Here is a 114,538-nt window from a genome sequence, read left to right as displayed (position 1 = left end):
TTGCTCTTCTGCTGTTAGCTCAGCTTTTGGCACGTCCAGCAGCTTTTTCCAGTCCGGGTCGCCACTGAATAAGTCGCCGTCCCACCAAACTGTACCGGCTTCTAACGCATCGCGCTCAGTATCAGACATTTCTGGCATGACTTTGCGATATGCTTTAAGAATTGGTTTGGTTAGCAAGTTCAGGCGAACGGGTGCTAAATTAATAGGTACTAAGATAACGGCAAGAATTGTCCAAAGCACAGGGCCGACAATTTCCAGTACGTTACCAATAGCAAACATAGCGACCATGCCGACACTGAATAACAGCAGGCTGGCGCGCTTGTAAATGAGAGCTGCCGCAACAATAACGGTAGCGATAATCCAAAGTGCAATACTCATAGTGTAATACTCCGATTTGGAGGTCTGACCAGTTATACTGTGCAAGTTAGATCAACCAGACATTATTTTCAAGGAAAATTTGAACGCGCGTTTGAATTTTCTGTCAATGTAAGTATCCAGTTGTCACGGTGAATGGAGTGGTGATGTTAAAACGGACAATGCATTTTTTAATGGCTTCTGCTGTACTGAGTTTCGCTCAGCTTGCGCCGGTTCATGCAGACGATACTGTAAAAGAGACTCAGGGCATTAACGATACCATGAAGCCCTACGAAGCGAGCTACGTTATTACGCGTGGCGACAGCGAATATGGTGAAGGCTACCGCTATTTAGAGGTATCACCTGATGACGAATGGCAGCTGCGTACAAAGTCTGATATTTCCTGGTTTATTCTGTCCGATACCCGGGAAGCCCGCTCAGTGTTTATTGTTGACGACGAAAGTAAACGCCTGGAGCCGCGTGAGTTTGTCTATATGCGTACCGGAACTGGATCGGACAAGTCGTTTCATGGTGAATTCCGAGCAGATGATAAGACGGTTCGCAATGTCGATACCGGCCGAATGCTCGACATTAACTGGAAAGACGCTTTATTTGATGAAGCCAATGTAACAGAGCAGCTGCGCATAGACTTGGCCCGAGGAGCTAAAACGTTTGAGTATCGACTGGTTGATGAAAAAGGCCGGGAAGATGAGTATCGTTTTAGAGTGATGGCCGACAGTGAACTACTAAAACTGCCGTATGGCGAGGTTGAAGCGATAAAAGTAGGGCGAATTCGTGACAACAATCGCCGCCAGACCTTCTTCTGGTTTGCACCGGAATTAAACTACGTGATGGTAAAAATGCAGCAATTCAAAGAAGGTGACGAACAAGCCACCATGTCTTTGAAAAGTTTGGAAATGTAAGAGTTTAATTACTCAGAAGCGTAGCCCTGAGAGCCTAATACTTCACCGTCTAAGGTCACTCGGCCGTTTTCGAGCTTTAAACGCTCCTGGCAGAACCAGTTGACTACAAGCGGATAAATGCGGTGCTCTTGTTCGTGAACACGGGCTTGAACTTCGTCAACTGTGTCGCCTTCAAAAATAGGCACTTTCGCCTGTAATACGACCGGGCCACCGTCGAGTTCTTCCGTTACGAAGTGGACACTGACACCGTGTTCGGTATCGCCGGCATCTAATGCTCGCTGGTGGGTATTTATGCCTTTGTATTTAGGCAGAAGAGACGGATGTATGTTGAACATACGACCTTCGTAATGGCGCGTGAAGTCACCGGTTAGAATGCGCATAAAGCCGGCCAGTACTACTAAGTCAGGCTGATAACTATCAATTAATGCTTTAAGTTCAGCGTCGTAAGCTTCTCGTGTATCAAATTCTTTGTGGCTAAGCACTTCGGTGCTAATACCCTTTGCGGAAGCTTTCTCCAGACCTTTGGCTGACGCTTTATTCGAGATAACGGCAACCACCTCACCGGCGACTTTACCGTTTTCGCAGGCCTGCTGAATGGCCTGCATATTACTGCCGGTGCCTGATATCAAAACAACAATGCGTTTCATTAGTGAGTCTCGTCGGCCAGAATGTCGACTTGCTCTTCGCCTTCTGCGGCATTAGCAATACTACCAATTTTCCAGGCGTCTTCGCCAGCGTCAGTCAGTATTTGAATGGCTTTATCGGCTTGGTCATTAGGTACAGCGATAACCATACCCACACCACAGTTAAAGGTGCGGTACATTTCTTTCATGCTGACGTTGCCGTTGTCTTTTAACCAGTCGAAAATAACTGGCCAGTCCCAACTGTTACCGTCAATAACTGCTTTACTACCCTTCGGAAGTACTCGTGGAATGTTTTCCCAGAAGCCTCCACCGGTAATGTGTGACAAGGCATGCACAGGAACGTGCTTAATCAGTTCAAGCACTGACTTCACATAAATGCGAGTAGGTTCTAACAAGTGATCAGCCAGTGTTTTGCCTTGTAGGTGAGACTCTAAGTCGGCACCGCTGACTTCAATAATTTTACGAATAAGTGAGTAACCGTTCGAGTGAGGACCGCTTGACGCCAGAGCGATTAAGGCATCGCCGTCAGCAACTTTGGTACCATCGATAATTTCTGACTTTTCGACAACACCGGTACAAAAGCCTGCTAAGTCGTAGTCGCCGTGTTCGTACATGCCTGGCATTTCTGCTGTTTCACCGCCGATAAGTGCGCAGCCTGATTGTTCACAGCCGTCACCAATGCCTGCGACTACGTCAGCAGCAACGTCAACGTCCAGTTTGCCTGTTGCATAGTAGTCCAGGAAGAACAGAGGCTCTGCACCTTGCACGATAAGGTCGTTAACACACATAGCGACCAAATCGATGCCGACACCGCGGTGTCGTTTAAGATCGATAGCTAAACGTAATTTTGTACCAACACCGTCAGTACCTGAGACTAAAACGGGTTGTTTGTATCCTGCCGGAATTTCACAAAGTGCGCCAAACCCACCAATGTTACCCATTACTTCTGGTCGATGCGTGCGTTTAGTCACGCCCTTGATACGGTCAACCAATGCATTACCAGCGTCAATATCGACGCCCGCGTCTTTGTAACTTAAAGAAGGTTTGTTATCGCTCACAGAATTATCCCGACAGGCAAAAAATTTGCGCGCAAGTTTAACACGATTCGTGGTACAAAAGGTAGTCTGCAGCCTGAGGTAATTACCTCAGGAACTTTGTTATGAGGTGTGCTCTAAGTATGGCTTCTCAAAGCTATAAAATAACCTGTGCTCAACCGCTTCACCTAGACGCCGTGGCAATACTGGAAGCCCGGACTTATCCCGACGATGCCATCAGCAAGCGTAGCTTCCGCCGTTTTATTGAGTCTGAAACGGCCGACTTCTATGTGTTGGAAGTGGATAATAACGTTGAAGGCTACATTGTGGTTTTGTATCGAACTAACACTAACCTGGCGCGCCTGTATGCATTGGTCGTCAGCGACGATTATCGGCAAAAAGGTTACGGGCGACTATTACTGCAAAAAGCCGAAGCGTTAGCCGATGAACGGCATTCTCTGTTTTTACGCACCGAAGTAGCGGTGTCCAACAAGGTCGCTCAAGAGCTGCTCATCAGTGACGGCTTTCATTCTATCGAGCTTCGTGAAGCGTACTTCCCGGTGAGCGCAGCACAGTCGAGTGACGCGCTCGTTCTGCAAAAACTTTTACCACGTTATGAACTCGGCGAAGACGCCGGCGTGGGCGCTACCGAAACCTACGTTCCTATGTTAACTCAGTCGACAGAGTTTACCTGTGGGCCGGCGAGCTTATTGATGGCGCTTGATTACTTTGGGTACCCAAGCCAGGATCCTCAGTCTGAAGAACTGGAAATTTGGCGTGAAGCTACCACCATATACATGACCTCCGGTCACGGCGGTTGCGGACCTTATGGACTTGCGCGGGCAGCGCTCAAGCGCGGGCTTAACGTGCGTGTTGAAGTAAATACCGATCAGCCCTTGTTTGTCGACTCGGTTCGCCAAGAGCAGAAAAAGGAGGTGGTGGAACGAATACAACAGGTCGATATAGGGTATTTACGAGAAAAGAATGTACCGGTTTGCGTGGGAGATTACTCAATAGAGTCACTGCTTATAGATCTAGCCGGCGGGTGTTTAGTGATGGCATTAATTTCCACCTATTTATTTGACGGAATCCGAGCGCCGCACTGGGTTCTGATATGCGCTGCTGACGACGACTTTATTTACATTAACGACCCGGACTACGACACGCTGCCGTGGGAGTCGCCAACAGAGCGGCAGTATTTACCTGTGCCCGTCAAAACGTTTAGCAAAGCCTTTGGTTATGGCGGTAAGAAGCAGAAAGCGGCGGTAATTCTGTCGGTTAAAACGGAGTAAAGTGATCAAATCACCTTGAAATCTCCGTAAATATGCACAAAGTCATAGATTAGTTCCTAACAAAAAAGGATTCCGTATGAGCTCTGCATTTGATGATTTCGAGTTAAAAGGTCATAAATTTGATAACCGATTTGTGGTAGCGCCAATGACCCGTACCAGTGCCGATAAAAAAGGTAAGCCAACGGAGCTGATGGGCGAGTATTACGAGCGGTTTGCCAAAGGCGGCTGGAGCATGATTATCAGTGAGGGTGTTTACACTGACCGGCAGGCCAGTCAGGGGTACATTAACCAACCCGGTATTACCGACGCGCCGCAAACCGATGCCTGGAAAGAAATTGTTGAAAGAGTGCATGAGCATGATTGCAAATTCATACTACAACTGATGCACGCAGGAGCTCAGTTCCAGCATAACGAATATACTGACACGCCGATTGCACCAAGTGCCGTTCAACCTAAGGGCGAACCTTTGAGTTTGTATGGTGAAACGGACGGCTGGCCGGAAGTTAAGGCGATGGATGAAGGTGATTTCGATGCGGTGATGCAGGGCTTTGTGGGTGCGGTGAACCGAGCTGAAGAAGCCGGCTTTGATGGTGTCGAGCTGCACGCCGCTAATGGTTATTTACTGAACGAGTTTTTAAGTGATTATTTCAACCAGCGCGAAGACCAGTGGGGTGGCAACATTGGTAAGCGTATTAAGTTTGTTGCAATGGTAGCAAAAGCCGCGAAAGCGGCCGCAAAAGACGACTTTATTGTGGGTATTCGTCTTGGTCAAATTACGGTGACTGACCCAGATTATCAGTGGCCGGAAGGCGAAGATGCCATGATTAAACTGGTGAAAGCCTTGAAAGAAGCGGGAGTCGACTATATTCATACAACAGACACCGACGTAAACCGTAAGCCGTTTAAAGGCGGTAGTGCGAAAACGCTGGCGGAAATTGTGCAGGAGTTCAGCGATATTCCATTGATAGTGAACGGTGGAGTTGACAAGAGCAACTATGAGCACGTGGCTGCGCATTACCCCAATGCCATGCTGGCAATAGGTAAAGCCGCTCTGGCGAACCCTGACTTACCGAAGCGTTTGAAGTCCGGTGACAAAATTGAAGACTTAGACTTTGCCATGTTGCAACCAACTGCAACGCTTGAAAACGAGTGGAAGTGGCGAGATGAGCACGATAAACACATAAACGACGAATAAACTCACGTTTAAGCAGAGGATTTTATGAAAAAAGTAGCGGTACTATTGTCAGGTTGTGGTGTTTTTGACGGCGCGGAAGTGAATGAAGCGGTATTAACCCTGTTGCACCTTACCAAACAAGGTGCTGCTTACCAGTGCTTCGCCCCCGACGTTGAGCAAATGCACACCATTAACCACTTAAAAGGTGAGGAAAGCAGTGACAAACGCAATGTACTGGAAGAAGCTGCACGCATTGCCCGGGGCGAAGTGAAACCGCTCAGCGAGTTAAATGCGGATGAGTTCGATGCATTAATTCTACCTGGCGGTTTCGGTGTTGCGAAGAACTTCTGTGATTTTGCGGTTAACGGTGCTGAAATGACGGTGAATGAGCAAGTTCTTAAGGCAGGTAAAGCCTTTGTTGATGCCGAGAAGCCCGCAGGATATATGTGCATTGCGCCTGTTTTACTGCCACATATTTATGGTAATGGGGTAAAAGCCACCATAGGCCATAATGACGAAGTGGCGAATGCTATTAACACTTTGGGGGGCGAACACGTTAAGTGCGATGTGCGTGATATTGTCGTTGATGACAAGCATAAATTAGTGACCACACCGGCGTATATGTTGGCGGATAACCTGGTGGATGCAGAAGAGGGCATTCGCAAATTGGTCGAAAAAGTGCTTTATATGGCAGCATAAGGCGTGAAAGCCTAATAATTCACCGTTTAAGTGCGGAACTTATAGCGCTTAAACGGTGTCTGAGTTATAGTATCGACATTACGTCATTAAGAACTGACAGAAAACTTTGGGGCTGATCAGGATTCGACGGGATACACGAAACCCAAGGTGCATGCCGAGGTGAGGCTGGCCTCGTAAAAAGCCTCAACGTTATAGTTGCAAACGACGACAACTACGCTCTAGCGGCTTAATAACCCGCTAAGCCCGTCCCCCAGCGCTTTGTCTGCGAGACTGGATCAGGACGGCTCGACCTAAGGTAGACTCGCGTGGATGCTTTGTCCGGAGCTGAAGCGTTAAACTTAATCGGACTCGCGCGTGAACGAAGCCTGTCAGTCGGCGTCGCACGCGTTAATTAAAAGACTGAATAAGCATGTAGGACCGAGGATGTAGGTATTGCGGACGCGGGTTCAACTCCCGCCAGCTCCACCAATTCCATAAAAAGCCGCTCACCCGAGCGGCTTTTTTATTGCCTGTAGCCGACGTTGCGCGTCAGGTGTAGACTCTATCCTAAGAAGTGAGCCGTATAAATGAGGAGTGACTAATGAGACAGGTTTTATATATCGCTCATGGTGGCGGCCCTATGCCACTATTAGGCGATAAAACTCATGAAAGCCTGAACAACGCGCTTCAGGATGTTGTCTCGCATATGCCAAAACCCGATGCCATTCTTGTCGTTAGCGCTCACTGGGAAGCTGATATTCCGCATGTAACGACCGGTGAAAAACCGGAGCTAATTTATGATTATTACGGTTTCCCGCCAGAATCGTACCAAATCACTTATCCAGCACCTGGCGAGCCTAATTTAGCTAAAGAACTACTTGGAGCAATAACGGCGGCGGGCATCGAGTCGGTGGGGGAGCCGGAGCGTGGTTTTGACCATGGCCTTTTCGTGCCGCTTAAAATTATGTTCCCACAGGCTGATATTCCTTGCGTACAGCTGTCGCTGTTGAATACGCTTGATGCTAATGCTCATATCAAACTTGGGAAAGCTTTGGCGAACTTCAATTATGACAACCTGCTAATTTTGGGTTCCGGCTTTTCATTCCACAATATGAAGGCATTTTTCTCTCCGGAAGACGCGACAGCAGATAGTAAAAACGCAGAGTTCCAAAGCTGGTTAGAGCAAGTATGCAGTAGTAAAACGTTAAATGAAGAAGAGCGCGCTGATAAACTCAGTCATTGGCAACAAGCACCATTTGCCGAATTTTGTCATCCGCGCGAAGAACACTTGTTACCGTTACACGTTTGCTACGGCGCTGCCGGAAAAGCCAGTGACGAAGCTATTACCGTAACAGCACTCAATAAAGAAGCTCGAATGTTTTACTGGCAGCTAAATTAGCCTTTAGTTAGAGAGTCTGTGAAAACGACGCTAATTGCTGTGCCAACACACCATCAACTATCGGAGCTAGCTTGGTAAAGTCGGTGGTTGGGTAGCCGCCGACGATGTAATTCAGCGACACTTTGTTATCGCTAAAACTAATGGTCATGGTGCCGTTCATACCTAAGGATTGTAATGGTCCTAGACCACCGATTAACCGCAGGGTTTTTCGTGGGTCAACATAAGCAACCTGCATGTGCATTGCCTGCAAATCTCCGTTAATTTCGCAGAAACACCCGCCGGCAGTTGCATCAATACTTAAGTTCGCCGCATCGCCAAACCAGGTATGATCGTCCAGCCACCATTCACTAACGTTATTGATAAAATGTCTATAACCCTGTTGAGCAGAGCCCTCAAAGCTTTGCTCTAGTTGTATTTGAAAGCCGTGCTCTGATGATGAAGCGACTTCAGCCTGGCTGAAAGTAGCGAAACTGAGTGCTACCGCTGCTAGAGCCATTTTTATTGTTGTTTTCATTTTGTGTTCCTATTCTTAGTGTGCGGCTATTTTAAAGTAGACCTCAGGGTCTTCGTTGATAGTTTCTAATACTTTAGCAGCTAACCCAGTAGGGTTTCTTCTTTTGCTTTCCCAGCTTTTTATTGTATCTAAGCTGGTTCCCAGGGCTTGGGCGAAATCAACTTGAGAGACATTTAAGCGAGAACGAATAGCCTTTACATCAGCTATTTCATATCGGGTTACTTTGTGTGCTGGTTTATTCCGTTGCTCTATTTCAACGGCTTCTTCCAGTGAGCTTTTTAACTCATTAAAAATACTCATTAAATGCCTCCTTTAAGGTGAGCTGAAAGTTGCTTTAACTCAGATTTCTCAAGATTAGTTAGGTTGTCCTTTTTACTTTTAGGATAAGCGTATAAAAAATAGATTCTGCCCCTATGAGCAATTAGATAGACAACCCTTACTCCCGCACTCTTGCCTCGCTTCCCCACGGACATCCTTACTTTACGTAACCCTCCTGTTCCTTCAATAAGCCTACCTTTTCTTGGGTGTGCGATTAATTCAACTTGTAGTTTTAGAAGGTCTTCATCGTTTGCAAGTTGCTTTATTTGACTTGTGAAAACTGAAGTTTCTACAAACTCGATAGCTTCGACCATGCTTGATCCTTAAGTTTATTTTAGGTGTACATTGTACACTTGTCAACAAAAGGCTAATTACATACTGAGGAGGTCAAATTGTCGACTGAGAGATTTCACATTAGTATGTCCTACTTTCCCTTATTTCAGTTAAACTGGACGAAAGTTTGAAATTAAAGCAACGGATAAAACATCTCTCATGCAAAAACTCTACTTAACTTACGTCGGCGGTACTGCTCCCGGTGCGAATATTGAGCTGCATGATGTGCGTTTTGTTGTGGGGGAAACTATTGAGCATACCTATTCGGCCATTCGAGCAGGCTGGTTCGGTACGCAAAAAGGCTTGCATCTGGACAGCTATGTTCAGTTGCACCATGTCGATGGTTATCGTATTGAACTCGCACAAGAACCACAATCGGCTTGTGCTAAAAAGCTTTATTTCGTGAATTTTGGTGGCTACTTTGATGGTAAGTTGGCGGAGTTCCATGATTTTACGGTCGTTGTGGCCAAAGCTGCACAAGCGGCTAAGCAGCTAGCTAAAGCGCAAGTGCTCAATAAAGGCTTAGCTGGTGCAGAGCAGTTACATAAAGATGACTTGATAGCTGTCGACGATTGTCTGTGTCTCGATCTTATCGATAGTCACTACATTCACTTGTACCACGACGGCAAAAACCAGCCTTTGGTTCCTGACTGGAAAGGTTATCAGCCGCTTCCGTGATGAGTGCATTAAATGACATGGGTATTACTGTTCGAGCTTTTTATGACGATGGTTTTTCCATACATGATAAACCATCGAAATAGTGAAAGCGGTGGCAAAGTGCTCAAGGCCGGCGTGCCCCCAGGTAAACTCCCCAGTTTGAAAGTAAGTGACGAACATGGCGGCAACTGAGTAACCACCAACCAAAACCAGTGTAAAGTATAGTGTAGAGAGTACCGGGTTATTGTCTGAAAGCATAACGGCATATTCCTTCGGTTGTTTATTACTCTTCATAAGGTAAGTTATTAAAACTACTAGTCAAATTTTTCGATGCAACCATAAGGAAGTGCTTGTTTCACACCAACACACTCTCAATATCTTCATCTATTTTAAATGTAGCTAAGTCATCAGCGCGGGTTTTACCGCGTGTTAAAATGGCGATGGGTTGGTTATTTTCAGCGGCCTGGCGGGCAAAGCGATAACCCGAAAACACCATTAATGATGAGCCTATAACTAATAACCCTTCGCTTTCAGCTAACGCCTGCTTTGCTTCTGCGACACGGGTCTTCGGCACCGTGTCGCCAAAGTACACTACGTCTGGTTTTAAAATACCGCCGCAATTTAAGCAGTCGGCTATTTGGAAGGTTGAGAAGTCGGTTTCTATGTCAGCATCGCCGTCGGGTAGGGCGACGGCGTCCATTTCAGCGAACTCTGGGTTCAGTGCCAGGCAACGTTCGTGCATTTCCAAACGAGGCGATTGTGCGCCACAGCTCATGCAAACCATTTCATTAGCGTAGCCATGTAAATTTATTACGTCTGTGGCTCCGGCTCTTTGGTGTAAGCCGTCTACATTTTGAGTAATAATAGTACCTATTAAGCCTTCTTTCTGCATTTTTGCTAGTGCCAAATGTGAAGCATTAGGCTGTGCGTTATAAAGCACCGGCCAACCGTGTAAAGCGCGTGCCCAGTAACGCTTGCGCAGTAGCTCGTTAGTCATGAAGTCGCGATGCTGCATCGGAGGAGCGCTTTTCCAGTTACCGTTACTGTCGCGGTAGTCGGGAATACCTGAAGCCGTACTTAAGCCTGCACCTGTTAACACGGTTACTGGTTTATTCTGCTCTAAAAAATGTTGGAGTGTTTTTCTATTCTCAGACATAAAGCTTCTAGTTGAGCCTAACCTTGCAGCAAACGCCGCTGTAGTAATGCTTGCATATCCCGGCGACCATCAGCAACGATAAGAACAAAAACATCGGTGTTTATTATTCTGTATATACAGCGATACGGAGGCGTTTGAATTTGACGAAACTCTTTTATACCCAGTGACGTAAGTTCGTTTGGGTATGCCCCACGCTCCGGCGATTCGCTTAAGCTGGCAACTGAAGACCTTAACTTTTCAAGAGTATTAAGCGCTTTAGCTTTAGAGTCGTTTAGAGCTATGTAATCAACAATGTCCTGAATATCTTTAATTGCGTCAGCGGTCAGTTTTACAGAGTAGGTCATTAACGATCATTAAGCTCTTGTTTTAGATTATCAAAAGCGCTGTCGGCCGCTTGAATGTTGCCGCTCTCTATTTGCTGGTTACCCAAGGCTAGAATTTTAAGCATGGCCAGTGTTTCCTGAGTCTTTTCAAAGCTCTTTACGTCCTGAACCACCATCTTCGCTTCACCATTCTGAGTAATGTACATTGGGCCTTCACTCTCAGTGAGCTCTAATGAAATTTTCGCAGCATTGGCTTTTAAATAGCTTATCGGTTTAATTTTGTCAGAAAGTGCCATAACAGATCCTGGTAACTAAATTTGGTCTAAATATAGTCGTTATTTGCGATGCGGTCAAAAAGCTTTACTATGAAAAAAACACGCAACAAAGAAGCTTATGACAATAACCCCCGGTATTTACGAACACTACAAAGGCAACCGTTACCGAGTGATAGACACGGTAACGCACAGTGAAACGGAAGAAATGCTGGTACTGTATCAGCCGCTGTATGGTGAACAAAAACTATGGGTAAGACCGTATGATATGTTTATCGAGTCGGTCGACGTTGGAGGGCAGAGCGTGCCTCGATTTCGTCTCATAAAGGAGTAGTCCGGCAGTATGGACTCAAAATTGAAATTTAACGAGCTCATGATGGAATGCAAAGAAGGTCAGCTGAAGCCGAACCTCCGCATTATTCTTCCTATTCTGCTTGCCATATTGTTGCTTGTGCCTGTTACTCGTGCGGTGACACTTCAAGTGTTGTCGGACGCGTTTTTGCAGGTATCTGTATTTGTCTTTGCGTCGCTGGCGCTGTATTACAGTTTAACTCGCAACCTCGATAAAGAGCGTTTAGCCAGTTATATGCAACGGCATCCACTACAGGAAGTTGCTATAGCTGCGTTGCTGGGCGCGTTGCCCGGCTGTGGCGGCGCCATTATTGTCGTGACACAGTTCACTCGCGGTATGACAAGCTTTGGTGCAGTGGTTGCTGTGTTAACCAGCACTATGGGCGATGCTGCGTTTTTACTGCTGGCACAAAAACCTACCGACGCGTTACTTATTGTCACAATAAGTTTGGTGGTTGGAGCCATCAGTGGCTATGTCGTTAATTTGTTTCATAAAGGGAAAACCGACTGGCTGCTGAGTAAGAGCGCATCTGACAGCAAAGAAAGCCTGTGTGGACCCGAGCCAAGCAGAACCCGCAAAACGGTGCTGAGGTGGTCTGTGCGTTTTTGGAAAGTTATTTTTATACCTGCACTTATTGGGGCAGTCGCGGTTGCACTTCAACTTGAGCTTAACGAGCCGTTAAATTTACCCCCTAATACCGTTGAGACCATTGCCGCAACAGCGACTTTTCTTATTTTGGTGTTATGGGCGTTTACGTCAGATCTCACCGGTTATTCATCGATTACCAGTGAAGAGCCCACAACGCATCATGAAGGGTGGTTGAATAAATCGGTTCTAGACACTCAGTTTGTAACGGGATGGGTCGTCCTGGCGTTTTTAGCTTTCGAGATTCCAGTACAGCTTTTTGGTATTGATGTGGCTGGCATGTTTAATTCCTGGGGACCAATGGTCGTATTAATGGCTGTGGTTATTGGCTTTTTGCCAGGCTGTGGACCGCAAATACTCGTGACTAGTTTGTACATTAATGGTTCTATTCCTTTTTCTGCCCAACTTGGTAATGCTATTAGTAATGACGGCGATGCGCTTTTTCCTGCCATAGCTTTAGCCCCGAAAGCAGCACTTTTGGCAACGTTATACTCCGCTATACCGGCCTTTGTCGCCGCATATGGCTTTTACTTTTTGTTTGAATAATCGGTGCCAATTAAAAGTATCTGAAAATAGTTATTAGAAACTTGAAATAAAAATAAGAATAATTCGCATTTACTAAATGGTATCCCCTGAGTATGATGAGCGCCGCTAAACATATAACAGGGGATGAATATATGAAAAGGTTTCTGCCGAGTGTGGTTGCACTCTCTCTTGCTGCTACTTTCTCTCACGGTGCTATGGCCAAAGCGGCAGCGATAAACATGGACGACATTGAGCGCATGGTCGTTACTGCGTCTGGTTTTGAGCAAAAGCTAACTGAAGCACCCGCCAGTATTTCTGTCATTACTAATGAAGATCTCCGTTTACGCTCGTTTACCTCTTTGCTTGATGCGGTGAAATTCCAGGAGGGTGTTGATATTGGCGTGTCTCGCGACAAAACGGGCCAGGGCAGTATTAGTATGCGAGGGTTAACCGGCGAATACACTCTCATACTGGTTGACGGAGTGCGGCAGAACAATCATGGTGATATTTATCCGAATAACTTTGGCGGCAACGCGTTTAATCATATTCCGCCATTAACGGCTATTGACAGAATTGAGGTCATAAGAGGCCCGGCGTCGACGTTATATGGTGCTGATGCGCTCGGCGGTGTTATTAACGTCATCACTAAGAAACATGCCAACGAATGGAATGGTTCAGTCAGCTTTGGCCGTAGCTTGCAAACTGATGACGATTTTGGCGATGACTTTACCACCGACTTTAATGTTAGCGGACCCATTATTAAAGATGTTCTGACACTGGGTATACGCGGCAGCCTGTATGATCAGCAAGCGTCCAGTCCAGAGTTTGAACCGGCAGTAGACCCGAATGGCACCGTTCATGTGCGTCAACTAGGTTTCGGTAGCGGCGGGCGTACTGTTGACAATACCGACGAGCATTACGGTTTTTCGTTGTCATTTACGCCTGCAGAAAACCAAAACCTGAAGTTCAATTTTGACGACTCGCATCAGTCTTATGACAACACGCCAAGCTATGACTTAGAAACCGGTACTATTACTTATCCGCTGGGAACAAAAGACAGTATCGAATCACTGTGGCAGGATCGTGGGGGTAATGTCGCACCACGAGCTGGCTATGCTCAGGACCAATCTTATGATCGTACCTGGTGGTCATTAATTCACGACGCTGAATGGTCGTTTGGTAGTAGTTTATTCTCAGTGTCGCATGTTGATACGCAAAATAATGGCCGGACATTGCCGTTAAGCGTCGACGAGCGTTTGTTATTGCAGGAAATGTATGACGGCACAGGGGACTACGAAGGGCTCACTGAACAAGAGCGTCGACAAATTGCGGAAGATACTTTCCTGCCACGTCCGGCAAGACCTTTGGAGAGCAGCCAGTATACGGTAGACCTGCGCTTTGATATTCCCATTGAAAATGTTGCGGGGCATCACAATCTGGTTGTTGGTGGTCAGCTTATTGACGGCGAGCTAAAAGACGGTGTTTTTGGTCTGGAAGAAGGAAGCGCTGGCGCTATTCAAGAGCAAAAAATGTACTCGCTGTTTGTTGAGGATAACTGGATGCCTATTGCTGACTTTACGCTAACCGGTGGTGTTCGTTATGACGAGCACGACGTTTTTGGCAGTCAGGTCTCGCCGCGTTTATACGCCGTTTATAATCTATCGCCAAGCTGGGTGGTAAAAGGCGGTGTGAGCACCGGCTATAAAACACCTAAAACGACCGATTTGTACGATGGAATAACTGGGTTTGGCGGACAAGGTACGATTCCATTTGCCGGTAACCCCAACCTCGAGCCTGAGACCAGTGTTAACTCGGAAATAGCGCTTTACTGGAATTCGCAACGAGCTGATCACAATTTTAATATCACCTACTTCAATACTCAGTTCGAAGACAAAATTGGTCGAGGCGATACCGTTCCAAGCTGCGATGTCACCGGCGGTGAGAGACCATGTGTGAACTTAGGTGATTACCAGGCGTTGGGTTATGACTCGTTTAGTCAGGTTATCAATATTGATGAAGTGGACTTGCAAGGCATTGAAGTTGCCGGACGTTATGCCATTAGTCAACTTTGGGCGGTACGTGGTAACTATACCTGGACAGACAGTGAGCAGATCACGGGGAGCCAGGCTGGTCAGCCGCTAACAAATACCGCAGAGCACATGGCCAACCTCTGGCTAGAATGGCAGGCAGCGGATGACTTAAACATTTACCTGCAGGGAGAAATTCGCTCTGATCGCTATCGTGGCTATGACGCGGTTATTGAAGAACAGCAGTACTATGAAAATTACAGCTTGTTGAACTTGGGACTAAGTTATCAACTGAATGACTATACCCAGGTAAACTTGCGTGTGAATAACTTGCTCGATCGCGACTTTACAACCTATTCAACGACCTACACGGACTTAAACGGCGACGGGGAATATGCGTACGTCACGGGACGCGGCGCAGTCAGTGAAGTTGTTTTTACTGATGACTATAACGTCAAAGATAAAGCCCGTAATTTATGGATGGGCGTGACGGTTACTTTCTAAAAGACTTAAGGCGCCGGGATAAACCCGGCGTTGCCCTTCTTTATCAGAGGTGTTACAAAATACCTTTGCATCGTAAGAACAAATAGTCTAGTGGAAAAACTATTTCAACAAACATCAGAGCTTCAGCATTTTTTTGAACAACTTTATGAGAAATCGTTAAACCCGTTCTGGATAACTGAAGTGAAAGGCGATGACTTTATTATTGTTATTGCGAACCCAGCAGCGCAAAGACTGGAGCCTGAGCAAGTACCGGGAGCTTCTATTCGTCGGCTAGCCAATAAAATAGGTGATGCTGATGAGATGTTGAAAGGATACTACCAAGCTATCGCTAGCGGTAATTCCGTACAGTTTGAACAACGCCCAGTTGTTGGTGAAAAAGAATATTTATTCAGAACGCTTATAGTTCCAATAAAAAATGCAGATGGGGAGATTACTCATATATGGGGGAGTGCTCATAACCTCACTGATTTTTTAGATCCTCATAAAGAGCTTTTAGCTATCAACAAACTGCTGGATGAAAAAGTCAAAGAGCGAACCTTGCAACTGGATAAGGCAATAGAAGATCTTGAGTATCTTTCCTGTACCGATGACTTAACGTCACTGGCAAATCGTCGTCATTTTGATAAGCAATTGCAGCAGTCAATAGCAAAGTGTAATGCTAATGAATTACCTTTATCGTTAATTTATATGGATATTGATTTTTTCAAACAATTTAACGATAAGTACGGACACGCCGCTGGTGATGCCTGTTTGAAGAGTGTTGCCGATACATTAAATGACTTTAATCATGGTGAAACAACTTTAGTTGCTCGTTATGGTGGTGAGGAGTTTGTTGTGTTACTTGCTAATACAGATGAAGTAAAAGCAAAGTCCATCGCAAAAACTATTCTAAGGTCGGTAGAAAGCTTATCAGTTTTTATTGGAAATAGGACTGAGAATGTAACGGTAAGTGCTGGTGTAGCCTGCTCTCTCTCATCATCACATGACTCAGATACAATATTAAAGGCGGCGGATGATGCGCTTTATAAGGCAAAAGAAAATGGTCGCAATTGTGTAGAGGTGGAGATCATTCAATAAATGACAGCGAAAGAACAATGCCCATGTGGCAGCGGCAATAGCTATGCGCAATGCTGTGAAAAACTTCACCATAATCAAGCTTACGCTCAAACCCCAGAGCAACTCATGCGCTCGCGTTATTGTGCCTTTGTAAAACAGCTGACCAATTACCTACTTAAAACCTGGCATCCCAGTACACGTCCCATGTCGCTTGACCTATCCGACTCGCCCGATTGGCTAAAATTACAGGTCATGTCCTCTGAACAAACAGGCGATAAAGGTAAAGTGCATTTCCGAGCGTTTTACAAAGAGGGTGTTGATGTGGGTTTTATGGAAGAGCACTCCGATTTTGTCCGCGAACAGGGGCGTTGGTTTTACGTAAGTGGTAAGGTGAAATAGCAAAAGGGAGATAAGGATATCCAAACTTTTATAAGAGAGTTTTGGTTGTTTGGAGTCAAGCAGGCGTATGCCTGTATTTTTGGCGGCTTTTTGTTGTTCGTTATGTTAGCGACCAAACTGTATTATCCCATTGAAGCGATACACCGTTACGATTTCATCTTTATTTCCGCCATTGTATTTCAGGTGTTTTTGCTTCTTTGTCGGTTCGAAACGTTACGTGAGTCTGTCGTTATTCTGATCTTTCATTTAGTTGCGACGATTATGGAGCTTTTTAAAACGTCAGATGCCATTGGTTCTTGGGCTTACCCGGAAGAGTATATTTTTGGCATCGCCAACGTTCCTTTGTTTACAGGGTTTATGTACAGCGCGGTGGGTAGTTATATTGCTCGCGTCTGGAGAATTTTTGATTTTAGGTATTCTTATTACCCCAACCACAGCTGGACCGTTATTCTAGTCGCGCTAATTTACATTAACTTCTTCACTCATCACTTTATTTGGGACTTCCGTTGGGTTTTGGTTGCGGGGACTATTGCTTTATTCTATAGAACTCGAGTTTACTATCGGGTAGATTTTGAGTACCGCAGTATGCCCCTATTAGTCGGCTGGAGTTTAGTCGCTTTTTTTATCTGGATAGCTGAAAACTTAGCGACTTATGCGAATGTTTGGGTTTATCCAAACCAACATGGTCAATGGGAAATGGTATCGCTCTCAAAGTTTGGCTCTTGGTATCTTCTGATGATACTAAGCTTTGTTTTAGTGGCTTCTATTAATCAAATAAAAACTATTAAACGACGCCCTTAAGAGCGTCGTTTTAGAAAGAAAGCGACAATAGCGGCGGTTATAGCTCCCATAACCAAGGCGCCTATTGCTGACTGCATCATGTACGATGTCAGGTTAAAATATTTTTCAGCTCGGTCTTCACTCATCATGCCAGATTCAATGGCGTGATTTTTCATATTTGGAAAGAACTGCGGCGATATGACGTAGTGGACTAACAGTTGAACCGCTGGTGACAGCACCGCAACAACGACCGCAATTTTCAAACCGCTAATAAAGCCTTGTAGCCAGGTCATTTCTTCATTGGGTAACGACGCTCTTTTATCGCGTAACGCTAAGATATAAATGACGATTGCAACCAAGGCAAATACGTTAGTAAATATAGCGTGGTACTGAATATTGTGGGTATGCAGGCCTGCCAACCTCTCAATTATCATCCACAGAATAATGGCTACTACAAAAATTAAGCCCCATTTAATTTCTTTCATAACGTTGACCTTGGTTCCGATTATTGTTGTTTAGCTTGTCTTGATAATAGCATTTGTTCAAAATACTTGTTAGATTTACGAAAAAAAACAATGGTCTAGTATTTTGGAAAGACGGAAGGATGACCGCCGATTACAGCGGCGAGAGAAGTTAACGACAGCTTTGCTGGTAAAAATCAGTATATGGGCTATTTCTATCGTTCTTATTGCCTCGTCTATTACTTTTCTAACAACCTATAACAACGCCAGAGAGCAGGTTATAACCGTTCTACAGCGGGATTTAGCGCCTACCCTTGAACGTAACCAGGCATTATTTAAGCGTATTGAAAGTAACGCCAATATTTTAGCGGACGAGTTTCTTTCTCAATACGACATAGCGCGAACTACCGAAGACATTACTCAACGGTTTGATGCATGGTATCAAGAAACCTCTCCCGGCGTTTTACGGTTAAAGCCTGAATTTAATCGCGGTATAGCGGTTAACTCTAATCACTTTGAGAACTTGAGTGCTTTTTTGGGCCCCCGAGATAAGTCAATAAGTGATGAGCTGAAAGCACGGGTTATAGCCGCTCAATTGACATTGAGCAAATTGGGACCTGCGTGGCAAAAAGACGTTGCTAACACTCACTTCTCAATGCCTGAAAATGCGCTATTAATGTATTCAGTGGACTCTCCGTGGGGACTCTTGGCTGATAAAGACTTGGTGATTACTGACTTTTCGGTGGTTAAATCAACACTGCAAAGTGAAAACCCAGATCGAACTCCCAACTGGACGGGGCTTTATTACGATATTTCTGCTGATGTGTGGACTATTACCTACCAAAAACCTATTGATTTAAATGGACAGCATTTAGCAAACGCGAGTTTTGATGTCGCATTAGGTAGTTTATTAAATGACTTAACGGAGAAAAAACGACCGAAATCAGAACACATCGTTTTAAATACAAAAGGCGATTTAATTGCCGCTTCAAACCTGGCGCAAGAGGCTATTGTTGAGCGCTCAACGCTTACTTCAGAAACCTATGATGAGCCTTTGTATCAGCAACTAAGTCATTTGGTAACAAGCGAAAACTGGACGAGTCAGTCCTTTATCTTAGAGAGCGAGATAGAGGGACAACTGCTTATTGTCGATAAAATAGCTGGCCCGAATTGGTGGCACATTACCGCCTACCCATTGAGTGAAATTCGTAAACAAGCGGTAGAACTTCCAATTAGATTGGTAGCGGCGGGTGTCGGCTTAGTCATACTTATTCTGTTGATGACGTACTGGCTTATTCAAAGAGAAATCAGTAAACCTTTGCACGAAGTAGCAACAGTAGCGTCATTAATGGGGCAGCGTAATTATCAGGAAGCTTTATCTCATAGAGCGGCATCTATAAAAGCCCGGGGTGAAGTTAAACAAGCGCTAGATGCATTTAAAACGATGGCGGCTCGGTTTATTTCGGCTCAAACAGAACTGGAGCAACAAGTTGAGTCACGTACAGCAGAGCTGGCTGAGGCGAATAAGCAATTAGACGCACTGGCGCATATGGATGGTTTAACAGGGCTGTTTAATCGTCGAGCTTTTGACAAGGATTTGAATGCCGCTATCGAGTCAGGGAAGTCTTACTATTTAATGATGGCCGACATTGACGAATTTAAGCCATACAACGACAACTACGGGCATGAGGCAGGTGATAGAGCGTTGAAAAAAATAGCCGATTGCTTGCGCGACAAAACACCCCTGAAAGTTTATCGTTATGGCGGCGAAGAATTTGCAATAATTATCCCCGCTGCAGAGTCTGTTGAGCAAAAGTTGAATGAATTGCGTGATGCCATAGTCGAGCTAACGATTACGCATGAGTACAAACAAGCTGATCTGCCTGTATTAACCTTAAGTATGGGGGCTGCGCCTGTTGAAGCCAATGAAGCGGCCGCCGATGCAATTCGGCGGGCCGACCGGCAATTATATAAAGCGAAAAATGCCGGTCGGAACTGCGTTTGTGTGCAGGAGGGGATAGTTGATAGCTAACTTATTGCCTGGGCACAAAGTACGCTCGTTGCTGATATAAAATAGACGGCAGCATCGCAAAAGCCTGGACCTTGCGGATATGCTCCGGTTGCGGTTTGCCCTCAATTGGCGCTAGTGACTGTGACGATGATTGATAGCGAAATTGTTTTACTGATTTATCGACGTGCAGCACCGTTAAACGTGGACCGTTAATATGCTGTTCCAGCCAACCATAATTGTCGCCAAATTGCATCATAGCTCGATTGGCCGGTTGCACATCGGGCTGACTAAGATCCTGCCCTACCATCGGTAAGTAGGCCGATATGCCGGCAAGAGATAATAGCGTTGGCGCTAAGTCGATTTGGCTGCTAATTGCAGAAATGGTTCTTGGCTTAATATCCGAACCCAGAATGAGTCCCGGAATATGGAATTTGCTGACGGGGACTAACTCATCGCCGTAAACTCGAGTGTCGTGGTCAGCGACCACTAGAAATAATGTATTTTGCCAGTAGTCACTCTTCTGTGCTTTTTCAAAAAATTCACCGAGTGCATGGTCAGCATATTTAACCGCATTGTTGACCGTCTGCTTAGGTTGTTCTGCTAATGTAATCTCACCATCAGGGAACTCAAATGGCTCGTGGTTTGACGAGGTAAACGCAAGAGTAAACTGGGGGGCTGAGTTATCGGCTTGTGACAAGCGTTGATGTAACTTATTCAGTAAGTCTTGGTCACTAACTCCCCAGCTACCAGCAAACTGGGGAGATTCATAGTCGTCCTGGTCGATGACAGACTGAAACCCATTACCAACAAAGAAACTCGCCATATTGTCAAAGTGGGCTTGTCCTCCGTATATAAACTCAGTGTTGTAGCCTTTTCTGGAAAGCGCGTCTGCGAGCGTGAAAAACTGACGCTGTGACCCAGACAGCTTGACGGTTGAGCGAGCACGGGTTGGTAAAAAACCGGAAATTACGGCTTCGATACCTCTGACTGAGCGAGTACCGGTTGCGTAGAGGTTTTCAAACCACCATCCCTGTTTCTTTAAACGCTCAAGGTTCGGCGTTAATGGCTTACCACCGAGCGACTCAACAAAGGTCGCACCAAGGCTTTCCTCCAGAATGACCACAATATTTAAAGGTACTTTGCGCTTGGCTGAGGCAGGTTGGTAATGCACGGTAGGATACTCAGCAAATGGAAACTCTAAATTGGCTAAATAGGGCACTTTTCGTACTTCATTAATGATCTCGTCGTCAGTGAGTTTCCCGTAAACACGATTTGCCTGTGCTTCGTGCTTAAGGTTATACAGTGCGTACTCAAGGGTGTAAGTGGAGTTTAAAATTAATGAATTAACCATTGCATCGGAGGTGACCGCAAAAAATGCCGGATTGGCAGGCCGATGTGCAAGAGTCGATCGAATGCCGAACAATGTTGTAACGATTAATACTGGAATGACTGCGATTAGGTAACGCCGTTTTATGGCTCTTGGTTGGAAGTTATGTTCGGATTTCTTATACCAACGATATGAAAGGTAAACGAATACCAGTGTTGAGGCAATTCCGGTGAAAAGCCAACCAGTAAAGCCATGTATTAGGGTAGATAAAACCTCTTTTGGGTACGCAAGGTACTCAAAGAACAATCGGTTTGGGCGAGTATCATACTGCGCTAAGAATGCGGGTGTTGAGATTTCCATGAACCACAACACTAATGCACAAATCAAAAACCAGGCTGTCCATAATCGCCGCCACCACCTCTGAGCTATCGATTTGTGTAAAACCACACTTAATGGCGACAATACTAATAATGGAATCAGTGTAAAGTATCCTACTTGAATTAAGTCTGCGCGTACGCCAAGTACAATAAAGTCGAGCCAGTTAATAGCGCTGTCAACGCGCTCTGCATAGAGTCCAGCAAGTAATAAACGACAGCAGGTTAACAGCGCCAAAGTGGCTCCTGCGAAATAGGCTACTGGTTTAAACAGTGCTAGAGTTTGCCATAAGGTATTGTTAGACGTTGCTGCCCGCATAGATGTTAGCTCTTCTTTTTTACTGACTACGTGAAGAAACTAACAGGCATTCCTTAAGTAAAGCTTAAGACTGCTTTAATAAACTGTGCCGAGTATTTTAAATCAGGGGCCAGGAGAGGATAGACAATGAAGCCAGCCTATACCGGTATGACTCGAATTTGGAAAGCGACGTTTAACTCACTAAGAGGAATAAAAACTGCCTGGCGTTATGAAGCCGCGTTTCGACAGGAAGCTCTTATGTGTGCTGCTCTAATACCGGTCGCATTGCTCGTTGAAGCGTCGGTTGCAGAACGCCTGCTACTCATTATGAGCTTATTTGTTTTAGTCATTACTGAGCTACTTAATTCGGCTGTAGAAGCGGTTGTTGATCGTATTGGTGCTGAGTTTCACGAGTTGAGTGGTCGCGCAAAAGACATAGCGTCAGCTGCGGTATTCTTTGCGTTGCTGCTGTTAATAGTCACCTGGATCAGTATTTTGTTTTTCTAATTTTCTAAAAAATTTGGAACTTTTAATCAAACGCTTAAGCCATGATTTCTGACTGCAACTTAAGCTTTCCTTAAGTCTTTATTTATAAAGTGACAGCATCGAAGCTGTTTCAGCCGCTGACTTAAGGAGTAAACATATGCGTCACTGCTGGATATTACCGGATCATCCGTTACGTGAGCAGGTTGAATCATTTATTTGTGAACGTTACTGGCTTAACTTCAATGCCTGTCTACGCTCTTTGCCGCGTTTACTTATCGCTGTATTCGATGACGCTAAGCTGATTGCTGCTTGCGGAGTTCAGTTGGCTGACGAACAACCGCTATTTTCGCAGACGTATTTAACCAAACCTATTACAGGTTACCAGGTGAACTCCAGACCTCTGCCTCCCCCGGAACGCCTGGCCGAAGTTGGGTCAATGGCGGCATTAGATCCAAGTTACTTACCCTTATTATTTCGTGCGGTAGTTAGGCTTCTGAACTCGCATAACCGAACCGCTGTGATATTTACCGCCACTCGTGCGCTACAAAAGTACTTTAGTCGCTTGGGTATTGCATTAACAGCATTAGAAACCGCGCAACAAAGCGCGTTACCTGAGTCAACACGTGACCTCTGGGGGAACTACTATCAGCATCAGCCGGTGGTGTTGGCCGGGTGGTTAGAGCAAGGCTGCGTTTTTGAGCAACTTATTACGACACAAGATTCAAATCATATCTCTGTTCGCGAGGTTGCCTTATGAATACTTTGTTCGAACGAATACAGCAGCACGCGTTAACTGCTCCTGATGCAATTGCACTGTCCTCTGAACAGCAAAAGTTGAGTTACCAATCGCTTGTAGACGCGGTTTATAAGCGAGTTGAGCAACTTAATCAGCAACCTCAGAGAATCTTTCTTTTACAAAACCCAGACTCTATTGCGTGGGTGATTGAAGACTTAGCGCTCATGCTGGCTAATAAGGTTTGCATACCGGTACCGCCATTTTTCAGTCAGCAACAGCAGTCCTACTTACAGAAAAAGGTAAGTGATAACAAACCGCTTCCGTCTGGAACATCAAAAGTTACTTTTACTTCAGGTAGTACCGGCGAACCCAAAGGTGTCTGCTTATCTGTCGAAAACCAACTGAACACGGTTGCTGCTTTGGCTGAGCGTGTTGCTGAGGTTAGTGTCAATCGCCACATGGTTATTATGCCGTTATCTATTCTTCTGGAGAATATTGCGGGTGTTTATCTGGCATTGTGGCTAGGAGCAGAAGTTCTGCTTTTTAAAGGCGAAACACTAGGGCTGAAAGGCTCGTCATCAATACACGCTAATACGTTCTTTTCAGCATTATCTCACTATCAACCCGATAGCTTAATTCTCACGCCGGCGTTGCTTAATGCTCTTGTCGAAGGAGCTAAACGCGGGACTATTGATGCGAAACAGTTCAAGTTACTCGCCGTCGGTGGTGCTCGTCTGAGTGCAACACTTGAACGACAAGCGCTGACGTTGGGGCTGCCAGTTGTTCAGGGGTATGGGTTATCTGAATTCAGTTCGGTGGTTGCGCTGAATGCGCCCGCTGCGGTCGTGCCAGGAACGGTTGGACACCCTCTGAACCATGCCGTTGTCACAATACGCGACGGTGGTGTGGTCGTCAGAGGAAATACCATGCTGGGTTATTGGGACAACCCTGACAGCTGGTTTCCCAGCGAGATTAACACGGGTGATTTAGGGCAGTTTGATGAAGACGGGCGATTAATCATTTTAGGGCGTCGAAAGCACATCATTGTGAATGCCTATGGCCGTAATATTGACCCTGAGTGGCTAGAGGCGGAACTGTGCAGTCAGCAAGCGATTCACCAAGCGGCAGTATTTGGCGATGAAGAAATACCGCTGACAGCGTTGGTGGTGCTGACGAGTCCTTCAACAGCTGAGCAGGTTAGTTCGGTTATTTATCAGGTCAACCAACAGCTTCCGGACTACGCGCGCATTCAACGTTATGTTGTTTTGAAAGAACCTTTCACGGTCAGCAACGGTTTGTTAACCGGCACCGGGCGCTTACGACGTCTCGCTATCAAAGACGCTTATCGGGTTGCTATTGACCCTACAACTTATTCATCTGCTAACGAGGTATACGATGATGTTCTTTAATACTTTATGCGAACAAACCCAAAACGAACAACGCTATTTACTGAGCGCGCCTGCCATTCAACAAGCGTTGCAGGGTGAGATAACCATAGAAAGATATCGTGCTTTTTTAACTCAGGCTTACCACCATGTTAAGCACACCACGCCATTATTAATGCGTTGTGGCAGCAAACTATCGTTTCGGGATGAGTGGCTGCGTAAAGCAGTCATCGAGTATATCAATGAAGAATACGGCCATGAACGCTGGATACTTAATGATATTAAGGCGGCTGGCGGTGACGTTGAAGTCGCGCAGTCGAGTGAACCACATACATCAACCCAAGCGATGGTATCACTGGTTTATCAAGCTATCGACAATGAGCACCCTGCGGCATTTTTCGGCATGGCGCATGTGCTGGAAGGCACTAGCGTTAAGCTGGCAACACAGGCTGCGGGAAAAATAAAAGACGCACTGCAACTACCGGATTCTGCGTTCAGCTATTTACTGTCGCACGGTGACTTAGACCAGGAGCATGTGCAGTTTTTTGAACAGTTGATGAACCAAGTGACCGATGAAAAAGCTCAGCAAGTCATTGTGCGTACAGCGAAGCATGTTTATCGGCTTTACGGTGACATGTTTCGCGCTCTTCCTGAACTGGCAGGAGAGCCGCTATGAGTCAGTTTAACTGGCAACAGCAAACTATTGTACTAACCGGTGCGGCGGGCGGACTTGGTCAAGCCCTTGCAGAAGCACTGAGTCAACGAGGGGCCAGGCTTATTATGGTAGGACGCACCATTGGCACGCTTGACGCTCTGGCAAAGCGGCTTAATCAGACGTCATTTGTGGCTGACTTGACCCAACAGAGTGAACGTGTGCGGCTGCTTAAATTTATAACAGAGCAGGGCGCAGCGGTAACCGGATTAATTAACAATGCCGCAGTCACTCATGAAGGCTTGTTCGGTAATGCTACTGCCGATGATATTGAGCGTGTCATTACTACGAACTTAATGGTCCCCATTGCATTGACTCATGATTTTCTGCCGGTGTTAAGCGCTAATAAAGGTTGGGTTTTAAATGTCGGCTCGGTATTCGGTGCTATCGGTTTTCCGGGGCAAGGCCTTTACTGTGCCAGCAAATTCGGCTTGCGAGGCTTTAGCGAAGCGTTGAATAGGGAGTTGCTGAACAGCGATATTAATGTGATGTACGCAGCCCCACGTGCCATTAAGACCTCACTGAATAATGGTTTGATTAGCCGATTAAATACAACACTAAAAACGAAACAGGATGCTCCGCAGCGGGTTGCGCAGCAGCTTGCCACGCAAATAGAGAGACAGTCGTGGTTGCGAACACTCGGATGGCCGGAGCGGCTATTTGTTCGCCTAAACGGGCTGTGGCCTGAACAGGTAGGACGGAGTTTAAAAAAAGCACGAGATACTTTATATCAATTACTTGAGGAATACCGCCATGAAAAGCACTAAATTATACGCATTTGTTCTAATCGGTTTATTGGGGCTGCCAGCGTTATCGGCTGAATTTAATAGCAGCGATAACAGTCAGCAACGCTTGCATGACCTTCAACAGCGCTGGGCAACGGTGAACTACCAATTAGAAAATGACAAACAAAAGCAAGAGTTTGAAGCGCTTGTCGCAGATGCTCAGCAGTGGGTTGAGCAAGAACCTGAGTCCGCCCCCGCACATATATGGTTGGGTATTATTAAAAGCACTTACGCAGGTGCAAAAGGTGGGTTAGGAGCGCTGAGTCTGGCGAAAGAGTCGAAAAAGTCGCTGGAGAAAGCGCTTGAGTTAGATCCGAATGCGCTCGATGGTTCAGCTTATGCCTCTCTGGGTACCTTGTATTACAAAGTCCCGGGTTGGCCGTTCGGATTTGGTGACGATGATAAGGCACAGCAACTGCTTGAAAAAGCCTTAACAATTAACCCCGATGGCATTGACCCTAACTACTTTTACGCGGATTATTGGTTTGAGCAGGGCAATTACGCAAAAGCAGAGCATTACGCTCAAAAAGCATTGAAAGCGGCTCCCAGACCTGAACGACCATTAGCGGATGAAGCACGTCGTGCAGAAGTGAGTCAGTTGTTGGCTAAAATACAACGCGAACAATAAATAGTAAGGATAATAGCTACATGGATCTATTGTTGGTCGAAGATGATGCAATGCTCGGACAAGCCGTTGAACTTGGTTTGTCCGAGCGGCAATTTAACGTGCAATGGGTTCGTACTGGTGCGGCAGCGATTAGTGAGAGTCAGCGAGTTAATTATGATGTCGTTGTTCTTGACCTGGGGCTGCCGGATTTAGATGGTAGTCGCGTATTGTCCTCCTTGCGTAAAAAAGGACAAGTGCTGCCGGTACTAGTGCTGACAGCGAGAGACGACAGCGCAGAAACTGTGAAGCTGCTGGATCTTGGTGCTGATGATTACATGATAAAGCCTTTTGATATGAACGAGCTTGCAGCGAGACTGCGCGCTTTAGTAAGGCGTCAACGAGGGTATGCGACACCAGAGTTGAGTTGCGGGCCTATCAGCCTGGATGAGCTGAATTTTCAGGTGCTTGTTAATCAACAGCCAGTGAACTTGTCGAAACGTGAATTTGAGCTGTTGCGTGCAATGATGGCTGCGCCGGAACGGGTTCATAGTCGTGATAAGTTAGAGCAAATCGTTTTTCGTAATGAGCAGCAGGTAGAGAGTAATGCGTTGGAAGTGCATGTCCACAACTTGCGCAAAAAGCTTGGCAATAAAGAATGGATTCAGACCATTCGCGGCGTGGGGTATCGTTTAGCATGTGGCTAAAGAGCAGGGTAAAAACGAAACTCAACTCGATACGTCGGCGAATCCTTGTCGCTGTCTCTGCGGTTTATTTGTTAAGCGCGACGGTATCTGCCATATGGATTTACGCAGAAATAAGTCACGAGGTTGATGAGCTATTTGATGCAGAGATGGTTCAGCAGGCAAAAACGCTATTGGCGTTGTTGCCGAGTGATGGAGCTGGTGTAGCGCGTGACATAACGATTAGTCGTATAAATGCGCATTCATACGAAGACAAGCTCTCCTATCGTATTGAGACGATTGACGGTAAGCGCATAATGCAAACGGAAGGATCTTTGGATCCCTCTGTTATCCCTTTTAAAGAAGGCTTTTCAGTTAAGACGGTAAATAATGAACTTTGGCATAGCTTCGGTTTGAGTTCGCCGGCTAGAGATTATCGTATTCTTCTCTTACAGCAAGATGAATTTCGTTCTGAAATACGTAGTGATCTGACGACCGATATGGTTGTGCCCATTTTAACCTTATTACCGTTAATGTTGTGGTTAGGTTGGTGGACTATAAACCGAAATTTTGCCAGCTTCAGAAGGCTGGCAGAAGCACTTAGACGCAAGCGCTCTGACGATTATAGGCCGTTCATTGAGTCGAATGACACCGAGGAAGTGTCGTTGGTGAAAGGCGCGTTAAATCATTATCTGACGCGTATCGAGCAGACATTTTTGAGAGAAAAACAGTTTTCTGCGGATGCCGCGCATGAGCTCAGAACGCCACTGGCCAGCCTGAAAGCGCAGTTGCAGAATCAGTGGCAAAAAGCTTCTACTCAGCAGCAAAAAGAAGAGCTGGAATCGCTGTTAGCCAGTACGGATAGATTAGTGAGTCTGGTCGAAAGTCTACTTTTACTCTCCAAGACGGAGTTACCGCCGCAGCATTGGAGACAAGTCAACGCTGCCGCTATTCTTCGACAAGTCATTTCGGATTATTACCAGCGGGCTGATTCGCGGCGGTTAGTGATGGATGTGGATCTTCCCGACACCGTCTTATGGCGCTCAGAAGAGCGTTATCTAACGATGTTATTCAGTAACCTTGTTGATAATGCAATTAAATACGCAGCACCTCAATCATCGATTGACGTTCAATGTGATGGTTCTCTCTTTACAATATGCAATCGTATTGAAAAATCCCACCACGTTGACGCTAAGCGGCTGACCGAGCGTTTTTATCGTGGTGGGCAGTTGAGAGAAGAAGGCGCTGGGTTAGGTCTGAGTATTGTCAGTAATTTAGCCAAACAGTTAGGGTTAAAGTTGACTCTTGCTCTTGAAGACGATTGGTTTGTTGCAAAAGTTGAGGCTGATCAAGCATTGCTTGAAAAGCCTGTAATCTCCAGAAAGCCTTAATGTTGGCTTAATATTGTCCTGTTACTCTGAAGTTAATGACTAGAAGGAGTAACATTATGGATAGGCATTATTCACCATTATCGCGCATATTGCACTGGCTAGGCGCCATGGCAGTTATTGTCATGCTGACACTCGGGTTTATGATGTTTTTTGCCGACTCCCGGGAGGTAAAACATTTTTCTGAAGCTGCCCACATTGGTGTTGGCTTTTTTGCCTTCTTATTAATAGGCTGGCGCAGTGTATTACGACTGTATCAGGGGTTCCCTGAGCCGGCCCACACTTCCACAGAAAGGGTTGCCAGATACCTTCATTACGCTCTGCTATTAACAATGCTGGTTTTAATTGTAACGGGACCACTGTATTTATTTACTGAAAATGATCCACTGTCAGTTTTTGGTTGGTTTGCCGTATCATTTGACTTAAGAGTTCTCGAATGGATTCATGAGCCTGCAGAGGAAGTGCACAAGGTGCTGGGTACTTATATACTGCCGTTGCTATTGATATTACATATTGGTGGCGGGGGTCGCCACTTCTATAAACACCGTGCTTAACTCGCGTTACTTTTCACGAGTTAAGCCGCTATCAGTAGTAAGAAGGCTATCACTTTAACGCTGAGATATTTTCAGCCGTTAATTCAATAATGTGTTGTCGTGCTTCTGGAGAGGTCCAGGCGTTATGCGGCGTTACAATGAGGTTCAAGGGCTCATTTAACGCATCTAGCAACGGATGACCGTCTTTTGGCGGCTCTTGCGGAAGAACGTCCGTTGCATAGCCGCCAATTTGGCCTTTCCGTAATGCGTCCAGCACGTCGTGCTCGTTTGCAACGCCACCTCGGGCATTATTAATGACTAAAGTGTGAGGCTGGCAATGCTTGATATTCTGGCGGTTAAGCAAGCCTTTTGTTTCGTCGGTGAGCGGGCAATGAAACGAAATAACGTCGGCTTCAGGCAATAGCTCATCAAAACTTGGGCGCGAGTCGTCTGTTTTACCCGGTCGAGCGGTAAAGGTTACGCGCATACCCAATGCTTCAGCCTGTTTTTTTACCGCTTGCCCAAGTTCACCCGAGCCGACAATCACTAAATGCTTGCCTTCTAGTTGATAAGTAGGCGGGTCAAGCAGAGTAAATAAAGGGGACTTTTGCCAGTCGCCAGCGGCCATACGTTTTTGCATTACCGGCATTTTGGTGGCCAGCGACAGCATCATCATTAATGTGTGCTGAACCACACTGGGTGTTCCGTAAGCTTCGACATTTTTAACGGGAATGCCAAGCTTTTCAGCAGCTTTTAAGTCGATATTGTTCATACCGGTGGCTAGCACACAAATCAGCTTCAGCTCTTTTGCCTGTTTTAAGCTGTCTTCGTTCAGCACCACTTTATTGGTAATAACAATGTCAGCGTCTTTAATACGCTCATCGACTTGTTCGGGCGATGTCAGTGAATGGCAAACCAGCTCGTTGACCTGACTTTCAATAGAAGATAAATCAACGCCTTTCCCCAAACTGTCGTTATCTAATATCACCGCTTTCATAATGACTCCTACTGCAAACAATAATTATTGGTTTTAGCGATAGCTTATCATTAACTCCAAGTTTTGCTGGTACTGGTGAGGAAGAAATATTAAGCTTTCCTCCTCAATTCAAACAAACTGATATTGCAAAACGTGCTCTATTATAAAAACAACAAAGCACTTATTTCGCTGCTAAAAAACATTAAAAGGCAAGTGTCATTAAGCCGCTCCCGTCAAGAGCTGGACGCGGTTATTTCCGAGCTCAAATCCTTCTCCGGTAGTTATCAGCTTAATACGAAAGCCTATTGGATTACTTTTACCGTCGTATTATTAGCAACAGGGCTACTGAGTTACTGGGACTGGTCCCAGCGACAGCATTTTCAGCAAAGTACCTGGATTATTATTGCGGCCGGCGGGGCATTAACGTTGCTTTCCGGTATTACCGCTTATTACCCGCATCATCTTATGGCGAAAGTGTCTCATGCTTTGTTACAGCGCGACGGCTTGCTCGATAATAACCTTACGCCGGTCACTTTTAATGGGAAAGCGACAGCGCGCCAGTTTCAACAACGTTTTAGTGAGTTTCACCGAGGTAATTACAGCCGTGAAATTCAAGAGCTGTTTAAAGGCAGTTATCAGGGCGATGAATACTCGTTTGAGTACTATTACTACCATTTTCACTACGTCGATGAGCGTATTGTTACTGAAACCTACACTGACAGTAACGGTCGGGTAAGAACGCGCACCCGTCGTGAATATGATCATTATGATCGCTATGGTTTGATTTTACCTTTTGGCTTACTGCGTAATTTTGCGGTTATTGGCTTTAGCCTTCCCGGGGCAGGTAAAGCAACTTACAAGCCTGCATCTAACCGGTTTAATAAAGTATTTAAGGTGGTCGCTGCTAGTGAGATTGAAGCGGCTAAAGCCATGAAACCAACGGTTGTTGTCGCTTTTGAAGAGCTTAGCAATGTATTATCGAAAGTAAATTTTGAAGTGAATGATGCGGCTGACTTATGTCTCTCATTTGCTGACAAGGATCTTATTGCAACGCCGAATAAGGTTAAAATAAGTGAGTTTGAGGCTTTTATCGAGGCATTAGAAGGCGAGCAGGAGTTTGAAAAATTAAAGGCAGCACTGAGTCATGTTCACTATGTGATGACTAAGCTGGACAGTAACTTTTAGGAGCACGTCAATGACTGGAATGTGGATAGCTATTGGTATCGCGGTAGTTTTGGTTATCGCTATTATTGCCATTTACAACGCCATTATTAACCGGGCGAATGCGGTTGAGAGAGCCTGGGCGAACGTTATTACGCAGGAACGCCAGAAAAATAAAATCATTCCTCATTTAGAAGATGTGGTGAAAGACTACAAAGAGTTTGAGCAGGGGACACTGACCAAAGTCACTGAACTTCGCAGTGCGCTGCAAGGTTTAGATAGCGGCAAAGTCGATACAGCGAAACTTGAACAAGCTGAAGCAAAAACGGGTGAGTTACTAAAAAGCTTAAACGTGACGGTTGAAAATTACCCTGAATTGAAAGCGTCAGAAACCTACCAGAAACTCATGCGCGAAATTACTGATCAACAGGAAAACATTGGTGCGGCTATTCGTATTTTTAACCAGAACGTTGAAGACTTTAATAACGGCATTGAAGTTTTTCCGAACTCATTGGTTAATGCCATGCTGAACCGTAAAGAGAAGATAAAAACGTTTTCTGACTCTCAGGCAGAAGAAGGCTTTGAGTATAAGCCTAATATTTAGCTCTGGGTTGCGTAAAAGAACTGCAAATAGCGTTAGCGAATTTCTGATTTGATGCTAATTTTATGAGTACTCAAAGCGTTAAAAAGGAAACGGTATGAAGAAGTTAGCGTTATTAACGGTAATGACATCTCTCGCCTTAGTCGGCTGTGAGAATATGAGTAACACTCAAAAAGGTGCGACGATTGGCGCGGTGACAGGTGCTTTATTAGGAAAAGGCACGGGTGACCACGATAAAAGTCGTTATGTCTGGGGGGCTGCTGTTGGTGCGTTAGCAGGTGGTGCTATTGGTTCCTATATGGACAAGCAGGAAGAAGAGTTTAGGGAAGAGCTGGCCGATAGCGGCGTTAAAGTCATACGTGAAGGCGATAACATTCGTCTGCAGCTACCAAGCAACATAACCTTTGCTACCGGCAGTGCAACCATTTCGCAAAGCTTCAACCCGGTTTTAGACGACGTTGCCCGAGTGCTGCAAAAGTATGAAAAAACCACCATGCTTATTCAGGGCCATACGGACAGTACGGGTACTGCTGAATACAATCAGCAGCTTTCTTTAAACCGAGCAAATGCAGTGCGTAACCACTTGGTTGGTAACGGTGTTGATACCCGTCGTGTGACAACCGAAGGTTACGGTGAAAGTCAGCCAGTAGCAGACAACGACACGGAAAGCGGTCGTCAGCTAAACCGTCGTGTTGAGCTAAGAATTGTTCCCAATACCAAATAAACTTATGCGTTAAAGACTAACGCTGAAACTCCAGAAGTTGATTGTTTGCCGGCATAGTATGGGTGTTTTTCAAATGAAACCCATGCTGGCTGGCAAGCTTTGCAATCCATTGTTTGTCACGTATTCCCATTTGGCTGTCACGAGTACGTAAAGACTGATCAAACGCACGGTTGCTGTCACTGGTGAAATGCCCGTTGTCATTAAACGGTCCGTAAATACATAAAAGCTTTACTGATTTAAGCTTGTCCGCTAAGTGATTAAACAGCGCTTCGACACCCTCTTTGGGCATAATGTGACAAGTATTTGCGGTAAATAAGGCATCGAACTGCCCATCAGGTACAGACTGAAACACATCGAACTCAACCGGCAAAGGCTGGCCTGGTACCCCTTCTTTTTCAATTCGGGCTGTTACTCCCGGTAAATACTCCGGTTGGTCACTTGCCTGCCATTCTAAATGAGAGAGTTTTTTGGCGAAGTAGACGGCATGTTGCCCTGTACCGCTGCCAACTTCCAAAACTCGTGAAGCCTTAGCAAAAGCGACTTCCAGAACCTCAAGTATTGGGTCTTTATTGTTTTCACAGGCTTGCGAGAACGGTAGTTCCATAAAATATCACCGAGTTGTCTTATTAGTGTCGAATAATCTAACAACTCTCCGCAGCATTTTACATCCAGGACTTTCTCAAAGCTTCTACCCGGTATAAGGTGTTATCAATTAAAGCGTCACCTGTGGTTTCTTTAATAAAAGGAACTGACTGACCACCACAGGCAAGCACGAAGCCAACAGAGCACAGTTTAAAGCGACGCATAAACCAGCTTTGGTAAAACGAGGTTTGTTGAACTTTGTGAATGGGAAAGCAACGGTAATTAACGCCAATGAGACCTTTACGAATGTATATAAACTGACCGTCGTTTGCATACCCCCAGCGTTTCCATCGCAGCGCAATAAAAGGCAGGCTAGCTAGGAACAGGGCAACTAGGGCGGCTGAAAGTTGGTAATGGCCAAAGTAACTTATAACGATTGCAGACCCCACCAATAGCCAAAAGGAGACCAATGCGTTTCGCACCATTAACCGCTTACTAATAGGGTGAAACTTAATGCTGCCCATCTGATGCTCAGGCCAGGCATCTCTCGCCAGCTCTTCGGCTTCACTCAAAGTAACGGAGGGAACCATGATTTTGCCACCAGCTGTGGAAGCACTATGCCGCTCAACACTGGAATTGAGCTGCTCAAATTTAAGGTTCACACGCTGAAGCAAACGGTCCAGCCAGTTTTGTTGGTATACGATCATCTGTAGTCGGCGCAGTCGCATAGCCACCTCATGGCGGGTAAATAGGCCATTCCTTCGAATATAGCGGTCGCCTGAACGAGTAAGGCGAAAATCGTAAAAGGTAATGACCGAGCCAATGACAGAAATTAACGCCAGTAATGCAACAATAATGAAGGTGGCTGAAGCAATAACCAGAATGTATTGCCACATCGCGTACTGAGTGGAGGACATGAGCGCTTCCACGTCTACACCGAAACTTTCTATTCCTTCAATTACTTGTTCAGAAATAGCGTTGAAAAAGGGCGCTAACGCACCTAGGACAATCCATATACGGTTGCTTGCTAATCCGTGAATAACGAGATCTCTCACTGAGCGAGTATTAAGCACAGTTTCTTGATCATGCTGCTGTTCTGTATCAGTCTGACTCTCTGTGTCACTGGTGTGACTCTTAAACAGCAATATTTCTTGCTTAAGTGTTTCGGCAACTGATTTGGGCAAAGCAATGATTTTCGCTTCTGCTTTGCTTGAACCGGCGGTATCGAGCAGCATACAGACGTGATCAGTAAAGCGGTAATAAATAGGCTGCTCGAATCGAATGTTTTGAATGCGCTCAAAAGGCAAATCGATGTGCTTTTTTTGAAAAACACCCGAGTGAATTTGCGCTCGCTGCCCGGTAATTCGGTATTGATAAAAATAAAATTTAACCAACGCACTGACAGCGATAAACACCAAAATTCCAGCGACGCCAATAAGAATAGAAACAATATTGTCTGCCAGTTTCTGATACCCAACAACGAGGGCTGGAATTAAATAAACGAAGTTACTGGCGGTATTTTTTATAAATTGAATCGCAAAATAAATAATTGCGACCGGAGACAGCTTGAGCCATTTATCACGGTACTCTTCAGTGGTAGTGTCAATACTGCTTGTTTGTTCGTTATTCATTAGCCGCAATATCACCGTGTTCAAGTATATACTGACGAAGCTCGCGGGCTTTTTCTTCAGGCAAGCCCGGTATGGCAAAGGTGTGCATAGCGCCGCCAGCACTGAAAACCTCTAATGAAGCCAAGCCAACATGACGATCGATAGGGCCGTGCTTAAGCTCGACGTGCTGTATACGCAATATGGGTTGGCTGATAATCGATTTGAAAATAACGCCGCTTTTGTAACTTAAGTCATGCTCTCGCAAAGCATAACCTTTGACTTTGTCGCCAATAATGCCGTAAACCGAGAGCAAAAAACCTAATGAAGCAATGGCAATAAGTAAGCCGGGAATGGCGTTTTGCATAGGGCTGGGCAGTTCAAACCAGGGTTGCCAATTAACGGCAACAAGTGCGACCAAAATAATAAGGCAAATAAGCAGGCGACAGAGTAAGTTCACTTTTACGTAGGCCGGGCTTAGCGGTAAAAAGTGTTGCTCACGCGCCTTGGCAAGGTCGTGGTTTTCGATTGTCTCATTAGAGAATGAATGGGTAGACATAACAGGCTGCTTGTTATTGTTGTTGCGGCTTAAGTTAGCAAGCTTTTCTGTCTATCGCTAGTGTCTGAAATGGTTTGATACAAATAAAAAGAGCGGCTAATTTGCCGCTCTTTTGAGTTGGAAAAAGTATTTACTCTTTCACTTGAAGGTCGTTCTCAATATCTTTCACGCCTTCAACGGTTGAAGCTAAATTTTCAGCCGTATCAATATCAGCTTCACTTTCAACAAAGCCCGACAGCTGCACAATACCGTTGTTTGTTTCAACGCTAATATTCATGCTGTTCAAGTTGTCATCTTCAAAGATAACCGCTTTAACACGAGTGGTGATGATAGAGTCATCAATGTAGTCGCCAGCTTGGTCAGCTTTTTGCTCAGCGTAGTCACCCGCTTCTTGAGCTTCCTCTTTGGTTTTGTTCCAGGCATCTTCTGACTTGTCCTTGGTTTCATCCCAGGCGTCTTCCGATTTTTCCTGAGCGGCATCCATGGTTTCTTTAGCTTTTTGTTCAGCCTGTTCCATTTTGCTTTCAACTTCAGATTCTGCTTCGTTTGCTTCTTTTTCGCTACAACCTGATAGCGCAAGAAGCGATAAAGGAATTAAACTTGCGAATAAAGCTGCTTTTACGTTTTTCATAACTAACCTCCAGTGTTAACTAAAATACTAACGTCATTAAATATAGGACAATAATTGATGTTTATGGCGCTCTTTACAGATGTTTTTCAAAATACCCATAAAAAATAAAGTGATATTCATTAATTTGATGTAGCTCAATAATCAATTTGCCGCGTTCTCATAAACTGAAGAAAACTAAATAGGAGTATTTGTTATGAGTTTATGGCAAGAGTTTTTCAGTGATCCGGTCATCTTTATTTCGTTTAGCGGGTTAGCTATTGTTATTGGTATGTGCGTTTTTTACGCTGTATTTTTCTATATAAAAATGGTCAAGTCGGAGCAAAAACGCAAATAAGCGTACCGGTAATCGAGAAAGGAGAGCCATGAAATATATTTTTCAGGTTCATATAAAAGATGGGCATACAGCAGAAGAATATGCGGAAGCCTGGGTTAAAGCGAGCAAGATCATTCAGCGTGCGCCAGGAGCAAAGGGAACAGAGCTTCATCGAAAGATTGGCGATGAAAAAACGTTAATTGCTATAGCGTCCTGGGACACGAAAGCGCAGCGGGATGCGATGGAAGGACAGCATAACCCGGAGGTCGCTGAAATTATTCGCAGCGCAGCGCCATTTTGCGACATTACGCCCTTAGGGGAGTTCGAAGACCCTGACTGGGTGGTATTACCGCCTGACAACACCTAAAAGACAAACATGTTTCAGACTTTGGTTAACCAGCCGTGTTTGTCTTCCGCTTTGCCCCACTGAATATCATTTAAGGCTTTGCGGAGTTTCAGTGTTGTTTCGCCGGGTTTGCCGCTGCCAACAGAAAACTCTTTGTTGTTATGAGTAAGGGTGCCAACTGGCGCCAATACAGCAGCCGTGCCGGACAAAGCAGCTTCACAGCTTGGCTTCGCGGCGCGCTCTAGTAGCTCTTCAACACTCAACTCTCGCTCCGATACCTTCATTCCTAAATCTTTCGCGATAGTGAGAATAGAATCACGAGTGACACCGTGCAAAAAACTGCTATCCAGTGCTTTGGTGATAATCTCATTGCCATCGATAAGTAGAAAGTTTGCAGCCCCGGTTTCCTGAACGTCACCATTAGGGCAAAACAGAACCTGGTCAGCGTTAACAGAAGCGCGAGCTTTAAGAATTGGCTGGAGCGCGCTGGCATAATTACCGCCACTTTTTACCATCCCCATGTGGGCGGCACAGCGTGAACCATCTTCTTCAAGCAGTAACCGCAATGCTTTATCGCCGCCTGAGAAATAGTCGCCAACAGGAGACAAAAGAACATAGAGCATGGATGAGTGCGTAGGCGAAGCGGCTTTACCAATAGCGGCTTCGGTGCCAATGTGGGTTGGTCGAATGTACATAGAGCCCGGAGGAGCAGGGACTTCTTCGCTAAAGTGTTTTACAACATCGATAATCATATGCTCGAGCATAGACTCGTTGAACGCTGGCAATGACAGCAGCTCGCTGCTCTGTTGCATACGTTTCACATTTCTATCCATCCGAAAAATCTTAATTGAGCCGTCCTCATGCCGGAAAGCTTTTAGCCCCTCGAAGCAGGTGCTAGCATAATGCAAAACATGGGCACCTGGGTGCAACTGAATAGCGTCGGATGGAACAAGTTCAGGCGTGCTCCAATTTGAGTTCTCATACGTTGCTAACGCCATTTGTGGCATAAATACAGAGCCAAAAGCTGCCATAAGTTAATCCTGCTCGAGTAAAAAGTTGCGCAGTAATATACCATATTTTTTAACAATCGGATGACACTGACTGAACAGGTTCCTTATGATTCAAATTTCTCAGCGCGTTCAAATTGCAGAAAATGAAATAGAATGGCAGTTTATCCGTTCCAGTGGGGCGGGTGGTCAGAACGTCAATAAGGTGGCCACGGCCGCTCAACTTATTTTTGATATTCAGGCTTCGTCACTACCGGATTTTTATAAACAACGACTGCTTAAAAAGCATGATCACCGTATTACTCAAAGTGGCAAAGTGATTATTAAAAGTCAGGAAACACGTAGCCAGGCAAGGAACAGAGAACTAGCATTAGAGCAACTGACAGAGCTTATTCGAAGCGTTTCGAAAACACAGAAAAAACGTATTCCGACCAAACCAAGCCGGGCAGCAAAAGAGAAGCGCTTGAATAAGAAGAAGCAGCACGGCCAGAAAAAGGTGCTTCGCAAAAAAGAGTTTTAGCTTCCCATATTTCTGGTTTCACTTGAGCAGGTTATCCGTGTGCACTCCAGTATTAGCTCTTTTAACTCGCATTGGCTACAGTAGTCACAGCAACGAATATCACTGGCGACAAGTCGCTTTTCTAAGAGTAAACGCTTTAATTGCTCTTTACTCAGGGATAGTTGCAAACGTTCAGGTTTGTTCCTGCGCATGGTTCAATTCCTCCAGTTGTTGAACGTAGTGACCCACACAACGAGAATGTTGGCATCCCGTAACAAGTAATTGGCAGCAGTAGCGGCACAAGTCTTTAACTTGTCTGGAGTTCGAGGTTGTTCGCCATTTCTCAAGCTGCCGACTCGCATCTTCTTGTTTTTCTTGAGCAAGGAATTGGTTATTGAGTCGAATATAAACAGCGATTAGCAAAACTGATGCCGTCGTGTAGGTTTGTATTGCATTCGCAGTTAATGCTGCTTCTTCTGCTGCACATCGAGCATTGTCAATAGTCTCAGATAGTATTGAGGCTGCGCTGCAGTAGCTTTTTTGCTGTAAATACTGGGTAGCTTCTTGCAGATGTTTCTGACTGCTAAAGTAAGCTGTGTAGGCATTATTCATTTTTGTCTCTTTCCCTATTGATCGTTATTGAAAACAAGTTAACGCAAATGATAACTGTTCGCAATAGGGTTTTTTGTAAATGTTCTTTTAAACGATCAAAAGCGACTGTTTGTGCGTAACACAGACTATAAGTAAATTTCTGAGGTCATTATGAAACACTATAAACAGAGCGACTTAGCCCAAATGAAAGATAGAGAGCGGGCTCGTTTCGTGAACTGCTTGTCTGGCTTTAAGAGCGCCAATGTCATAGGTACTCGTGATCGTCATCAGCAGGATAACCTGGCAATTGTGAGCTCTGTTGTTCACCTTGGTAGTAATCCGCCTTTTCTCGGTTTTATTATGCGCCCGCAATCAGTTACCAGGCACACCTGGGAGAATATCGAGGAAAGTGGTGTGTATACCATTAACCACGTCGGCGAGAGCTTTTTTAAAAGGGCGCATAAAACCTCTGCCCGTTACCCGAGAGAGCAGTCCGAGTTTGATGCTTGTGACCTAACACCTGAGTTTATGGATGGTTTTCACGCGCCCTATGTGGCTGAGAGCTCTTTGCGTATTGGTATGCAATTGGTTGAAATTATTCCGATACAACACAACGACACGGCGCTTATTGTTGGCGAAGTGCGTTGGGTCGATGTACAAGAGGATGTAGTTCAAAGTGATGGTTATATCGACATTGAAGGTCTGGGTACTATGACTATTTCCGGACTAGATGGTTATCACTTGACCTCTCGCGCAGCGCGTTTGTCGTACGCAAAGCCCGACGAAGAGTTGCGCGAATTGCACATCAACGGCGAGACTAAAGGCTAATAATATCGGGCGCTTTACGGCTGTGTTCTTTAGTGATCCAGAATAGCAATAAGCCTGCGAGGGACAAACCGCAGCCGACCCAACCGGTACCTTGCCAGCTCAGTGGTGAAACAATAGCTAAACCACCGAGCCAGGCGCCTAAGGCGTTGGCCGCGTTAAATGCGGAGTGATTCAGCGATGCTGCTAAGGTTTGTGCTTCTCCCGCTACATCCATAAGGCGGACCTGAAGCGCGGGAACCAAAGCCGCTGCACTGCCAAGTAGCAGGACCATTGGCATAACGCTCCAAATGCTTTCTAGCGTAAAGGGGAAAATACCTAGTATAACTGCTGACCAAATAAGTGAGCCACCAATCGTTAACTTAAGGCTTCGGTCCGCTGCCCAACCGCCGACTAAACTTCCTGCTAACGAGCCGATACCGTAGATAAGCAATGCAATAGGTATCCAGTGGGGAGCCAGTCCGGTAGCGTTAATCAAGGTGGGGGCTATGTAGCTTAAAACCGCAAACATGCCGCCAAAACCGATAGCGCCAATAGCCAGCGTTAGCCAAACCTGTGGGTTCTGTAAGGCTCTCATTTCGCCTCGAGCAGAGGTTTTTTGTTCGTTTGGATGTTGTGGAACCACAAGTGCAATCATAACCAGTGCAACTAAACCTAATGCACCAACAGTGTGGTAGACCGTACGCCAGTCGATGAGCTGCCCGAGCCATGTGGCTAGAGGGTTACCAACCAAAATGGCGATGGTAAGGCCCATCATAACCATAGTGACAGCCATACCGCGTTGGTTCCGGCGTACCATATCGGCAGCGACCAAACAGGCTATGCCAAAATAAGCCCCATGCGGCAGACCAGTTAGAAATCGTAAAATTTGCAGCAAAAAGTAATTATCGGCCGATGCGCTGGCAAAATTACCAATAGCGAAAACGAACAACAGTATGAGTAGCATAGGCTTACGAGGAAAGCGCGCAAAGAGGATAGTAATAAGTGGCGCACCGACAACAACACCTAAAGCGTAAAGACTGATTAAGTGCCCGGTTGTACGCGTGTCAGTATTAAAATCGGTAGCGACGTCAGGCAGCAAACCCATAATCACGAACTCACCGATACCAATAGCAAAACTGCCAATGGCCATGGCAAATATAGCCAGTCGAACTTGTGCTTTGGAGAACTGAGTCATGGGGCTGGCTGTATTCCTGTACTTATCGTCTTTGTTAAGAGTGCGCAGTTTAGCGAATGTGGCAGCTATTGCAATTACTTGCTTTATACTGTACAAATAACCAGTATCTGTAAACCTCAGCAAAGGACACAACCATGGCTGTAGTAACCCAATACGTAGTGATTCGCGATGGAGCCGAAAAAATGACATTTACCTCGAAAGCCGAAGCTGATGCACACGATAAAATGTTGGATATGGCAGAGGCGCTAACGCCCTTAATTGAAAGCAGCGAGCTTTTTACTGACGACAAGCAGCTTGAAGATATGGCGATGTTTTTAGCGAAAGAACGAGAAAATGTTTTAATAGCTCTGGGCGCCAAGAAACCGAAAAAGCCGAAAGCAGAAAAAACACTGGCAGAGAAAGTAGATAATAAAGCGGGTAATAAAGAGGCGACCAAGGCAGCATAGCTTTGGTGCATGAGAAGACTTTGGTAGTATAGCTATCTCTCTTTAAAAGACGTAATGAATAGGATCAGGCTATGACGCAAGAAACGATTTACCACATTGGTACTCCGGGTAAACCATGGGGTGTGGAAGAAAAAGCGCAATGGTTAGCGGAGCAAACTCAAAAGCGTTCATACTTTGATGATGTTGTTAGCAAAGTAGAGACATTTAAAGACGACTTTGACGTTGAACAATATGGCGAATTGGCTTACGAAAGCGCGACTTACCCGTTATTCGCGGTGAAAACTAAGAGTTGGGACAGTAATAAACCGACGGTATTAGTCACTGGTGGTGTACACGGCTACGAAACAAGTGGTGTTCACGGTGCGTTGCGGTTTATTGAAACCAAGGCGAAAGACTACAGTGAACAGTTCAACGTGGTTGTTGCGCCATGCTTAAGTCCATGGGGTTATGAAACCATTAACCGCTGGAGTCCGGCAGCTATTGATCCTAACCGTTCGTTTGTTGCTGAATCACCGGCTGGCGAGTGCGCTCATATTATGAAGTACGTCGCGGATTTAGGCGTAGATATTCTGGCGCACATTGACTTGCATGAAACCACAGATACTGACAACAGTGAGTTTCGTCCGGCAAAAGCCGCAATGGATGGTACCGTGAATACTAATTGGAATATCCCTGACGGCTTCTATTTGGTCGGTAATGCCGAAAAGCCTTACCCGGAATTCCAAAAGGCCGTACTGGACTCTGTTGAGAAAGTCACACACATAGCGGACGCTGACGATGAAAATAAACTGATTGGCGAAGACATTGCGCAGCGAGGTGTTATTTTACTGCCAACGTCTAAGCTGGGACTTTGCATTAGCTTCAGTAAAGCAGAGTACGCCACAACCACAGAAGTTTACCCCGACAGCCCCAAAGCAACGCCTGAGCAGTGTATTGAAGCTCAGGTCGCTGCAGTAACTGGCGGGCTGGATTTTTTGAAGTAAAACCCAGCCGACAGTGAAGTGGCTAGCGTCGTGTCGCCGGGCGGTTTTGTCTCGGCGCACGGCGCGAGTTATTTGGTCGGCTACCTCTGGGCTTTTGGATAGGCTCAGGTTTTATGCTCGGATCGGGCTCAAAACCCGGAACCACTTCTTTCGGTATCTCATTCTTGGTCAGCTTTTCAATGTCGCGTAGCAACTTATGTTCGTCAACGCAGACCAAAGAAGCGGCTTCGCCTTCGCTGCCGGCTCGACCGGTACGTCCAATGCGGTGCACATAGTCTTCGGCAACCTGCGGTAATTCAAAGTTGATAACGTGAGGTAATTCGTCGATATCAATACCGCGCGCGGCAATATCCGTCGCGACTAAGACTCGTAATTTACCCGCCTTAAATTGTGCTAAGGCTTTGGTTCTGGCGCCCTGACTCTTATTACCGTGAATAGCCATCGCAGGTAAGCCATCGTCAGTGAGTTGAGTCGCCAAGCGGTTTGCGCCGTGCTTGGTGCGGGTAAACACCAACACTTGTCGCCAGTTTTTGCTGCCAATTAGGTAGCTTAATAGCTCACGTTTGCGTTTTTTATCGACAGGGTAGACACGCTGCTCAATTGTATCTGCTGCTGCATTCTGGCGCGCAACTTCAACCAGTTTAGGTTGATGCATAAACTGCTGAGCCAGGGCTTTAATCTCTTTAGAAAAAGTGGCTGAGAAGAGCAGGGTCTGACGCTGTTCAGGAATCAGCTTCATGACTTTTTTTATGTCATGAATAAAGCCCATGTCTAGCATCCGGTCAGCTTCATCTAATATCAGCACATCAATCTTGCTTAAATCGACGGTACCCTGACGGCTGTGATCAAGCAGTCGTCCTGGTGTTGCGACTAAGATATCGACGCCGCGACGTAACGCATTAATTTGCGGGTTTATGCCCACGCCACCGAATATGACCAGCGATTTGAGGCCCGTGTATTTTGCGTAGGTGTTGAGGTTATCCTCAACCTGAGCTGCTAACTCACGTGTCGGTGTTAATATTAGCGCTCGAATAACAGGCTTACCTTCTGTCTTCGTCGAAGACAAGTTATGCAATAAAGGAAGCGTGAAACCTGCTGTTTTCCCGGTTCCGGTTTGTGCCGCTGCCAGTAAGTCATGACCTTTCATTACGGTCGGAATGGCTTGCTCTTGAATCGGGGTAGGGGTGGTATAACCGCACTCAGTAACGGCTCGTAAGATATTGTCGTTCAGTCCTAGTGACTGGAACGATCTCTGATTTTGTTCTGTGGACATGAAGCTCCGGGAATTTTATTTAAATAGACATCACAGTTGCTGTGATTTTCGCTGCATTATAACACAGCCGTACCAGCACAGTTTTAGTTATTATTTTTGATTTGCATCAACTATCGTTTCGGAACGCGTGTTTTCTTGTGAGCTGACCGGTGATTCTGCTTAATGCTTCAACAAAACTGTTATATATTGGTTATCTTAGCCAAGACAAACTTATCGCTTTAAAACGGACTGCGCTGTAACGGAGAACTGCTCATGGAAGTAAAACACGCCTTTACTGATTTTCTGGAAATTATTCCCGATGGTGCAGTTGTTATAAACCCGCATGGTTTTATTGTTGCAGTCAATCAAGCTGCCGCCGCAATGTTTGGCTATTCGTCCTCTTCTATGTTGGAAATGCCACTTAACTGTTTGTTACCGGAAGAGTTTAGGGAAAAGCATGACGCACATCTGTCTAAGTTTTTTAAACATCCGGGGCGGCGTTCTATGGGCAATGGCTTAATATTTCCTGCCGTGCGCCGTGATGGCTCTAAATTCTACGTCGATATTATGCTGAACCAGTTGGAAATTGAGAGTGAACTGTTTGGTATTGCAATAGTTCGAGATTATACCTTGCTGAAAAAAGCAGAAGACAAAATTCGTTTAGAGCTTGAGTTTGAAAAGCGCCAGGCGCTGACTGATCATCTTACCGGCATTATGAACCGCCGAGCATTCACCACTCAACTGACTGATGAAATTGCGCAGCTAGAACAACACGGCACACCGTTCGCTGTGAGCTTTATCGACCTGGACGACTTTAAAGACATTAACGATGAATATGGTCATCAGTACGGTGATGAAGTCCTGCAAAAAATTGCTGAGCTTATTCGCCTGCACAGCCGCCATACCGATTATGTTGCCCGAATTGGCGGGGATGAATTCGCCACTATTCATCCAATGATTACAGCCAATGACGCAGAGCAAATGATGCAGCGTTTAAGAGCCGAGTTGGTGAGTGGAATAGGGCATGCGAACTTGCCAGTAACCTTGTCTATTGGACTGTGTCAGTGTGATAAACCATCAGAGCACTATACCGTTGAAAACATTATGGCACGCGCAGATCGGGCCATGTACCAGGCGAAAAAAGAAGGGAAGAACGCAGTTGTTCTGACCGGTTAGCTTCTCTTGCGTTAAGTCGTGTAATTTTGTTTGATTATTAACCGTGGTCTGGCCTAGAGTAGCTTTAGGCTATGTAAGGAGAGAGCATGGGCGTTTTCACATCTTACCTGCGAATTATTTTGTTGATTTTTGGCGTACTGGCTGGCATTCAGCTACCGGGTTTCGTCGACCAATACGGTAAAAGCCTCAATGCTCACTTAATAGAATCGGAACGAAGCCTTGATGAATTCAGAGACGAAGCTGAGAAGTTTTTCGATGGTGATATTGAGCAACTTATTGCCCACTATGAGGCCAGCGATGATGTTGTTTTTCAGGAAGGAGGGCAAAGCATCAGCGCTATTTATCAGCGCCACCAGTTATTACTTCGTGCTTTGAATGAATTTAACGAAAATGCCTGGAGTGCATACACCCAAGCCTTTGTTTCTCCGGTAGCGGATATTCAACAGGAAGTAAGAAGTGACTTTTCCTACACCGTTAAGTTGAGCCCGGGCGCCATTTTATTTGGCTTAGTTTGTGGCTTAGTGCTCGCAATTATTGGTGAACTGTTTATCCGCTTGTTGGCGCGGCCCTTTCGACGATCGCAGCACAGTTAATTTCTGTCGGCATTGTCCCATAATTTGAGCCACCGTTTGACGCCAGACGGCTTAGGCAGAAGGCATCGGCAACGTCGCTAGTTGAGTGTTGAAGCAATAACGCCGCTTGTAAGCCAAGTGCCATTTTATCGGCTATGATTCGGCCCCGGTATTGCAGCGTGTTGGTGTCTGTAAACTCTGACTTTATGCCATTCAAAAATGTATCAAAGCGTCTATTCACTCCCTGCGCTTTCTGTAATTCCATAAAGTAAGCATCGAGAACGTCAGGTTGTTTCTCGATAGAACGCAAAATATCCAGACATTGAACGTTACCGCTACCCTCCCATATTGCGTTGACCGGAGACTCCCGGAAAAGACGCGGCATAATGTGGTTTTCCATCACTCCACTACCACCAATAACTTCCATCGCCTCGTAGGCGTGGTTAGGTGTGCGTTTACAAATCCAGTATTTGCCAATGGGCGTAGCAATGCGGGACAGCAGTTTTTCGTGCTCATTGTCTTGGTTGTCCATTGCGCGAGCTATACGCATGGTATAGGTCATGGCGGCTTCGCTTTCTAGTGCCAGGTCGGCTAGTAGGTTTTGCATGAGTGGTTGTTCGCTTAACCGGGCACCGAAAGCTTCCCGATTTGAGGCATGGTGAATGGCCTGAGCAGCGGCCTGACGCATACCGGAAGAGGAACCAATCATACAGTCGTAGCGAGTGGTAGCGACCATTTCGATAATAGTGCGAACACCGCGACCTTCTTCGCCGACCATCCAGCCCAAAGCTCCGCGCAACTCGGTTTCGCTGGAAGCGTTGGCGGCGTTTCCCATTTTTTGTTTGAGTTGTTGTATTTGTAGCGGGTTTTTAGAGCCGTCGGGACGCCAGCGAGGAACTAAAAAGCAAGACAAACCATTGTCGGTTTGGGCTAACACTAGAAACGCATCACACATGGGCGCCGACACAAACCACTTATGCCCAACCAACTCATAAGCTTCGCCGGGGCCTATTTGACCAATAGGGTAAGCCCTTGTCGTATTTCTTCTTACGTCAGAGCCGCCTTGCTTCTCGGTCATAGCCATACCAATGGTTACTGCGTTTTTCTCGGTATGCGGGCGGTTACTGGGATCATAGGTGCGAGCCATAATTTTGGGCGCCCATTCCCGCAACAAATTTGGTTGATGACGCAATGCCGGAATAGCCGCAAAAGTCATGGTAATAGGGCAGCCGTGGGCAGCTTCTACTTGGGTATGCAAATAATACTTGGCAGCTCGTGCCACATGAGCTCCCGGTTTGGGGTCGCTCCACGGGCTTGCGTGCAGGCCGTGTTCAATCGCTGTTGTCATTAGTTGATGGTAACTGGGGTGAAAATCGACTTGGTCAATACGGTGTCCGTAGCGGTCGTGGGTGCGAAGCTCTGGCTGATATTTGTTAGCCTGAAAGCCTCGTTCAATACTTTCACGTTGGCCTGCCAGCTCACCAAAGGCAATAAGGTCAGAAAATGCCCAGCTTGCCCCTTCTCGCTCAACAGCACTTTGCAGCGCAGTATCGGCTAAATAAAGGTTATAGTTCTCCAAAGGCTGGGGCTGGTTTTCAACCTCATGTGTATTGGCCATAAACTGGTCCGCTTTAGGGTATTGCTGCGTCATTATTCACTCCTTATTAACTTTGAGTGAAGCAAGTTAAATTGCCTTCGTCAATACACTAAAGGTTGCCTTTTGGGCGTTTTTTGATAACAGTTAGAAGCATAACGAAAAATAAAAAGAAGCTTATTTTGCGCCAACACCTACTACGAACAATTTTACTGATTCTGGCCTGGGTACTCTTGTGGCGTGTTGCCGCTGTTATGGAGTACGGCCCGCACGCCAGTATTTGGTTTCCACCGGCAGGTCTGACATTTGCGGCTTTTTTGGTCATGAGTTGGCGAGCGTTTCCGGCAATATTGCTGGGAGGCGTAATTACCACTTTATGGGTCTCAGATTTATACGGTGACCAAACACCTGTTAAAGAGTTGCTGGTTACTGGTGTGACTTTTGGCGTGGCTCATACTGTGCCTTATTTTCTGGGCGCATGGCTACTTCGTTCTAAGCTAATACGGTTGGGCAGCCACGGTTTATCCAGCACTATTATGACGTTTTTGGGAATAGCTGCGTTGTCGTCATTTTGCGCGGCTTGGCTGGGTACTGAAGTCATGATTTCCGGCAGTTTGCTTGAGCCTGAGGCACTTTGGTACACCTGGCTGCCATGGTGGATTGGCGATTTAAGTGGCGTTATCGTACTCACGCCTATTTTCATTGCGTTGGTCAGTTGGCGTTATCCTCAAATCGAGCGTTGGCTGGGCGGTTTAAAGTTCACAGAAGGGGGAGGGAGTTGGTCGTCTTTTGCCAGTAAACTGCTGATTACATTGGTTATATTGGCCGTTTGCTTGATCATTTCTAAGTTTTCGAGCTATGAAGAAGCGGCTTTTGTCGTCTTTTTCTTAATACTACCCCTGCTTTGGATTTCTTACACCGAATCGCCATTAAAAACGGCTATTGCGCTTGCTGTTTTCAGCACAATTACAGCGTTTTCTATCGGTTTATTAGGTTTAATGGACTACGCTATAGTGTATCAGTTTGCGGTAACCGTTATTGCCTCAAGTGCTTGGTTCGGACTAACGGTCCCGGCGCTTATCGCGCACAACCAATATCTGACCCATCAGGTGTCGCAAGACGGCTTAACAAGCGCAGCTTCCCGCGAGCACTTTATGCAACAGGCTGACCTATTACTGAAAATGGCGAAACGGCGTAACAAGCCTATTTCGGTCATTATGTTCGATGTCGACAAGTTTAAGTCAATTAATGATATTTACGGACATATTATCGGTGACTCAGCACTTGTTGAAATTACTCAGGCGGTCAATACGCAACTGCGTGAGTCCGACATACTCGGTCGCTTTGGCGGTGATGAATTTATGATCTTATTGCCTGATACCGATCAAAGCGGAGCTGTTGGTGTTGCGCATAAACTGAGAGAGGCGATATCAAGAATAACAATATCATCGCTTTCAGAACGTTTGTCCTGTAGCTTTGGTGTTGCGCAGGTGTCGAAAAATGAACACATAATGGTCACTATCGACCGAGCAGATAGAGCGCTATTGCAGGCAAAACGCAACGGCCGTGATCGCATTGAAAAGGACGCTGTATGAAAATTGTATTTCTAGGCGGAGCAGAGACCGTAACCGGCTCAAAATATTTAGTCGAAACCGAATCTACTCGTCTATTGGTCGACTGTGGGTTGTTTCAGGGCTATAAGTGGTTACGCCGACGTAATTGGCAGCCTTTGTCAATGGGTATTCAGAACGTTGATGGTGTTGTTCTGACACATGCGCATTTAGACCATTCTGGTTTTATTCCGGTTTTATATAAAAATGGCTACCGTGGTCCTGTGTTTACGCATCATGCAACGGTTGGTTTGTGCGATATTTTGCTGGCGGACAGTGGTCGTATACAAGAAGAGGACGCCAAGTATCTCGGTAAACATAAGCTCAGTCGGCATGAAAAGCCTGAGCCGCTTTATGATGAAGCGACCGCAAAAGCGTCCATGACGTTGTTTCAGGGCGTGGAATATCATCAGCAGTTTTCTATCGGCGATATCACCATAACCCTGCGCAAGGCAGGTCATATTTTAGGAGCTGCCAGCGTGATTCTTGAAGCCGATGGTAAGCGAGTAGGGTTTTCCGGCGACATTGGACGTCCCAACGACATTATGATGTACCCACCAGAGCCTTTGCCAGACCTCGATTTGTTGATGCTCGAGTCAACGTATGGTGACAGACGACATGCTGACACAGAAAGTACGGAAGAGCAGCTTGCTGAAGTGGTTAATGAGACTTCTCAGTCTGGTGGTGTGTTATTAATTCCGAGCTTTTCGGTGGGACGAGCGCAGTTGTTGCAGTATTTGCTTGTGAAATTGATGGACGAAAAGCGTATTCCGCGACAGCCTATTTTCCTGGACTCGCCAATGGCCATTAACGTGTCTGGTTTGTATCAGCGCTTTCATGAGTTGCATAAACTTTCCGATGCTCAGTGCCAGAATACTTTTAATAAAGTGGAATACACCCGCTCGGTGGATGCATCGAAAGCGATTGCATCGCAGTCGGGCCCACATATTATTATAGCCGGCAGTGGTATGGCGACCGGCGGCCGTATATTGCACCATTTTAAGCGTTGGCTGGCTGACCATCGTGCTACGGTGTTATTCAGTGGTCATCAGGCAGGCGGTACGCGCGGTGCTAAGATGTTACAGGGTGTGGAGTCGATTAAATTGCATGGCCAATGGTTACCGGTAAAAGCCCGCATAAGAGCCCTGGAGGGCTTGTCGGGCCATGCCGATTATGAAGAAATTACGCAGTGGCTGAAACAGTCTGAGTTAAAGCCAAATACGGCAATTCAGCTAGTGCATGGGGAGCTGGACGCCTTAGAAACATTCCGCGACCACCTCATGCAAACGACGTCTTTCGACGTTGATGTCGCGGATTATCAAGGCGTTTACCATTTATAAGAAAATGGCACTTAAAAGTGCCATTTAATCAATAAGTTAGGGTTTTTCTCATTAACACCGTCAATGTAAAACTTGTTGCGCCAGTAAACGTACTCGACACCAACGTAAAGTGGCGCAGATAGGTCGAAATACGGTGCCAGGTTCCACTTTAACTGTGAAGTAAAGTTCATATTGGCTGGGCCAACACCACTAATGCCAGACGCGTAATCTAAAAAGCCGTCGTACATCCACTCGGTTTCGCCAATGGAGAAAGGCAGGCCCCATGACAGCGTTACCTGATAGTTGTTTTCAAAACCGTCGTTGTTTCTTCTGTACGCGTCAATTTCGAAGAACTGAAAGCCCGGTAAGTCAAAAGCGGAGCCAATACCATACAGGTAATGAGTAAAACCATCGCCAATTTCTGCTGTTGTAGTAAAGCTTAAGTTGTTCACTAAATTGTCTTCGAATTCGACAAAGTAGACTTCCGGAGATACCTCAATATAGGTTTCGGTGTCGCCGTTGTCAGACTCGAGTCTGTCGCCAAATGCGAATATTTTACCCCAGCTGTAACCGCCGACATATTCCAGGGTGATGACCTGGCGATCGGGGTCGCCAACTTCATAGTCACCGCCGTTCAAATAGGTAAGGCTGGTGTCTGACCAGTATTTTTCTGCCGTTGCCGTGAAGGGTAAAGCTAAAAGAATCAATAAAGAGAAAACAATGTGTTTCATTGAGAAAACGCCTAAATTTTAGTCAAGTTTGTAAAAGCGAGTGGATTATACGCAAGCTAGACCGTAAATTTAAAGAAATATCTGCTGTTGCGGGCTGTTATTATCCTATCGAATTCGTTACATTACAAAAAGCTAACATCTATATTGAGTTGCTGAGGTAACCAAGCGCGAATGCGTGATCAATTTTTGTTAAAGCAGTACATAAATACACTAGAGTCTACTGCGCTTTGTGCCCGACTGTCTCCGTCTGGTCACATTCGGTGGTTAAGTGACTCCATGCACAAGCTGCTCGATATTCACTACCTGAAACAAACAACACTGTTTCACAACTTTCTGCCCCCTGATAACCGTGATCATATAAAAGAAGTGATTAGCTACGCTATTGAGTCGGGGAATAGCTGGAATGGTACTGTTTGCCTGGAAAGTAATACCCGCACTAACTGGTGCCGTTGTATGACGATACCGCTGTACGACGAGAAAGGTAGTTTGAGCGAGCTAGTCTTGCTGTTTCAGGATATTTCCCGTGAAGTTTATTTAGATGAGCTTTTGCAGGAAGCTCGTTATGATCGGGTAACAGGTTTGCCGACGCGGGTCGACCTGCTAAATGACTTAAAGCGTGTTAAAGCGCAGTGCCTGGCGGTACTCGATATTCGCAAATTCCGTAGTTATGCCGATTTTTACGGCTTAGATTTCGGCGATGAACTGCTCCGAAAGTTCAGTCTTTGGGCTCAGAACCAGTTAAAACCTAACCATATTAATATTTATCGCCTGTATAGCGACAAGTTTGCTCTGATTCCCGACTTTCGGATGATCCCCACGCTTTTTGAAAGTCACCTGCTGCATTTTTACGAATTATTGTCAGACTTAAAGCTTCAGGTTCGTGACGTAGAAGCGAATTTGGACGTGGCAATAGGTATGGGCGTAGGAGATAACAAACACCTGCAGTTGGCAGAAAGTGCACTGTCAAAGGCGAAGGCAATTTACTCTGGCCATAAAATTGAAGTGGTACGAGAGCGCGAGTTCTTAAAAGAAAACAAGATCAATTGGATTCCGAAGATTCAGTCCGCTATCACTGACCATCGTTTCATTAATTATTACCAGCCAATTAAGAGTACCTCGAAAGAACGCCCAAGTTATTACGAAGCTCTTGTCAGAATGCGAGACAATAATAGTGACTTGCCGCCAGGAATGTTCCTCGATAAAGCAAAAACGACGCGTTATTACTGTGAAATTACTCGCTCAGTCATAGAGCAGGCGGTATTAGCTTCTGAGGAATTTGGCGTCGCTATATCTGTGAATTTATCCATTGAAGACATACTCAACGATAAAACCGTTAACTTCATACGTTATGTGCTGATGGAGCACAAAAAGGCGCAATTGATATTTGAAATAACCGAAACAGAGTCGACTGAGGACTTTGAGAAAGTTCAGACCTTTGCTAAAGAGGTAAGGCAACTGGGTGGTCAAATTGCGATTGATGACTTTGGTGTGGGGTATTCAAATTTTTCCCGGCTTATCAGCCTTCGCCCCGACTACTTAAAAATTGACGGCAGTATTGTTCAGAATGTGCTTTACGATGAGACCAGTGCCAGTATTTTAAATGGCATGATAAGTATCTGTAAGGAATTAAACATTCCTATTGTTGCCGAGTTTGTCGAAAACGAAGAAGTGAATAGCTATTTGTGTAGCCAGAATATTGAGTATTTGCAAGGCTATTACATTGGTAAACCAAGCCCCGAAGTAAACCGACTACTAAACTGATTTTTCCTATGCCTGATTTTATTGAAACCTACGATAACGCGTTATCGCCGGAATTTTGCGAACAATTGATAACGACTTTTGAGAGCTCTGCACATACCTTTCAGGGACGAACAGGCGGTGGTGTTGATACCAGTAAAAAGTCCAGTACGGACTTAATGCTAAACTCCCACCCGGAATATCAGGAGTTATTGTTAAAAATACAGAAAACGACAGCAGACCATGCACTGCAGTACTTTAAAAAGTATCATTTTGCACTAATTGCGCCGGTCGCACTGACACTGCAACACCCTAAAACTCAACAACCAACGCCTTTGACCCATGAAAACTTTGATGAAATAGCCAAAGGCAATGAAATGGCTATTATGCAAAAGTTGTTTCGAGTGGGTGCTATTCAAATGCAGCGATACCGAAAAGGTGAGGGTAACTATAATTACTGGCATTGCGAAACATTTCCGCAAAAAGGCTCGACCGAGCCACTGCACCGGGCGTTGCTGTTTATGTATTACTTGAATGATGTGGAAGAAGGTGGCGAAACTGATTTTTATTATCAAGAACGTTCGCTAAAACCTAAGGCTGGGCAAATGGTCATAGCGCCTGCTTATTTCACGCATACACACCGCGGCAGAATGCCGATTTCAAACGACAAGTACATTCTCACCAGCTGGATTCTGCATAGCCGCGCTGAGCAGTTATTTGGCGCCTAGTGGCTCGATGCATTAATGTGCTTTAAGGCATAAAAAAGCCCCGGCTTAACGATTAAGCCGGGGCTTTTTATTGAGAGCACCTTACCCTTTATTCTTCGTCACTTTGAAGAATCGTGACTTCACCCAGGTTCAACTCGCGAACCTTATCTTCAATTTCAGCTAAGTCACCAACAATAACCCAGGTCATTGCGTTTGGCGTTAACACCTTGTCGGCGCTTTGTTGAATATCATCCAACGTTATAGCGTTAATACGCTGGCCATAAGACTCAAGATACTCAACGTCTTTGCCTTTGTTAAAGGTACTGACTAGACCGCCTAACAAGGCACCTTTGGTTTCATAAGCACCAGGCAGTTTAGCGGTTTTGTTCGCTTTAACTTTAGCAAGTTCGTCGTCAGTGGCCGGCTTGTCGTCTTCATACTGAGTAAACTCTTTGACAATCTCCTGAATAGACTCTTGGGTCTTGTTGGTTTGAACCGGCGCAAGCGCCATCAATAGTCCCGGGCCTTCGTTGTCTAGCCAAATAGAACGTGCGCCGTAAGACCAACCTTTGTCTTCGCGAAGGTTCATGTTTAAGCGACTGGTGAAGCTGCCGCCAAGAATTGTATTCATGACATCGACAGTGTCGGCGTTATCGACCTGACCCGAAGGTGCTAGCTGACCCGCTATAATCAGTGACTGCGGTGTTCCTGGCTTATCAATTAAGAACACTCGGTTTTCGTCTGACGCAGCAGATGCATCCAAGGTTTTTTCAGGTTTAGGCGTTGCTGGAGCCTGCCAGCTGGCGAATTGCTCTTCCAGCAGAGATTTAGCCTGCTCTACTGTGGTATCACCTACAATAACCAGTTTTGCGTTATCCGGGCGTAGCCAGGTTTGTGCGTGCTCAACTAAGTCGTCACGCGTCAAAGACTTAATAGACTCGACTGTACCAGAGCCTGTTAATGGTTGGCTGTAAGCATGGCCATCACCAAACATTAAGCCTGGCAGAACTCGCAAAGCCTGAGTTTGAGGGCGAGCTTCTTCTTTGCGAATACCTTCAATCCAGTTTGAGCGCTTACGTTCAATTTCTTCTTCTGAGAAAGCTGGGTTTTGCAGCACGTCATTCATAAGCCCCAGACTTTCTGCAAAGTTAACGCTCAGTGTGTCCATACTAATGCGCGAGCTATCTAGGCTAGCTGATGCATTCAGGTTAGTCCCTAAAGACTCCAGACGTTCACTCAACTCTAGCGAACTCAGACTCTCAGTACCTTCTTTTAGCATCGACATAGTGTAACTTGCCGTGCCCAGTTTGCCGCCAACGTCAGAGGCGTAACCACTGTCAAAGACTAAGCTCATTTCGATGGTTGGCGTATCGGTACGTTGTGCTAAGTAAACGTCTAAGCCATTCGATAGTGTAAATTGTTCAACTTCCGGCAGCTCTAATTGTGGTAAGTCACCCACGTTCGGAAGCTCAGAACGATCAGCATCCGTTTCCTGCGCCGTGTAGTTTGGTTGTGGAACAACGTTCAGAACGAAATCACCGCTTGAAAGCCACTGTTGAGCCGCATTTTGAACGTCACTAACGGTTGCTTGCTTGGTCCACTCCATTTCCTGAGCATAGAAGCCAGGGTTATCGTGGTAGACGGCGCCAGAGGCTAAAATGTCTGACTTACCACCGAAGCCACCTACTTTTTCAGCGCGGCGGACAAAGTTAGCTGTATTACTGAATTTAGTGCGTTGCAGTTCAGCTTGCGTTGGTCCCTCATTAATTAGACGTTCCAGTTCTTCGTTAATGATGGCTTCAATTTGCTCGAGCTCGACGCCCGCTTTTGCATCAGCGGTAATCATAAACTGCCCGGCAAGAGTACGACCATATTGGAACGCGCCGACTGAGCTGGCAATTTGCTCTTCGTATACTAAGCGCTCATAAAGACGTGAGTTTTTACCATTAGCAAGGATGTCGGCAAATAGTTCAAGGTATTCGGAGTCAGCCGTACCCATTTGCGCGGTATTCCAAACTTTATATACACGAGCGGCTGGAACACGGTCTTCCATAGTCGCTCGTTTAGTTTCATTGCGCTTAGCAACCCAGGCTTCTTGTTTTTTCAGAGGCTTGCCCGGACCAATATCTGCAAAATATTTAGTCACTTTCTCTTTAGCGGTTTCAACATCAATATCACCGGCTAAAACTAATACCGCGTTTGCAGCACCGTAATAATCTTTAAACCATTGATGGACGTCGTCCAAAGTTGCCGCATTTAAGTCTTCCATGGAGCCAATAACCGACCATGAATAAGGGTGACCTTCCGGGAATGTTTGCTCGGAAATGTAGCTCCAGGCTTTACCGTATGGCTGAGCTTCGCCCTGGCGCTTCTCGTTTTGCACAACGCCACGTTGTTCGTCGAGTTTTTCTTGAGTCACAGCGCCTAACAAATGACCCATGCGGTCCGACTCCATCCATAACGCCATGTCAAGCGCAGGAGTCGGGACATTTTCAAAGTAGTTGGTGCGGTCATTGTTGGTGGTGCCGTTCATTTCGGTTGCACCAGCACGCTCGAAGGGACCGAAGTACTCATCGTCGTAGTTTTCAGTACCATTGAACATCAAGTGTTCAAATAGATGGGCAAAACCAGTTTTACCGGGTTTTTCGTCTTTAGAGCCAACGGCATACCAGACGTTAACAGCAACAATTGGCGCTTTGCGATCTTCATGCACAACAACGGTTAAACCGTTATCTAAAGTAAAAGTCTCATAATCGACTTTAACTTCTGGAAATTGTGACTGGCTAACGGCCGTGGTGTTATTAGCAGAGCTGGTTGACTGACAGCCGCCTAATAATACTGTTGTCACTGCCACTGCAGTGAGGGTTTTCATCATTTTCATCGTTGTTCCCAATTTGTTTTTATAAGCTCGTCTACTATACGAAAGGACGGCTTGTTATGCTCATGAAAAGGGCTATTAAATTGTAACGAAATTAAACATATTGAAATGATGGAGGGTTGTTTGTGTGAAATAAGGTCTTAGTCAAGTCTTTTAATTACACAGACAATCAAGGATAATTGCGCGCGGTTTGCAGCAAATAGATACGGTATCTTGTGAGTAAGACGACAGTTATAGCAATAGCAGGGGCTTCAGCATCAGGTAAAAGCTTGTTTGCCTCAACGGTTTATCAGGAGTTAGTGGCCGAACTCGGCACTGACGGTATCGCCATTCTCGCCGAGGATGCCTATTACCGCGACCAAAGTCATATGACAATGGAGCAGCGCGTTCTGACAAATTATGACCAGCCTGCAGCGTTTGAGCATGACTTGCTCATGCAACACCTCAAGCAGCTGAAAGCTGGCGAAGCAGTCGAAATGCCACAATACAGTCACAAAACACACACTCGCTTGCCTGAAAGTATTAAAGTCGCACCGGCAAGGGTGGTTATGGTTGAAGGTATTTTGCTGCTGACGGACGAAAAGCTTCGCGAACAGTTCGACATTTCCGTATTTATGGATACGCCGTTGGATATTTGCTTGCTGCGTCGTATTAAGCGCGATATTGAGGAGCGTGGCAGAACACTACAGTCTGTTACTGAACAGTATGAGCAGTACGTGCGCCCGGCGTTTTTTGACTTTATTTTCCCATCCAAGCAGTATGCAGATCTTGTTGTCACTCGCGGTGGCCAGAACGAAATAGCCATTGACATTATAAAAACAAAAATACGTCAGTTGCTGGCGGAATAAACTGGTTTTCTTATGAATAGTATTCTTGGCATTGCCATTATTTTTCTCGTTGCTTATTTGGTTTCTACTAACCGTAAAGCTATCCGCTGGCGCACCGTTCTCGGTGCGTTTGCTATTCAAGTGGTGCTTGCCGGATTTGTACTTTATGTGCCTATAGGGCGCGAAATGCTGTTTGGGTTCGCGCAAGGTGTTTCGACCGTTATTGGTTATACAAAAGCGGGTATCGATTTTCTTTTTGGCAACTTAGCGTCCGAAGACTTTGGTTTTGTATTCGCTATTCAGGTGTTGTCCGTTATTGTCTTTTTCTCATCACTTATTTCAGTGCTTTATTACTTAGGCATAATGAAGTGGGTTATTAGAATTCTTGGCGGCGGTCTGCAAAAATTATTAGGTACCAGTCGTCCGGAATCAATGTCGGCAGCAGCTAATATTTTTGTGGGGCAGACTGAAGCGCCTATGATGGTGCGGCCCTTCATAGGCACTATGACCCGTTCGGAATTGTTTGCCGTGATGGTTGGCGGAATGGCGTCCGTTTCAGGCTCCGTATTGGCGGGCTATGCGGGCGTGGGTGTTGAGCTGAAATATCTAATCGCGGCAAGCTTTATGGCAGCTCCGGCAGGGTTCCTCATGGCAAAAATGATGATTCCTGAATGCGAGAAGCCACGTAACGACTTAGAAGAAATAGAAGTTGAAGAAAATTCAGCAAACGTGATTGATGCCGCTGCACAAGGCGCGTCCAGCGGTTTGCAGCTAGCCATGAATGTGGGTGCAATGTTGTTAGCCTTTGTGGCACTTATTGCATTAATTAACGGCATTTTTGGTTGGGTCGGTAGCTGGTTTGGTTACGCGGACTTAACTCTGCAAGAAGTCTTTGGCTACGTATTCCAGCCGGTTGCCTATGTATTAGGGGTCAGTTGGGACGAAGCGAACCTGGCTGGTAGCTTCATTGGCCAAAAGCTGGTTATTAATGAATTTGTCGCCTACCTGGACTTTGTGAATTACAAAGATCAAATGAGTGAGCATTCGCAGGTCATTATTACTTTCGTGCTTTGTGGTTTTGCGAACTTCTCATCTATTGCTATTTTGCTTGGTGGGCTAGGTGGCATGGCGCCAAGTCGTCGTCATGATATTGCCCGACTGGGTATGAGAGCTTTATTGGCAGCGACACTCGCCAATATGATGAGTGCCGCTATTGCAGGGTTCTTTGTTTCTCTAACCTGATAAAACCCGGGAGACCGCAATTAACTGCGGTCTCTCATAACACCTTCCTGAATGGTCGATGCGACCAAAACACCGTCTCTGGTATAAATCTGACCACGTACAAGTCCACGCTGCCCGCTGGCCGAAGGACTGTCTATTGCGTATAACACCCAGTCATCCATGCGGAAGTCCCGGTGGAACCACATAGCATGGTCAATGGTAGCAACTTGCATATTAGGTTGCGCAAAACTGACGCCGTGAGGCTGCAAGGCTGTCGGTAAGAAGTTAAAGTCTGAGGCATAAGCCAATAGGTATTTATGTACGCGAGTATCCGCAGGCATGTTGCCGTTGGCTTTTAACCAAACATAACGCTTAGGTTCATCTTTCTCGGGTTTAAATGGGTTATAGGGTGTAACAAAGCGCATTTCTATCGGCTTTTCGCAGATAAACTTATTTCTCAGCGGCGCTGGGATAAGCTCTTCATGCTCGCGATAAATATCCAAGTCAGAAACCAAGCCTTCGGGACCCGGAACCTGTGGCATCACATCTTGATGCTCAAACCCTTGCTCCTGTTGTTGAAACGAGGCTGTCATGTAGAAAATAGGCTTGCCATATTGAATGGCCTGCACCCGTCGTGCCGAAAAGCTTTTGCCGTCACGAATATTTTCTACGTCATAAACAATGGGCTTTTTTGCATCGCCCGGACGTAAAAAGTAGCTGTGAAACGAATGACTTACACGCTCTGGCGGCAGTGTTTCCTTCGCAGCAGATAAAGCCTGCCCAATGACCTGACCGCCAAATACGGCACCAAAGCCTAAATCCTGACTTTGGCCACGGTAAAGACCATCTTCAATGGTTTCCAGTGTCAGTAGGTTCAATAAGTCGTCGAGTACCTTGCTCATTTCCTGCGTCCTGTGATGCTGGTTAAAACTTAAGTCTTATTGATCTTAAACGGTTTTTCCGGACTATGTAATATAAAGTAAGAAAATAACGATTATAGTGGATTAACTGAGCATTTAGCGCCCAGTATGTTGGCACAAGTCTTTGATTTGTGTTTGCATAGAAAGCACTTTATGTGGCTCAAACGATTCAATTTGTCTATATTAGAAGTATCGTTTGGCTTAACAAAACGCTTAAGAAGCGAATGGGAGAGTATCTATGTCAGGCAAAGACAGTCTGAAAACCTTAAGTACATTAGAGGTTAACGGAAAAACCTTTCATTACTACAGTTTGCCGAAGGCGGCAGAAGCTCTAGGGGATATTTCTAAACTTCCGGCTTCAATGAAAGTGTTATTAGAAAACTTGCTGCGAAATGAAGACGGCAGCACAGTGAATGAAGACGATTTAAAAGCCATGGTCGATTGGCAGAAAGATAAGAAAATTGACCGTGAAATACAGTATCGCCCAGCGCGTGTTCTTATGCAGGACTTTACCGGCGTGCCGGGCATTGTCGACTTGGCGGCCATGCGTGACGCGGTGGATAAAGCAGGGCACAACCCTGAAACCATCAACCCGCTGTCGCCTGTTGATTTGGTCATTGACCACTCGGTTATGGTCGACAAATACGCAAGTCCCGAAGCCTTTAAAGAAAACGTTCGCATTGAAATGGAACGTAACAAAGAGCGTTACGAATTTCTGAAATGGGGACAGGGCGCGTTTGAAAATTTCCGTGTTGTACCGCCAGGCACAGGTATCTGCCACCAGGTGAACCTGGAGTACTTAGGCAAGAGTGTCTGGACCAAAGAGGAAGACGGTAAAACCTTTGCGTTCCCGGATACGTTGGTCGGTACCGACTCGCACACCACCATGATCAACGGTATTGGTGTGTTGGGCTGGGGTGTTGGTGGCATTGAAGCGGAAGCTGCGATGCTTGGCCAGCCTGTGTCTATGTTGATTCCTGAAGTGGTTGGTTTCCGTTTAACCGGTAAACTCAACGAAGGTGTGACTGCAACGGACTTGGTTTTAACTGTTACGCAAATGCTGCGTGAAAAAGGCGTAGTTGGTAAGTTTGTAGAGTTTTACGGTCCAGGTTTAGACAACCTGCCACTGGCAGACCGTGCGACTATATCAAATATGGCTCCAGAGTACGGTGCAACCTGTGGCTTCTTCCCGGTGGATGATGAAACACTGCGTTACTTCCGTTTGTCTGGCCGTGATGAAGAGACCATTGAGCTGGTTGAAAAATACAGCAAAGCTCAGGGCTTATGGCGTGACAACGACAACGAACCAGAATACACCGATTCGTTGGAGTTAGATCTAAGCGATGTGACAGCATCGCTTGCAGGACCAAAACGTCCGCAAGATCGTGTCAACATGGAGCAACTGGGTAGCAACTTTGACCTGATTCTTGAGACAAACGGTCAGTCAGCTGAAAAAGATAAAGAAGTACCAGTAAAAGGTAAGGATTACAGCTTGTCACATGGTGACGTTGTTATTGCTGCTATTACCTCTTGTACGAATACGTCAAACCCAAGCGTTATGATGGCAGCGGGCTTATTAGCTCAAAAAGCCATAGAAAAAGGGTTAATGCGTAAACCGTGGGTTAAGTCGTCACTGGCACCTGGTTCGAAGGTGGTTACTGATTACTTGGCGAAAGCAGGTCTGGACGAGTACCTCGATAAACTCGGCTTTAACCTTGTGGGCTATGGCTGTACGACCTGTATTGGTAACTCGGGTCCACTGGACGATGAAATTACTGAAGCGATTCAGGAAGGCGACTTGACGGTTTCCTCAGTGTTATCCGGTAACCGTAACTTTGAAGGGCGTGTTCACCCAGAAGTTAAGGCAAACTGGCTGGCCTCACCACCGCTAGTCGTTGCTTATGCGTTAGCCGGTACAACTCGTACTGACTTAACCAAAGACCCTATTGGTAAAGACAAAGACGGAAACGACGTATTCTTGAAAGACATTTGGCCAAGCAGCGCTGAAATTTCAGAAGCGGTGAAAATGGTTGATAACCAGATGTTCGGCAAGGAATACGCTGAAGTCTTTGCTGGCGACGAAGAGTGGCAGCGCATTAGTGTTGCTGAAGGTAAAACCTATAATTGGCAGGACGAGTCTACCTACGTTAAGAACCCGCCGTTCTTCGAAGGTATTGATAAGCCGCTGGAAGACCCAAGCGATATTAAAGACGCTAATGTACTGGCGGTGTTCGCGGACTCTATTACGACTGACCATATTTCGCCGGCAGGCTCAATTAAGCCTGACTCACCTGCGGGTAAATATTTGCAGGAAAACGGTGTTGCGGTTAAGGACTTTAACTCATACGGTTCACGTCGTGGTAACCATGAAGTGATGATGCGCGGTACTTTTGCAAATATCCGCATTAAAAACCAAATGCTCGATAATGTTGAGGGTGGCTTTACTAAGTTCATTCCAACAGGCGAGCAAATGCCAATTTACGACGCCGCCATGAAGTACATGGAAAACGACACACCGTTAGTCGTGTTGGCAGGTAAAGAGTACGGTACAGGCTCTAGCCGTGACTGGGCTGCAAAAGGCACGCGTTTGCTGGGTGTTAAGGCTGTTATCGCTGAGAGTTATGAGCGTATTCACCGATCTAACTTGGTTGGTATGGGCGTTCTACCGCTGCAATTTGTCGACGGGCAGGGCGTTGAAGCTCATAAACTAACCGGTGAAGAGCAAATTTCTGTATTGGGACTGAACGGTGACCTGAAACCCGGTCAAATGCTGGACGTTGTTGCAAAACGTAAAGACGGTTCAGAAGAGAAGTTCCAGGTGAAATGTCGTATCGACACCGGCAACGAAATGAACTATTACAAAAACGGCGGTATCTTGCATTACGTACTGCGTCAAATGCTTAAGTAATAGTTAGCTAAAACGACAAACCCCGGCCGAGCAGCCGGGGTTTTTTTATAGCTTAAGCGCTCTGCCACCATCGACTTTTATCGATTCGCCCGTTAAGAATGGGTTGTCGCGTAAAAAGCGCACTGTGTCTATCATGGGCTTTAAGCCACCTTCTACACGCAACGGCGTCTCATCCAGCACTTGCATTTTATGTTCGTTATCGTGCTCAGGCAGGAATAAAATAGGACCTGGCTGAATAGCGTTAACACGCACATCCGGCGCCAATGTTTTAGCAAAGGCCTGAGTCATACTAGCTAAACCCGCTTTCGCTGCACAATAAGCAATGTAATGGGTGGACGGTTTGTCGGTGTAAATATCAGTAATATTTATGATAAGCCCATTGTCAGAGTTCGACAGTTGCTGTTGTAAGCCAGTAATGAGTAGGTAGGGCGCAATATTGTGGACCTGAAAGACAGCGGCAAGCGCTTCCGGCTCATTGTCGACCGTATCATTGTCGAAAAAACAGGACGCATTATTAATCAATAAATCGAGCGTAGGGGCGTCTTTTTTTACCTGAGCTACCAGAGCGTTCACGTCATCCTGGCGGGTAAAGTCGGCCTGAACCGGCTCAGCGCCTAGTTTACTGAGCTCGTCGACACCGTCTTTTGAACGGTTGTAATGTGCAAATACTTTGTAGCCGTCTTCTATAAGTGCTTTGGCGACTTCAAAGCCGAAACGGCGACCAGCGCCGGTAACAAGTGCGGTTTTTGTCATGAGGCAAGCCCTAACTCTGTGGTCAGTGATTGTAAATAGTCTGGTACGTCAGGGCGTTCATCAAGAAGCCCTAAAATATCGATATCGATGGTTCTGTCTTTTTTGCTTCTTTCCGGGTCACTGCGGTCGCGACCCAGAGCTTCTTCTATTTGGTTAAATTGCTGCTTTAGCTCATCTGAGCTAAGCGGTGTATCGATAATAAATAAGGCGTTGAGAAAACCGTTGTTTGTATCAATATCAACCGGCTTCGTGGCTATGTTTTGGCTGAACAAGCAGTCGCCGCTGAGCGTTCGTAACTGCTGTTTTGCGTGATGGATGTTCATTTCAGGATCGATATTCGACCCCAGGCTGCATAAATACTTCATAAGTTAAAAGCCACTAAACGTAAAAATTATGTTGTGTCATATACGGTATACAACGTAAAACAGATGACCCCGTGAAACAGTTGAAATTGCTATAATTGGCTGATAGCCTGAAATTTCAACTTGCGTTGGCGAGCAGATGTCTTAATGACAAAAAACAAAAAAAGCTTTAACTATTGCTATATCTTGTTTTTATTTTGTTTTATTGGCTTTCTGCCAACGCCAACCCTTGCGAATGAATCAGCTCACCAGCTTACCATTGAAGGGCCTACTTCAGTTATTAAAGAAGGGTACTTTAATGTCTCAGTGTCTGCAAAGTCAGAGCAGCAAAAGCTCGACAAGTTAACGATTGAAGTAGCGACAGACGCAAGCTTTACTGAAAACCAGAAACAGTTCCCTGCACTGGGTGACTTTTCCACCATATCGTTAACCGGGTTTTCAAATGGCAGTTATCACTTAAGAGCCAGAGCCGAAACAGAAAGCGGCGAGTCGCTGGTCAGTAATGTTATTCAGGTTACGGTTAAGCATTATCCTCTGTGGCAGGCACTGACACTGTTTTTTATCGGATTAATTATTTTTGTAGCAGTCGTAACCACGTTGCTTTTACTTCATCGTAAATGGACACATTCGCGACACCACTCCCATGACTGAATTTGCACTGGACACAAGTACCGGCATTCTCATCATTGTGCTTTTTGGCCTGTTTTGGATAGGTTTTGGGTATTGGCTGGGTCGCAAAAATAAAAGCCATGAAGACTTTGCGTTAGCCGGCCGAAACGTCGGTTTTGCTTTTGCGGCGGCGACGGCGATGGCAACCTGGGTGACCAGTAATACCACTTTGGTTGCGCCGCAGCTGACGTTCCAGTTTGGCGTGTGGGGCATGATAGGTTACTCATTTGCAGCGCTGGGGCTTATTTTGTTCGCCCCCATGGCGAAGCGTATTAAAGAGCTGCTGCCTAACGGTTATACCTCAGGTGACTTTATCCGGCTGCGCTATGGGCAGTTTGCCTGGGTTGTGTTCATGATTATTTCTGTGGTCTATGCATTCGGCTGGTTAATCAGTCTTGGCATGGCGGGCGGTATTCTTTTGGAGTCTTTAACCGGGCTCGATTACCACATCGGGATGACCACAATTTTAGTCATTTGCGTGGGCTACACCTTGTTTGGCGGTATGCGCGCCGTTATTGCAACCGACTTTATTCAGGCACTCATTATTATTGCCGGTGTCAGCTTTATTGCTTACTGGCTTATCGACAATATCGGTTTAAGCAGTATTCATGAGAATTTGACAGCGGAGCATCCAAAGTTGCTCGACGTCTTGTTCCCCGCTGCCGTTATGTTCCTGTTTAATAATATCTTTTTCGGTCTAGGCGAAATTTTTCATTCCAACGTGTGGTGGTCTCGGGCACTATCGTTTAAAAAGGGTGTTGCTTATAAAGCCTATTTAACCGGTGGGTTAATGTGGTTGCCTATTCCTATTGTTACCGGCTTTATTGCGTTAGCGGCGCCACAGTTAGGCATATTCCCGCCTAGTATGGATATGATAGGCCCAACCGTTGCCGCAGCTGTATTGGGTAAAGCAGGCGCTGTTATCGTTTTCATTGTGATATTTTCAGCCTTAGCCTCAAGCCTTGATTCGTTATTAGCTGCAACATCCGATCTCGTTACCCAGGATATTTACCACAAAAAACTAAAACCGAAGGCGTCCGATAAAAACCTGATGCGTTTTAACCGAAGCTGTATTTTTGCGTTGGGAGTCATTACCTGGCTTTTCTGTCTTCCTAAAATAGCCACGCTGGGCGCATTACTGAATTTTGCCGGAGCTTTTGTGGCAAGCACTATCTGGCCAATATTACTGGGGCTTTATCATAAGAAGCTGACCGGTACTTATGCAGCAATAGCTATGGCAGCGGGCACAGCGTGCGGAATGATAGGTTATTTCGCGATAGGTTTTTATGTGGCAGCGCTGGTGTCTTGCGCGGTATCCGGACTGATATGCGCGGTGGGTATCATGACCAGCCAGTACAACTTTGACTGGAAGCAGCTACAGGAGGAAGACGCACATGCTAATGAGTGAGTCGGTATTCGAGTGGATGATTATCACTGCGTTGATCCTCAGTTGCTTAGCGCCTGTAGTACTTCTGGTGCTCTGGGTAAAAGATTTAATTTCAAAAACAATATGGTAATTCTATGAACATAAAGGATGTATCCTTCGAACGTGAGCGCCCCGATGTCTGCGGCGATGCTCACCCGAAGGCGTTGTTAAAAGCTATTCAGGAGGACGGCGATTACCTACTGAAATTGGCGAATCAACATATTGTGTCGGCTGACCAGTTTTCTCAGCAAGGCATGTTGCAGTTGTTTCGTTTGGCTGCGAAGTATGAAGCGAATCCCCGCCGTTTTAGTACGTCGTTGCAGGGTAAGATATTAATCAGCGCATTTTATGAGCCAAGCACCCGCACGCGACTGTCGTTTGAAAGCGCCTGGCATCGGTTAGGGGGCGACATTATGTCGATAACTGACCGGTCAACCACAGGCATCGCAAAAGGCGAGTGTTTGTCGGATATAGCCGAGATGTTTAATAACTACGGCGATTGCGTGGTTCTTCGTGACAATAACGAAACCTCGCTTGAGGAAATGATAGATTCACTGCGTATTCCAATTATCAACGCCGGTAACGGCGCCGATGAGCATCCAACTCAGGCGCTGTCTGATATGTACGCTATATTTAAATGGCGTCCTGATTTAGTCACCGAAGAGGCGGAAAAAGCTCCGATAAAAGTCGGTATTATTGGCGTACCGAACAAAATGCGCACGGTCAGGAGTTTCATTAAGTGCTTAACTAAGTTTCCAAAAGCCATTGATGAGCTAGTCATCATTCATGACGAAGCGTCGACGGAGCAGCTGTTCGGCAGCGAACAAAAAGAGCAGGTCGAGCTGGCCGGTATAAAAATTCGTAGCACCAGAGAGCTCGATGAGGTATTACCAGAGCTGGATGTGGTTTATATCAATGCTATTTCATGGGAAGGTAATTCAGTAAACACCTACGGCAGTGAATTTCATTTGTCGGCGAATTCGCCACTGAAAGAAAGCGCCATTATTTTGCACCCATTGGCGCGTGGTGAGGAACTTTCAACGGACTTAGATCATACGCCTCATAATTGGTATTTCAGTCAGGCCAGAGGGGCAGTGTTTTTACGTATGGCGTTACTAACCTGTATGGTTCAGCGAGCTGAACGCGTCATTGATGTCGTTTAATACGAGGAAAAGCAAAGAATGTGCGGAATTGCTGGCGTTTTTCATCACCAAACGGATAGAGAAATTAACCCTCAAACTCTGGTTAACATGGCGGCGATTATGCATCATCGCGGGCCCGACGGGTTTGGTTACAAGATTCAACCGGAGCGCGGCGTAGGTTTTAGTCACGCTCGCTTGTCTATTATTGATCTCGATGAAAACCGGGGTCGTCAACCTTTTATGTCCGCAGACAAACGTTTGATGCTGACACACAACGGTGAGTTTTATGACTTTAAACGTATTCGCGCCGACTTAACGGCGCGTGGCGCACGTTTTAACAGTAAGAGTGACTCTGAAATTGTACTGCATTTATTCGAGCGTTACGGAATGGAGGACACCTTAAAAGAGTTGCGTGGCGAGTTTGCATTTGGCTTGTTTGATGCCAAAGACGACAGCCTGTATTTAGTGCGTGATCGCTTCGGTATTAAACCGCTGTACTGGACAGAAACGGAACACGGTGTGGTGTTTGGTTCGGAGCTGAAAGTTTTATTTGCGCACCCGGATGTTAAGCGTCAATTCTCGGCGGAAGGTTTATATCACCAATTAATTCAGGTCATGGTGCCGGGCTCTACAGCGTTTGAGGGCATAAACCAGGTGCAACCGGGCTATGTTGTTAAATTGCAGCGTAAAAACGGCAAAGTGGTTGCGTCAGAGCATAAATACTGGGACGTCGACTTTCCTCCCGAGCACAGTTACCCGGGGGCTGACGTCGATGAAGAAGAGTACATTGAAGGTGTCCGTGCCAAGTTATTAGAGGCGGTCCAGCATCGAATGACCGCCGATGTACCGGTCGGCTGTTATTTGTCAGGTGGTATCGATTCGTGTTCGATACTGGGGCTGGCTTCCGCGTCAACTCAAACTTCCGTAAAAGCCTTTACCATTGGTTTTGACTCGGACGACTACGACGAAACACCAATAGCGAAAGAGATGGCGGAAGCGACCAACGCTGACCATCATATTATGCGACTGAATGCGAACGATCTTTACGATCACTTTGTGAAAACCCTATGGCATACAGAACGAACTATATACAACACCTTGGGTGTCGCTAAATATTTAATGAGCCAGCAAGTGCATGAAGCCGGCTATAAGGTGGTTATGACAGGCGAGGGCTCGGACGAGCTCTTTGCGGGCTACCCGGCGTTCCGTAAAGATATGTTCCTGCATGGCCTTGATCACTTGCCGGAAGTTGAGCGAGTAGAATGGCAGGAGCTACTGGAAAAGAACAATGCTTTATTCAAGGGCGCTATGCTGGCTCGCGAAGAGTTTGTCAGTGACGCGTTCAATAAGAAAATGGGTTTTACCCCAAGTTGCGTGCAGCCTTGGTTGTCCTGCTCGTCAGTCGCTTTACCATTAATGTCGGCTGAGAAGCGTCAGCAGGTCGAGCATTATGACCCGAGCGAAGCTATTGCGGATACTTTGGATGAAACCATGCTGGAACGCCGTCACCCGTTAGACAGAGCTCAATATGTATGGATAAAAACCATGCTGGAAGGGCAAATACTGACCTGGGGTGGTGACCGAGTCGATATGGCGAACTCAATGGAAGCGCGTCCCGCATTTCTTGACCATCATTTGGCGGAATATGCGTTTACTGTGCCGCCGCATTTACGTATTAAAGGCAACAAAGAAAAGTATGTACTGCGTGAAGCGATGAAAGGCCTGTTGCCGGAAACCCTGTATAAGCGCGAAAAGTTTGCCTTTATGGCACCGCCTGCGCATACCGATCCCGAGAAGTGGAAGGCAGTAGAAAAGCTGGCTGAACAGTTCTTAAGCAAAGACGCGGTGGAGTCAGCAGGGTTACTCGATTATGACGAAGTGGTAAGAACTTTTGAACGCCACCAGGACGCTGACGTACCTAATGAAGAGCGCGTACAGCTGGATGCGGTGATTAATCACATGCTGGGTGTTCAGGTATTGCATCATCACTTCGTGGCAACAGACGTGCCTCAGAAAGCAGCGCAGCGAGCAAAGGAACTCGGCTGGACTGCTTAGTTTTCTAATTCTTTAATCACCGGTGACTGCAGAGATGTAGTCACCGTATCCTCTCTCTTCCATGTCTTCCAGTGGAATAAACTCTAACGCTGCTGAGTTCATACAATAGCGTAATCCAGTTGGTGCCGGACCATCTTCAAACACATGTCCAACGTGAGAGTCAGCGTAACGACTGCGTATTTCTGTGCGCGTATAAAACCAGCTATTATCTTCTTTCTCAACCACCGCATTGGATGTTATTGGTCGGGTAAAGCTTGGCCAGCCAGTACCCGACTTATACTTATCAGCGGATGAAAAAAGAGGCTCGCCACTGACAACATCAACATAAATGCCGGGCTTCTTATTATCCCAGTAGGGGTTGTTAAAGGCTTCTTCGGTTTCATCTTCTTGAGTGACTGCGTATTGAATAGGGGTTAGCTGTTCACGCAGCTGTTGTTCAGATGGATTCTTGAAGTTTACCCAGGGTTTGTTGCCGGGGGCCGCCGACGGTTGCTCACCACCTGGGTTATCATTGGTGAAGCGCTGATAATCCACACCTGAAGTGTCACCCCAATGTTTTTCGACAAAGTCATAACGTCCTGAGTTATAAGTATAGACTTTGTAACGAATGGGGTTCTTGTCGTAGTAATCCTGATGATACTCTTCGGCTTTATAAAACGTCCTGAAATCGGTTACAGGCACCACAATAGGCTCGTCAAAAGGACCGTTTTCAGCCAGCCACTGGTTTGATGCTTCTGCAATACGGCGCTGCTCTTCGTTATGAACGAATATCTCGGGGCGATACTGTTTGCCTCGGTCGACAAACTGACCGTTTGCATTGGTTGGGTCCATAATGCGCCAAAACTTCTGCAATAAACCCGCATAACTAATAATGTCAGGGTTGTAGTAAATTTGCGCGGCTTCCGTGTGGCCGGTCCGGCCGGAAGAAACTTGTTTATAGGTTGGGTTTTCTTCGGTGCCACCAGCGTAACCAGATACCACCTCACGTACACCACTCAGTTGCTCAAAAGCTTCTTCCACACACCAAAAACAGCCACCTGCAAGTGTGGCGACTTTTTCATTATTTTGCTTTGTTGGCTCAGTATTTTGTGCCATGCTGAAACAAGAAAATAACAGTGTGGCACTAACAATAGTAATGAGCTTTTTCATGGCAAACTCCAAACGCCAGGGTTAATACTTTATAGACCAACTTTTATGAAAAAGATTACTTACTCAATTATTCTCACCTTAAGTTGCTCTTTACCGAGCCTTGCAGCCGAGCAGGAACAAAAGGACGACGAGTTTTGGCTGGATGGATTCAGGGTCGGTTTAGGTGACACAGTCGATGCAACCGCACTGTGGTTTGACGGCCTTTTTGGTGATGGCGAATTTGAAGACGACTACCACCGCTCGTATGGGCGCCTTTCGGTAGCACCGCAGTGGGACGAATACGACGGTTTTGAGGTTAAGTCGCGGTTTCGTGCTCGTGTTGCATTGCCTAACCTCAAAGATAACGTGTCCGCGTTTATCGGGCGTGTTGATGACGACGAGTTTTTAGACGAAGAGTCAACGGGTAAACCGTCGGTGATACGCTCGCCTGAATCTGACCGAGAATGGTTGGTTGGATTGGGGTTTGACCCCGAGATACATGAGGGGCATCGAGTATCGTACAGTGTCGGTATCCGCGGTGGCTTGCGCTTTGATACTTACGTGAGAGCACGCTATATGACGGGCTTTGTCATATCGGACAAACAGCAGCTTAAATTTCAGTCGGCAGCATTTTGGCGAGATAGCGATGGCTTTGGCGTCTCGCAGCGTTTCAATTATGAGTCGGCATTAGATGAACGTTGGCTGTTACAGTGGGGGGCATTAGGTACTTTTGCTGAGGAAACAGAAGGACTGCGCTGGAGCTCAACTGCACGCCTATATCACTTATATAACAAAGATAAGGCCTGGGCAACGGAGACTTGGATAGAGGGGCAAACTGACCACGAGGTGCCTATTAGTGACTATGGTTTACGGCTATTAAACCGACAGCGCTATTTAAGAGAATGGTTTTTTGTTGAAAGCTGGGTGGGCTATCACTGGCCTCGTAATCACTTACAAGAGCAACGGCAAGGCCAGTGGTTAGTGGGTATTGAGTTCGAAGTTCACTTTGGTACTACAAACGCCTACATGCCCGATGCCGAAAAGCGCAAATCCAATACTAATGGATCATGGTCTGATGAACGATAAGGCGTTGGTTCATAAAAGTCCGCATTACGGTAGTCATAAATCCACGGTTCGTCAGCGTTAAACGGTAAATGGTAAACGCCTGAAACATTGTCTTTTAGGGTATCGGCCACAAAGATATGGTCAAGCGCGCCAGCCTGGCTGTCATAAACGTAGGAATAGTCAGTTGCCTTTGATGGATTATGAAAGCCGTTTTCTGAAAAGTAACGAATAGGATCTTCTTTGTAATAGGCGTTAAAGTCACCCAGTAATACCGCATTCGGGAAGGCTTCTTCTGCAATCCATTCAGTCAGCTGCTCCGCAGATTTTACCCGCAAGTCGTTCCAGCACGCTTGTCCGTCATTTTGGTTGCTATTTGGACTTTCGTTGTCTTCCGGACAGCTTCCTTTGGACTTAAAGTGGTTAACAATAACAGTAAACTCTTCGCCAGTGTTTTTATCTTTCAGTGTTTGTGCCAACGGCGGGCGGCTCCCCCAGGCGAATGCACCAGCGGTGTTAACTAACGCATGAGAAGACGCAGAGATAGTGTCTTTGTTGTATATCAGGCCAACGGTTATCTGGTCACCGCCAATACGCTGAGCTTGCGGTTCAGAGATGTAATAGGTAGCTGAGCCGGAATCGTTTAACGCATCGACCAATTGACGAATGGCACTGTGCTCTCCAAAGCCGTCATTTTCAACTTCCATAATGCCGATAACATCGGCGTTTAATGCGTTTATTGCCGCTACAATTTTAGCTTGTTGCCGTTTCATTTCTTCCGGTGTATCGGCGCCGCGTGGCGTTGGAAAGCCTAGCCCCTGACCGTTACCATTAAAGAAGTTTAAAACATTAAAGCTGGCTATTCTTAGTGTGCCGCCAGCCTTTTCGGGAGCTTCAGAAATGATGGCTTCTTCTCGCTCTTTTAACCTTGGCTCTTCTAGTGGTTGAAACCGATAACGGCGATTAAACTGACTGACTACGCCAACTAACGGCTCTATTTCAGAGCCTGTACGTAAACTCTTCTGAGGACCTGAGAACAAACTGCCAAATGGCAATGGGCGAGGTTCTTTTTGGTTGCTGTTGTCGTCCATTTGAATGCGGTTTAGCTCGTTTTTTGCTGCCAGTTCACGAGCTTCGTCGCCGGGGTTAACAATTTGCGACGGTGTCCATAAACGACCCGAAGAAATATCCACAAAGCCGTAACGCGAGTAATTGTAATTGCCTGAAACCGTGAGAGGCTCATTATTACTGCTGGAAAGTATTACGCGCATGCCTTCGACACGCTCAAAGGCGCTTTTATCAGCCGCAGGCAGAGTAAACTGAGTGGCTTCCGGTAAAGCGTCAACAGACCCACAGATAGTCAGCTCGTCAACCTCGGTGATGGTAGTGACATCGTTGACTTCCTGAATGACTCCGGAAAGAACAATAGTGTCTTTGGGCGATACGTTACTAATGTGGCTATCTGTTCGCACGAATATACCTTCAGACGTCTTGTCATTGTCGTCAGCGTCATCTGGCGCACTTTCAATAAAGAAGCCGCCAAGCTCTTTTTCGGCTTGCCAGCTGGCCGTTACGATACCTCTCACCGTGACGCGAGTGTCGACCATCGGTGAGTTAAAGCGGCTGCCCTGAACGGCATTAATGGGCGTAATATTTGGGTTGTCGGTTTTACAGACATCAGCGACTGCGGCAAAAGGAGAGGCCGCAGCAATTAACGCTGTGATGAGCGAAGCTCGTGTGAACAGTGAAGCAGTCATAATTAATGATCCAGTTTGTGATAACTACCGACTTCTAACACCGGGGCGGCGTCGAGTCGTTCAGCATCCATCATATTGGCAATGCGCTGCATGGAGGAAAGCAGTAAGGATTGCTCCCATTCTTCTAACGCCTGAAACTTTTCAATAAAGTCTTCCTGTAACGGCTGGGGTGCTTTATTCAGTAACGCCATTCCGCTGTCGGTCAAATACAGTGACACGCGACGTTTGTCCTGTTCACTGCGATGCCGGTGAATAAGCTGGCGGTGTTCAAGGCGCTCAATAACATTCGATACCGTGGCCGGGCTTAAATTAATATTCTGAGCCACTTTACTAGCAGTAATGCCATCTGCAGCTTTAATTTCCCGTAAAATGAGCAACTGAGGGGCGGTCAGCCCGGAATACTTGTTGAGCTGCTTGGAGTAAAGGTCAATGGCTCTAATAACTTTTCTGAGCGCCAATAAAAGCTCTTCGTACTTTTCCATTATCGGCCTCCGTTTTAGTATCGTGGAGCTGACAAGTCAGTTCGACGAATTTGGACGACAACACCGAGTCTCGGATGATCAAAGTAATGTGTTTCGTGGCTAATTACGCGGCGCAGTTGCGAGAAGTAATAACTGCGTAAAAACTCTGTATCGGTTTGCGCACCAGCTAACGCGAGTTGCGCTTGCTCTTCAATGCTATTACCAATGCGCTCCAGGCTGCTTTTTTCCCGTAAATTGAATTCGCCGTCAATGTGCAGGTAGTTACCAATAAGGTATATGTCGATAAGACCGTCAAACTCCCAAACCAGCGGGTTCTTCTCATTTAACGACCGCATTTGCTCTGGCTGCGGTATTTTGCTTAAAGGTTTAAAGGGCTTGCGACCGCTTTCAATAAGTGCAAACAATTGCTCAATATCGGACTGAAGCGCATGACTACTTTGGTTTTCCAATGGCGCTATAAACTCATCGTCATTTTTAGGAAAGCCGTCATAAAAGAAGTCGTTTGAGTAATTTTTACCGGCAAATAAGCGGGACTTGGGACCAACACCTTTTTTGAAAACCGGTTGGCGCCAGGCTAAGTGTAATAACGGCTTAGCATGGCCTTTTTCTTCAAGCTCGGTACGAATTTCATTGAGCTCCAGCTTGTCAGCAGGCACTAAAAACGGGGCTGCTGCGGTATTAATGTCGCCACCTTTGCCGTCAATGACCACCGGGGTTTCAGGCAACGCCATAAGCGGCGCTGGCGGAGCTAAAGGGTTACCGGCAATCGGAATCCATTGCTCTTCGTTTTCATAGCGACAGGCTAAATCAATTTGTTGAGTCTCGTCTAATGGCTCACAAACGGGTAAACCGCGGATTAATGCCCGTGGCCTGTTGCTTAAGAACGAAGTCAGGAAATCGCGTTTGTTGCGTGCATCGACGCGAGTCGGGGACAGCTGGAATTGTTCGCTAGAGTCATCAGCAATACGCTGTTTGAACACCAGAACTTCAACTTCAAACCAGCGCCAGTAGTCTTTATCCGGTAAGGCTTTTGCGCTAACCGGATAAATTGCTGCAACGGCAATAGCAGCAATTAAACTGTGTTTAATCAGACTGGTGACTGACGCCATTAATTTGCTCTCCTTGTGCGCTAGGCTTCCGACTGTTCAGAAAACTCATTAAGTAATGACTCTATCAGTTTTAAGCGGCTTTGAGTATCTTCAAGCGACTGACTGATGCGCAGGCGGTTTGGACCGTCCAGTTTGTAATGATTCGGTGCTTTTTGAATTAAGCCGATAATCACTTCCGGGTTTATCTTAGTGTTATCAGCAAATTCAATGACACCGCCCTGATTACCGACATCCACTTTGCGAATGCCCAATTGTTCGGCATGGTTCCTTAGACTGGTTTGACGTAACAAGTTCTTAGCCGCGTCAGGCAGCAGACCAAAGCGATCAATTAACTCCACCTGAATGTCATCAATTTCTTTATTGGTTTCGCAATTAGCAATGCGCTTATACAGGCTAAGGCGATTATTAATATCCGGAATATAGTCGTCAGGCAGTAGCGCCGGTAACTTCAAGTCAATTTCTGAGCGCTCATGCAGAAGTTGAGACAGCGACGGCTCTTTGCCTGCTTTTAAGGCGTCTACGGCTTGCTCGAGCATGTCCATGTATAAGGTAAAGCCAATGCTCTCAATTTGGCCGCTCTGATCGTCGCCAAGCAATTCTCCGGCGCCACGAATTTCAAGATCATGGGTGGCCAACATGAAGCCAGCGCCCAAATCTTCCAACTGAGAAATGGCCTCCAGGCGCTTCGCTGCGTCTTTGGTCATCCGTTTGGGGTGAGGGGTCAGTAAATAAGCATACGCCTGATGGTGAGAACGTCCGACACGGCCACGAAGCTGGTGCATTTGCGCAAGGCCTAGATGGTCGGCGCGATCCATAATAATGGTATTAGCGCTTGGTATATCTATGCCGGTCTCAATGATGGTCGTACACACCAATACGTTAAATCGCTGGTGGTAGAAGTCCGACATAATTTGCTCAAGTTCACGCTCCCGCATTTGGCCGTGGGCAATAGTGACACGAGCTTCAGGGACCAGCTCTTCAATGTCGCGGGCGGTTTTCTCAATGGTTTCTACGTTGTTGTGCAGGAAGTACACCTGACCGCCACGCAATATTTCACGCAGAATGGCTTCTCGTACCGTCGGTTCGTCGTATTCACGCACGAAGGTTTTAACAGCCAGACGCTTCGCCGGTGGCGTCGCGATTATCGACAGGTCACGAATGTTATTCATGGCCATGTTCAGTGTTCGCGGAATCGGGGTTGCGGTTAATGTCAGAATGTCGACATCGGCTCGCAGCCGTTTAATGGTTTCCTTCTGGCGCACCCCAAAGCGATGCTCCTCATCGACAATCAGCAAACCGAGATCGCGGCACCTCACGGTGTCCTGCAGCAACTTGTGTGTGCCGATAATAATATCGACTTTACCATCTGCCAGGTCGCTAAGAATGGCGTTGGACTGCTTGGCTGTTTTAAAGCGTGAAAGTACCTCCACGCGTACCGGCATATCGGCGAAGCGGTCGCTGAAGTTTTCGTAATGCTGCTGAGCCAGCAAAGTGGTTGGTACCAACACCATCACTTGTTTGCCTTCGTTTACCGCTATAAAGGCGCCGCGCATCGCCACTTCTGTTTTACCAAAGCCAACGTCACCACAAACCAGTCGGTCCATAGCTCTTGGTTGTTGCATGTCATTTTTAACGGCTTCAATGGCGGCTTGCTGATCGATGGTTTCCTCAAACGGAAAGCCTGCTGCAAAGCGTTGGTAGTCTTCATCGTTAATTTTGAACGGGTAACCGGGCTTAGCCTCTCGGCGAGCGTAGATGTCGAGCAGTTCAGCAGCAACATCCCGCACTTTCTCTGCCGCACGTTTTTTAGCTTTTTCCCAAGTGTCGTTACCCAGCTTATGCAGTGGTGCATGGCTTTCTTCGCCACCGCTGTATCGACTCAGAACATTAAGATTAGCCACTGGCACATAAAGCTTCGAGCCACCTGCATATTCAATGGTGACAAACTCGGTAGTGACGTTACCGGCGTCCAGTGTTGTGAGCCCCTTATAACGGCCCACGCCATGGTCAAGGTGAACCACGGGTTGACCGGGTTGCAGTTCCGCCAGATTGCGAATGAGGGTATCGGCACTGACGGTTGCTTTTTGTTCGCGTCGACGACTTTGTACTACGCGGCTGCCGAAAAGCTCCGTTTCTGTAATGAACCAGAGTTTGGCGTCGGGTAAGTAAAAGGAGTTGACGATGGGGCTGACAATTAATCCAACACCTTTTGCAGGTGCGTCTCCTAAATGCTGGCACAGCGTGACTTTATGACCCAGTTTCGCAATGATTTCTCTCAGTGCTTCGCGTCGGCCGGCTGTTTCACCAGAAATAATAACCCGCTCTGAGTTCTCGAGCGCATTAGTGATAACTTTATTGAGCTTTTCAAAAGGCGCCTTTTGCTGGTGATCTGCGGCTATCTCAGTCACTGCCTGAGACTCAAATTGTACGGAACCCGGTTGTGCCATGTCGGCAGGAACGCTGGCTCGTACTCGTCGATACTCCTTAAAGTTAGAGTGAATCGCATCGACAGGTAAAAACACCTCATTAGGGTGCAGTAGCGGACGCAATGGGTCGAACTGGCGTTGGTCGTAACGGTGATTAATGTCCTGCCAGAGTCGCTCAAGGCTTGCCTGAATGTTGCCAAAGGTCACCAGAACCGTGTCTTCAGGTAAGTAGTCAAATAATGAAGCCGTTTCCTCAAAAAACAGCGGCAAATAGTATTCAATGCCGCCGGGTAGCTGGCCTTTACTGACTTGCTGATAAACCGATTCGCGCTCGGTACTGGCTTCAAAACGCTCGCGATACTGGGCACGGAACCGCTCAATCGCGGTTTTAGTCATTGGGAATTCGTGCGCCGGCAGCAGATTAATATCTTCTATTGGGTCTTTTGACAGCTGTGTTTCCGGGTCAAATGGACGAATGGTGTCAACTTCGTCATCGAAAAAGTCCAGTCGATAAGGCGTTTCGCTACCCATTGGGAACAAATCTAAAATGGAGCCACGCGCACTGAATTCACCGTGCTCCATAACCTGATTAACATGCCGGTAGCCAGCTCGCTCCAGTTTTTCCCGCAACTTAATGGCATCCAGTTGCTGGCCTTTTTCTATTTGTAGAGCCTGTCCCGACACGTAATAGGTTGGGGCAATGCGGTGCATCAAGGTATTGACGCTGACAATAAGCGCACCACGCTTGGCAGAGGGCAGACGTGCCAGCACTGACAGACGGTCAGAGATAATATCCTGATGCGGTGAGAAACTGTCGTAGGGCAGAGTTTCCCAGTCTGGAAAGAGTGTTATGTCGTCATGATACTCGGTGTGTTCGCCGGCAAAAAACTTAACTTCCTCCTCAAGGCGATAGGCCTGATTGGCATCGGCAGTAACCACCAATACCCGGCCCGGAGTCGAGTCAATCAGTTTGGCCAGAGCAAGTGCCGGAGAACTACCTTGGAGCTCCTGCCAGGTAATGTCTTTGTCTTTAGATGAAGGAAAGGGCGGTCGTAATACAGATGCCTTAGTCATGACTACTCAATAGTTACGTTAAAAAGGTTGCAGTAAAAGCTGCGCGAACGACGGTATTATACTGAAAATGACTAGGAATTGGATGAGTCGTCAGCTTTTTCCTCTGCATTATCTTTTTGTTCGCGGCGTTGTTTAGAGCGCTGCTTTAATTGGCGACTTTGCGCGTGCAGGCTGGCACGTATGAGGAGTTCCTGGTCTTCTTCGCGGATACGCTCGAAAGTTAGGGTGCATAAGTAGGTGTCGTTATCGTCGAGCGCTTCCGAGCTCTCAAGACGGACATAGCAGAATATAGCCAGTGCTTCTTCTTTAAAAAACAGCTTCGCCTGAAATAATTGGCCGCTTTCTGGCGGTGAGCCTGAAATCACCCGAATGCCGCCGCCGCCATATTCTTTTCCGGAAAAGCGGTGTGTCGCATCGTCTTCATTACGAAGCATGTAGCCCAGCAGAATATTCATGCGTTTGTGCTGCTGCTCAAGGAAGTCAACAAGAGCGCTGCCGGCAGGTTGCTCGACTTTAATGGCTTGTATTTTCTGGGTGTCGTTTTCAGCCATGCTAGAGGCAATTAAAAACAGTTCAGGAATTTGTGTTTCAAACTCCTCATCGGTTGGCAGCTGATCAGTATTCTCTAGCGGTACCAGGTTAACCGGGAAGTCTTCCTGCACGGTGAAGAAATCGCCTATTGGTGCTGTCATCGATGTCTGCGATTGCATCATTGCCTCTGCTTTTAGTTGTCAGGCTGTTAACAAGTCATTATCCTTGCTCGTAATGAATTAGCAACCACAAAAACATTGAGGGAACATGTTTCAGCCCGTCGAGCTGTTTATCGGACTGCGTTACAGTCGCTCGCGACAGGGATCACCCTTTACCGCCTTTATTAATCGCTTCGCTTTTATCGGCATTGCGCTGGGGGTTATGGCGTTGGTGGTGGTCATGTCCGTTATGAATGGCTTTGAAGGACAGCTGAAAGAGCGCATTTTAGGTGCAGTACCTCAAGTGACGGTGCATGACACAAACAACTCGCGCCAGTTATCGAATTGGCAGGACGCCCGCAAAGCGCTGCCGGACATTGACGCAGTGCAACAAACACTTCCTTATGTTCAAACTCAAGCCATCTTGCAATTAAATGAAAAGCTTTCTGTGGCTCAAGTGCAGGGCATTTACCCTAATAAAGCTGAACTGCCGGACTCGTTACGAAACAAATTGACACAGGGGCAGTGGACTTCACTAAACGCCGGCGACTACCACTTAATTATTGGGGAAAGGCTGGCGCAGAGACAAGGCTTAACGCCGGGCGATACTGTGCGTTTGGTGGCCGCAGAAGGTGGTGTTTATACGCCTTTTGGCTTGGTTCCCTCACAGCGACGTTTTGTTATCAGCGGGATATTCTCCATGGGCTCTGAAGTCGATGACTCGGTGGTTTTTGCACATGGCGATGACCTTGCCCGTTTAATTCGTTTGCCGCGAGACAATGTAACCGGCTTGCAACTGTATTTGGACGACGCGTTCAAAGCGCCCGCTGTGGCAGAGAACATTCGTAGCAAAACCGAGTTTACTGTGTCTGACTGGCGTTCAAGTTATGGCCAGTTGTTTGAAGCGGTGGGCATGGAGAAGCGCATGATGTGGCTGATGCTGGCGCTGATTATTGCAGTGGCCGCGTTTAATACGTTGTCGGCGCTTATTATGGTTATCAATGATAAGCGTCATGATATTGCTATTTTGCAGACTATAGGTCTTTCTCATAAAAGCATTCGGTCGGTATTTCTGATGCAAGGCTCTTACAACGGCGTGGTGGGCTCCATTATTGGCGTTATTCTCGGGCTGCTGGTCAGTCTGTTTTTGAATGACATTATGGCGTTAATGGGCGGAGGCCTGGCCGTGGGTAACGGCGGTTTACCCGTATCGATTCATGCAGGACAAATTTTCTTGATAGCAGTCGCCGCTATTGCACTAACCATTCTAGCGACGGTTTACCCAGCGTTACGGGCGGCTCACACGCAACCTTCGGAGGCGCTTCGATATGACTGATTTACTGCATTGTAGTGAGCTGAGTAAAACTTACCAGGACGGTGAAAGCCAGGTCGACGTATTAAAGTCGGTCGACTTTTCCATTTCTGCCGGAGAAATGGTCGCTATTGTGGGGGCTTCCGGTTCAGGGAAAAGTACTTTACTGCATATCCTCGGAGGTTTGGAAAAGCCGAGTAAAGGTAGTCTGTCGTTTAACGGTCAGGATATGACAACCTGGTCTTCAGACAAGCTTTCAAGCTGGCGCAACAGTAACCTCGGTTTTGTGTATCAGTTTCATCATTTACTGCCGGAGTTTTCAGCATTAGAAAATGTGGCTATGCCAAGACTGATAGCCGGCGAGAACCCCAAAGCGGCTAAGCAGGCGGCGGAAGCTTTATTGAAGCGAGTTGGCTTAGAGCATCGTTTATCTCATCGGCCGGCTCAGCTGTCCGGTGGTGAGAGGCAACGGGTGGCGATTGCCAGAGCCTTTGTGAACAACCCGGATATCGTATTAGCAGATGAGCCAACAGGGAACCTGGATGGCGAAGCAGCTGCCAGTATTTATCAATTAATGCTTGAGCTTAATAAAGAAAAAGGCACGGCTTTTATCGTTGTGACTCACGACAACACTCTGGCTGAACAGCTACACCGAGTGGAGCGATTGGTTGGTGGTACTTTGGATGGTAAGCAGTTGAGAGACGATACACAGGTGAACCATCAATGAGTTTAGCTTGGTTACTGGCAAAACGGTTCCGTAGCCGCCGCGATAAAAAGGGGTTTTTATCCTTTATTTCGGCGTCATCAACCACAGGTATTGCGTTGGGGTGCGCGGTACTCATTGCTGCGTTGTCTATGATGAATGGCTTTCAGAATGTTCTTCAAAATAGGTTGTTGTCGGTTGTTCCGCATGTTGAATATAGCGCGGTAGAGGGAGAGCTCAAAAACTGGCAGCTCATCAGTAAGATTGCGAAGGAACATCCCGATGTTGTTGCGGCAGCTCCCGGTATTAACAGTACCGTTATGGTGCAAACTAATACTAGCTTTCACGGTATTCAGCTAAAAGGTATCGACCCCAGTCATGAAAACAGGGTATCTGACCTCAGTAGTTACGTTAGTGATGAAGACTGGCAACGCTGGACTTCCGAAGGTGGCATTTTGCTGGGAGCAGGAATTGCCGAAAAGCTTAATGTACAGATCGGTGATTCGTTATCCATTCTGTTTCCTGAAAAATCTGCCAGAGGGTTTCAGTCTCCAAAGCGCAAGCGTTTAGAAGTGACAGGGCTGTTTGAATTTGGTGGTGAAATTGATCATCTGAACGCCTACGTATCGCTTAGCACTGCGATGGATGAACTTAGTATTGCCGATGGTGTGACGTCGGTCCGACTGGCGCTAAATGATGTATTCAAAGCGCCGACAGTTGCACAAGAGATCGGTAACCAACTGCCTGAATTGGTCTACCTGAATGATTGGACACGTACCCATGGTCACTTGTATAGAGACATTGAGCTAGTTCGCTCAGTGGTTTATCTCGTGTTGGTACTGGTTATGGCGGTTGCGTGCTTTAACATTGTGTCGACACTGGTTATGACAGTGGCCAAAAAGCGTCGTCAAATTGCAATGCTGAAAACGTTAGGTATGAAAGACCGGACTTTGTTACTGGCCTTTATGTTCCAGGGCATTATGAATGGGTTATACGGCGTGCTTTGGGGCGCTGGTATTGGTATTTTACTGGGACAATTTATGCCTGAGATTATGCGCTTTATTGAGTCTTTGTTTCATATCGACATTCTTGACGGCGGTATTTATTTTGTGAGCGAAATACCCTCGCAGTGGCAATGGAGCGATGTTGTTCTGGTGAGTGCTGTTGCGCTGGTAATGAGTTGGTTGGCGACAATTTATCCGGCCTGGCGTGCTATGAAAGTGGAGCCCGCAAAAGCATTACACGAGAGAGGTTAGTCGCTTTGGCGATTGCGCCATGCTTTAACCACAGAGCGGCGCCATAGCAAGCGAATGGCAACGTAGCCAATTAAGCTCGACAGTGTTCCCAGAATTAAACAGCCAAGAATAAATGCGGGGCCAATAGTGGAAATACTGTGTCCCAGCCACTCCCAGCTTAACTCAAATGCAAAAGGCTGTGGAGGCTCGGCCAGAATGGCATTGCCTACCAGATAACACAGATAAAACATGGGTGGCATGGTAATGGGGTTGGACACCCAAACCAGACCCACAGACAGCGGCAGATTAACCCGGAAAGGAATGGCCAAGGCTGCGGCTAATAACATCTGAAAGGGAACGGGAATAAACGCACAAAAAAGGCCAACAGCGAACGCCCCAGAGGCTGAACGCCGGTTCAAATGCCATAAATTTGCATCATGCAAAAGGCTGCCAAATATTCTTATTGCCTTAGACTCACGCACTTTTTGGTGGTCAGGCATAAAGCGTTGAATAAAGCGTCTGGCCATAATGTGATGTTTAATACCTGTTTCGATTTGCTCCAGGGAGGGAGCAAGCGATGGACTCTAAAACCATCAGGTTACTACTCATTGTTGTATTTTGCGGTATTTCGTGGGTGAATGCCAACCTTTATTGGCAAGAGTTTCAGTCACTACCTAAGAGCTATCTGGGCGCAGAATACTCTATTGAAATAACACTCGACGAAATCCCTCAAGTCTATCAATACCATACGCGTGTTACGGGCAGGGTTTTGCGTGTGAATGAATTCGTTCCGTCTTGGTACCAAGGCATTCGGGTACAGTTAAACCTTTACACTTACGATGGTACTTACGACGAAAGTATAGCCTTGAAAGCGGGCGATACAGTGCGCGGAACTGCGGTTTTTAAAGCCCCTAAAAGTTACCGTAACGATGGTAGCTTTAATTACAAAGCCTACTTAAAGCGACAGGGTATAAGTGCGGTTGGCTCGTTAAAAGACGTGACATTGCTTAACCGGAGCCCCAGCATTCGCCAGCAGATTTTCGATACTATCAAGAAAGCTGACCTAAGTTTCGCCGGTATTATTGCTGCTTTAACCATTGGCGAACGCAGTCTTCTGCCATACCAAGTCAAACAGGTTTGGCAAAAAACAGGGTTAGCGCACAGCCTCGCAATATCCGGCTTGCACATCGGTATGGTTATTGGCGCTGTGTTTCTTTTTGTGTCATTAGGTTTTCGTTATTTACCGTTAAGTCCTGCTTTTCGGGAACGCTATAATAAAAGAGTCGTGTGTGCTTGCGCAGGCATTGCGGTCGCTGTTTTCTACGCGTTTTTAGCAGACTTTGCGATATCGACGGTTCGCGCTCTTGTGCTCGCAGGTATTGTTCTGGCCCACAAGTTAGTTGCTGTTCGAATAACGCCACTGCAGTTACTGCTTAGAACCTGTCTTGGCGTTTTTATTGTTGACCCTTTCGCCTGGCAGGATGCTGGATTCTGGCTGTCGATTTGTGCCGTCACGGCATTGTTTTTCAGTTCCTGGCGCTGGCGCCCGAAAGAGGGGGGCTTTGCCAGACTCCGGCAACTTTGGTTCATTCAATGGGTGCTGTTAATTATTATGGCACCGTTGTCGGTGTATTTATTCGGTGGGTTTTCGCTGTTCGCACCCCTGGTCAACTTGCTGATACTGCCAATTATTAGCTTTTGGATTTTACCGTTGTCTCTTATTGCAACGGTGTGCAGCCTATTCGACGGTGTCAGTTACGCGCAGTGGCTATGGCATATTGCGGAACAGCCGCTGGCTTATGTCATGCCGTATTTAGAGAAGCTGAGCGGGCACCCGTCGAACTGGCTGGCAATCGACGCTCTAGCGGTGACCAGAGAAGCGCGTTTCGGTGCTTTATGGGCGCTTATTATTGCCTTTATTGTTCCAGTAGTCCGCAATTGGCAGCGAGCATTGCTGATTCTGTGTCTGCCGCTTTCCGCCTTTGTATTGCTCAATAGTCGTGACGGCCAGCTGCGCGTTCATATGTTAGATGTTGGACAAAGTCAGGCGGTCGTTGTGGAAAGAAATGGACGTGCGCTTCTTATGGATACAGGTGTTTCGTACCATAGCGGATTTAGTGTGGCAGAGCAGGTTATTGAACCCTTTTTAAGGTACCACGGGCTCGTGCCGGAGCTTGCCGTTATTAGTCATAAAGACATTGATCACAGTGGTGGTAAAGCGTATTTAGCAAAACGCTACCCGAACATAAAATGGCAAGGCGCTAAAACGAATGATCCTTGTGAGTCCGGGCGGGTTATTCACTGGAACGGTATGTCTTTGCATACCTACTGGCCGACAGCGTCCTATGCAAAAGGTGGTCAATTAAGCCGCAATAATGAGTCTTGTGTTGTTCAGTTACGCTGGAATGACTTTCAAATGTTGTTTCCCGGTGATATTGAAATGGCGGCAGAGCAGTCGTTACTCGCTTCTCTTGAGTCGAAAGGCGTGCTTAACTCCACCATACTTGCTGTTCCACACCATGGGAGCAAAACCTCGACAAGCTGGCCTTTATTACAGGCGGTAAATGCCAAGGCTTACGTTATTAGTTATGGTAAACATCGTGGCTACAATTTCCCGCACCGTTATACTGTACAGCGGCTAGAGCGCACCGGGTCGCCGTGGTACGGCACGCAGGAAGTCGGGCAAATAACAATAATCAGCGACGGGGACTCATGGAGTTTGGAGTTACCACATGAAAACAGGTAGAATGCACAAAGTTTTAATGACTTATATGAGACTACATGGATTCTCAGCAAAAAAAACAGACGACCTTTAAGCGTTTAATTGGTTATATCAAACCTTATAAGCTCGCTTTTATCGCCGCAGTTATCGGCATGATTGGTTATGCAGGCGTCGATACTCTATTTTTCTCTCAAATTGAAACCCTTATCGATGACGGATTAACCGAGCAAAACTCCGATATTCTTCTCTATGGTGCTATTTTTGTTCCGTTTTTCTTTATTATCCGTGGCTTTTTTAACTTTGCCTCCAGCTATTTCCTAAATTGGGTCGGTTTTAAAGTTGTCACTAAAATGCGACAGCAGTTGTTCGACCATCTGATGAAGTTGCCTGTTGCCTTCCATGACCAACATTCAACCGGCGATTTAATTTCTAAGATAACCTATGACACCCAGCAAGTCGCTGAAGCCAGTAGCCGGGCTTTATTGGTGTTAGTTCGCGAAGGCGCTTTTGTTATTGGCTTATTAGGGCTGATGTTTTATCAAAGTTGGCAGTTGTCGTTGGTGTTTCTGGTTGTCGGGCCGCTTATTGCTAAAGTTGTCGCGGTAGTGTCTAAACGCTTCCGTAAAGTCAGTAGCCGTATTCAAACGGCGATGGGCAATGTGACAACCACCGCAGAGCAAATGATCAACGGCCACAAAGTCGTCGTGATGCACGAAGGACAGAAGAAAGAGTCGACGCGCTTCGCAGAAATCAATAACACTACCCGTAACCAAAACATGAAATTGGTGAACACACGGGTTATTAGCACGTCGGTTATTCAATTTATTGCGTCACTCAGTTTGTCCATGGTGCTGGTTATAGCAAGCTTTCCGGAAATGCTGGGTGAGTTATCGGCAGGTGCATTCACGACCTTGCTAACCTCGATGATCATGCTGCTACGTCCGCTGAAACAACTAACTAACGTAAACAGCGATTTCCAGCGCGGTATTGCAGCGGCAACTAGCGTATTTACTATCCTCGACGAGCCTATCGAAATTGATAAAGGCTCAAAAGTGATTGACCGTGCGGCGGGTCATATTGAATTTGACGATGTCAGCTTCGGTTATCAGCAAGGCGACGATTTAGCGTTACAGCATGTCAGTTTTAACGTAGAGCCGGGCAAAACCATTGCGTTAGTAGGACGTTCCGGCAGTGGTAAGTCAACCATTTCGAACTTGCTGACGCGCTTTTACGACGTCGAGCAGGGGCGCATTTTGCTTGATGGCCACAACATTAATGACTACAAACTGAAATGCCTGCGTCGACAATTCGCACTGGTGTCTCAGCATGTCACCCTATTTAATGACACTATCGCTAATAATATTGCTTATGGTGCGTCAAAAGAGGTGTCAAAAGACGACATAATAAGAGCTTCTGAGCAAGCTTATGTCACTGAATTTACCGACAACATGCCAAATGGTCTGGATACTATGGTGGGTGAAAACGGTGTTATGTTGTCTGGTGGTCAGCGTCAGCGTATTGCAATTGCACGGGCGCTTTTACAAGATGCACCAATACTTATTCTGGATGAAGCAACCTCGGCTCTTGATACCGAGTCTGAGCGCCATATTCAGCAAGCCTTAGGCGCATTACGACAAAACCGCACAGCGATTGTTATTGCGCACAGGCTATCGACTATAGAGAACGCCGATGAAATTTTGGTCATGGACAATGGCGAGATCATTGAGCGAGGCACTCACCAGCAACTGCTCGATCAGGAAGGCGCATACTCGCAGCTGTATAACCTACAGTTCCACGGAGGCGCTTAATGTGGCTACAACAGCAGTGGTATAAGGCGCGTATTCATCCGCTTTTATTATTACTGGCGCCGCTGTCATTGCTGTTTTGGCTTCTGACAAACCTACGCCGCAGCTTCTACTTTATCGGCCCTTTTAGACGCTATAAAGCAGATGTGCCGGTTATTGTGGTGGGTAATATTAGTGTCGGTGGTACCGGTAAAACGCCGATGGTTATTGCGCTTTGTCAGTGGTTAAAAGAAGAAGGGTGGACACCCGGTATTGTTAGCCGGGGCTATGGCGCAAAAGGTCCATTCCCACACTCTATCAATGTCGGAGATGATGCAGAGAAGGTGGGTGACGAGCCTTTGGTTATTCGTAAACGAACCGACTGCCCTGTGATTATATCTCCTAAGCGCGTTGAAGCGGCTAAGTATATGGCCGAACAGCACCCTGATGTTGATATTATTATTTCTGACGATGGTCTCCAGCATTATGCACTGAAGCGTGATATTGAACTTATTATGTTGGACGCAGAGCGCGGCGTGGGGAACGGATGGTTGTTGCCGGCCGGCCCTCTTAGAGAAGGACCATGGCGACTTAAAGGCTCTCAGTGGGTGGTATCAAATTATGGTCGCCACCCGTTTGCCCGCTATGTGACGGAAGTTGAGAACGGTCAGTGGTATCGGGTTAACGACGATGAACAAACCGAACTGGATAAAGAGCAACCCTATAATGCAGTTGCTGCTATAGGTTACCCTCAGCGATTTTTTAACTCTCTGAGAGACCAGGGTTTTGAGGTAAAGCAGACCGTGCCTTTTAATGATCATCACGAGTTCGTTGAAAGCGACTTTGATAACCTGACAGATTTACCGATATTAATGACCGAGAAAGACGCTGGCAAATGTCAGTCATTTGCTCGGGAAAATTGGTATTATCAGCCAATAGCGACCAAACTGCCTGACTCTTTGAAAGAGCAGTTACTGAAAGAACTGGAAAGGAAACAAAATGCCCATTGAAGCTAAGACGTTAAACATTTTGGCGTGCCCTAAGTGTAAGGGAAAGCTGGTTCATTATGCAGAGAAAGACGAACTGGTTTGTCGTGGTGAACAACTTGCCTATCCTATCAGTGAAGGTATTCCTGTTCTTATTGCCGATAAAGCCCGGGAAGTCAGCAATGAAGAGTTAGAAAAGGTTCCTTCATGAGTTTTACCGTTGTCATTCCTGCTCGCTATGGTTCGAGTCGTTTACCCGGTAAACCTTTAGCTGACATCGGTGGCAAGCCTATGGTTCAACATGTGTACGAACGTGCGCAGGAAAGTGGTGCAGGGCGGGTTATCGTTGCGACTGATGACAGCAGAATAGAAAGCGCGGTAAAAGCCTTTAGTGGTCAGGTATTAATGACCTCACCGGATCACAACTCCGGTACTGAGCGCCTGGCGGAAGTAATAAGTAAGCTCAATATTGAAACGACCGAAGTGGTCGTCAATGTGCAGGGCGACGAACCTTTTATTCCACCTGAAATTATCCGTCAGGTCGCGGATAACCTGGCTAATCAGACGGCAGCACCCATGGCGACTCTGTCTGTACCCATTGAAGACGCAGAGGACGTATTTAACCCCAATGCAGTCAAAGTGGTTACTGACAGCAGAGGTTATGCATTGTATTTCAGCCGCGCGGCGATACCCTGGAACCGCGATGAATTTGCGAAAGAGCAGCCATTACAGCAGGCAGTTATTGAGAGTTATCAACGTCACATTGGTATTTATGCGTATCGTGCGGGTTTTGTATTGGACTACATTACCTGGGAAAGCAGCCCACTTGAGCATATTGAGTCATTAGAGCAGTTACGCGTACTTTGGCATGGCGAACGTATTCATGTCGCTGAGGCAATAAAAACGCCCGCGGCAGGTATCGACACTGAAGCCGACTTGCAGCGGGCGCGAGCACTGGCCAGCGGCTAAGCTGGCCTTGCCGAATGTCTTAGTCCATCTTTGACATTTGCGCATACTCATCTTCGAAGAAGAATTTCTCTTCCCCAAACGCTGGCTTAAGATGATGCAGCCATGTTGCATCCGGGTCATATTTTGCGAAGAATGGGCGTTGTACCCAGTCAGGATTACGGCCCTGAATAAAGCGCAATGCAAACACTTTCTCACCGGCAATTTCCGTCACACCCTGAACTTCGACTTTTCCTGGCCCGGCACTCATTGATGGCCCACGAACAGTACGGGCAATACCCGAAACTTGCTGGTACGCCTTTTGGAAAATTTCCCAAGTACGCTCAAGTGGTACTTCAAAGTAGCGTTTCGCACCGGTGTCACGTTCAACGAACATGTAGTATGGGATCATGCCCAGTTGCACTTGTTTCGTCCACATGTTTGCCCAAGCGTCCGGGTCATCATTAATGTGGCGCAGTAAAGGCGCCTGACAGCGAATTTGCACGCCAGTGCTGCGTAAACGACGAATGGCTTCCTGACACACTTCAGTGCGTAGCTCATTCGGGTGGTTAAGATGCGCCATAATGGACACGTGTTTACCACCATCAACCAGACGTTCAAGTAGGCGTAACATTTCATCCGCATCCGGGTCGGTAATGAAGCGATACGGCCAGAAAGTCAGAGACTTAGTACCGATACGAATGGTTTTAATGTGTTCAAACTCAGGTTTCAGCAGCCCTTCAAGGTACTCCGCTAGCTTACGGGTGCGCATAACCATTGGGTCGCCGCCCGTTACCAGTAAGTCTGTCACTTCTTTGTGCTGTGCCAAGTAGCGATGCAGCTGATCGGCGTCGTTAGAGTTAAACCGTGTTGCCTTGCCCACAAACTGTGCCCAACGGAAGCAGAAAGTACAGTAAGAATGGCAGTATTGCCCCTGCGCAGGGAAAAACAGAACCGTTTCACGGTATTTGTGCTGCATGCCCGGTAATGGCTCGCCATCCACATGGGGCACGTTCATCTGCATTTGTCCGGCCGGGTGCGGGTTCATTTCCTCACGTAACTGTGTTGCCAGGTCAAACACTTCATTCGTTGTGTGTTTACCCGACATTAAGTCAGCCATGCGCTGAAACGCAGACGGCTCAAGCATGTCTTTTTGTGGGAAAGTTAGCTGAAACAGCGGATCGTTGGGTACATTCTCCCAATCAATAAGCTCGTTAAACACGTATTCATTGACCCGAAATGGCAGTACGTTGGCAACGACTTTCATTTCAAAACGCATATCAGCAGGCACTTTGTTCAATGCTTCTATTTTATCAAGCTGTCGGTGCTGATAGACCTTGAATCGACGAGGTTTAATGATGGGTTGTTGTACGTTAACTACTTGCTGCATAAGCCTCTCTGTAATTATCTGCAGTAAGTGACAGACACTCACTGAAAATGAAATCGGCCTTGTCGCTATGGGTGGCCAGCGAAATGCGACGTAGTATAAATAAATTGAAGGGCAGTTGCACGTTTTCTAAGGAATAAAAAGCAACGTACACGAACTAATTGTCGGTATCTTCGGGAAAATTATTGAATTTCGAGCAATAAAAAAGGCGCTCATCGAGCGCCTTTGTAAACGGTAGTTAGCCTTACTTTTTGATTGGGCTAAATTCACGCTGTGTGTAGCCAGTGTACAACTGACGAGGACGACCAATTTTCTGGTTTGCTTCGCCCATCATTTCGTGCCAGTGAGACACCCAGCCAACGGTACGTGACAGTGCAAAGATAACGGTAAACATATTCGTTGGAATACCGATAGCTTTCAGTACGATACCTGAGTAGAAGTCGACGTTCGGGAAGAGTTTCTTCTCAACGAAATAGTCGTCTTCAAGCGCAATGCGCTCCAGCTCCATTGCAACGTCCAGTAATGGATCATCACGGTTAAGCTCTTTAAGTACTTCGTGGCAAGACTCACGCATAACAGTTGCGCGTGGATCCATGTTTTTGTAAACACGGTGACCAAAGCCCATCAGACGGAATGGGTCATTTTTGTCTTTTGCTTTTTCGATGTACTTAGGAATGTTCTCAACAGAGCCAATTTCAGCCAGCATACGCAAGCACGCTTCGTTAGCACCACCGTGAGCCGGTCCCCATAATGACGCAACACCCGCTGCGATACACGCATATGGGTTTGCACCTGAAGAGCCTGCTAAACGCACAGTAGAGGTTGATGCGTTTTGTTCGTGGTCTGCGTGCAACGTGAAGATACGGTCCATAGCGCGAGCAACCGCCGGGCTAATTTCGTAGTCTTCAGCAGGTACAGAGAACATCATGTTTAAGAAGTTTTCTGCGTAGCCTAAGTCATTACGTGGGTAGACGAACGGTTGGCCGATGCTGAATTTGTAAGCCATTGCTGCAATCGTTGGGATTTTAGCAATTAAGCGATACGCACTGCGCAGACGCTGATTTTCATCATGAATGTCTAAGTCATCATGGTAGAACGAAGACAAAGCACCCGTGACAGCACATAGCATTGCCATTGGGTGTGCGTCGCGGCGGAATCCGTTAAAGAAGTTGTGGATTCCCTGATGCACCATTGTATGTTTAGTAATAGTGCTCTTGAAATCTTGGTACTGTTCTTCAGTTGGCGCTTCGCCGTGCAACAACATGTAGCAAACTTCTAAATAGTCTGCCTTTGTTGCAAGCTCACCGATAGGGTAACCGCGGTGTAAAAGCACACCGTTTTCGCCATCGATGTAGGTGATAGCCGACTCGCAAGAGCCCGTAGCCAGGAACCCTGGGTCAAAAGTGAAGTAACCATGTTTTCCCAGTGTTCGGACGTCAACTACATCCTTACCTGCCGCCGGTGAAAGTACTGGCAGTTCAATGGATTGGCCGTCAATCTGTAAAGTGGCTTTACGATCAGCCATAAGGAAATCTCCTCACTGTTTACTTTGAAAAAGTGGGCTAATTTAACTCGATCATGCCCGTAAATGTCAATTTAATTCGCAGAACGTGAACTAATTCTAGCAAAGTATACGTAGTGAAGATGAAGAAAAGATTACTCATTTTTGAGTTAAGTTAGACTTTAGTCGCATGACTAAACAGTTCACTTATCGAATCGTTGTTTTGTCGTTGTAAAATGTGGCTTGGGTCGATATACTCTTTCACCGTATTTGTGACAAATATCTTGTTACACACACGTGAAAGACATTTCTTTTGTGCTTTATTAAAAGGCAATCTATCGTGAAAAAAGAAAGACCTGTTAATTTAGACTTATCAACTATTAAATTTCCTGCCGCTGCCAAAGCATCTATTTTGCACCGTATCTCAGGTGTCGTAATGCTGGTGTCTCTTGCTTTCCTTATTTGGGCTTTTGCTGTTTCCCTTAGTGGACCAGAAGGCTTTGCTCAAATCGAAAACCTGATGACCAGCTTTATCGCTAAATTTATTGGCTGGGGTATTTTGACAGCGCTAGGATTTCACTTAATTATTGGCCTGCGTCACTTAGTCATGGACATGGGCTACTGGGAAGAGCTCGATTCGGGAAGAACCAGCGCAGTTATTTCAATTGTGCTTTCTATTCTTCTTTCCGTGCTAGTAGGAGTTTGGCTATGGTAACAGCAGCAGCTACTTTCGGACGCAGCGGTTCGCACGACTTTATCCTTCTTCGTGCCAGCGCTATCGTTATTTGTTTATACGCATTATTCATGGCGGGCTTTTTCATTTCTACGCCAGATGTCACCTATGAAGTTTGGAGTGGGTTATTTGCTAACATCTGGATGAAAGTGGCCACTATGCTGGTTCTGACAGCCGTTCTTATCCACGGTTGGATTGGCATTTGGCAGGTACTGACTGACTACGTTAAAGCCGCTGGCTTACGTGCTTTCATTCAGCTGGTTTTCAGCGTTGGTCTCATCGCTGTTTGGCTCACTGGCTTATTCGTACTGTGGGGTGTTTAAGTGAACGTTAAAACTTTAGAATTTGATGCAGTGGTGATTGGTGCTGGCGGTGCCGGCATGCGAGCAGCGCTGCAAATTTCCCAAGAGGGAATGAGCTGTGCGTTGATGTCGAAAGTGTTTCCAACGCGCTCTCACACGGTTTCTGCACAAGGTGGTATTACCGTTGCTTTAGGTAATGCACACGAAGATGACTGGCAATGGCACATGTTCGACACCGTAAAAGGGTCGGATTACATTGGTGACCAGGACGCTATCGAATACATGTGTAAAGCAGGTCCGGAAGCTATTCTGGAACTGGAAAACATGGGCTTGCCTTTCTCACGTTTTGAGAACGGTAAAGTTTACCAGCGTCCATTTGGTGGTCAGTCAAAAGAGTTCGGTGGCGAGCAAGCCGCTCGTACCGCAGCAGCTGCTGACCGTACTGGTCACGCGCTTCTGCATTTGCTGTATCAGCAAAACGTTAAGAACAAAACTACCGTGTTCTCTGAGTGGTATGCACTTGATCTCGTGAAGAACCAAGACGGTGCTATCACGGGTGTAACAACTCTGAACATGGAAACCGGCGAAGTTTATTACGTGAAAGCCAAAGCGGTTGTCTTAGCAACTGGTGGTGCTGGTCGTATCTACGCTTCAACCACGAACGCACACATCAATACCGGTGACGGTGTTGGCATGGCGTTACGTGCCGGTGTTCCTGTACAAGACATGGAAATGTGGCAGTTCCACCCAACCGGTATTGCCGGTTCAGGTTGCTTGGTAACTGAAGGTTGCCGTGGTGAAGGTGGTTACCTGTTAAACAAAGACGGCGAACGTTTCATGGAGCGTTATGCACCAAACGCAAAAGACTTAGCGTCGCGTGACGTTGTTGCCCGCTCAATGATGACCGAAATTCGTGAAGGCCGTGGTTGTGAAGGTCCTTGGGGTACACACCTTAAGTTGAAACTGGACCACTTAGGCAAAGAAACGCTGGAAAGCCGTTTGCCAGGCGTTTGTGACTTGTCTCGTACCTTTGCTCACGTTGACCCGGTTAAAGAACCTATTCCGGTTATTCCAACCTGTCACTACATGATGGGTGGTATCCCAACCGACGTTAACGGTCAGGCTCTGACTGTTGATGACAAAGGTGAAAGTAAACCAGTACCAGGTCTGTTTGCTTGTGGCGAAATTGCCTGTGTATCTGTTCACGGTGCAAACCGCTTGGGCGGTAACTCACTGCTTGACCTTGTCGTATTTGGTCGTGCGACCGGTATGCACTTAGGTGAAACCTTAGCGGCTAACAGTGAAGCGCGTGAATCTTCAGCATCTGATGTTGAAGCGGCAATGGCTCGCTACAACCGTTGGGGAAACACACAGAAAGGTGAAGATCCAGCGCAAATTAAGAAAGACCTGCAAAACTGCATGCAGATGAACTTCTCGGTATTCCGTGAAGGCGATGCAATGGCAGAAGGTCTGAAAGAATTGAAAGAAATTCGTGAGCGCTTGAAGCATGCACGTTTAGACGACACGTCGAAAGAGTTCAATACTCAGCGTGTTGAGTGTATGGAACTTGATAACTTAATGGAAACGGCATACTCAACTGCGGTTGCAGCAAACTTCCGTACTGAAAGCCGTGGCGCGCACAGCCGTGCTGACTATCCTGACCGTGACGACGAAAAATGGTTGGTTCACTCTGTTTACCGTCCAGAATCTGAAGACATGGTTACTCGTCAGGTTAATATGGCACCGAAACTGCGCGAAGCTTTCCCTCCGAAAGCTCGTACGTACTAATTAAGGGGTTACAGCGATGAAAACATTGAATATTTCGATTTATCGTTACAACCCGGATGTTGATGACGCACCGTACATGAAGGACTACACCCTAGAGGTGGAAGAAAACCAAGACATGATGGTGCTGGACTTGCTTATCAAATTGAAAGAGCAAGATCCGTCGTTGGCGTTCCGGCGTTCATGCCGTGAAGGCGTTTGTGGCTCTGACGGCCTTAATATCAATGGTAAAAATGGGTTGGCGTGCATTACGCCAACATCAGCATTGAAAGGCAGCAAAATTGTCATTCGTCCATTGCCAGGCTTACCGGTTATTCGTGACCTTATTGTTGATATGAGCCAGTTCTATCAGCAGTATGAGAAGATTAAGCCGTACCTGATTAACGACGAAAAAACGCCGCCAGCGCGTGAGCGTCTGCAGTCTCCTGAAGAGCGTGCTAAGCTTGATGGACTGTATGAATGTATTTTATGTGCATGTTGTTCAACATCATGCCCGTCGTTCTGGTGGAACCCTGACAAGTTCATTGGTCCTGCCGGCCTGTTGCACGCGTATCGTTTCTTAATCGATAGCCGTGACACAGCAACCGACGAGCGCTTGGATGATTTAGACGACGCATTCAGTGTGTTCCGTTGCCACGGCATTATGAACTGCGTCAATGTTTGTCCAAAAGGGTTGAACCCAACTAAGGCTATTGGCCACATTAAATCGATGCTGTTGAATCGCGCGGTTTAAAAACCAACGGCGCGTCAATTTGAACGGTTTATGTTGTGGATAGCCATCCCACAAAGGATGGCTATTTTTTTATAAAATCGGTTTACATATTTAGGTGAAGGAAACGCAATGCAAGACGGTGTAATGCGTGAATGGCTAGAAACTTCGCATCTAGCCGGTGGGAACGTTGCCTACATTGAGCAAATGTTTGAGGCGTATCTGGATGATCCGACCGCTGTCAGCGATGAGTGGCGTAAGGTCTTCGATGCTCTGCCAAGCGACGGCCAGGTAACAGATACCAAAATGAGCGATGTTCGCGAACAATTTCGCGAGGCTGCGAAGAACAAACTCAAACAGTCTGGAAGCGGCAGCTCAGTCAGTGATCAAAAGCAAGTTAAAGTATTACAGCTGATTAACGCCTACCGTTTCCGAGGTCACCAACACGCTAATCTAGACCCTCTTGGATTGTGGAAACAGGATAGGGTTCCTGATCTTTCTCTCGATTTTCATGAGCTTTCCAAAGACGACTTGGATCGTGAATTCAACGTGGGCTCGCTTGCCGTTGGCAGCGAAACCATGAAATTGAAAGATATTCACCAAGCGTTGGAAAACATTTACTGCGGCTCTATTGGGGCCGAGTATATGCACATCGTTTCTACCGAAGAGAAGCGTTGGATTCAACAGCGTTTAGAAGGCTCTTTAGGCAAGGCGAAGTTCGACAAAGAGCAACAAACCAAAATTCTGCGTGAGCTGATTTCTGCTGACGGTCTGGAAAAATACTTAGGCTCAAAATTCCCGGGCGCTAAGCGTTTTTCATTAGAAGGCGGCGACAGCCTGGTACCACTTCTTAAAGCGTTAATTTCTCGCTCTGGCGAGCAAGGCGCAAAAGAGGTGGTTATTGGTATGGCTCACCGCGGACGTTTGAACGTTTTAGTGAACGTCTTAGGTAAGAAACCACAAGACCTATTTGACGAGTTTGCGGGTAAGCACGGCGAAAGCAAGGGCTCTGGTGACGTTAAGTATCACATGGGCTTTTCGTCAGACTTCGCTACGCCGGGCGGCGATGTGCACTTAGCATTAGCCTTTAACCCGTCTCACTTAGAAATTGTAAACCCAGTTGTTATGGGCTCGGTACGTGCTCGCATGGATCGCTTGGGTGACAAGGTTGGTGAGAAAGTTCTTCCAATTACTATCCACGGCGACTCGGCTATTGCCGGTCAGGGCGTAGTACAAGAAACGTTTAACATGTCGCAGACCCGAGCGTATCAGGTTGGCGGTTCAGTACGTATTGTTGTGAACAACCAAGTCGGCTTCACCACGTCGAAGCAAGAAGATGCGCGTTCAACTCAGTACTGTACTGATATTGCGAAAATGGTGCAGGCGCCAATTTTCCACGTAAATGCAGACGACCCGGAAGCGGTTGTTTTCGTTACGCAATTAGCGCTCGATTATCGTAATACCTTTAAGCGTGACGTAGTTATCGACCTAGTTTGTTATCGCCGTCACGGCCATAACGAAGCGGACGAGCCAAGTGCGACGCAGCCGTTGATGTACGCAAAAGTTAAGAAACATCCAGTGGCGCGCGAGCTGTATACAAAACGCTTAAACGAGTCAGGCGCTGTCAGTGAAGACGACGCTAAGCAGTGGATACAAGATTATCGCGATGCATTGGATAAGGGTGAAGTGGTTGTCGAAGAACACCGTCCAATGCGTCAGCATTCAGTTGACTGGTCACCGTACATTGGTAATGACTGGGACGTTGAGTACGACTACAAAGTATCAGCGAAGAAGTTAAAAGAGCTGGCGGATAAAATCTCTTCGTATCCGGAAGAACATAAGCTGAACTCGCGTGTTGCTAAGGTCTACCAAGAGCGCCAGAAAATGGCGAAAGGTGACAAAGCCTTGGACTGGGGCTTTGCAGAAAGCCTGGCTTACGCAACTTTAGTCGATCAAGACGTCCATATTCGTTTAACCGGTCAGGATTCAGGCCGCGGTACGTTCTTCCACCGTCATGCAGTATTGCATAACCAGGACGACGCTAGCGTCTACATGCCTCTGAACAATATCAGACAAGATCAGGGCCAAATCGAAATTTATGACTCAGTATTGTCAGAAGCGGCAGTAGTTGCCTTTGAGTACGGTTACGCAACGGCAGAACCTAAATCACTGATTATGTGGGAAGCCCAATTCGGTGACTTTGCTAACGGCGCTCAGGTGGTTATTGACCAGTTCCTTAGTTCTGGTGAACAGAAGTGGGGCCGTTTATGTGGACTGACTCTGTTATTACCGCACGGTTACGAAGGGCAGGGGCCAGAGCACTCTTCAGCACGTCTGGAGCGCTTCTTACAGCTTTCAGCTGACCACAACTGGTCAGTGTGTGTGCCTACTACCCCGGCACAAGTATTCCATATGATTCGTCGTCAGCAATTACGTCCGGTTCGCCGTCCGTTAATTGTCATGACGCCTAAATCATTGCTGCGTCACCCTTTGGCAATTTCAGAGATGAGCGAGCTCGAAAATACCGGCTTCCAAAATGCGATTGGCGAAATCGACTCTTTGGATCCGAAAAAAGTGAAACGCGTGGTGCTATGTTCCGGTAAGGTTTATTACGACTTACTGAAAGAACGCCGCGACCGTGAACAAGACGATGTGGCTATTATTCGTATCGAGCAGTTGTATCCGTTCCCTGCGGAAGAAGTAGCCGATATCATGAAAGATTATCAACACGTCAAGGACTTTGTCTGGTGTCAGGAAGAGCCGCAGAACCAAGGTGCCTGGTATAACAGCCAGCATCATTTCTGGGCTGCGATACCTTCCGGTGCTCAATTAACTTATCGTGGTCGGGACGCATCAGCGGCTCCTGCGGTCGGTTATTTATCAGAGCACAATAAACAGCAACAAAAACTCGTTGACGAAGCGCTAACCATTAAATAGGTGAAGATGAACCATGGCGATTGATATTAAAGTTCCTCAATTACCCGAATCTGTTGCAGATGCTACCATCGCAACATGGCACGTAAAACCTGGCGATAAAGTATCGCGCGACCAAAATTTGGTGGACATCGAAACCGATAAGGTAGTGCTTGAAGTTGTCGCAGAAGCTGACGGTGTTTTAGGCGAAATTACAGCTGAAGAAGGCACTACCGTTACTGCCGACGAAGTGATTGGTAAAATCGAAGAAGGTGACGGCGCAGCAAGCTCTGACTCTAAGAAAGAAGAAAAGTCAGACGACAGCGACAAAAAAGCCGACAAGAAAGACGACAAAAAAGACTCTGGCTCTTCTGAGAAAAAAGGCTCAGGCGAAAAGATGAACGTTACCGTTCCTCAATTACCAGAGTCAGTGTCTGACGCAACCATTTCAGCCTGGCACGTTAAAGAAGGCGACGAAGTTAAGCGCGACCAGAACTTAGTCGACATTGAAACCGACAAAGTGGTTCTGGAAGTCGTTGCTCCTGCTGACGGTGTGTTGGTTAAAATTGAACACGACGAAGGCGCAACAGTTGGTGCCGACGACGTTATCGGTATTGTGGAAGCGGGTGCTTCTTCAGGCGGTAGCGCAAGCAAATCAGACGACAGCAAGTCAGAGTCTGCTGCTGAAAGCAAAGACGATGGCGGTGACAGCGAAGTGGCTGGTCCTGCGGTACGTCGTTTATTAGGTGAACACGGACTTAAGCCAAGTGATGTTAAAGGCACGGGCAAAGGCGGACGAGTCACCAAAGAAGACGTTGAAAAACACGTTAAAGCAGGCTCATCGTCTAAGTCTTCGGACAGCAGCAAGCAGCAATCTGCGCAGCCTGCAGTTTCAGGTGACCGCGACCAGAAACGTGTACCTATGACACGTTTGCGTAAACGTATCGCAGAGCGCTTGCTACAAGCGAAAAATGATACGGCTATGTTGACCACGTTCAACGAAATCAACATGAAGCCAATTATGGACCTGCGTAAGAAATATAAAGACGTCTTTGAAGAAACCCATGGCACGCGTTTAGGTTTCATGGGCTTTTATATTAAAGCAGTAACCGAAGCGCTGAAACGTTTCCCAGACGTGAATGCGTCTATCGACGGTGACGATATTGTTTACCACAACTACTTTGACGTCAGCATTGCCGTATCGACACCACGTGGTCTGGTAACACCGGTACTGCGCGACACCGACAAAATGTCAATTGCTGACATGGAAAAAGGCATTCGCGAGCTGGCTATTAAAGGTCGTGACGGCAAGTTAACACTTGATGAAATGCAAGGCGGTAACTTCACTGTCACCAATGGTGGCGTGTTTGGTTCTCTGTTATCTACACCAATTCTAAATCCACCTCAAAGCGCCATTCTGGGTATGCATAAAATCCAGGAGCGCCCAATGGTTGTCGACGGTAAGATTGAAATCTTGCCAATGATGTACTTAGCTCTTTCTTATGACCACCGTATTATCGATGGTAAAGAATCGGTTGGCTTCCTGGTCACCGTGAAAGAGCTGTTAGAAGATCCTCAACGTCTTATCCTGGATATCTAAAGACGCTGAGAACCAGCCGCAACGCTAATTTAGCTTGCGGCTGTTAATTATGCGCCGATCACGTTAAAATTCGGCGCGGTATTCGGGTAAGCAGCCTATCGCTGCTTTAGTTGTTTCAACGAATCGGAAGAGCATCATGAATTTGCATGAGTATCAGGGTAAGCAACTCTTTAAAGAGTTTGGTTTGCCAGTATCTGAAGGTTATGCCTGCGACACTGCTGATGAAGCGGTAGAAGCGGCAAAACGTATTGGTGGTGACATTTGGGTTGTCAAATGTCAGGTTCACGCTGGTGGCCGCGGTAAAGCGGGTGGCGTGAAATTAGTGAAAAGTTTAGAAGACGTTCGTGCATTCGCAGAGCAGTGGTTAGGTAAAAACTTAGTTACTTTCCAAACCGACGAGAAAGGTCAGCCGGTTGCTAAGATTTTAGTTGAAAGCTGCACTGACATTGCCGACGAACTTTATTTAGGTGCTGTTGTTGACCGTGCTTCACGCAAAATCGTGTTCATGGCGTCAACCGAAGGTGGCGTAGAGATTGAAACCGTCGCAGAAGAAACACCTGAAAAAATCTTGAAAGCTGAAATTGATCCAACAGTTGGTGCGCAGCCATATCAGGGTCGTGAATTAGGCTTTAAACTGGGTCTGACTCCAGATCAGGTAAAGCAATTCACTAAGGTTTTCTTAGGCTTGGCGAAAATGTTCGAACAGTACGACTTAGCACTGTTAGAAATTAACCCATTAGTTATCACTGACGAAGGCAACGTACACTGTCTGGATGCGAAAGTCGGCATCGACGGCAACGCTCTGTATCGTCAGCCTAAAATTCAGGAAATGCACGATCCGTCACAAGACGACGCTCGTGAAGCTGAAGCAGCTAAGTGGGAACTGAACTACGTAGCGTTAGACGGCAACATCGGTTGTATGGTTAACGGCGCAGGCTTGGCGATGGGTACTATGGACATCGTTAAACTGAGCGGCGGCGAGCCAGCTAACTTCCTTGATGTTGGTGGCGGCGCGACAAAAGAGCGTGTTTCTGAAGCGTTCAAAATCATCTTGTCTGACAGCTCTGTTAAAGCCGTATTGGTTAACATCTTCGGTGGTATCGTTCGTTGCGACATGATCGCAGAAGGTATCATTGGCGCGGTTGAAGAAGTCGGCGTTAAAGTACCAGTGGTTGTTCGCCTTGAAGGTAACAACGCTGAACTGGGTACACAGAAATTGAACGAAAGTGGCCTGAACATTATCGCTGCAGAAAGCTTGTCTGATGCTGCCGATAAAGTGGTTGCTGCGGCAGGAGGTCAATAATGAGCATTTTGATCGATAAAAACACCAAAGTAATCTGTCAGGGTTTCACTGGCGGTCAGGGTACTTTCCACTCTGAGCAAGCAATTGCTTATGGTACGCAAATGGTTGGCGGTGTAACACCTGGTAAAGGTGGTCAAGAGCACTTAGGCCTGCCTGTATTCAACACCGTAAAAGAAGCGGTAGAAGCAACTGGCGCAACTGCATCAGTTATCTACGTACCGGCTCCTTTCTGTAAAGATTCAATCATCGAAGCAGCAGACGCTGGTATCGAACTGATTGTTTGTATTACTGAAGGTATCCCTACGCTGGATATGCTTTACGTTAAAGAATACCTGACGCACAAAGGCGTGCGCATGATCGGTCCAAACTGCCCGGGTGTTATCACTCCGGACGAGTGCAAAATCGGTATCATGCCTGGCCACATCCACAAGAAAGGTAAAGTGGGTATCGTGTCACGTTCAGGTACATTGACGTACGAAGCGGTTAAGCAGACTACTGATGCAGGCTTTGGTCAGTCTAGCTGTGTTGGTATCGGTGGTGACCCTATCCCGGGCTCTAACTTCATCGATATTCTGGAACTGTTCGAAAAAGATCCAGAAACCGAAGCTATCGTTATGATCGGTGAAATCGGCGGTACAGCAGAAGAAGAAGCGGCAGAGTACATTAAAAACAATGTCTCTAAGCCGGTTGTTTCTTACATTGCTGGTGTTACTGCTCCTCCGGGCAAACGTATGGGCCACGCTGGTGCCATCATTGCCGGCGGTAAAGGTACTGCTGACGAGAAATTCGCTGCACTTGAAGCAGCAGGCGTTAAAACTGTACGCAGCCTAGCCGACATCGGCAAAGCTGTTGCAGAGAAAACTGGCTGGTAATATCCCGCCAACGCTTAAACAAAACCCGGCCTTCGCGCCGGGTTTTTTGTGGCTGCTTTATCGCGCGGAGCCACAAAGCTAGCATCCCCCGGAAGTTGGCGCTGACGCTGCTGTTATGGCAGGCATAATCACAGCAACCATAACCGCCGCTTCAATGGCCTGGACAGCTTCTTTAGCGGCTTTAGACACAAGTTCACCATTTTCCAGCTGCTTAATGCGTTGTTTGCGGTCTTTCAGCTCTTGCTTACTGAACACCTGTGGCAGTAGCTTGGCACTATTGGCTAATGCGACGGCAATAGCGATGCGAGGCTCAATATCTTCGCTATCACTGAGTACCGCATCACGCATGGCCTGACGCAATTCCTGTTCTGGTTGCGGGTTTACTTCGGGGTAAACCTGGCGCTCGAACAGCCACAACACTTTCTCTTTTTCATGAGACACAATGCCGTCATCAGCTAATGCTTGTGCAACTTTATGTTTCAGGTTCTTAATGCCGCCGAGTTTTTGCACCAAGTCCTTGAGTTTACGCGGACGTTTGGCTTCAGCGATCATCGTTAAAGCTTCATCTAACAACGCATCGCCAGTAAGGCTGTCATCGAGCACTGCAACTTTGTTTTTATTATTTTCATCAGCCTTAATTCGGCCGAGCATTAAAAGTTCAGCGGCTATGGCTCCAGCGGTGGCATACTCCACGTACATGCCGTTCATGGTGCCTTTTTCCTCACACAATGCGAGCAGCATAATGGCTTCGTAGAGTTTTAATTTCTCTGGCATGGCATACCCACCGTCTAATCAGTGTTTGGTTAACAATTTTATCTATTATCTTCTATGCTTATTGTAAGTTTTACTTTTCTGTGCAAATTAAGCAATGGTCAATTTCTATGACGAATAACCGCGACAAGCAAATTAGCGAAGCACGGTTTCATAAGCTATTTGATGATACAGAAGCTATGTCTATTCAGGGCTATCGCGCGGATGGCTCTGTTGTTTACTGGAACGCGGCTTCAGAAAAAATATACGGTTACTCTACCGGCGAAGCGCTAGGACGTAGCCTGTATGACTTAATTATCCCTCATGAGATGCGCGATGAGGTCAAGCGAGCCGTTGCCTGGATGTTTGACAACGAAGAGGGCATTCCGCCGGCTAGACTGAACCTAAAACATAAGGATGGCACCACTGTGCCAGTCTATTCAAGCCACACCGTCGTTTCACTACCGAATGATGAACCCATCATGTTCTGTATGGATGCGGATATGCGTTCATTAGAAATGGCTGAAGCAGAGGTCCAACGGCTTTCTTATTACGACTCGCTTACCGAACTACCTAACCGACGTTTAATGCTTGAACGAATAACTAGCGTTACGCGTAATACAACCGGTGAAAACTCGTTTGCTGCTTTGCTTATTGTCGACATTGATAACTTTCACAGCATTAATGAGAGTCTAGGCTATGAAATTGGTGATCAGGTTCTTTTAAATTGTGCTGAATGTTTGCAACGTTTTAGCTCTTCTCAAGATGCTTTAGCTCGTCTTGGTAAAGATGAATTTGCTGTTTTTCTACCATGCACTGCGCCATCTTTAGATATAGCGGCAACGGAGGCTGAGCAACTGGGAGAGCAAATTATTCGAGCGTTAAAAACACCGATGCTTTTGGATGGTCGATCACACCAAGTTGACGCTTGTATCGGTATTACGATTTTTCGTTGCCCTGAGGCAACACCTGCGGATGAGCTGCTGCGTCAGGCAGATATCGCCCTCAAAATGGCGAAGCGTTCCAACACCATTGATATTAGCTTTTTCGATCAGCAAATGGAGTCCTCTGTAAAAAAACACTTAGAAATATCACAAGCCCTTAATCATGCTGTCGAGAACAACGAGTTAGCGTTAGCTTTACAACCTCAGGTCAATGCGCAGGGGAAGACTGTCAGTTTTGAGGCTTTGCTGCGCTGGCAGCATCCAGAGCTGGGAGCCGTTTCACCTAATGACTTCATTCCGATTGCAGAAGCCACTGAAAGCATTATAAGTATTGGCGATTGGGTTCTGGAAAAAAGTTGTCAAATGCTTGCTCACTGGAACGAGGAAAAGGCGTTTGAGCACTTGGGGATTTCTGTCAATGTCAGCTCAGTGCAGTTCCGTCGAGGGGATTTTGTCGAGCGCGTTAAAAATATACTCAATAGCAGTGGAGCAACCCCCAGTAAATTACGGTTTGAGTTGACAGAAAGTCTCTTAGCGGAAGATATAGATGACGTTGTTGAACAAATGGAGAGTTTGCGCAAACTTGGTGTGTCTTTTTCTTTGGATGATTTTGGCACGGGTTACGCATCTTTAGCTTACTTAACGCGTCTGCCTCTCAATGAGCTAAAAGTTGATCGAGCTTTTGTGAATGATTTAGGTCGGCACAGTAAAGGCGCTTTGTTAGCGGAAACTATTATTAGCCTGGGTCGCAGTATGAACCTTACCGTTATTGCGGAAGGCGTAGAAACTGAGCAGCAGTTCAAGCGTTTACAAGATATGGGCTGTCAGCATTTCCAGGGGTATCTCTTTGGTAAGCCCTCTACCAATGTAAAGGACTATTTACCGGGCAAATCGTTATAACTCACGCTTTTCAATCTGTTCGCCTATAAGTTCTTCTATCGCTTTCAGGGCTTCAGCGTCCTCGTCTGTAACCAGCGATATAGCATGGCCAGCCTGACCGGCGCGACCGGTTCGACCAGTACGGTGTATGTAGTCTTCAGCAACGTGGGGAAGGTCGTAATTAATCACGTACGGCAGCTTTTCAATATCAATGCCGCGTGAGGCAATATCAGTGGCGATAAGCATCTGCACTTTGCCACTTTTAAAGTCGGACAACGCTTTTGTTCGGGCGCCTTGGCTTTTAGCGCTGTGAATAGCCGCTGCTGAAAACCCAGCTTTATCCAACTGCTTAACTAACCGATTAGCGCCTTGCTTGGTGCGTGAAAACACAAGCACTTTGGATAACTCCAGACTTTTCAGTAGCTTTAAGAACAGACCCAGCTTTTGGCTTTTTTGTACTTCATACACTGTTTGCTTAATAGGTTCGGCAGTGGCGTTGGGTGGTGCCACCGAAATTTCGACCGGGCTTTTCAGCAAACCTTTAGCCAGCGCACGAATGTCGTCAGAAAAAGTTGCTGAGAACAGAAGCGTTTGGCGCTTAGCCGGAAGTAACTTAATAAATTTCTTAATGTCGTGAATAAAGCCCATGTCGAGCATGCGGTCTGCTTCATCCAGCACCAGCACCTCTAACTTAGGAAAGCGAACCGCGTTCTGTTTGTACAAGTCCAGCAGGCGGCCTGGTGTCGCCACCAGAATATCCACGCCTTTGCGAAGCTTCATCATTTGCGGATTAATTTTCACCCCACCAAACGCTACCGCGTAATTCAGTGGCAGACCCGCACTTAAGTTCGCAACGTTTTCACCGACCTGAGCCGCCAACTCACGAGTGGGCGTTAAAATAAGCGCTCGCGCTGTGTTTGCCTTGGCACGCTTATTACCTTTCAGAAGCTCTAAAATAGGCGCCGTAAAAGCCGTTGTCTTTCCCGTGCCCGTTTGCGCTGCGGCCATGACATCCTTTCCCGAGAGCACCAACGGAATAGCTTTCGCCTGAATAGGTGTAGGTTCGCTGTACCCCTGACGTGAAAGGGCAGTAAGGGTTTCAGGGGAAAGTTTGAGATCAGAAAAGGTCATGTAATCGTGCGCAGTTTAATGGTGGTAAGGGCGGGTATTGTACGTTAGATGCGGGTTATTTGGTACGAGAGTCGATTATGATTGGCTGGTTGATTCAGTTTCCTGTGCGCGCACATTGTTCGGTGATGTTGCACAGTTGAGTATTGCTTTATGGAATTAACTCTTTTATCGTCAACTATATAACAAAAAATTAAAGTGTTATATTGCGCATTAGGTTGAAGGAAAGTGAGCATGCTCGAACTGCTTTCTCGGGTAAGTTTGACCTAAGAGTAAAAATAGTACTTTTTATCAGTCATTTAAGACGGTTTGGAGTGTTGTTTTGGGCGTTACAAAATGAGCATGCGCAGTATATAAATGTTAACCTTATCTGGAGAGAGTGGTGCAACAAATCCCAACAATGTTTCTGACACATGCCGCTGACGTACTTGGCGATACAGATAGCGGGTTGTCTGGGAGCAATATTGTTAAGGCTTTTTGCGGATACGCATTCGATCTGAATGTGAATATACCTCACGCAGTTTACCCATTTGATGCTCCAAACAAGAGAACTGCTTTGCTTGAAAACCTCCGTCGTTTCGACCCAAAGGACCAGTACCGGATTATAAAAGAGCTCTGCGAGCATCCGAAACTCCCCCAGCCAGTTGCAGACTCCGTCAATAATCTTAAGATTCAGCTCATCGCTCGATACGGAAAAGATTTCGGCTTCACCAGTTCCGAAACACTAAATGAAACATTGGTTCAAGAAACCCAGCATTGGCTTTCTGATCATCGCGATAGCCTAAATCTGTATGAATCAGCGTTGATGAAGTTCAACAACAACGTTTTCGAACGTAATCTTTTGGACGATCTTCGCTTGTCGTTAGAGCTTCTGTTGAAAAGTATTTTCCAGAATGGAAAGGCGTTGGAGAATCAAATTCCACAGATTGGTAGCTTCATAAGCACCAATGGCGGATCAAAGGAATTTTCAAACATGTTTCGAGTGTTGGTTGACTATTACTCGAAATATCAGAATTCTTTTGTAAAACATAATGATGCAGTTGTAGAGGAGGAAGTTGAGTTCATATTTGAGATGACATCGTCGTTTATGAAGCACCTCGTAAAAATGAGTATCAAAGGTTAACAAGGCCAAGCACGGCGACAGCTTTTTCGTTGCGGCTTCGCCTCCACTACAAAGCTGCGCGTGTTGGCGGCGTTATGCCTAAGGAGAGATGAATGAACCCAGACGACCTTATGCCTCGAATAGACCCGGGGCACCTAATGCCTCCGAAAGATCAAAACTTGGCGGACGAGTTTCATCGGCGGCTAAGTGAGTGGATTAATGATTTTCATCGCGACCTCGACGAAGAGCATGAGGTCGGGGCAAGGTTGGTAAACTTTGGACAATCGGTTACCTTTCATATCGAAGATATCGGGTATTGGAATCCTTCTCTAATTTCATTCCAGGGCAAGAATGAGAACGGAGAACCGGTAGAGTTAATTCAGCACGTTTCACAAATTAGTATTCTCCTAGTCGCGCTCAAACGGGAGAGTATTGAGAAACCTAAGCGGCCGATCGGTTTCGCCAGTTGGGATGAGTATGACGATTCAAAGGCATAACCAAGCCAAGCGCAGCGACAGCTTTTCCGTTACGGACTACAAAGCTGCGCGTGTTGGCGGCGTTATAAATAGGAGGAGTAATGATCGAAGAGATCGAGGAATGGATACATCAGGTGAATTCCTCACATAGGAAAGTGCGTCGGTCTTGCTCCGTCCTTGAAGAACATTTCAACGGTTTCTACTCGCCTGAATTTCTGAAGACCTCGTTTTTCGTTGTTACCGATGAAATCCCGAAGCCTGATTTTCCAGGACTCCGGGAAGCAGGTCTAGGAGACTTCATCGACATGGACGTTGGAGGTATTACCTACAACGATACCTATTACGTAAAGAAAGAAGCTGCAAACGAGCTTCGGCTTCACTTCCATGAATTGGTTCATGTGCTGCAATGGCGAGAGCTCGCGCCTCAAGGTTTCATAGAGCGCTACATTCGAGAGATTCAAGATTTTGGGTATGACAACGCTCCGCTAGAAAAGATGGCCTACGCCTTAGATGGGCATTACCAAAGCAAGGGACGGCATCTCAGTGTTGAGCAGTTTGTCCGAGAAAATTTATAACAATTCGCGTCATTCGGACGCACTAAAGTGCGCCGGTGCGCTCCGCGTTAAGAACAAGAAAATAATATTATGGCATCAGGCACATCAAATAAATTAACAGGGCAGGTTGGCGAACATCTGGTTTCGGCAGTACTGGGTACGTTAGGTTACTACGCTTCTCCGTACTCTGGGAATGTGACTGGGTTTGATGTTACAGCCGTGCATTCCGAGTCATTAAAGTCATTTCCTGTTCAGGTTAAGGCGAGTACGAAGGGGGCTCTGGTTCAGTCCACAATCGATAAGTGGTGTAATCACAGTATTGATGAGAATAACTGGGAAATGCTTTCGGGTTACCAATAACCATTGTTATAAAAGGGCTTCCATGAAAGTAGTCTGTGAAACTGAACGTATAGTTGTCCGGCAGTTTGAGTTAAGCGATGCTCCTTTTATTGTCCGCTTACTCAACGATGACTTGTTTATACGGTACATCGGCGATAAAAACATTCGTACGCAAGAAGATGCAATTAATTATCTTAAAACTGGCCCTATGGCTAGCTATAAGAAACACGGCTTCGGTCTTAACTTGGTTTGCCTAAAAGAAACGCACACACCAATTGGCATGTGTGGCTTACTGAAACGAGACGAATTGGAAAGTCCGGATTTAGGCTACGCTTTTTTTGCCAGAATACAGCGGCAAAGGTTATGCGAGAAAGGCTGCGGAAAATACCTTAAAAACCGTTATGAAAACCTGTTCACTCGACAAAGTTGTTGCTGTCACCCTTCCCGACAACGTTAGATCAAATAAGCTGTTGGAAACTATTGGTTTTAGACTCAAAGAGACAATAGAATGGTACGGTTCTCAGAATAATTTATACGAATACCTAGGCTGAAAGGCGGCTTCCAATGTATGGCTCACTTTTACTACTCCACATTCTTGCGGCAACCATCTGGACAGGCGGACACATTGTTTTAGCTTTCGCTATATTACCCAGGGTCTTGAGAGAGCGCTCTCCTCAGCTACTTTTAAACTTTGAGTCCGCGTACGAAAAAATAGGCATGCCCGCACTCATTGTTCAGATCATTACCGGGGTAATGCTGGCGTACCGGCTACTGCCAGATGTCAGTCAGTGGTTCAATACCAGTAACCCCGTTGCTTACCCTATAATGGCAAAGCTGGGTTTGCTGGCACTAACAGCTGGTTTTGCTATTAGCGCAAGGTTTCGAGTCATTCCGAACCTTTCACCTGCGAACCTAAACCTCATGGCCTGGCACATTGTGTCAGTCACGGTTATTTCTATCCTATTCGTTGTTGTCGGTGTGTCTTTCCGCACTGGTTGGTTTTATTGAGTTAATAAACCGTTACGGCTAGACATCTTATTAAGCTCCAAAAATAGGAGCAACGTCCATGCTTTTGTGCAGTATCCTCATGATCTCAATTTGCTGGTTGCCAACTTGTTTATAAAAAATAACGTGACTCCCTTGGGGGAATTTTCTGTACCCATCTCTGATTTCATCGCAAGCTTTGCCAATATCCGGCCCTTCAGCTAACAACCAAAAAGAATCATCGAATTGTTTGAGGTAAACATTCCGCTGCTCATTTCCCCAACGGCGTGAGGTGAACCGAGCTATTTCTTTTAAGTCAGATTTTGCTTTATTAGTGAGTTGAAAAGGCTTCATTATTTCTCTTCGCTATCAAGTTCATCGATAAACGAGTCGAGGTCATACTCAGCCATACCACTTTCTTCGCCTTCAACGAGAAGTTGGCGCAGCGTATTCACTTTAGTTTCCTGAGTTTCGAGTAAGCGTAGAGCGGATCGAATGACTTCACTGGCGGATCCGTATCGGCCAGTTTTAAGTTGATTAGCTATAAACTCATCGAAATGCTCACCAAGGGTGATGCTAGTATTTTTAGGCATAGCTTTCTCCTTAATACCAAGTAATACCTAATTATGGTATCTCTATGGATGTTTAGCAAATGGTTTTGAAAGGTTAGTCACAAAACCGTTTTAGCCCAAATCCAGTTGTACCACTAACCTTTTGTTGTCTACAATGCGGTTTAACGTTGGCCAATGGTAGGTGTGATGGATTTATCCTACAGTGCAAAAACCAGGGACTATTATGGGTAGCGGCGTACACAACAAATTAATAGGACAAATCGGCGAGAACCTAGTTGCGGCCAAACTCGGTACACTTGGATATTATGCATCGCCTTATGCCGGTAATGTGCCTGGCTTTGACTTGACTGCGGTCGATAGCAAAACACTTTCGTCGTTTCCGATTCAGGTAAAGTGCAGCACTGCTAACACCCTCGTACACTCGCAAATTGACCGTTGGATTGAGACCAATATTGATTCAACCGGCAAGTATTCTTTTGGCGATCTAATACAACTCGAACATCCGAATATGCTTTGGCTCATGGTAAACCTACCCAATGGTCAGATTGAGAATGCCCGCTATTTTATTTGCCGTGAATCTGATATTCAGAAGCTGGCTGTCGAGCGATTCCTTGCCTTTATTAAGCGCCATGACTACCGTCGCCCTAACGGTGGCAACTCAAAACAAGCCATACTCACTCTCAAAGAACTTGGTAAATATGAAGATAACTGGTCGCTCATTGCGCCAGCAAGTATGACTGTAACAACCCATGATGGAAGGGAATCAAATGACTTATAGCTCAAATGGATTCAAAACCTTTCTCCGCAACGAGCGGAAATCCAACGGCGAGGCATATTCAAATAATACGGTTAGCCAGTATGTCTCAGCTGTAAATAGAGCCGCACACCATGCAGGTTTTGATTTGTGGTCCTCTCAAAGCGAAGAAGTCGATAACTTCGTGCAAAAGTTTGAACCGGGTCATGAATTTGAAGAGTTTGGAGCGCAAGCTAACAACACCGTCATTTCTGCTTTGCGATTATTAAAAAGATACTTTGCCAGTAGCAACAGTTATTTACTCACGTGGAACCCCGAAAAATATCACGTTGGCGGTAATTCAGGCGTTGAACTGGGGAACGAACAACAGTGGAGTTGCAATAGCACCAAACCACAAGTGGGTGATCGTGTTTACCTCATGCAAGTAGGTGTTGAACCAAGGGGAATTATTGCAGCTGGCGTCGTGACTCAGGAGTCTTTTGAAGACAAAGATTGGGGTGATGAAACCAAGACTAGAAAATATATAAAATTCAAACCAGTAGCCGTGCGGAACACCCCTGAGGCTGGTCAACAGATCTTGAACCAGCTGGATCAACTTGCCCAAGAAACCGGTATTAATTTTAGCTGGAGCCCCCAAAGTTCTGGCATCAGTATTCCAAATAAAATATCCGATAGATTAGCGAGTTATTGGTTTGATGAAGATAGCTTGGTTGAGGAGACCCCAATGACCGACCGTAGAACCACCAAAGTATCTCAGCCGCTTAACCAAATCCTATTCGGCCCACCTGGCACCGGTAAAACGTTCACAACTATTGAGCTCGCGGTGCGAGCTGCAGAGCCAAGTTTTACATGGACCTACCGGGATGAGTTAAAAGAAAAATACCAAGAACTCATTCGCAAAGGGCGTATCCGGTTTGTCACTTTTCACCAAAGCTTTAGTTACGAAGACTTTGTGGAGGGGCTCACAGCACATACTGATAACGGAAACTTAGTCTATGAAAAGAGGCTAGGCATCTTCCGACAAATTGTTAAAGCAGCGAAAGAATACCAAGTTGACGAAGTTAAAAATGCTGCAACGTCATTTGATGAGTGTTGGGAGGCTTTTTTAACCGAATTAGAAGACCGTAATGAAGGTATAAGCATCAGAACGCGCCGTAGTAACTTCACCGTTACAGAAGTTGATGCTAACACGATTCGGTTTGATAAAAGGGATGGCCAATCGGTTCATACCCTTTCGGCAACCACATTAGAAGCCGTCTTTAATGGCGACCGGGAAATTAAAGGTGGCTTGCAGCCATACTACGAATCGCTCGTCCGTCGATTGAAAGAGATAGGTTCTAAGCTGAGCAACAAAAAGGTTGAGCGCCAGAACTACGTGCTCATTATCGACGAGATTAATCGCGGCAATATCTCACGGATTTTTGGTGAGTTGATCACACTAATAGAACCCTCTAAGCGCTCTGGCGCAACTGAAGCGCTAGAGGTCATACTCCCACTGACTGGCGACCGGTTCTCCGTGCCTGATAACTTGTACATCATCGGTACAATGAACACTGCCGACCGTTCCCTTGCTGGGCTCGATTTGGCTTTGCGTCGTCGCTTCGATTTCATTGAAATGCCGCCCCTTCCTGAAGAACTCAACGGGGTAAGCGTTGACGGCATTGATGTTGAAAAGATGCTCGACGTTATCAATCGCCGAATTACGGCACTGCTGGATAAAGACCACTGTATTGGCCATGCCTATTTCATTCATTTGAAAGATAAGTCAGACGTTGCCTTAAGCGACCTCGCTGAAATTTTTAAGCAGAAGATCATTCCACTTCTTCAAGAGTACTTCTTTGAAGATTGGCAGCGCATTCGTTGGGTACTGAATGACCAAAGTAAAGCCTCAGCACATGCATTTATTGTAAAAGATGATGCAGTTAATTTTGATGAACTGTTCCCCGGCGATGTGCAGCTAAACTCCCGTGACCGGTGGCGATTGAATGAATCTGCTTTTGAGCAGGCGACATCTTACAAACAGATTTATGAAGTAGGTAGTGCTGAGTAATGACGTCAACGGTTGTCGTTCGCGAATACGCCTATTTGACCACAGCACCGATAGCGGCGAACACTCTTGATCGCGCACATATTAGCGAGTCGGCATTTCGCTGGCTCGTTGAACTTGGGCAGCAGTTTCGACGCAATGGCCTCCCGTTATTTGAACTTGATAGTCAGAAGCTTCTTCGTTTGGATAATTACGTTGGCGTGCTTGAGTCACCTTGTGGAACGGTGATTGAGGTGCTACCGAAGCACACAACAGAACAAATTTCCGCGCCCGAGGCTCGCGCTTTGCTTAAACGACTGATAAAGGCCTCGATGCAGCTTTCAGTTCGCGAGGCCGACTTTGCTGATGTTGAGCGATTTGAAATGCCGATTCGCGAGTGGCTTATTACTTGTTTTTTGAATGAGCTGGAAGTTTTGCTAAAGCGAGGACTGCAGTTCGATTACCAAGTTCGAGAGGAAGAAGCACGGTTCTTACGCGGCCAACTGGATATCGCAAAACAACTGCGCCAGCCACCCGGAAAAGCCCATGTATTCAACATTCGCCATGACTTGTTTTTACCGGATAGACCAGAGAACCGTCTTATCAAATCTGCACTTGTTGCTGTGTGCTCAGCCACTCAGGACAACGACAACTGGCGGTTAGCTCACGAGATGCTCTCACAGCTCTTACAGTTGCCCGAATCGTCTGATCCTAAGGCAGACTTCAAAGCATGGTCAACAGACCGCTTGCTGACGCATTACCGCCCGATTAAGCCTTGGTGTGAGTTTATCCTCAACCAACATGTGCCACTTTCTGTTTCTGGTGGCTGGCGCGGCATAAGCATGCTTTTCCCAATGGAAAAGCTGTTTGAGAATTATGTTGCTGAACAGCTTCGACGAGCCATCGGCCGCAAGGGCACTGTCAGAACCCAGCTTGCTACCGAGTACCTTTGCGAGCATAGAGGTAAAGGTGTATTCAAGTTACGTCCGGATATTGAAGTAGTTATTGGTGATAAGCGCTGGATCATGGATACCAAGTGGAAGCTGCTCGATGTATACAATGGTGGGGCAACTTACGGGCTTAGTGAACGGGACTTTTATCAGATGCTCGCCTACAGTTACAAGTATCTAGAGTTAAAAGGCAACTTGGCACTTATTTATCCTGCTTGGTCAAAGTTCCCTCGAGAAGCAACGACGGAAACATTTAAATTTGATCAAGATTTAAATGTAAGCGTATTGGCGTTTGACTTGATGGAAGAGAATGAGAGTTTAAACCTTTGTGCACGCTGAACGTATTAACCCCAACTCTGGTTGTACCACTAACACTTTCAAGTCTACAATGCTGTTAACGATTCGTTGGGAGCGGGCATTATGGACTTTTCCTACAGTTCGAAAACAAAGGACTACTTGGCGCGGCTTGACGCCTTTATGCGCGAGTATATTGAGCCGTATGAAGACCACTATCAAAAAGAGAATTATCGGCTGAACAGCACGCCGAACTGGCGCGAGTGGCAGGTGCCGCCGCGGGTGGCGGAGCTTAAACAGTTAGCGAAAGAGCAGGGGCTTTGGAACCTGTTTTTGCCGGACGACGAACTGGGTGCAGGCTTAACAACCTTGGAATACGCGCCGTTAGCCGAGCGTATGGGCCGTAGCCTGTTAGCGCCTGAGGTGTTCAACTGTAACGCGCCCGACACCGGCAATATGGAAGTGCTGTATCACTTTGGCGATGACCCGCAGCAAGAGCAGTGGTTAACGCCGCTTTTAAACGGCGATATTCGCTCAGTGTTTTGTATGACCGAACCCGATGTCGCGTCCTCTGACGCCACCAATATGCAAACCACCATTGTTGCCGACGGATCTGACTGGGTTATTAACGGCCGCAAGTGGTGGAGTACGGGGTTAGGGCATCCTGACGCTGAAATTGCCATTGTTATGGGGTTGACCGACGAAGACGCCGAAAAGCATCACCGTCATTCTATGGTGCTGGTGCCTCTAAACACTCCGGGCGTTAATATAGAGCGCATGCTGCCGGCGTTAGGCGAGTACGACGCGCCTTATGGTCATGGTGAGGTTGTGTTCGACAACGTGCGCGTTCCCAAAGAGAACATTATTGTTGGCCCTGGTGCGGGTTTTAAAATTGCGCAGGGGCGTTTGGGCCCGGGGCGTATTCACCATTGTATGCGCGCTATTGGCGCGGCAGAGCGGGCGCTGGAGCTGTTCATTGAGCGCGGTACGTCACGCATTGCCTTTGGCGAACCGTTATTGAAGCTGGGCGGCAACAGTGAGCGTCTGGCAGACTTGCGTGTTGCTATTGATCAAGCGCGTTTACTGACTCTGCACGCGGCCTGGCAAATTGACAACATTGGTGCCATGAAGGCCATTAAAGAAATATCGGCCATTAAGCTGGTGGCACCGAATGTGCTGCAAAAAGTGGTGGATGAAACCATGCAGCTGTTTGGTGGCGCTTCTATGTGTCACGACACACCATTACCGGGCTTACTGACTGTGGCTCGTTCATTACGTATTGCCGATGGACCCGATGCGGTTCACCGTGCGACCATTGCAAAAACAGAATTGAAACAAAGAGAAAAACAGTGGAAAGGGCGTATTAATGACTGACGCGTCAACAATAACGGATCAAGCGAGCGAGGTTCGCGAAGAGGAAGCGTTGCCGGTTGAAGCACTGGACAACTGGCTGACTGAGAACATAGGAAGTGAGCTACCGGAAAACCGAGGTGAGCTTAGAATTACGCAGTACACCGGTGGTGTGTCGAATTGGACGTACCGCTTAGACTATGACGGTTTAGCGTTAGTGTTACGCCGCCCACCGGAGGGTATCAAAGCCAAGTCAGCCCACGACATGGGGCGTGAATACCGCTTACAAAAGCGTTTACGTCCGGCGTTTCCTCATGTGCCTCGTATGCTTGCGCACTGTAAGGACGAGTCGGTTATTGGGGCTGAGTTTTACGTTATGGAGCACGTTACCGGCATTATTCCTCGCCGCCGTTTTCCTAAAGGACTGGACTTGAGCGCCGGGCAGGCTCGTCAGCTTTGTACGAACGCACTCGATAAGCTTATTGAACTGCATAATGTCGACTTAGACAGCACAAGGTTGCGTAAAATAGCCAAAGGCAAGGGTTATACCGAGCGTCAGGTTAACGGCTGGTGCAGTCGTTATGAAAAGGCGAAAACCTGGAATGTGTTTGGTGCTAAGTCGGTTATGCGCTGGCTTAAAGAGAACCAGCCGCAGGACGAAAGAATATGCCTGGTTCACAACGACTTTCGGTTAGATAACCTGATTCTTAACCCGGAAGATCCAACTGACATTATCGGTATTCTGGACTGGGAGCTGGCGACCTTAGGCAACCCGTTAATGGACTTAGGTAATTCACTGGCGTACTGGATAGAAGCGGGCGATGACAAAGTGGCGCGCGCAACCAAACGCCAACCCAGCGACTATCCGGGCATGCTAACGCGCAAAGA

113 protein-coding genes, 1 other RNA gene and 1 pseudogene (2 of these 115 running past the window's edge) are annotated in these 114,538 nt (G+C 46.6%); 75 read left to right on the top strand and 40 right to left on the bottom strand.

The annotated features are described in order from the left end of the window. Positions 1-378, bottom strand: partial view of an acyl-CoA dehydrogenase FadE gene (fadE, locus tag UM402_RS08265; RefSeq protein WP_058578858.1) — the beginning only. Its footprint begins 2,076 nt before the window's first position; the window shows 378 of its 2,454 coding nt (coding positions 1-378); its start codon is at positions 376-378; its stop codon lies beyond the left edge, outside the window. A gap of 143 nt (positions 379-521) precedes the next feature. Here fadE and UM402_RS08260 point away from each other — a divergent pair, with 143 nt between their 5' ends. Then, on the top strand, positions 522-1,277 hold the full coding sequence (locus tag UM402_RS08260; RefSeq protein WP_058578859.1) for a DUF3108 domain-containing protein: 756 nt from the start codon (positions 522-524) through the stop codon (positions 1,275-1,277). 8 nt (positions 1,278-1,285) lie between these two features. Here UM402_RS08260 and purN read toward each other — a convergent pair whose 3' ends face one another. After that, entirely contained in the window at positions 1,286-1,924 is a 639-nt protein-coding gene (purN, locus tag UM402_RS08255) for a phosphoribosylglycinamide formyltransferase (protein WP_058578860.1), read from the bottom strand. Further along, positions 1,924-2,979 (bottom strand): phosphoribosylformylglycinamidine cyclo-ligase, encoded by a 1,056-nt coding sequence (gene purM, locus UM402_RS08250; RefSeq protein ID WP_058578861.1) that lies wholly within the window; start codon positions 2,977-2,979, stop codon positions 1,924-1,926. Before purM ends, purN begins: the two co-directional genes overlap by 1 nt. A gap of 119 nt (positions 2,980-3,098) precedes the next feature. Between purM and UM402_RS08245 the strand changes: the two genes are divergently transcribed. From UM402_RS08245 to UM402_RS08225, 5 genes are all read left to right on the top strand, one after another. Continuing rightward, positions 3,099-4,247 (top strand): GNAT family N-acetyltransferase/peptidase C39 family protein, encoded by a 1,149-nt coding sequence (locus UM402_RS08245; RefSeq protein WP_058578862.1) that lies wholly within the window; start codon positions 3,099-3,101, stop codon positions 4,245-4,247. A gap of 76 nt (positions 4,248-4,323) precedes the next feature. Beyond that, a complete protein-coding gene (locus tag UM402_RS08240) occupies positions 4,324-5,442 on the top strand; it encodes an NADH:flavin oxidoreductase (protein WP_058578863.1) in 1,119 nt (372 codons plus the stop codon). A gap of 24 nt (positions 5,443-5,466) precedes the next feature. Next, positions 5,467-6,120 (top strand): isoprenoid biosynthesis glyoxalase ElbB, encoded by a 654-nt coding sequence (gene elbB / locus UM402_RS08235; protein ID WP_058578864.1) that lies wholly within the window; start codon positions 5,467-5,469, stop codon positions 6,118-6,120. A gap of 108 nt (positions 6,121-6,228) precedes the next feature. Beyond that, positions 6,229-6,588: a transfer-messenger RNA gene (gene ssrA / locus UM402_RS08230) on the top strand. A gap of 112 nt (positions 6,589-6,700) precedes the next feature. Then, entirely contained in the window at positions 6,701-7,498 is a 798-nt protein-coding gene (locus UM402_RS08225; RefSeq protein WP_058578893.1) for a DODA-type extradiol aromatic ring-opening family dioxygenase, read from the top strand. A 7-nt stretch (positions 7,499-7,505) separates the two neighbouring features. On the opposite strand, the gene UM402_RS08220 is transcribed toward UM402_RS08225, so the two are convergent. The 3 genes from UM402_RS08220 to UM402_RS08210 are packed head-to-tail and all read right to left on the bottom strand — an operon-like array spanning position 7,506 to position 8,644. After that, positions 7,506-8,012, bottom strand: a complete 507-nt coding sequence (locus UM402_RS08220; RefSeq protein ID WP_322295280.1) for a hypothetical protein — start codon at positions 8,010-8,012, stop codon at positions 7,506-7,508. Positions 8,013-8,027: 15 nt separating this feature from the next. After that, positions 8,028-8,312 (bottom strand): NadS family protein, encoded by a 285-nt coding sequence (nadS, locus tag UM402_RS08215; protein ID WP_058578894.1) that lies wholly within the window; start codon positions 8,310-8,312, stop codon positions 8,028-8,030. After that, a complete protein-coding gene (locus UM402_RS08210; protein WP_058578895.1) occupies positions 8,312-8,644 on the bottom strand; it encodes a type II toxin-antitoxin system RelE/ParE family toxin in 333 nt (110 codons plus the stop codon). Before UM402_RS08210 ends, nadS begins: the two co-directional genes overlap by 1 nt. 178 nt (positions 8,645-8,822) lie before the next feature. Here UM402_RS08210 and UM402_RS08205 point away from each other — a divergent pair, with 178 nt between their 5' ends. Next, the gene (locus UM402_RS08205; RefSeq protein WP_058578896.1) at positions 8,823-9,341 is read left to right on the top strand and encodes a DUF1543 domain-containing protein; all 519 of its coding nucleotides are present in this window, start codon (positions 8,823-8,825) and stop codon (positions 9,339-9,341) included. Between the two features lie 24 nt (positions 9,342-9,365). Here the strand turns inward: UM402_RS08205 and UM402_RS08200 are convergent, their stop codons facing one another. From UM402_RS08200 to UM402_RS08185, 4 genes are all read right to left on the bottom strand, one after another. After that, the gene (locus UM402_RS08200; protein ID WP_058578897.1) at positions 9,366-9,578 is read right to left on the bottom strand and encodes a hypothetical protein; all 213 of its coding nucleotides are present in this window, start codon (positions 9,576-9,578) and stop codon (positions 9,366-9,368) included. Between the two features lie 97 nt (positions 9,579-9,675). Continuing rightward, positions 9,676-10,476, bottom strand: coding sequence for an NAD-dependent protein deacetylase (locus UM402_RS08195; protein ID WP_058578898.1), 801 nt, complete (start codon positions 10,474-10,476; stop codon positions 9,676-9,678). Between the two features lie 17 nt (positions 10,477-10,493). Continuing rightward, positions 10,494-10,820 carry a type II toxin-antitoxin system RelE/ParE family toxin gene (locus UM402_RS08190; protein WP_053952432.1) on the bottom strand — a complete coding sequence of 109 codons (327 nt, stop codon included), beginning with the start codon at positions 10,818-10,820 and terminating at the stop codon, positions 10,494-10,496. Next, entirely contained in the window at positions 10,820-11,095 is a 276-nt protein-coding gene (locus tag UM402_RS08185) for a type II toxin-antitoxin system Phd/YefM family antitoxin (protein ID WP_053952431.1), read from the bottom strand. The genes UM402_RS08190 and UM402_RS08185 overlap by 1 nt, the downstream gene beginning before the upstream one ends. A gap of 97 nt (positions 11,096-11,192) precedes the next feature. On the opposite strand from UM402_RS08185, the gene UM402_RS08180 reads away from it, so the two are divergent. From UM402_RS08180 to UM402_RS08155, 6 genes are all read left to right on the top strand, one after another. After that, complete coding sequence (locus UM402_RS08180) at positions 11,193-11,405, top strand: DUF1653 domain-containing protein (protein WP_058578899.1); 213 nt, start codon at positions 11,193-11,195, stop codon at positions 11,403-11,405. Between the two features lie 9 nt (positions 11,406-11,414). Then, positions 11,415-12,614 carry a putative manganese transporter gene (locus UM402_RS08175; RefSeq protein WP_058578900.1) on the top strand — a complete coding sequence of 400 codons (1,200 nt, stop codon included), beginning with the start codon at positions 11,415-11,417 and terminating at the stop codon, positions 12,612-12,614. Between the two features lie 131 nt (positions 12,615-12,745). Beyond that, entirely contained in the window at positions 12,746-15,124 is a 2,379-nt protein-coding gene (locus UM402_RS08170; RefSeq protein WP_058578901.1) for a TonB-dependent receptor domain-containing protein, read from the top strand. A 90-nt stretch (positions 15,125-15,214) separates the two neighbouring features. Continuing rightward, positions 15,215-16,201, top strand: a complete 987-nt coding sequence (locus UM402_RS08165) for a sensor domain-containing diguanylate cyclase (protein ID WP_058578902.1) — start codon at positions 15,215-15,217, stop codon at positions 16,199-16,201. Next, entirely contained in the window at positions 16,202-16,579 is a 378-nt protein-coding gene (locus tag UM402_RS08160; protein WP_058578903.1) for a YchJ family protein, read from the top strand. A gap of 45 nt (positions 16,580-16,624) precedes the next feature. Further along, positions 16,625-17,380: a DUF817 domain-containing protein gene (locus UM402_RS08155; RefSeq protein ID WP_322295279.1), complete on the top strand. Its 756-nt coding sequence runs from the start codon at positions 16,625-16,627 to the stop codon at positions 17,378-17,380. Here the strand turns inward: UM402_RS08155 and UM402_RS08150 are convergent. Beyond that, complete coding sequence (locus UM402_RS08150) at positions 17,377-17,844, bottom strand: DUF4199 domain-containing protein (protein ID WP_322295278.1); 468 nt, start codon at positions 17,842-17,844, stop codon at positions 17,377-17,379. The two genes, UM402_RS08155 and UM402_RS08150, sit on opposite strands and share 4 nt — an antisense overlap. A gap of 103 nt (positions 17,845-17,947) precedes the next feature. Here UM402_RS08150 and UM402_RS08145 point away from each other — a divergent pair, with 103 nt between their 5' ends. Next, the gene (locus tag UM402_RS08145; RefSeq protein WP_058578906.1) at positions 17,948-19,852 is read left to right on the top strand and encodes a diguanylate cyclase domain-containing protein; all 1,905 of its coding nucleotides are present in this window, start codon (positions 17,948-17,950) and stop codon (positions 19,850-19,852) included. 1 nt (position 19,853) lies between these two features. On the opposite strand, the gene UM402_RS08140 is transcribed toward UM402_RS08145, so the two are convergent. After that, positions 19,854-21,851, bottom strand: coding sequence for an LTA synthase family protein (locus tag UM402_RS08140; protein WP_058578907.1), 1,998 nt, complete (start codon positions 21,849-21,851; stop codon positions 19,854-19,856). Positions 21,852-21,977: 126 nt separating this feature from the next. Here UM402_RS08140 and UM402_RS08135 point away from each other — a divergent pair, with 126 nt between their 5' ends. The 9 genes from UM402_RS08135 to UM402_RS08095 all read left to right on the top strand — a co-directional run bounded on the left by UM402_RS08135 (position 21,978) and on the right by UM402_RS08095 (position 29,163). Beyond that, positions 21,978-22,337 carry a diacylglycerol kinase gene (locus tag UM402_RS08135; protein ID WP_054487232.1) on the top strand — a complete coding sequence of 120 codons (360 nt, stop codon included), beginning with the start codon at positions 21,978-21,980 and terminating at the stop codon, positions 22,335-22,337. A gap of 136 nt (positions 22,338-22,473) precedes the next feature. Continuing rightward, on the top strand, positions 22,474-23,073 hold the full coding sequence (locus UM402_RS08130) for a thermostable hemolysin (protein WP_058578908.1): 600 nt from the start codon (positions 22,474-22,476) through the stop codon (positions 23,071-23,073). Continuing rightward, on the top strand, positions 23,070-24,461 hold the full coding sequence (locus tag UM402_RS08125) for an AMP-binding protein (protein ID WP_063744327.1): 1,392 nt from the start codon (positions 23,070-23,072) through the stop codon (positions 24,459-24,461). Before UM402_RS08130 ends, UM402_RS08125 begins: the two co-directional genes overlap by 4 nt. Continuing rightward, positions 24,448-25,113 carry a TenA family transcriptional regulator gene (locus UM402_RS08120; RefSeq protein WP_058578909.1) on the top strand — a complete coding sequence of 222 codons (666 nt, stop codon included), beginning with the start codon at positions 24,448-24,450 and terminating at the stop codon, positions 25,111-25,113. The genes UM402_RS08125 and UM402_RS08120 overlap by 14 nt, the downstream gene beginning before the upstream one ends. After that, positions 25,110-25,916 carry an SDR family oxidoreductase gene (locus UM402_RS08115; RefSeq protein WP_058578910.1) on the top strand — a complete coding sequence of 269 codons (807 nt, stop codon included), beginning with the start codon at positions 25,110-25,112 and terminating at the stop codon, positions 25,914-25,916. Before UM402_RS08120 ends, UM402_RS08115 begins: the two co-directional genes overlap by 4 nt. Further along, positions 25,903-26,562, top strand: a complete 660-nt coding sequence (locus UM402_RS08110) for a tetratricopeptide repeat protein (protein ID WP_058578911.1) — start codon at positions 25,903-25,905, stop codon at positions 26,560-26,562. Before UM402_RS08115 ends, UM402_RS08110 begins: the two co-directional genes overlap by 14 nt. A 20-nt stretch (positions 26,563-26,582) precedes the next feature. Beyond that, positions 26,583-27,245, top strand: coding sequence for a response regulator transcription factor (locus tag UM402_RS08105; RefSeq protein WP_058578912.1), 663 nt, complete (start codon positions 26,583-26,585; stop codon positions 27,243-27,245). Next, positions 27,236-28,612 (top strand): histidine kinase dimerization/phospho-acceptor domain-containing protein, encoded by a 1,377-nt coding sequence (locus UM402_RS08100; protein WP_063744328.1) that lies wholly within the window; start codon positions 27,236-27,238, stop codon positions 28,610-28,612. Before UM402_RS08105 ends, UM402_RS08100 begins: the two co-directional genes overlap by 10 nt. 56 nt (positions 28,613-28,668) lie before the next feature. Continuing rightward, positions 28,669-29,163 carry a cytochrome b/b6 domain-containing protein gene (locus UM402_RS08095; protein ID WP_058578913.1) on the top strand — a complete coding sequence of 165 codons (495 nt, stop codon included), beginning with the start codon at positions 28,669-28,671 and terminating at the stop codon, positions 29,161-29,163. Between the two features lie 49 nt (positions 29,164-29,212). On the opposite strand, the gene UM402_RS08090 is transcribed toward UM402_RS08095, so the two are convergent. After that, positions 29,213-30,139 (bottom strand): D-2-hydroxyacid dehydrogenase, encoded by a 927-nt coding sequence (locus tag UM402_RS08090; RefSeq protein WP_058578914.1) that lies wholly within the window; start codon positions 30,137-30,139, stop codon positions 29,213-29,215. Positions 30,140-30,331: 192 nt separating this feature from the next. On the opposite strand from UM402_RS08090, the gene UM402_RS08085 reads away from it, so the two are divergent. The 3 genes from UM402_RS08085 to UM402_RS08075 all read left to right on the top strand — a co-directional run bounded on the left by UM402_RS08085 (position 30,332) and on the right by UM402_RS08075 (position 32,604). Continuing rightward, complete coding sequence (locus UM402_RS08085) at positions 30,332-31,303, top strand: hypothetical protein (RefSeq protein ID WP_322295277.1); 972 nt, start codon at positions 30,332-30,334, stop codon at positions 31,301-31,303. A gap of 10 nt (positions 31,304-31,313) precedes the next feature. After that, entirely contained in the window at positions 31,314-31,883 is a 570-nt protein-coding gene (locus UM402_RS08080; protein ID WP_058578916.1) for a LemA family protein, read from the top strand. Positions 31,884-31,977: 94 nt separating this feature from the next. Beyond that, entirely contained in the window at positions 31,978-32,604 is a 627-nt protein-coding gene (locus UM402_RS08075) for an OmpA family protein (protein WP_058578917.1), read from the top strand. 16 nt (positions 32,605-32,620) lie between these two features. On the opposite strand, the gene UM402_RS08070 is transcribed toward UM402_RS08075, so the two are convergent. The 4 genes from UM402_RS08070 to UM402_RS08055 all read right to left on the bottom strand — a co-directional run bounded on the left by UM402_RS08070 (position 32,621) and on the right by UM402_RS08055 (position 35,983). Continuing rightward, positions 32,621-33,208, bottom strand: a complete 588-nt coding sequence (locus tag UM402_RS08070) for a DUF938 domain-containing protein (protein ID WP_058578918.1) — start codon at positions 33,206-33,208, stop codon at positions 32,621-32,623. A 58-nt stretch (positions 33,209-33,266) separates the two neighbouring features. Continuing rightward, positions 33,267-34,817, bottom strand: coding sequence for a PH domain-containing protein (locus UM402_RS08065; protein WP_058578919.1), 1,551 nt, complete (start codon positions 34,815-34,817; stop codon positions 33,267-33,269). Beyond that, the gene (locus UM402_RS08060) at positions 34,810-35,352 is read right to left on the bottom strand and encodes a PH domain-containing protein (RefSeq protein ID WP_058578920.1); all 543 of its coding nucleotides are present in this window, start codon (positions 35,350-35,352) and stop codon (positions 34,810-34,812) included. Before UM402_RS08060 ends, UM402_RS08065 begins: the two co-directional genes overlap by 8 nt. 130 nt (positions 35,353-35,482) lie before the next feature. Then, a complete protein-coding gene (locus UM402_RS08055; RefSeq protein ID WP_058578921.1) occupies positions 35,483-35,983 on the bottom strand; it encodes a BON domain-containing protein in 501 nt (166 codons plus the stop codon). A 193-nt stretch (positions 35,984-36,176) separates the two neighbouring features. On the opposite strand from UM402_RS08055, the gene UM402_RS08050 reads away from it, so the two are divergent. Then, a complete protein-coding gene (locus UM402_RS08050) occupies positions 36,177-36,317 on the top strand; it encodes a DUF3149 domain-containing protein (RefSeq protein WP_273267334.1) in 141 nt (46 codons plus the stop codon). A gap of 28 nt (positions 36,318-36,345) precedes the next feature. Next, positions 36,346-36,663, top strand: a complete 318-nt coding sequence (locus UM402_RS08045; RefSeq protein WP_058578922.1) for an antibiotic biosynthesis monooxygenase family protein — start codon at positions 36,346-36,348, stop codon at positions 36,661-36,663. Between the two features lie 14 nt (positions 36,664-36,677). Here the strand turns inward: UM402_RS08045 and UM402_RS08040 are convergent, their stop codons facing one another. Further along, on the bottom strand, positions 36,678-37,673 hold the full coding sequence (locus UM402_RS08040) for a branched-chain amino acid aminotransferase (protein WP_058578923.1): 996 nt from the start codon (positions 37,671-37,673) through the stop codon (positions 36,678-36,680). Between the two features lie 85 nt (positions 37,674-37,758). Between UM402_RS08040 and arfB the strand changes: the two genes are divergently transcribed. Continuing rightward, positions 37,759-38,169, top strand: a complete 411-nt coding sequence (gene arfB, locus UM402_RS08035; protein ID WP_053952416.1) for an alternative ribosome rescue aminoacyl-tRNA hydrolase ArfB — start codon at positions 37,759-37,761, stop codon at positions 38,167-38,169. Positions 38,170-38,340: 171 nt separating this feature from the next. Here arfB and UM402_RS08030 read toward each other — a convergent pair whose 3' ends face one another. Continuing rightward, positions 38,341-38,760, bottom strand: coding sequence for a hypothetical protein (locus tag UM402_RS08030; protein ID WP_058578924.1), 420 nt, complete (start codon positions 38,758-38,760; stop codon positions 38,341-38,343). A 150-nt stretch (positions 38,761-38,910) separates the two neighbouring features. On the opposite strand from UM402_RS08030, the gene UM402_RS08025 reads away from it, so the two are divergent. After that, positions 38,911-39,567, top strand: a complete 657-nt coding sequence (locus tag UM402_RS08025; RefSeq protein ID WP_058578925.1) for a flavin reductase family protein — start codon at positions 38,911-38,913, stop codon at positions 39,565-39,567. Here the strand turns inward: UM402_RS08025 and UM402_RS08020 are convergent. Next, positions 39,557-40,741, bottom strand: a complete 1,185-nt coding sequence (locus tag UM402_RS08020) for an MFS transporter (protein ID WP_058578926.1) — start codon at positions 40,739-40,741, stop codon at positions 39,557-39,559. The two genes, UM402_RS08025 and UM402_RS08020, sit on opposite strands and share 11 nt — an antisense overlap. Before the next feature lie 134 nt (positions 40,742-40,875). Here UM402_RS08020 and UM402_RS08015 point away from each other — a divergent pair, with 134 nt between their 5' ends. Continuing rightward, a complete protein-coding gene (locus UM402_RS08015) occupies positions 40,876-41,187 on the top strand; it encodes a YebG family protein (RefSeq protein WP_058578927.1) in 312 nt (103 codons plus the stop codon). Between the two features lie 71 nt (positions 41,188-41,258). After that, positions 41,259-42,170, top strand: coding sequence for a M14 family metallocarboxypeptidase (locus UM402_RS08010; RefSeq protein ID WP_058578928.1), 912 nt, complete (start codon positions 41,259-41,261; stop codon positions 42,168-42,170). A gap of 22 nt (positions 42,171-42,192) precedes the next feature. On the opposite strand, the gene UM402_RS08005 is transcribed toward UM402_RS08010, so the two are convergent. Then, positions 42,193-43,443, bottom strand: coding sequence for a DEAD/DEAH box helicase (locus tag UM402_RS08005; RefSeq protein ID WP_058578929.1), 1,251 nt, complete (start codon positions 43,441-43,443; stop codon positions 42,193-42,195). 252 nt (positions 43,444-43,695) lie between these two features. Here UM402_RS08005 and UM402_RS08000 point away from each other — a divergent pair, with 252 nt between their 5' ends. Together UM402_RS08000 and UM402_RS07995 are read left to right on the top strand one after the other, a co-directional pair. Further along, positions 43,696-44,598, top strand: a complete 903-nt coding sequence (locus UM402_RS08000; RefSeq protein ID WP_058578930.1) for a sensor domain-containing diguanylate cyclase — start codon at positions 43,696-43,698, stop codon at positions 44,596-44,598. An 86-nt stretch (positions 44,599-44,684) separates the two neighbouring features. Then, positions 44,685-45,191, top strand: a complete 507-nt coding sequence (locus UM402_RS07995) for a DUF2937 family protein (protein WP_058578931.1) — start codon at positions 44,685-44,687, stop codon at positions 45,189-45,191. Here UM402_RS07995 and UM402_RS07990 read toward each other — a convergent pair. Continuing rightward, positions 45,145-46,821 carry an isovaleryl-CoA dehydrogenase gene (locus UM402_RS07990; protein ID WP_058578932.1) on the bottom strand — a complete coding sequence of 559 codons (1,677 nt, stop codon included), beginning with the start codon at positions 46,819-46,821 and terminating at the stop codon, positions 45,145-45,147. The genes UM402_RS07995 and UM402_RS07990 overlap by 47 nt on opposite strands. Positions 46,822-46,946: 125 nt before the next feature. On the opposite strand from UM402_RS07990, the gene UM402_RS07985 reads away from it, so the two are divergent. Together UM402_RS07985 and UM402_RS07980 are read left to right on the top strand one after the other, a co-directional pair. Continuing rightward, positions 46,947-48,359, top strand: coding sequence for a diguanylate cyclase (locus UM402_RS07985; protein ID WP_058578933.1), 1,413 nt, complete (start codon positions 46,947-46,949; stop codon positions 48,357-48,359). Then, positions 48,356-49,714: an MBL fold metallo-hydrolase RNA specificity domain-containing protein gene (locus UM402_RS07980; protein ID WP_058578934.1), complete on the top strand. Its 1,359-nt coding sequence runs from the start codon at positions 48,356-48,358 to the stop codon at positions 49,712-49,714. Before UM402_RS07985 ends, UM402_RS07980 begins: the two co-directional genes overlap by 4 nt. A gap of 11 nt (positions 49,715-49,725) precedes the next feature. Here UM402_RS07980 and UM402_RS07975 read toward each other — a convergent pair whose 3' ends face one another. Beyond that, positions 49,726-50,424: a hypothetical protein gene (locus tag UM402_RS07975; RefSeq protein ID WP_058578935.1), complete on the bottom strand. Its 699-nt coding sequence runs from the start codon at positions 50,422-50,424 to the stop codon at positions 49,726-49,728. A gap of 171 nt (positions 50,425-50,595) precedes the next feature. Between UM402_RS07975 and UM402_RS07970 the strand changes: the two genes are divergently transcribed. Together UM402_RS07970 and UM402_RS07965 are read left to right on the top strand one after the other, a co-directional pair. Further along, positions 50,596-52,185 carry an EAL domain-containing protein gene (locus tag UM402_RS07970; protein ID WP_058578936.1) on the top strand — a complete coding sequence of 530 codons (1,590 nt, stop codon included), beginning with the start codon at positions 50,596-50,598 and terminating at the stop codon, positions 52,183-52,185. 8 nt (positions 52,186-52,193) lie between these two features. Then, positions 52,194-52,889 carry a 2OG-Fe(II) oxygenase family protein gene (locus UM402_RS07965; protein ID WP_058578937.1) on the top strand — a complete coding sequence of 232 codons (696 nt, stop codon included), beginning with the start codon at positions 52,194-52,196 and terminating at the stop codon, positions 52,887-52,889. Between the two features lie 88 nt (positions 52,890-52,977). Here the strand turns inward: UM402_RS07965 and UM402_RS07960 are convergent, their stop codons facing one another. Then, positions 52,978-55,749: a M16 family metallopeptidase gene (locus tag UM402_RS07960; RefSeq protein ID WP_058578938.1), complete on the bottom strand. Its 2,772-nt coding sequence runs from the start codon at positions 55,747-55,749 to the stop codon at positions 52,978-52,980. Between the two features lie 212 nt (positions 55,750-55,961). Between UM402_RS07960 and udk the strand changes: the two genes are divergently transcribed. Then, positions 55,962-56,594 (top strand): uridine kinase, encoded by a 633-nt coding sequence (udk, locus tag UM402_RS07955; RefSeq protein ID WP_053952401.1) that lies wholly within the window; start codon positions 55,962-55,964, stop codon positions 56,592-56,594. A gap of 12 nt (positions 56,595-56,606) precedes the next feature. Beyond that, positions 56,607-57,815 (top strand): NupC/NupG family nucleoside CNT transporter, encoded by a 1,209-nt coding sequence (locus UM402_RS07950; protein ID WP_053952400.1) that lies wholly within the window; start codon positions 56,607-56,609, stop codon positions 57,813-57,815. Positions 57,816-57,835: 20 nt separating this feature from the next. Here UM402_RS07950 and tesB read toward each other — a convergent pair whose 3' ends face one another. Continuing rightward, positions 57,836-58,696 (bottom strand): acyl-CoA thioesterase II, encoded by an 861-nt coding sequence (tesB, locus tag UM402_RS07945; protein WP_053952399.1) that lies wholly within the window; start codon positions 58,694-58,696, stop codon positions 57,836-57,838. Between the two features lie 256 nt (positions 58,697-58,952). Here tesB and acnA point away from each other — a divergent pair, with 256 nt between their 5' ends. After that, positions 58,953-61,622, top strand: coding sequence for an aconitate hydratase AcnA (acnA, locus tag UM402_RS07940; protein ID WP_058578939.1), 2,670 nt, complete (start codon positions 58,953-58,955; stop codon positions 61,620-61,622). A 45-nt stretch (positions 61,623-61,667) separates the two neighbouring features. Here acnA and UM402_RS07935 read toward each other — a convergent pair whose 3' ends face one another. Continuing rightward, positions 61,668-62,375 (bottom strand): SDR family NAD(P)-dependent oxidoreductase, encoded by a 708-nt coding sequence (locus UM402_RS07935; RefSeq protein ID WP_058578940.1) that lies wholly within the window; start codon positions 62,373-62,375, stop codon positions 61,668-61,670. Further along, the gene (gene folK, locus UM402_RS07930; protein WP_053952396.1) at positions 62,372-62,740 is read right to left on the bottom strand and encodes a 2-amino-4-hydroxy-6-hydroxymethyldihydropteridine diphosphokinase; all 369 of its coding nucleotides are present in this window, start codon (positions 62,738-62,740) and stop codon (positions 62,372-62,374) included. Before folK ends, UM402_RS07935 begins: the two co-directional genes overlap by 4 nt. 144 nt (positions 62,741-62,884) lie before the next feature. On the opposite strand from folK, the gene UM402_RS07925 reads away from it, so the two are divergent. The 4 genes from UM402_RS07925 to asnB all read left to right on the top strand — a co-directional run bounded on the left by UM402_RS07925 (position 62,885) and on the right by asnB (position 68,029). Then, positions 62,885-63,388: a hypothetical protein gene (locus tag UM402_RS07925; RefSeq protein WP_058578941.1), complete on the top strand. Its 504-nt coding sequence runs from the start codon at positions 62,885-62,887 to the stop codon at positions 63,386-63,388. Further along, on the top strand, positions 63,381-64,814 hold the full coding sequence (locus UM402_RS07920; RefSeq protein WP_058578942.1) for a sodium:solute symporter family protein: 1,434 nt from the start codon (positions 63,381-63,383) through the stop codon (positions 64,812-64,814). The genes UM402_RS07925 and UM402_RS07920 overlap by 8 nt, the downstream gene beginning before the upstream one ends. Positions 64,815-64,927: 113 nt before the next feature. After that, positions 64,928-65,995 (top strand): aspartate/ornithine carbamoyltransferase family protein, encoded by a 1,068-nt coding sequence (locus UM402_RS07915; RefSeq protein ID WP_058578943.1) that lies wholly within the window; start codon positions 64,928-64,930, stop codon positions 65,993-65,995. An 18-nt stretch (positions 65,996-66,013) separates the two neighbouring features. Continuing rightward, complete coding sequence (gene asnB / locus UM402_RS07910; RefSeq protein WP_058578944.1) at positions 66,014-68,029, top strand: asparagine synthase (glutamine-hydrolyzing); 2,016 nt, start codon at positions 66,014-66,016, stop codon at positions 68,027-68,029. A 12-nt stretch (positions 68,030-68,041) separates the two neighbouring features. Here the strand turns inward: asnB and msrB are convergent, their stop codons facing one another. Further along, positions 68,042-69,178 (bottom strand): peptide-methionine (R)-S-oxide reductase MsrB, encoded by a 1,137-nt coding sequence (gene msrB, locus UM402_RS12745; RefSeq protein WP_058578945.1) that lies wholly within the window; start codon positions 69,176-69,178, stop codon positions 68,042-68,044. Between the two features lie 45 nt (positions 69,179-69,223). Between msrB and UM402_RS07895 the strand changes: the two genes are divergently transcribed. After that, positions 69,224-70,243, top strand: a complete 1,020-nt coding sequence (locus UM402_RS07895; RefSeq protein WP_058578946.1) for a hypothetical protein — start codon at positions 69,224-69,226, stop codon at positions 70,241-70,243. On the opposite strand, the gene UM402_RS07890 is transcribed toward UM402_RS07895, so the two are convergent. The 5 genes from UM402_RS07890 to UM402_RS07870 form a co-directional block, all read right to left on the bottom strand. Further along, positions 70,180-71,976 carry an ExeM/NucH family extracellular endonuclease gene (locus tag UM402_RS07890; RefSeq protein ID WP_058578947.1) on the bottom strand — a complete coding sequence of 599 codons (1,797 nt, stop codon included), beginning with the start codon at positions 71,974-71,976 and terminating at the stop codon, positions 70,180-70,182. The genes UM402_RS07895 and UM402_RS07890 overlap by 64 nt on opposite strands. 2 nt (positions 71,977-71,978) lie before the next feature. After that, complete coding sequence (locus UM402_RS07885) at positions 71,979-72,458, bottom strand: MarR family winged helix-turn-helix transcriptional regulator (RefSeq protein ID WP_058578948.1); 480 nt, start codon at positions 72,456-72,458, stop codon at positions 71,979-71,981. Between the two features lie 14 nt (positions 72,459-72,472). Beyond that, positions 72,473-73,567 carry a CsiV family protein gene (locus UM402_RS07880; protein ID WP_058578949.1) on the bottom strand — a complete coding sequence of 365 codons (1,095 nt, stop codon included), beginning with the start codon at positions 73,565-73,567 and terminating at the stop codon, positions 72,473-72,475. Between the two features lie 20 nt (positions 73,568-73,587). Continuing rightward, positions 73,588-77,067, bottom strand: a complete 3,480-nt coding sequence (mfd, locus tag UM402_RS07875; protein WP_058578950.1) for a transcription-repair coupling factor — start codon at positions 77,065-77,067, stop codon at positions 73,588-73,590. 71 nt (positions 77,068-77,138) lie between these two features. Then, complete coding sequence (locus UM402_RS07870; RefSeq protein WP_058578951.1) at positions 77,139-77,780, bottom strand: PilZ domain-containing protein; 642 nt, start codon at positions 77,778-77,780, stop codon at positions 77,139-77,141. 85 nt (positions 77,781-77,865) lie between these two features. Here UM402_RS07870 and UM402_RS07865 point away from each other — a divergent pair, with 85 nt between their 5' ends. Genes UM402_RS07865 through UM402_RS07855 form a run of 3 tightly spaced genes read left to right on the top strand, consistent with a single transcriptional unit; the run spans position 77,866 to position 81,027 of the window. Continuing rightward, positions 77,866-79,092 carry a lipoprotein-releasing ABC transporter permease subunit gene (locus tag UM402_RS07865; RefSeq protein ID WP_058578952.1) on the top strand — a complete coding sequence of 409 codons (1,227 nt, stop codon included), beginning with the start codon at positions 77,866-77,868 and terminating at the stop codon, positions 79,090-79,092. After that, positions 79,085-79,795 carry a lipoprotein-releasing ABC transporter ATP-binding protein LolD gene (lolD, locus tag UM402_RS07860; RefSeq protein ID WP_058578953.1) on the top strand — a complete coding sequence of 237 codons (711 nt, stop codon included), beginning with the start codon at positions 79,085-79,087 and terminating at the stop codon, positions 79,793-79,795. Before UM402_RS07865 ends, lolD begins: the two co-directional genes overlap by 8 nt. Next, positions 79,792-81,027 carry a lipoprotein-releasing ABC transporter permease subunit gene (locus tag UM402_RS07855; RefSeq protein WP_058578954.1) on the top strand — a complete coding sequence of 412 codons (1,236 nt, stop codon included), beginning with the start codon at positions 79,792-79,794 and terminating at the stop codon, positions 81,025-81,027. The genes lolD and UM402_RS07855 overlap by 4 nt, the downstream gene beginning before the upstream one ends. On the opposite strand, the gene UM402_RS07850 is transcribed toward UM402_RS07855, so the two are convergent. Continuing rightward, entirely contained in the window at positions 81,024-81,533 is a 510-nt protein-coding gene (locus UM402_RS07850; protein WP_053952381.1) for a DUF2062 domain-containing protein, read from the bottom strand. The genes UM402_RS07855 and UM402_RS07850 overlap by 4 nt on opposite strands. A 50-nt stretch (positions 81,534-81,583) precedes the next feature. On the opposite strand from UM402_RS07850, the gene UM402_RS07845 reads away from it, so the two are divergent. The 5 genes from UM402_RS07845 to kdsB are packed head-to-tail and all read left to right on the top strand — an operon-like array spanning position 81,584 to position 87,467. Next, entirely contained in the window at positions 81,584-83,752 is a 2,169-nt protein-coding gene (locus UM402_RS07845) for a DNA internalization-related competence protein ComEC/Rec2 (RefSeq protein ID WP_058578955.1), read from the top strand. 35 nt (positions 83,753-83,787) lie between these two features. After that, positions 83,788-85,536, top strand: a complete 1,749-nt coding sequence (gene msbA / locus UM402_RS07840) for a lipid A export permease/ATP-binding protein MsbA (protein WP_058578956.1) — start codon at positions 83,788-83,790, stop codon at positions 85,534-85,536. After that, positions 85,536-86,522: a tetraacyldisaccharide 4'-kinase gene (gene lpxK / locus UM402_RS07835; protein ID WP_058578957.1), complete on the top strand. Its 987-nt coding sequence runs from the start codon at positions 85,536-85,538 to the stop codon at positions 86,520-86,522. Before msbA ends, lpxK begins: the two co-directional genes overlap by 1 nt. Beyond that, positions 86,512-86,709 carry a Trm112 family protein gene (locus tag UM402_RS07830; protein WP_058578958.1) on the top strand — a complete coding sequence of 66 codons (198 nt, stop codon included), beginning with the start codon at positions 86,512-86,514 and terminating at the stop codon, positions 86,707-86,709. Before lpxK ends, UM402_RS07830 begins: the two co-directional genes overlap by 11 nt. Beyond that, positions 86,706-87,467, top strand: coding sequence for a 3-deoxy-manno-octulosonate cytidylyltransferase (gene kdsB / locus UM402_RS07825; RefSeq protein ID WP_058578959.1), 762 nt, complete (start codon positions 86,706-86,708; stop codon positions 87,465-87,467). Before UM402_RS07830 ends, kdsB begins: the two co-directional genes overlap by 4 nt. Before the next feature lie 19 nt (positions 87,468-87,486). On the opposite strand, the gene UM402_RS07820 is transcribed toward kdsB, so the two are convergent. After that, positions 87,487-88,833 (bottom strand): KamA family radical SAM protein, encoded by a 1,347-nt coding sequence (locus tag UM402_RS07820; RefSeq protein WP_058578960.1) that lies wholly within the window; start codon positions 88,831-88,833, stop codon positions 87,487-87,489. Positions 88,834-89,074: 241 nt separating this feature from the next. Next, on the bottom strand, positions 89,075-90,355 hold the full coding sequence (gene gltA / locus UM402_RS07815) for a citrate synthase (protein WP_058578961.1): 1,281 nt from the start codon (positions 90,353-90,355) through the stop codon (positions 89,075-89,077). A gap of 316 nt (positions 90,356-90,671) precedes the next feature. On the opposite strand from gltA, the gene sdhC reads away from it, so the two are divergent. From sdhC to sucD, 8 genes are all read left to right on the top strand, one after another. After that, a complete protein-coding gene (sdhC, locus tag UM402_RS07810; protein ID WP_058578962.1) occupies positions 90,672-91,046 on the top strand; it encodes a succinate dehydrogenase, cytochrome b556 subunit in 375 nt (124 codons plus the stop codon). Continuing rightward, positions 91,040-91,387: a succinate dehydrogenase, hydrophobic membrane anchor protein gene (gene sdhD, locus UM402_RS07805; protein ID WP_053952372.1), complete on the top strand. Its 348-nt coding sequence runs from the start codon at positions 91,040-91,042 to the stop codon at positions 91,385-91,387. The genes sdhC and sdhD overlap by 7 nt, the downstream gene beginning before the upstream one ends. After that, positions 91,388-93,154: a succinate dehydrogenase flavoprotein subunit gene (sdhA, locus tag UM402_RS07800; protein WP_058578963.1), complete on the top strand. Its 1,767-nt coding sequence runs from the start codon at positions 91,388-91,390 to the stop codon at positions 93,152-93,154. A gap of 16 nt (positions 93,155-93,170) precedes the next feature. After that, complete coding sequence (locus UM402_RS07795) at positions 93,171-93,884, top strand: succinate dehydrogenase iron-sulfur subunit (protein WP_058578964.1); 714 nt, start codon at positions 93,171-93,173, stop codon at positions 93,882-93,884. 108 nt (positions 93,885-93,992) lie between these two features. Then, positions 93,993-96,797, top strand: coding sequence for a 2-oxoglutarate dehydrogenase E1 component (locus UM402_RS07790; RefSeq protein WP_058578965.1), 2,805 nt, complete (start codon positions 93,993-93,995; stop codon positions 96,795-96,797). Positions 96,798-96,810: 13 nt separating this feature from the next. Then, positions 96,811-98,373 carry a 2-oxoglutarate dehydrogenase complex dihydrolipoyllysine-residue succinyltransferase gene (gene odhB / locus UM402_RS07785; RefSeq protein ID WP_058578966.1) on the top strand — a complete coding sequence of 521 codons (1,563 nt, stop codon included), beginning with the start codon at positions 96,811-96,813 and terminating at the stop codon, positions 98,371-98,373. Between the two features lie 136 nt (positions 98,374-98,509). Further along, positions 98,510-99,676 (top strand): ADP-forming succinate--CoA ligase subunit beta, encoded by a 1,167-nt coding sequence (gene sucC / locus UM402_RS07780; protein WP_058578967.1) that lies wholly within the window; start codon positions 98,510-98,512, stop codon positions 99,674-99,676. After that, positions 99,676-100,548: a succinate--CoA ligase subunit alpha gene (sucD, locus tag UM402_RS07775; RefSeq protein ID WP_053952366.1), complete on the top strand. Its 873-nt coding sequence runs from the start codon at positions 99,676-99,678 to the stop codon at positions 100,546-100,548. The genes sucC and sucD overlap by 1 nt, the downstream gene beginning before the upstream one ends. Before the next feature lie 78 nt (positions 100,549-100,626). Here sucD and UM402_RS07770 read toward each other — a convergent pair whose 3' ends face one another. Then, positions 100,627-101,322 (bottom strand): GOLPH3/VPS74 family protein, encoded by a 696-nt coding sequence (locus tag UM402_RS07770; RefSeq protein ID WP_058578968.1) that lies wholly within the window; start codon positions 101,320-101,322, stop codon positions 100,627-100,629. Between the two features lie 107 nt (positions 101,323-101,429). On the opposite strand from UM402_RS07770, the gene UM402_RS07765 reads away from it, so the two are divergent. Then, complete coding sequence (locus UM402_RS07765; RefSeq protein WP_058578969.1) at positions 101,430-103,142, top strand: putative bifunctional diguanylate cyclase/phosphodiesterase; 1,713 nt, start codon at positions 101,430-101,432, stop codon at positions 103,140-103,142. On the opposite strand, the gene UM402_RS07760 is transcribed toward UM402_RS07765, so the two are convergent. Next, entirely contained in the window at positions 103,137-104,252 is a 1,116-nt protein-coding gene (locus UM402_RS07760; protein ID WP_058578970.1) for a DEAD/DEAH box helicase, read from the bottom strand. The genes UM402_RS07765 and UM402_RS07760 overlap by 6 nt on opposite strands. A 376-nt stretch (positions 104,253-104,628) precedes the next feature. Here UM402_RS07760 and UM402_RS07755 point away from each other — a divergent pair, with 376 nt between their 5' ends. The 7 genes and pseudogenes from UM402_RS07755 to UM402_RS07725 all read left to right on the top strand — a co-directional run bounded on the left by UM402_RS07755 (position 104,629) and on the right by UM402_RS07725 (position 107,728). After that, complete coding sequence (locus UM402_RS07755) at positions 104,629-105,372, top strand: hypothetical protein (protein ID WP_322295276.1); 744 nt, start codon at positions 104,629-104,631, stop codon at positions 105,370-105,372. 92 nt (positions 105,373-105,464) lie between these two features. Then, positions 105,465-105,848, top strand: coding sequence for a DUF6173 family protein (locus UM402_RS07750; protein WP_273267994.1), 384 nt, complete (start codon positions 105,465-105,467; stop codon positions 105,846-105,848). A gap of 80 nt (positions 105,849-105,928) precedes the next feature. Continuing rightward, positions 105,929-106,402, top strand: a complete 474-nt coding sequence (locus UM402_RS07745; RefSeq protein ID WP_058578971.1) for a hypothetical protein — start codon at positions 105,929-105,931, stop codon at positions 106,400-106,402. 69 nt (positions 106,403-106,471) lie between these two features. Continuing rightward, positions 106,472-106,741 (top strand): hypothetical protein, encoded by a 270-nt coding sequence (locus tag UM402_RS07740; RefSeq protein ID WP_273267997.1) that lies wholly within the window; start codon positions 106,472-106,474, stop codon positions 106,739-106,741. Then, positions 106,704-107,102: pseudogene (locus UM402_RS07735) on the top strand (GNAT family N-acetyltransferase); the annotation flags it as partial. The gene UM402_RS07740 and the pseudogene UM402_RS07735, both read left to right, overlap by 38 nt. Next, a complete protein-coding gene (locus UM402_RS07730; RefSeq protein WP_273267998.1) occupies positions 107,059-107,271 on the top strand; it encodes a GNAT family N-acetyltransferase in 213 nt (70 codons plus the stop codon). The pseudogene UM402_RS07735 and the gene UM402_RS07730, both read left to right, overlap by 44 nt. Before the next feature lie 13 nt (positions 107,272-107,284). Next, positions 107,285-107,728, top strand: a complete 444-nt coding sequence (locus UM402_RS07725; RefSeq protein WP_058578972.1) for a CopD family protein — start codon at positions 107,285-107,287, stop codon at positions 107,726-107,728. 30 nt (positions 107,729-107,758) lie between these two features. Here UM402_RS07725 and UM402_RS07720 read toward each other — a convergent pair whose 3' ends face one another. Together UM402_RS07720 and UM402_RS07715 are read right to left on the bottom strand one after the other, a co-directional pair. Continuing rightward, entirely contained in the window at positions 107,759-108,058 is a 300-nt protein-coding gene (locus UM402_RS07720) for a type II toxin-antitoxin system RelE/ParE family toxin (protein WP_058578973.1), read from the bottom strand. Then, positions 108,058-108,297 carry a type II toxin-antitoxin system ParD family antitoxin gene (locus UM402_RS07715; protein WP_058578974.1) on the bottom strand — a complete coding sequence of 80 codons (240 nt, stop codon included), beginning with the start codon at positions 108,295-108,297 and terminating at the stop codon, positions 108,058-108,060. Before UM402_RS07715 ends, UM402_RS07720 begins: the two co-directional genes overlap by 1 nt. Positions 108,298-108,499: 202 nt before the next feature. Between UM402_RS07715 and UM402_RS07710 the strand changes: the two genes are divergently transcribed. From UM402_RS07710 to UM402_RS07690, 5 genes are all read left to right on the top strand, one after another. Further along, positions 108,500-109,054, top strand: a complete 555-nt coding sequence (locus tag UM402_RS07710; protein WP_058578975.1) for a hypothetical protein — start codon at positions 108,500-108,502, stop codon at positions 109,052-109,054. Further along, positions 109,044-111,080 carry an McrB family protein gene (locus UM402_RS07705; RefSeq protein WP_058578976.1) on the top strand — a complete coding sequence of 679 codons (2,037 nt, stop codon included), beginning with the start codon at positions 109,044-109,046 and terminating at the stop codon, positions 111,078-111,080. Before UM402_RS07710 ends, UM402_RS07705 begins: the two co-directional genes overlap by 11 nt. Beyond that, the gene (locus UM402_RS07700; protein WP_058578977.1) at positions 111,080-112,345 is read left to right on the top strand and encodes an McrC family protein; all 1,266 of its coding nucleotides are present in this window, start codon (positions 111,080-111,082) and stop codon (positions 112,343-112,345) included. The genes UM402_RS07705 and UM402_RS07700 overlap by 1 nt, the downstream gene beginning before the upstream one ends. 81 nt (positions 112,346-112,426) lie before the next feature. Further along, a complete protein-coding gene (locus UM402_RS07695) occupies positions 112,427-113,674 on the top strand; it encodes an acyl-CoA dehydrogenase family protein (protein ID WP_058578978.1) in 1,248 nt (415 codons plus the stop codon). Further along, positions 113,667-114,538: the 5' portion of a phosphotransferase family protein gene (locus tag UM402_RS07690; RefSeq protein ID WP_322295275.1), read on the top strand. It continues 211 nt past the right edge of the window; 872 of the gene's 1,083 nt are visible here — the first part of the coding sequence; it begins with the start codon at positions 113,667-113,669; the stop codon falls past the right edge of the window. The genes UM402_RS07695 and UM402_RS07690 overlap by 8 nt, the downstream gene beginning before the upstream one ends.

This window comes from Idiomarina sp. OXR-189, assembly GCF_034373425.1.
GTDB lineage: Bacteria > Pseudomonadota > Gammaproteobacteria > Enterobacterales > Alteromonadaceae > Idiomarina > Idiomarina zobellii.
This window is presented reverse-complemented; position numbering and strand designations above follow the sequence as displayed.

Bases quoted from the DNA above. Each gene is read 5' to 3' on its own strand.
- UM402_RS08260 (WP_058578859.1), top strand. From the start codon at position 522: ATGTTAAAACGGACAATGCATTTTTTAATGGCTTCTGCTGTACTGAGT.
- purN (WP_058578860.1), bottom strand. From the start codon at position 1,924: ATGAAACGCATTGTTGTTTTGATATCAGGCACCGGCAGTAATATGCAG.
- UM402_RS08245 (WP_058578862.1), top strand. From the start codon at position 3,099: ATGGCTTCTCAAAGCTATAAAATAACCTGTGCTCAACCGCTTCACCTA.
- UM402_RS08240 (WP_058578863.1), top strand. From the start codon at position 4,324: ATGAGCTCTGCATTTGATGATTTCGAGTTAAAAGGTCATAAATTTGAT.
- elbB (WP_058578864.1), top strand. From the start codon at position 5,467: ATGAAAAAAGTAGCGGTACTATTGTCAGGTTGTGGTGTTTTTGACGGC.
- UM402_RS08225 (WP_058578893.1), top strand. From the start codon at position 6,701: ATGAGACAGGTTTTATATATCGCTCATGGTGGCGGCCCTATGCCACTA.
- UM402_RS08220 (WP_322295280.1), bottom strand. From the start codon at position 8,012: ATGAAAACAACAATAAAAATGGCTCTAGCAGCGGTAGCACTCAGTTTC.
- nadS (WP_058578894.1), bottom strand. From the start codon at position 8,312: ATGAGTATTTTTAATGAGTTAAAAAGCTCACTGGAAGAAGCCGTTGAA.
- UM402_RS08210 (WP_058578895.1), bottom strand. From the start codon at position 8,644: ATGGTCGAAGCTATCGAGTTTGTAGAAACTTCAGTTTTCACAAGTCAA.
- UM402_RS08205 (WP_058578896.1), top strand. From the start codon at position 8,823: ATGCAAAAACTCTACTTAACTTACGTCGGCGGTACTGCTCCCGGTGCG.
- UM402_RS08200 (WP_058578897.1), bottom strand. From the start codon at position 9,578: ATGCTTTCAGACAATAACCCGGTACTCTCTACACTATACTTTACACTG.
- UM402_RS08195 (WP_058578898.1), bottom strand. From the start codon at position 10,476: ATGTCTGAGAATAGAAAAACACTCCAACATTTTTTAGAGCAGAATAAA.
- UM402_RS08190 (WP_053952432.1), bottom strand. From the start codon at position 10,820: ATGACCTACTCTGTAAAACTGACCGCTGACGCAATTAAAGATATTCAG.
- UM402_RS08185 (WP_053952431.1), bottom strand. From the start codon at position 11,095: ATGGCACTTTCTGACAAAATTAAACCGATAAGCTATTTAAAAGCCAAT.
- UM402_RS08180 (WP_058578899.1), top strand. From the start codon at position 11,193: ATGACAATAACCCCCGGTATTTACGAACACTACAAAGGCAACCGTTAC.
- UM402_RS08175 (WP_058578900.1), top strand. From the start codon at position 11,415: ATGGACTCAAAATTGAAATTTAACGAGCTCATGATGGAATGCAAAGAA.
- UM402_RS08170 (WP_058578901.1), top strand. From the start codon at position 12,746: ATGAAAAGGTTTCTGCCGAGTGTGGTTGCACTCTCTCTTGCTGCTACT.
- UM402_RS08160 (WP_058578903.1), top strand. From the start codon at position 16,202: ATGACAGCGAAAGAACAATGCCCATGTGGCAGCGGCAATAGCTATGCG.
- UM402_RS08150 (WP_322295278.1), bottom strand. From the start codon at position 17,844: ATGAAAGAAATTAAATGGGGCTTAATTTTTGTAGTAGCCATTATTCTG.
- UM402_RS08140 (WP_058578907.1), bottom strand. From the start codon at position 21,851: ATGCGGGCAGCAACGTCTAACAATACCTTATGGCAAACTCTAGCACTG.
- UM402_RS08135 (WP_054487232.1), top strand. From the start codon at position 21,978: ATGAAGCCAGCCTATACCGGTATGACTCGAATTTGGAAAGCGACGTTT.
- UM402_RS08130 (WP_058578908.1), top strand. From the start codon at position 22,474: ATGCGTCACTGCTGGATATTACCGGATCATCCGTTACGTGAGCAGGTT.
- UM402_RS08125 (WP_063744327.1), top strand. From the start codon at position 23,070: ATGAATACTTTGTTCGAACGAATACAGCAGCACGCGTTAACTGCTCCT.
- UM402_RS08120 (WP_058578909.1), top strand. From the start codon at position 24,448: ATGATGTTCTTTAATACTTTATGCGAACAAACCCAAAACGAACAACGC.
- UM402_RS08115 (WP_058578910.1), top strand. From the start codon at position 25,110: ATGAGTCAGTTTAACTGGCAACAGCAAACTATTGTACTAACCGGTGCG.
- UM402_RS08110 (WP_058578911.1), top strand. From the start codon at position 25,903: ATGAAAAGCACTAAATTATACGCATTTGTTCTAATCGGTTTATTGGGG.
- UM402_RS08105 (WP_058578912.1), top strand. From the start codon at position 26,583: ATGGATCTATTGTTGGTCGAAGATGATGCAATGCTCGGACAAGCCGTT.
- UM402_RS08100 (WP_063744328.1), top strand. From the start codon at position 27,236: ATGTGGCTAAAGAGCAGGGTAAAAACGAAACTCAACTCGATACGTCGG.
- UM402_RS08095 (WP_058578913.1), top strand. From the start codon at position 28,669: ATGGATAGGCATTATTCACCATTATCGCGCATATTGCACTGGCTAGGC.
- UM402_RS08090 (WP_058578914.1), bottom strand. From the start codon at position 30,139: ATGAAAGCGGTGATATTAGATAACGACAGTTTGGGGAAAGGCGTTGAT.
- UM402_RS08080 (WP_058578916.1), top strand. From the start codon at position 31,314: ATGACTGGAATGTGGATAGCTATTGGTATCGCGGTAGTTTTGGTTATC.
- UM402_RS08075 (WP_058578917.1), top strand. From the start codon at position 31,978: ATGAAGAAGTTAGCGTTATTAACGGTAATGACATCTCTCGCCTTAGTC.
- UM402_RS08070 (WP_058578918.1), bottom strand. From the start codon at position 33,208: ATGGAACTACCGTTCTCGCAAGCCTGTGAAAACAATAAAGACCCAATA.
- UM402_RS08065 (WP_058578919.1), bottom strand. From the start codon at position 34,817: ATGAATAACGAACAAACAAGCAGTATTGACACTACCACTGAAGAGTAC.
- UM402_RS08060 (WP_058578920.1), bottom strand. From the start codon at position 35,352: ATGTCTACCCATTCATTCTCTAATGAGACAATCGAAAACCACGACCTT.
- UM402_RS08055 (WP_058578921.1), bottom strand. From the start codon at position 35,983: ATGAAAAACGTAAAAGCAGCTTTATTCGCAAGTTTAATTCCTTTATCG.
- UM402_RS08050 (WP_273267334.1), top strand. From the start codon at position 36,177: ATGAGTTTATGGCAAGAGTTTTTCAGTGATCCGGTCATCTTTATTTCG.
- UM402_RS08045 (WP_058578922.1), top strand. From the start codon at position 36,346: ATGAAATATATTTTTCAGGTTCATATAAAAGATGGGCATACAGCAGAA.
- UM402_RS08040 (WP_058578923.1), bottom strand. From the start codon at position 37,673: ATGGCAGCTTTTGGCTCTGTATTTATGCCACAAATGGCGTTAGCAACG.
- arfB (WP_053952416.1), top strand. From the start codon at position 37,759: ATGATTCAAATTTCTCAGCGCGTTCAAATTGCAGAAAATGAAATAGAA.
- UM402_RS08030 (WP_058578924.1), bottom strand. From the start codon at position 38,760: ATGAATAATGCCTACACAGCTTACTTTAGCAGTCAGAAACATCTGCAA.
- UM402_RS08025 (WP_058578925.1), top strand. From the start codon at position 38,911: ATGAAACACTATAAACAGAGCGACTTAGCCCAAATGAAAGATAGAGAG.
- UM402_RS08020 (WP_058578926.1), bottom strand. From the start codon at position 40,741: ATGACTCAGTTCTCCAAAGCACAAGTTCGACTGGCTATATTTGCCATG.
- UM402_RS08015 (WP_058578927.1), top strand. From the start codon at position 40,876: ATGGCTGTAGTAACCCAATACGTAGTGATTCGCGATGGAGCCGAAAAA.
- UM402_RS08010 (WP_058578928.1), top strand. From the start codon at position 41,259: ATGACGCAAGAAACGATTTACCACATTGGTACTCCGGGTAAACCATGG.
- UM402_RS08005 (WP_058578929.1), bottom strand. From the start codon at position 43,443: ATGTCCACAGAACAAAATCAGAGATCGTTCCAGTCACTAGGACTGAAC.
- UM402_RS08000 (WP_058578930.1), top strand. From the start codon at position 43,696: ATGGAAGTAAAACACGCCTTTACTGATTTTCTGGAAATTATTCCCGAT.
- UM402_RS07995 (WP_058578931.1), top strand. From the start codon at position 44,685: ATGGGCGTTTTCACATCTTACCTGCGAATTATTTTGTTGATTTTTGGC.
- UM402_RS07990 (WP_058578932.1), bottom strand. From the start codon at position 46,821: ATGACGCAGCAATACCCTAAAGCGGACCAGTTTATGGCCAATACACAT.
- UM402_RS07980 (WP_058578934.1), top strand. From the start codon at position 48,356: ATGAAAATTGTATTTCTAGGCGGAGCAGAGACCGTAACCGGCTCAAAA.
- UM402_RS07975 (WP_058578935.1), bottom strand. From the start codon at position 50,424: ATGAAACACATTGTTTTCTCTTTATTGATTCTTTTAGCTTTACCCTTC.
- UM402_RS07970 (WP_058578936.1), top strand. From the start codon at position 50,596: ATGCGTGATCAATTTTTGTTAAAGCAGTACATAAATACACTAGAGTCT.
- UM402_RS07965 (WP_058578937.1), top strand. From the start codon at position 52,194: ATGCCTGATTTTATTGAAACCTACGATAACGCGTTATCGCCGGAATTT.
- UM402_RS07960 (WP_058578938.1), bottom strand. From the start codon at position 55,749: ATGAAAATGATGAAAACCCTCACTGCAGTGGCAGTGACAACAGTATTA.
- UM402_RS07950 (WP_053952400.1), top strand. From the start codon at position 56,607: ATGAATAGTATTCTTGGCATTGCCATTATTTTTCTCGTTGCTTATTTG.
- tesB (WP_053952399.1), bottom strand. From the start codon at position 58,696: ATGAGCAAGGTACTCGACGACTTATTGAACCTACTGACACTGGAAACC.
- acnA (WP_058578939.1), top strand. From the start codon at position 58,953: ATGTCAGGCAAAGACAGTCTGAAAACCTTAAGTACATTAGAGGTTAAC.
- UM402_RS07935 (WP_058578940.1), bottom strand. From the start codon at position 62,375: ATGACAAAAACCGCACTTGTTACCGGCGCTGGTCGCCGTTTCGGCTTT.
- folK (WP_053952396.1), bottom strand. From the start codon at position 62,740: ATGAAGTATTTATGCAGCCTGGGGTCGAATATCGATCCTGAAATGAAC.
- UM402_RS07925 (WP_058578941.1), top strand. From the start codon at position 62,885: ATGACAAAAAACAAAAAAAGCTTTAACTATTGCTATATCTTGTTTTTA.
- UM402_RS07920 (WP_058578942.1), top strand. From the start codon at position 63,381: ATGACTGAATTTGCACTGGACACAAGTACCGGCATTCTCATCATTGTG.
- UM402_RS07915 (WP_058578943.1), top strand. From the start codon at position 64,928: ATGAACATAAAGGATGTATCCTTCGAACGTGAGCGCCCCGATGTCTGC.
- asnB (WP_058578944.1), top strand. From the start codon at position 66,014: ATGTGCGGAATTGCTGGCGTTTTTCATCACCAAACGGATAGAGAAATT.
- msrB (WP_058578945.1), bottom strand. From the start codon at position 69,178: ATGAAAAAGCTCATTACTATTGTTAGTGCCACACTGTTATTTTCTTGT.
- UM402_RS07895 (WP_058578946.1), top strand. From the start codon at position 69,224: ATGAAAAAGATTACTTACTCAATTATTCTCACCTTAAGTTGCTCTTTA.
- UM402_RS07890 (WP_058578947.1), bottom strand. From the start codon at position 71,976: ATGACTGCTTCACTGTTCACACGAGCTTCGCTCATCACAGCGTTAATT.
- UM402_RS07885 (WP_058578948.1), bottom strand. From the start codon at position 72,458: ATGGAAAAGTACGAAGAGCTTTTATTGGCGCTCAGAAAAGTTATTAGA.
- UM402_RS07880 (WP_058578949.1), bottom strand. From the start codon at position 73,567: ATGGCGTCAGTCACCAGTCTGATTAAACACAGTTTAATTGCTGCTATT.
- mfd (WP_058578950.1), bottom strand. From the start codon at position 77,067: ATGACTAAGGCATCTGTATTACGACCGCCCTTTCCTTCATCTAAAGAC.
- UM402_RS07870 (WP_058578951.1), bottom strand. From the start codon at position 77,780: ATGATGCAATCGCAGACATCGATGACAGCACCAATAGGCGATTTCTTC.
- UM402_RS07865 (WP_058578952.1), top strand. From the start codon at position 77,866: ATGTTTCAGCCCGTCGAGCTGTTTATCGGACTGCGTTACAGTCGCTCG.
- lolD (WP_058578953.1), top strand. From the start codon at position 79,085: ATGACTGATTTACTGCATTGTAGTGAGCTGAGTAAAACTTACCAGGAC.
- UM402_RS07855 (WP_058578954.1), top strand. From the start codon at position 79,792: ATGAGTTTAGCTTGGTTACTGGCAAAACGGTTCCGTAGCCGCCGCGAT.
- UM402_RS07850 (WP_053952381.1), bottom strand. From the start codon at position 81,533: ATGGCCAGACGCTTTATTCAACGCTTTATGCCTGACCACCAAAAAGTG.
- UM402_RS07845 (WP_058578955.1), top strand. From the start codon at position 81,584: ATGGACTCTAAAACCATCAGGTTACTACTCATTGTTGTATTTTGCGGT.
- msbA (WP_058578956.1), top strand. From the start codon at position 83,788: ATGGATTCTCAGCAAAAAAAACAGACGACCTTTAAGCGTTTAATTGGT.
- lpxK (WP_058578957.1), top strand. From the start codon at position 85,536: ATGTGGCTACAACAGCAGTGGTATAAGGCGCGTATTCATCCGCTTTTA.
- UM402_RS07830 (WP_058578958.1), top strand. From the start codon at position 86,512: ATGCCCATTGAAGCTAAGACGTTAAACATTTTGGCGTGCCCTAAGTGT.
- kdsB (WP_058578959.1), top strand. From the start codon at position 86,706: ATGAGTTTTACCGTTGTCATTCCTGCTCGCTATGGTTCGAGTCGTTTA.
- UM402_RS07820 (WP_058578960.1), bottom strand. From the start codon at position 88,833: ATGCAGCAAGTAGTTAACGTACAACAACCCATCATTAAACCTCGTCGA.
- gltA (WP_058578961.1), bottom strand. From the start codon at position 90,355: ATGGCTGATCGTAAAGCCACTTTACAGATTGACGGCCAATCCATTGAA.
- sdhD (WP_053952372.1), top strand. From the start codon at position 91,040: ATGGTAACAGCAGCAGCTACTTTCGGACGCAGCGGTTCGCACGACTTT.
- UM402_RS07795 (WP_058578964.1), top strand. From the start codon at position 93,171: ATGAAAACATTGAATATTTCGATTTATCGTTACAACCCGGATGTTGAT.
- UM402_RS07790 (WP_058578965.1), top strand. From the start codon at position 93,993: ATGCAAGACGGTGTAATGCGTGAATGGCTAGAAACTTCGCATCTAGCC.
- odhB (WP_058578966.1), top strand. From the start codon at position 96,811: ATGGCGATTGATATTAAAGTTCCTCAATTACCCGAATCTGTTGCAGAT.
- sucC (WP_058578967.1), top strand. From the start codon at position 98,510: ATGAATTTGCATGAGTATCAGGGTAAGCAACTCTTTAAAGAGTTTGGT.
- sucD (WP_053952366.1), top strand. From the start codon at position 99,676: ATGAGCATTTTGATCGATAAAAACACCAAAGTAATCTGTCAGGGTTTC.
- UM402_RS07770 (WP_058578968.1), bottom strand. From the start codon at position 101,322: ATGCCAGAGAAATTAAAACTCTACGAAGCCATTATGCTGCTCGCATTG.
- UM402_RS07765 (WP_058578969.1), top strand. From the start codon at position 101,430: ATGACGAATAACCGCGACAAGCAAATTAGCGAAGCACGGTTTCATAAG.
- UM402_RS07760 (WP_058578970.1), bottom strand. From the start codon at position 104,252: ATGACCTTTTCTGATCTCAAACTTTCCCCTGAAACCCTTACTGCCCTT.
- UM402_RS07750 (WP_273267994.1), top strand. From the start codon at position 105,465: ATGAACCCAGACGACCTTATGCCTCGAATAGACCCGGGGCACCTAATG.
- UM402_RS07745 (WP_058578971.1), top strand. From the start codon at position 105,929: ATGATCGAAGAGATCGAGGAATGGATACATCAGGTGAATTCCTCACAT.
- UM402_RS07740 (WP_273267997.1), top strand. From the start codon at position 106,472: ATGGCATCAGGCACATCAAATAAATTAACAGGGCAGGTTGGCGAACAT.
- UM402_RS07725 (WP_058578972.1), top strand. From the start codon at position 107,285: ATGTATGGCTCACTTTTACTACTCCACATTCTTGCGGCAACCATCTGG.
- UM402_RS07720 (WP_058578973.1), bottom strand. From the start codon at position 108,058: ATGAAGCCTTTTCAACTCACTAATAAAGCAAAATCTGACTTAAAAGAA.
- UM402_RS07715 (WP_058578974.1), bottom strand. From the start codon at position 108,297: ATGCCTAAAAATACTAGCATCACCCTTGGTGAGCATTTCGATGAGTTT.
- UM402_RS07710 (WP_058578975.1), top strand. From the start codon at position 108,500: ATGGGTAGCGGCGTACACAACAAATTAATAGGACAAATCGGCGAGAAC.
- UM402_RS07705 (WP_058578976.1), top strand. From the start codon at position 109,044: ATGACTTATAGCTCAAATGGATTCAAAACCTTTCTCCGCAACGAGCGG.
- UM402_RS07700 (WP_058578977.1), top strand. From the start codon at position 111,080: ATGACGTCAACGGTTGTCGTTCGCGAATACGCCTATTTGACCACAGCA.
- UM402_RS07695 (WP_058578978.1), top strand. From the start codon at position 112,427: ATGGACTTTTCCTACAGTTCGAAAACAAAGGACTACTTGGCGCGGCTT.